The organism is Thermostichus sp. MS-CIW-38 (assembly GCF_054058415.1).
In genome coordinates this window covers 1-113,125 of the sequence record NZ_JBSSAH010000001.1, presented here as the reverse complement: position 1 = coordinate 113,125, position 113,125 = coordinate 1, and the positions used below count along the sequence as shown (strand labels likewise).

Below are 113,125 nucleotides of genomic sequence, written 5' to 3'. Positions count from 1 at the left end.
AGTCTTGGCCAACAGCTGGTTAGAGTATGGATGTCGAACAGGAAGGCTAGTTCTGCTCTTGTACCCTGCAATTTCTAGCTGACAGGTTTGGGCTACATCTTAGAGGACTGAGCCTTTGCGTAAACTACCCGACACCAACCGCTAGGCGGTACGGAGCGGGCTTTTAGTAGCCCTGCAGTTAGCAAGCCAACCACGAGCCTCTGGGGTGGTTTACAGCACCCCCAATCGACCGTTACCAGTGCCCTAAACAGCCGTTTCTGGTGTCCGCAGTATTATTATAGCATTCCTCCCGACACCGACCCTACGGGTACAGTGCGGGGCTCCTGCAATTTCTAGCTGACAATCATCGGCATTCCCTTTGGCTGGCAGAGCATCAAACTGGGGTTTGCAGTGCTTGCCCCCTTCGGAAAGGAAGTGGTGGAGTATCCCGATGCCAACAGCCCGCTGCTGCTGATCTTTAACGTCATCTGGCTATTGCTGTTTGGCTGGCCGTTGGTGCTTAACCATCTCTTCTGGGCTGTGATTCTGGCAATCACCATTGTTGGGATCCCCTTTGCCAAACAACACATGAAGTTAATTATTTTGTCGTTGTTGCCCTTTGGCCGAGATCTGCGCTGAGAAAGTGGGTGAACATAGATTGTGGGTTTATTGAGGGGTACGGCCAAACTGGTTATTAGGCATTTCTCACTTGGGATGCAGGAGAGTTTTCTGTCGGGTTGTCAGGATTTGGGGTTGCCAATTGCCAAGGCTGCTCTCGGAGTTGCTCTATTGAACCATCGTCAAACTATTGGTAATGACTTGTCTCATGTAATTTCCCCAAGTTTGAGCGGCTATGCTGCTGCTTCCTCGTGTTGGGCTAGAGTCATCATTGCCCAGCCAAATGCCGGTCACCAGGGGAGGGTTGGGCGTGTAGCCGATAAAGAGCAGATCCTTGTTGGCGGTGGTGGTGCCGGTTTTACCGGCTTCTCCAATGCCGAGCCGGGCAGCAGTGCCGGTGCCGGAGCTGATCACCCCTTGCAGTACGGCTGTCATCTGTTGGGCGACGGTTTCTGGTAAGACAAGTCGCTGAGAGCGGGGATCCTCCCGACCAGGGTAAATCTCGCGGCAGGTGCGAAAGTCGTTGGGGTTGGCGCAATCGCTGCTATCCAAGATGCGGCGGATGGTGTGGGGCCTTGACCAAAGGCCACGATTGGCAAAAGGAGTGAAGGCTGCTGTCAACTCCAGCAAGTTCACCTCCATGGTGCCAATCACCATAGAAGGATAGGGTTGCAACGGCGATTGGATGCCCATTTGCCGCGCCATCGCCACCACTTGCTCTAGACCGACTTGTTGGGCCAACCGCAGGGCAATCACGTTTTCGGAGAGGATCAGGCCGCGGGCCAAATCCATAGGGGCCGATCCCGAGCGACAGCCGCGAAAGGTGAGGTTGCCCCAGGTGAGGGGCTCGCAAGACAACACTTGGGAGAGAGGGATCCCCTGGGTGAGGGCAGCCGCATAGGTGAACACTTTGAAGGTGGAGCCCGGCTGCCTTTGAGCTTGGGTAGCCCGGTTGAAGGGGCTGGCGTCGTAGTCGATCCCGCCCACCAAAGCCAGCACTTCGCCGTTGCGGCTGTCGAGACTGACCAAAGCGCCTTGGCTGAAGCCCAAGCGGGATCCCGACTCGCGCACAGTTTGGGCCAGGACTTGCTCTGCCAAACGCTGGTAGGGCAGATGCACCGTGGTTTCGATGATGAAGTTGCCCTCTGCCGAGAGGTCTTGGCCCAAGAGCTGCCGCAGCTCCTGGAAGACGGCACTGTAAAAGTAGGGAGCAACTGTCGAGGTTTGGGAGCGCAAATTGGGGTTGAGGGTGAGGCGACTGCGCCGGGCCCGCCGAATCTCCTCTTCGGGGAAGACTTTCAGCTCGCTCAGGCGATCCAACACCCGATCCCGGCCCCGAACGGCGGCATCATAGTTGGCGACAGGGTTAAAGGCGTTGGGCGCGGGCAAAATGGCCGCCAGAGTCGCAGCTTCGGAAAGGCTGAGCTGGCGGCTTGGGATCCCGAAATAGAACTGGGCAGCAGTCTCAAAGCCGTAGATGCCGTTGCCCAGGTAAACATTGTTGAGGTAGAGAGCGAGGATTTCGTCTTTGCTGTAGCGCTGTTCCAGCTTCAGGGCAGCGACGGCCTCCCGCAGCTTGCGCCCGAAGGTGTTGCCGGAGCCGGTGTAGTCCCGCAGCACGGTGCGGGCCAGTTGTTGGCTGATGGAGCTGCCCCCCTGCTGCACCTCCCCTGAGCGCAGGTTCACCCAGAAGGCGCGGGCAATGCCCAGCAGATCCACCCCAAAGTGGGAGTAAAAGCGGTGATCTTCGGCGGCGACCACCACCTTGGGCAAAATCGGCCCAAAAGCTTCCAGGTCGGGCAGCTCCCGGTAGGTGTCCCCCTGATGGCGGCGCAGCTCCGTCTGCTGATCCCCGGCCAGGACGATCAGGGGGTTGCGATCTGCGGAGAGGGGTGGCTCCACTGAGAACTTGCTCCACTCATGGCCGATCCAAATCCTCGCCCCCAGCCCCAAGACTACCATCAGGATGAGGCAGCCGCGCACCCCATACACCTGTGGTGGGGGTGGATCCAGCACTTGAATCCAGACGCTCTCCGGATCCCGAGGCGGGCCAAGGCTCAGTTGCTGGCCGTGGCGCAAGATCACCCGGCGCACCCGCTCGGCGCCACCGAAGGGTTTGAGGCGGAAAACGCCGTTGGTCGAGTCTTGATCTTCTAGCTGGTAGCGACCGGCATTCCACCCCAGCCAGTAGAGAATAGAGGGCAACGGGATCCGCCAACCCAGACCGGGCAGGCGCCAATCCGGGCGGGGACGGATGTGGGCGTGGAGATGGCTCACCGCGGGGGCAGGGATGCGAATGGTGGCCACCGTCTGGCTGCGACCGAGAATGTCGGATCCCTTCAGGGCAACCACTCGAGGGGGCTCTCCCGGGCAGGTAATCCACAGGCGCACCGGGCGCTTGGGGGGAGGAGGTTCGGGGGGTTTGAGGAGAGCCGTAGGCCCGATAGGGAAGGGCCTGGCCAGGGTTTTGAAGAAGCGAGCGACGGTGCCCAACAGCGGCTTTTTGTCTTCAGAAGCAGACATGGCTCAGTCCCCCCGCAATTCGCGCGCACGGCGCAGCAGCTCCTGCATGGTCTGGCCGGGAAGAGGGCCGCCTGCTGCTGAATTGAGGTTACGGGCCTTGGGAGGCCGGGCAACAGGGGCAGCCGGGGGTAGGGTGGGAGAGGAGACAGGAGAAGGGGGTGGAGCACCGCTGGGCAGCGCGGGATCCCAGAGGGCCATGTAAAGATGGCCTTGGGCGTTGCGTTCGATCCTGCCGGCCCAGGGGCCAACGCGGAATTGCACTCGCCCGGAACGTCCCTCGCGCACAGCCTGCAGTTCTCGCTGCAGTTGAGCAGGCAAGGGGGCTTGCAGCATATCCTCCAAGAGTCCTTCCACTTGCGGGGTGGGTACGCCAGCGGTGACGGTAGCTTCGGTTTGCCGCAGGGCCAGACTGGATGCGTCGTAGAGCAGGCCCAGGTTCACCCCGCCAAAGCGGTACAGGTCGTACACGGTATTGGGCCAAGCGCCCTGCCCCTGCTGGTTGGGGGATCCCAGGCTGGCTCGTACCGTCTCGCGGGAAGTCTCCAAGGGAAAGGCGCGAAACACCGGCTCGCTCCGGGTGTAGGGTTCCAGCTCCGGTGCCGGGTCCCGCCGTTTGCTCTGCTCTGAAGCCAAAACAAGGAACTCAGGGATCCCCTCCAGCGGCGGCTCCTCGCTCGAACCACTCTCCTCAGACAGGGGATGGGCATTCTCTGGGGCAATGGGATCTTCCACTGCCGGACGAGATCCTGGCCCGGAAACACGGGGGGCCGAGGGGCGCTGCAGCAACTGTCCCCATTGCCAACTCACCAAAACCCAGCCCAGCAGCCCGCCCATCAGAAAGGGAATCAGGCGCACCCAAAGCAGGGATCCCCCGTTCTCGACCTCCGTGGCCGCCGTCAGGGGCCTGAGCCGCAGAGTACCGGCTGTAACCAAGGACGGCGCAGCGGCAGGGAGACCTCCAGAAAGTGGGCCAGAGGCAGCCTCTTCCGACGAGGCGACTGGGACCTGAGGGGCAATAGATCCCTGTGCTCTGGCTTGAATGTGCTCCAGCTCCGCCAACACATTGGCCACCGATTGCGGGCGGGCGGCAGGATCTTTGGCCAGGCAACCGAGGATCAAGTCAGACAAACCGGCGGGCAGCGGAAACTTCAGTCCCCAGTCTTCTAGAGGGATGGGCCGGTGCTTGTGGTGGGCCTGGTACCAGCCCGGGAAAGATTCGGTGGTGGGCTTGAGGGGCATCTCCCCGGACACCATCTGGTACAGCATGATCCCGAAGCTGTAGATATCGGAACGGGCGTCCAGCGGCAACCCTTCCAGCTGTTCCGGGGAAGAATAGGCCAGCGTTCCCAGGTAGGCATGGGTAAAGCTCAAAGATTCATGGCTGTTGAGCAGCTTGGCAATGCCGAAATCCACCAGCTTCGCCAGTTCCCCAAAACTGTCATCGGCCACCACGATCACATTGGCCGGCTTCAAATCGCGGTGGATCACCTGCACCCGTTGCCCTTCCATGAGGATCCCCTCGTGGGCCGCCTTTAACCCCAGGCCAATTTGGCGGGCCAGCCGGAAGAAGCGCTCCAAAGGCAAAGCCCCTGCGGCCAGAATATCCTTGAGGGTTTGGCCGTTCAGGTATTCCATCACATAGAAAGGCACCTCATCGGGGGTAAGGCCATAGTCATTGACTTTGACAATGTGCAGGCTTTTTTGGCCCAAAGCCGCGCAGGCTTTCGCTTCCCGTTCAAAGCGCAGGCGGGTGCGCCGATCCATTGCCGGCTGGGAAAGCAGCTTGACAGCCACTTCCACCCCACCAAAGAGCAAATCTTGAGCCAAATAGACTCGCCCCATGCCCCCCTGTCCCAGCAGATGTACGAGTCGATAACGCTGAGCCAAGAGGCGACCCAAAAAGGGATCCGACGCAGTAAACATAGGGAATCGCGGCGGTACGGAGAACAGGTTTGCAAGAGTCTCGAAGGGATCCGGCAGGAGCGGGCTACCTCTACCATAAGCACTGGAGCCGTCATAGGCCATGCTCGCCGCCGTCAATCCAGTTGCCCTTGATGTCTTTGCCAATTGTTTACCACCCCGACTACAGTGCCCCCCTGCCGCCGGGCCATCGCTTTCCCATGCCGAAATTTCGCCTCTTGCAAGAGCTGCTGCTGCGGGAAGGGGTGATCCGCCCCCAGCAAGTGCACCACCCTGAGCTGCCCCCTCTCGCCTGGATTGAGTCGGTACATACCCCTGAGTACGTCAGAGCCTACTGTGAGGGATCCCTGGAGGCCAAGCTGCAGCGGCGCATCGGCCTGCCCTGGAGCCCGGAGCTGGTGCAGCGCACCTGTCGAGCGGTGGGGGGTACCGTCTTGACCGCCCAATTGGCCCTGCGCCACGGCCTGGCCTGCAACACCGCCGGCGGCACCCACCATGCCTTCCCCGCCTACGGCTCCGGCTTTTGTATCTTCAACGACCTGGCCATTGCCGCCCAAGTCCTGCTGCAGCAAGGGCTGGTGCAAAGGCTCTTGATCGTGGATCTGGATGTCCATCAAGGAGATGGCACTGCTTGGATCTTTCGCTCCGAGCCGCGGGTGTTCACCTTTTCCATGCACTGCGAGGCCAACTTCCCCGCCACCAAACAACAGAGCGACCTGGACGTGCCCCTGCCAGTAGGCATGGAAGATGAAGCCTATCTCCAGACTTTGGCCGACCACTTGCCCGATCTGTTGGCTCAGGTGCGCCCTGACCTGGTGCTCTACGATGCCGGTGTGGATCCCCACGAAGAAGACCTCTTGGGCAAGCTGGCCCTCAGCGACCAGGGGCTGTTTCGGCGGGACATGCAAGTGCTGAACACTTGTCTAAAGCAGGGCTATCCTGTCGCCTGCGTCATCGGCGGCGGCTACGGCAAAGACCTCGACCGCCTCGTGTATCGCCACTCCCTGCTGCACCGAGCGGCCAGCGAAGTGTACCGCCAATACCGTCTTTAGCCGAGGGCAAACTAGGCGTATTCGGCAATCACTACTGTGATGTTGTCTCGCCCGCCCCGCTCTTTGGCCGCCTCGATGAGCTTTAGGGGAAGTTGCTCCAAATCTTCCACCTGCAGGCAATACTCGATGATCACTTCGTCGTCTAACTCCTCCGTCAGGCCGTCGCTACACAACAACAGGCGATCCCCTGGGTAAACTGTAATCGGCTGCACAGAAGGCGGCCCCGCATCGGGTCGGCCCAGGCAGCGCTCGAGAATATGTCGCCAAGGGTGAATCCGGGCCTGCTCATAGGTCAACTCTCCCAGTCGAATGGAGCGGGCCACCAAGGTGTGATCCTCGGTCATTTGCTGCATCTCGGATCCCCGTAGGCGATAGAGGCGAGAATCGCCAATGTGAGCACTCCAGCAGTTGCCCTTGGGATCCACCATGGCCACCACCACCGTAGTGCCCATGTCTGCCCGCTCTGGATTTTCCCGCTGATCCTTGAGGATGGCACTGTTGGCTGCTTCTACGGCTTCGCTGAGCAACCGGGGTGCCGGCACGTTTTTCCAGCCTCGATCCAGATATTCTCGGATGGTCTCGACAGCCAACAGGCTGGCTGTAGCCCCGGCAGCATGTCCTCCCATACCATCGGCAACAATAAAGTAGCGTCCCTCCGGATCGCAGTAGTAGGCATCCTGATTGCTGCTGCGGATCTTGCCGGGATCCGTAGCGCAGGCATATCGTCGCATCACATCAATCGCTCTGACCGATTCAACCTTAAGAGTACTCTGATTAAAGCAAGAGCAGCGAGGGCAGCCAAAACCAAAGTGATAACCGTTAAGGTAGCATGTCCGGCCAAAAAGAGCTGAGTTGCGCTCAAAAAAAAGGCCGCAAACAACACCCCGTAAATGACTCCCAGCCCGGTGTTGTTCAGCTTGCGCAGCAAGCGCTCCGTCTCGCTGGATCGCACCCGCAGGCGCAGCTCCCCTTGTTCTATCTTGCTCAAGGTCAATTCGATCCGGCGCGGCAAGCTGAGACTGCTGCTGGTGAACTCAGCCGCTTGACGGCCAACCTGGGCCAAGAGGGTCTCAGTCTTGCTTCCGTTTAAACTCATCAGCTCTTCCGCAAAGGGTTTGGCCACCTCCATAAAGTCGAACTCCGGATCCAGCCCCTTCCCCAATCCCTCCAGCGTGGTCAGGGCCCGCATCACAAAAGTAAAGGTAGCCGGAAAACGAAACGGCTGATCGTAGGCCAGCTCGTAAAGGTCTTCGCTAATGGCCGCCACCGAGATTTCTCCCGAGTTGCTGGAAAAGGGTTTGTCCATAAAGTGATCCAGCATGTACTGCACCGAGCGGCGCACCGGAGCCAGATCGGCGGTGGGCACCAGCACCCCCAGTTCCACCAGCGAGGCCACCACCCGATCGGCATTTTTGGAGACCACACCTGCCAGCGTGCCCATCAGCTTTTCTTTCACATCGGAGCGCAGGCGGCCCATCATGCCGAAGTCGTAGAAGATCAACGTGCCATCGGGCTTCACGGCAATGTTGCCGGGGTGGGGATCGGCGTGAAAAAAACCATCCTTGAGCAGTTGCCGCAGATAAGCCTCTGCCCCCAGACGAGCCAAAACCTTGCGATCCAACCCTGCCGCACTCAAGGCTTCGTAATCGCTGATTTTGATCCCCGGCAGGTATTCCAACGTCAACAGGCGAGGAGAGGTGTAACGCCAATACACTTTGGGAACAGCAATTTGCGGCATATCCCGAAAGTTGCGACGGAAGGTATCGGCATTGCGGCCCTCATTGAGGTAATCCACCTCTTCCCAGAGGGTGCGCCGACACTCTTCGTAGATGCCGATCCAGTCGCGGCCCGGCCCGCCCCAAGAGGTGCGATACTGAAAGAACTCGGCAATCCCACGGCAGATCTCCAAATCGATGGTGAACAGCCGGGTCAGCCCCGGACGCTGCACCTTCACCACCACCTCTTCCCCGGTTTTCAGCTTGGCGCGATGCACCTGCCCCAAGCTGGCAGCGGCCAAAGGGGTGGGATCAAAGTAGCTGTAGATTTGGGTTATCGGCCTGCCCAGCTCCTGCTGCACAATTGCCGCCACCTGTTCGTAGCTGAAAGCAGGCACCCGATCCTGCAGCTTGGAGAGCTCCTCGACATATTCCGAGGGGAAGAGATCGGCGCGGGTGGAGAAAAACTGCCCCACTTTAATAAAAGTAGGGCCTAAGTTAAGCAGCGTTTCGCGGATCCAAATGGCTCTGGCCCGGCGGCGCTTGGCCTTTCGCTCGGGCGTGGGTTGTCCCCCATAGCTCCAAGCCTGCTGATCCAGCCAAAGGTAAAACAGCCAGGTGAGCACAAATCGCCAAATGTCCAGCATGCGGCCCTGGCGAGTATAGTTCTCCCGGGCCCAGCGGTAGGCGGTATAGGGCTTGACGGGTTGTGATCCCAAAGAAGTCCGGGATCCCAAAAGGCTCGCGTTCAAGCGTTTCGACTCCGGTACTTCTGCAACTCGGAGCGCAGCTGCGCCACTTCCGCCCGCAAGTCGTCCAGAGTTGCCTGCAAATCTTCTGTCTGGAAAGGCAGCGGCACCCTTTCCTGGGCGGCCATGGATGCTTCTGCCTCAGCCCGGGTCATGACATCCTGGGCAAAGGTTTGCCAGCCCTCCTGCAGCTCAGCCCACACCTTGCCCACTTCCCCGGCAATATCGGTGAGGGCGCTTTCCAAACGCTCGCGCAGAACGTCTGCCACAGCTTTGCCGACAAAAAAAGCCTGCACAACCGGATTCTTCATGCGACCCAAGTGTTAAGAAGCATCACCCAGATTATAACGAATCCTGCTCAAACACAGCGGCGAGCCGACCCACCCGAACAGCCTCGGATCGATCGGCCCGGCAGAGCCCGCAAAGGGTTGTCCCCGGAAGCTTGCCCAGTCCTAGCGGCGGCTGGTGGTCATGTCCGGGATCTTCAGATCGAAGACGCTGATGTTTTGCCGCGCTGCCGGCTTGGGATTGAGCATGCGGGCCATGTTGAGGAAGTTTTCTGGATCCCCGGCTTTGGGAGGACGGGTGAGACGATAGGTGCGCACCACTTCCCGCGTCGAGCGCTTCACGCCGGAGACATCGCGCCAACGGGCTCCATAGCGGGGGGTCACCAGGTTGGCGGGCTTTTCCGACAGGCGACGGCGTTGGTAAGGCACCACATCGTCCCCAAAGGCGGCATTGTACTCTTCGCTATCCACCACAGCGTCGATGAAGCCATCTAGCCCCTTGGTGGCAACGATGATGGAGTACTTGATGCGCTCCTGTTGGCTGTAGGTGGGCCGACCCAAAAAGCGCTGGAAGGTGACCTCGATGAAGCGGTAGTTGTCGTTGGGAACCATGACCAGATCCCGGTACACCTCCGACTTGCCCAGGCCGCGCACAAACTCTTTGACCGAGATTGCCCCGTTGCGCAACTGGGATTCCAGAGCTTTTTGCCGATAGCTCTCCAGCATCAGATGCTCGCTGAAGATCTGGCGATAGGCGGCGCGAATGATGTTGTCAATTCCTGTCGGGTCGTCAGGACGGTAGACCGGCGGGGTTTCGTCGCTGGCTACAAAGTAGCGAGGCACCCGTTCATTTTGGGTGGTGGGGCGATCGGCAAGCAACGGAAGGGACATAGATGGTGCTCCTAAAAAAACGAGAAAAACTTAAGAAAAACACAGTGGGGCAGGGAAGCTAAGGCTCGGCAGCCAATTCCTGCCAGCTCATCTGGGCGCGGAGAGGGATCAGAGGATCGGCATCTTCCAGGGCCATCTGGAGCGCAGCCTCGACTGAGGGGCGCAGAGATTGTTCACCCTGGCGAGCCAAGTCCGTCAGGGATCCAACGGCGGCGTAGCGGACTCCCCAATCGGCATCGGCAAGACATTGCCGCAACAGTTGCAAGGCTCGCTCTTGATCGAGCAAGGGCCGCTTGGCCGCCACTCGTCCTAGCCCACGGGTCGCCGCCCGTCGCACACTGGGGGCAAAGTCCGCTACAATGGCTTCCGCCAAAAAGGGGTAGGCATCCCCATGGCCAATACGGGCCAGAGCCCGCACCGAATAGGCCCGCGCCCCGTAATCGAAACCGTCAATATGGCTCAGCAAGGGCTGCACCGCGGCTTCCCCAAAGCGCAGCACCTCCTCCAGAGCAGCCTCCCCAACTGCAGGGCGATTAAACCCAAAGGCGCGAATTAAGATGGGGATCCCTTCCACTTGGCCCAAAGCGCCCAGCGCCCTCACCACCCGCAACAATTCCTCAGGCGACGTGGCCTGCTCCAATTCTGCTGCCAGTTGAGCCACAGCAATGGGAAACGCTTGAGCAGCCGAGGCGGAGGACATAGGCAACGAATAGTCAAAGGTACACTTGAAACCGCTGATCAAAGGCACTGAGCGCCCCAGGATCCTAGAAGAGCTTCTCCAGTTGCGGCAGGATCACCGCCGTCACCTGAGCCAGCGGCACCCACCCCAACTGAAGCGCCACATCGAACAGCCGCTTCAGAGCATTGATGCGCAGGTTGAGAGCCACGTCGGCTGTGGCCAGCAGCGGCGCCCCCGCCACCCATCCCGATTCGGCCAGGTCGAACAAAGCGGCCTGTCGTAGGCTGGAGTTGGAGTGGGCCAGTAGCGCCACCAGGATTTGGGTCAGCTCCTCGGCTTGCGTAAAGCGATAGAGCACCCAAGCCGCTGCCGAACGCACCCGCTCAGAGGGATGGTTCAAAAAGGGCCGGATTGCTGCCTCAGCCTCGGTGGCCTGAAGCTGACCCAAGGCCTCGATAAGGGCTTCCCAGGGCTGCTCCTGCTCGCGGGACTGCAACAGTGCCAGCAAGGGATCCACCGCTCGCTTGTCCCCCAATTGAGCCAAGGCATAGGCAGCCTCTTCCCGCACATGAAAGTCGGTACAAGTGAGCGCCTCGATCAAACCGGGCACGGCCCGCGCATCCCCAATTTGCCCCAGGGCCTTAGCGGCATTGCGGCGCAGAGGATAGCCCCCCAAGGCAGTGCGATCCCGCTCATCCTGCAACGCCAAAAGCAGCGGCTCTACCCCCCTTGGATCCCGAACTGTGCCCAGGTACCAGGCAGCATAGTAGCGATCTTGCAAGTCATCCCCCTGCAGCCGGGCTATCGCCTGCTCCCAAGTGAGCTGCTGCGGCAGCACCGCCGTGTTGGATGCCATACGAACCGTTGCAGAGCTGTTCATGACACCTGGGCAACCTTGCCGGTAACTTCAGTCGGCCGTCGGGCCTCCCTCACTCAGCAGCGCCGTTGCCCTGAGCGGGAGAGGCATTGGCTCCCGACAAGGCAGTGACCTGCACGATTTTGCCACCCATCCGCAGAATGCGCTGCATCTCGGCAGACAACCGACTGTAGGGAACGGTGGTGCTCAGGGTGCTGCGGCGAACTTTGGCAGAGGTGGCCAGAGCATCGGGCGGGTTGAGCAGACCGGTGTACTCAACTCGGTAAACCCGGCTGCCGGCTTCTGTCAGGGCTTCAGGGCTGGTGGTGCTTTGACCAAACATCGCTTTCCCCAGGTATCTATGAGACTTCGTTTGGAAGACAGGCAAACTGACCAGCGAACAAGCCGTACCGGCTATTCTCGCGAACCAGCACGCTGCCGTTGGGCAATGCCTACAATCCAAAGGCTAACTACCCCAGACTGGAGAGCAGGCGACCAACCCAACCGGCTTAAGAGAAGCCAAGGCGCCAAACCAACCTGGAAACAGGTGGAATAGACCTCTTTGGAGCCGTCGCCTGCTCTGGAGAGACACACAATTGGAAGACAAAGAAAGAGATCGTCCCCTCCCAACAAGCAGGGATCTCTGCCCTGGGATCCCCTAGCTGAGGGCGTTGATGGCGTAATCGAAGTAGATGGCAGCTTCGTTGGCCGCTTGACCGCTCAGCATGCCCAGAGCGCGGCTCTTCATGTACTGCAGAGCCACGATGTACCAGCTGGGAGAGAGGTTAAAGGAGCGGTTCACTTCCCGCAGTCCGGCCACCAGGTATTCATCGAGGGGGCCGGTGCCACCTGCAACCAGAGAATAGGTAATGAAGCGGAGGTAGTAGCCGATGTCGCGGGCACACTTGGCCTGAAACACATCGCCGTGGCCCATTTCACCCGGCTGAGTCAGGTAAGGGAACCTCTTGAACACTTCCTGCACCGCTTCCCGCACCAGAGTTTGCTGGTTGTTGGTTAGGACACGGGCCGCTTCCAGAGAAGCAGCAGCACGCTGGTAACGACCATTCACGGCCTGCAGTTCGCTGGCATTCAGAAAACGCCCTTGATTGTCAGCGGCAGCAATCGCTTCAGTGATGACAGTTTTCACCTTGCAACTCCTAAATTCATCGATTGTGTTGTTAATGGACGTTCTGTAGGAAAGGCGGACTGGATTTCCACCTGCCTATCAGAAATGAGGGATCTAACGGATCTCAATTCTGAAAGGAACGACCAAGCTGGCTTCGACCCAAAGCTCAAACGATGGCGGCAGCAGCCTTATCGAAGTAGCTGGCCACTTCGCTTTGCAGCGCAGAGCAGTCCCCAGGGGTGATGCCTTTCGGATCCATGATCTTGGCCAGGGCTTCTTTCTTCATGGCAGCAATGCCGTTGGCCACAGAAGTGGTGGGCACCCCCAGAGCAATGTAGGTTTCCCGCAGGCCGTTCAGGCAGCGATCTTCCAGCACAGAGCTATCCCCGGCCAAGGTGGCATAGGTGATGTAGCGCAGGATGATCTCCATGTCCCGTAGGCAGGCAGCCATGCGGCGGTTGGTGTAGGCATTGCCGCCGGGAGCGATCAGATCTGGCTCTTGAGCAAACAAAGAGCGAGCTGCATTGGTTACGATTTGGGCGGCATTGCTGGTCATGCGGTTGACAGCATCTAGGCGCTTGTTGCCCTCTGCCACCAAAGCCGCCAGACGGTCAAAGTCTTGGTCACTTAAAAAGGCACCGCGTGCATCTGCCTGAGCGATCACCCGGGTAAAAGCATCTTGCATGATGGATCTCCTTCTGGTCTTTCCAAAAAGTGGTGAGCGACTGGCTGAACCTCCCAAAAGCCGAATCCCAAGCTTTTTTGCGGGATCCTCTTTGACCCCCAAAAATCAAGGATTCCGTGGCAGCAGACCCCCCACCGAACCCCTAAATTTTTAGATAGGTCAAGAACCTCTGCGACTTTCAGACAGCCGAGCATCCAGCCTAATTTTATATCGCGGGATGGATGAGTGTTTTGTGAAGATTTGCAAACCTACCAACCCCAAAATGTCTGCCTAGGCTGGGATCCCTGGACTATGGGGCGCAGCAGGGGGGAAATGGGTCTGCGGGCTGGCTCACAAAATGTAAACATTTGTTTTGAGATGGAAGCAGTCTGAGTGGGCACCTTCCTGAACAGAAGTTAACACTCTGGAGTGGTCACCTCTTGCAGGGCCGCTTTGAGGGCTCGACAAAAGTGAGCTATTTGTTGCAGTCCTTCTTCAGGCGTGGGGGCTTTGGCCAGCCGTTGCACAAATGCGCTGCCCACAATCGCCGCATCTGCTCCCCAGAGAGCGATCTGGCGGGCCTGGTCGGGAGTGGAGATGCCGAAGCCCACCCCAATCGGCAGGGGGGTTTGTTGGCGCAGTTGCTGCAGCAAAGCCGGGATCCGCTTTTCCAGGGTGGCCCGTTCGCCGGTAACGCCGGTAGTGCTCACCAAGTAGACAAAGCCACTGGACTGCTGGGCAATGCGGCGCATGCGCTCCAGGGGGCTGGTGGGGGCCACCAGCAGGATGAGGTCGATCTCTTCGGCCTGGGCTGCTTGTCGCAGGGATCCCGCCTCTTCCAGAGGCAGATCGGGGACGACCAAGCCGGCACAGCCGGCCTGCCGCAGTTGATGCAGAAAGTTGGGGATGCCGAGCTGGTGGATGGGGTTGTAGTAGGTGAACAGGATCAGGGGGGCCTGCAGCGAGAGACAGCGCAAGCCTTGTAGAATGGCGCCCAAAGTGACTCCCCGACTGAGGGCGCGGGTGGCTGCTGCTTGGATCACCGGCCCATCCGCCAAGGGATCCGAGTAGGGTACCCCCAGCTCGATAAGATCGGCGCCGCTCTGATCCAGAACCTGCAAAGCCTCAAAGGTGGTTTCCAAGTTGGGATCCCCAGCGGTGAGGTAGGGGATGAGGGCTTTTTCACCACGGCTGCGCAGCGCCTGAAAGCAGGCTGTGATCCGAGTGGGCATGGGATCCATTCGATTCTGAGGAGATTGAGAGCATCCCCCACTGTAGCGTCTGCCGGGATCCCTAGGGGAGAGGCACAAAATCGTAGCCGGTACCGGAGCGGTTGCCGGGCTCAACCTGCACCAGCACATGGGGAGCATTGCGGTCGCCGGAGGGCAAGAAGCGCACTTCTCCGGAAGCGCCGTCCTGGAGGAGGAAGTTGGGATCCTGCAAACGGGCCAGCACAGCGTTGCGGCTGGTGGCTCCTTGGCTGAAAGCTTGCAAGAAAACCCGGGTGGCATCATAAGCCAGAGCAGTGCGCCAATTGACCTGCCCTCCCCAAAGCTGAGCCGCCGCCTGGGCAAAGCCGCGGTTGCGCGGCACCTGAGGATGCCAGGGTACCGCCACCACCAAGCCCTCTACCGCTGCTCCCCCGTCTTGCAACGTGGTGAGGCTGAAGAGCACATCGCCGCCCAGAAGAGCAAGGGGCTTACCGGTTGCAGCGTTCTCGCGGGCTACGGCCAGCGCTTTTTCGGCTACGGAAGCCGTGGGAGCTAAAAAAGCTACCTGGGATCCTTGGCCGACGGCCCTTTGCAGGCTGGCCTGGGGGTTGAAGTCCGACGCCGATAAGTCGAACTCCGCCAGCACGATGCCCCCTTCGCTGGTCAGGGTGGAGGCAAAGGCATCGCGCAAGCTGGAGCTGTAGGCGCTGTTGGGGTTGTAGAAGATGGCCACCCTTTGCAACCGCAACGTGTTGAGAGCATAACGGGCCAGTTGCGTGCCGGCCACTTGATCCGAGGGCACGGTGCGAAAAATGGCATCCCCCAGCATGCTGATGCGGGTGCTGGTGGAGGTGGAGGAGATCATGGCCAAGCCGGCAGGCTGATAAACCTCGGCTGCAGCCAGGGTGGCGTCGCTGGTGTTATGGCCAATCACCCCCAAGATCTCGGGCTGGCTCACCAGAGCCTTGGCCACCGCCGTTGCTCGCTCAGGGTTGTCGCCATCGTCGGCAATCACTACCCGCAGCAGCCGTCCTCCGATTCCCCCCTGTTGGAAAAGCTCCTCCTGAGCTTGCGCCACCCCGCGCAGGGTCTCTTTGGCGCGGTTGGGGTTGCTGGAGATGGGCACCACCACCGCCAGGCTCAAGGGACTGCCCTGCTGCTGGGCACGGGCATTGTTCAAGAAAATGCGAGCTTCCGGGTCGTTGCGGTTGCTTTGCAGCCCCATCTCCAACACCGGGATGGCTGCGCTGAGGTTACCTTGGCGCAACAGCTCTGCAGCGGCAACGGCAGCGGGACTGCTATCGGCAAACAAGGTGCGCTCGCCGCTGGTCAGGAGCAGATCTTGTGCTCCACCCCCCAACCCTGGCAGCGATACTGGCGGTAGAGAAATGCTTTCCGGCCAGCGAACATAGCCCGCCTGCCAAGCGCGATGACCGCCCCAGAGTAGCAATAGCCCCAAGGCAATGTAGACAATGGGTGGTGGAGACTTGGCAACCATATATCACACTATAGAGAGAGAAAACGCTAGCTTTTGGCCAGCAAAGACACTGCTTGTATCCTCAGGAATCCTCAAAAGTCATCTTTCCAAGGATCTCTAAGGATCTCCGACTATGCATCAGCATGAGTGCGGGAGTATGTCACGGATCGGGACGGTAGGAAGGGCTGTTGCGGTATTGACGCTCTAGCTGCTCCACAATGGAAATGGGAACGGATGAGGTCTCGGAGGGCTCTTCTGGCGAGGTGCCGATCTGCGTCTCGGTCTCCACATTGAACTGCCGAGATGTTGCCCAAACCACTGCTGCAATCAGCAAAAGGACGATAGCGGCACCGTAAAGAAAGGCGACGATGGCCATCGGGTCAATGGTTTAGCTTTCCCCTTCCATGATAAAGGCTGTCGAGAATTACCCACTTCAGGATCCCTTGGAGCAAGCGCTGTGGGACTGGCATCGGGGACAGGCCAAGGGATCCCTGCTCTTGCATGCCTACGGCCTGGAGGGGATCCCGTTGGCGGAAGAGCCCCAGGTGGTCTCCCCAGAGGTGTTCTTCACCCAGGAGCTGCCGGAGGTGGAGGCCATGGCTTTGGATCTATGCCGCGGTCGGGTGCTAGACATCGGCGCCGGTACGGGCCGCCACAGCCTGCTGCTGCAGGAGGAAGGATTGGCCGTGGCTGCCTTGGATCGCTCCCCGGTGGCGTTGCAGATCATGGCAGAGCGGGGGGTGCGCTGCCGCATTGCCGCCGATCTTTTCCACTGGCCGGGGCCGGAGGATCCCTTCGATACGCTGCTGTTGCTGATGAATGGCGTCGGCTTGGCGGGATCCCTGTCGGGCTTGGAGCGTTTTTTGCGCCTGGCTCGCCACTGGGTTCAGCCCACTGGCCAGTTGCTCCTGGATTCCACCGATTTGAGCGATGCCAGCGACCTCGCAGATCTGCGGAATCTGCCGGCAGAAGAGGGAGGGCGTTTAGAAAACTTGGAAGATCCCTCTGGCAAGCTGGCCGCTCCTGCCCACCTCGAAGCAGGTGGCTCAGAAGATTGGCAGGAAGGGAGCGAGGCAAAAGCCAAGGTAGTGAACTTTGTAGCCGAGTACAACGGCCAGCGGGGGGATCCCTTTCCCTGGCTATTTGTAGATCCGGAAACCCTGCTGCAGTGTGCCCACGCCAACGGCTGGCAGGGGCAGATTGTCTATCAAGAGCCGGAGGGGGCTTTTCTGGCACGCCTCACCCCCTTCTGAAGGACTCGCTAGTGGGAAAGGATCTGGGATAAAAACAGGCGGGAGCGCTCTTCTTTCGGATTGCTGAAAAACTCTTGGGGGGTGTTTTCCTCCACGATCTTGCCGCGGTCGAAGAAGATAATCCGATCCGCCACCTCGCGGGCAAAGCCCATCTCGTGGGTTACACACACCATGGTCATCCCCGAGCGGGCCAACTCCCGCATCACGTCCAGCACCTCCTTGATCATCTCTGGATCCAAGGCCGAGGTGGGCTCATCGAAGAGCATCACCGCCGGATTCATGGCCAAGGCGCGGGCAATCGCCACCCGCTGCTGCTGCCCCCCCGAAAGTTGCCCCGGGTATTTTTCTGCTTGCTCGGCGATCCCCACGCGGCTTAGCAGTTCCATAGCCCGCTCTATCGCCTCACTTTTTTTCATCTTTTTCACGTGGATTGGGCCAAGGGTTACATTTTGCAAAACCGTGAGATGGGGAAACAGGTTGAACTGTTGAAAAACCATGCCCACCTCGCGGCGAATGGCATCGATGTTGCGCAGGTCGCTGGTTAGCTCAATGCCATCTACCACAATGCGCCCTCTCTGGTGTTCTTCTAAGCGGTTCAACGTGCGAATAAACGTTGACTTGCCCGAACCTGAAGGCCCACAGACCACCACCACCTCTCCGCGGCGGATGCGGGTGGTAATGCCCTTGAGGACGTGGAAATCGCCGTACCATTTGTGAACATCTTCGCATTGGATAATGTCAGCGCTGGCTGCACTTTGCGGAGAGAGTGAAGACCTTATGTGCGGGGATCCTTGCATGGGTGGGTGACTCCCTAAGTTTCACCAAAGCAGGCATGGGTACCATGGCAGAACTGGCCGAGCCACAACCGTAGCCTCTGCAACATTTCCATACGCCCTGACATGTAAGGCTTTGAGAAAATCGTAGGCGCCTATGGCAAACCATTCTATGGGGTGTGGGGTGTGGCAGGAGTGTAACCCAATGGCACGGTATCTCGGTTGAAGTGCCGTGTATGAACGACTGTTGACGACGAAGATCTTGAGGATTGACATGGGGTAATTTTATGAACTGGATAAAGCATTTGAACGGATTGGCTCCCTTGGCCGGGGCACTGGCGTTGTCTATGGGCCTGCAGTCCCTTCCTGCTTGGGCGCAGCTGGGGCCGCTCACCGACCGCATCAAGGCTCGGGGCGAGTTGATCTGTGGGGTAAACAACCAACTGCCCGGATTCGGCAACCTGGATGACCAAGGCAAGTATGTGGGTTTTGATATCGACATCTGCCGGGCAGTAGCTGCCGCTCTCTTTGGAGATCCGGACAAGGTTCGATACGTCTACCTGACGGCGGCCAATCGCCAGTCTGCGATTCAGTCGGGCGAGGTCGATATGATTAGCCGCAACACCACCTGGACCCTCACTCGGGATCGCGAGTGGGCGGTGACCTTCGGCCCCACCACCTACTACGACGGCCAAGGATTTATGGTGCGGAAGTCGCTGGGGGTGGAAAAGCTGGAAGACCTGAACGGGGCCACCATCTGTGTGATTGCCGGCACCACCACCGAGCTGAACTTGGCGGATACCTTCCGCGCCCGTGGCATTGCCTTTACGCCAGTAACTTTCGACGGCGATGATTCCTCTTTCAACGCCTACGAAGAGGGCCGTTGCGATGCCATCACCAGCGACCAAAGCGCCCTCATCTCCCGCCGGGCCAGCTTGGCTTCTCCCGACGACCACGTGATCTTGCCGGAGGTGATCTCCAAAGAGCCCTTGGGGCCGCTGGTTCCCCACGGAGATGAGAGTTTCTCCGACATTATGAACTGGACGGTCTACGCCCTCTTCTATGCAGAAGAAAAGGGGATCACCAGCGCCAATGTGGACGAGTTCCTCAAGTCCGAGGATCCCGACATTCGCCGCTTCTTGGGCCAGGAAGGCAACCTGGGAGAGCTGCTGGGCCTGAAGCCGGATTGGGTGGTCAATGTCATCAAGGCGGTGGGCAACTACGGCGAGATCTTCAACCGCCACCTGACCCCCTTGGGCGTGCCGCGGGGCTTGAACCAGCCCTACACCAAAGGCGGGATCCAGTACGCGCCGCCTTTCCGCTGATCGGCTGATTCGGAATCCGGGCCTAGGGATCCCGGTTGGTCAGTACCGGCCAGGGATCCCCTATTCTCTGCTGTGCTCTGAATTTTTGCTTGCCCCGCATGACTTCTCTGTCCGACCAGCCCCACCTTCGCCCCCCCTGGTGGCGGGATGAGCGTATCCTGAAGCTCTTGCTGCAGGTGGCCTTTGTCGTGGCCGTGCTGCTGGTGTTCGGGATCCTTGCTCAGAACCTCCTCGCCAGCCTGCGCCGCCTGGGCATCAGTTTGGGATTCCGCTTTCTGGGCAACTCCGCCAACTTTGGGATCACCGAGGGGCTCATTCCCTACGACCCCTCCGAGAGCTACCTGAAGGCTCTGGCGGTGGGAGCGGTGAACACCCTCTGGCTGTCGGCAGTCAGCATTGTGTTGGCGACGGCGATGGGCTTTGTCCTGGGGATGGCTCGCCTCTCCAGCAACTGGCTGGCCCGCCAGCTGGCCACCGTTGTTACCGAGATCTTTCGCAATGTCCCGGTGCTGCTGATCGTGATCTTCTGGTACCAGGGGGTGATCCTCACCCTGCCGGGGGTGCGCAACAGTCTCTCCATCGGCGGGCTTGTCTTTATCAACCAGCGGGGAGTGAAGCTGCCCGGGTTGGATCCCAGCGGCTGGCTGGTTCCCGCGCTGGCCATTGTAATCGCGGCTGGGTGGGGGATCCGCAAGCTGCTCCTAGTCTGCCGACCCGAGCTGGGATCCCGGCAGCGGAACCTGTGGGTGGCTGCGGGGGTGGCGCTGCTGGCGGTGGCCTGCTGGGTGCTCTTCCCAGAGCCGCCGGTGCGGCTGGATGTCCCGGTACTGGAGCGCTTTAACTTCCGGGGCGGGATCCAACTTTCGGCGGAGTTTACCGCCATGATGCTGGGCTTGGTGACCTACACCGGCTGCTATATCGCCGAAGTGGTGCGGGGATCCTTTTTGGCGGTGCCGCGGGGGCAGTGGGAGGCAGCCCGGGCCATCGGCCTGTCGGAGCTGCAAACCTTTCGCTTGGTGATTGTGCCCCAGGCCCTGCGGATCATGATCCCCTCCTTGAACACTCAGTATCTCACCCTGATCAAAAACTCCAGCTTGGCCATTGCCGTTGGCTTTTCCGATCTGTTCAACATCAGCAGCACCATCATCAATCAGTCGGGACGCTCGGTGGAGATGTTCGCCATCCTCATGGCCACCTACCTGACCTTTAACCTGGTGGTTTCCTACGGCATGAACTGGCTCAATGCCCGCGTCAAATTGGTGGAGCGCTAACCCATGCCCAGCAGTCTCTCCTCTCCCCTTGTAGAAGAAAAGGTACTCCCCCCCAGGGAGAAACAAAGTCCTCTGGCTTGGGTGCGCCGCAACCTGTTCGACTCCTGGCTGAGCACCTTGCTCACCTTGGTCTCTGCCTTGGTGTTGGCCTGGGCAATTTCCCTGTTCTGGAACTGGGCGTTCACTCAAGCCCGCTGGGAAGTGATCCCGGCCAACCTCAAAATCTTTGCCAGCGGCACCTACCCCAGCAGCCAACTGTGGCGGGTGTGGGCGGTGTTGGGAATTGTGCTGGCCACCCTAGGGGTAGCGGGGGGGGCTTGGGGCGGTGTGCTGCTGCACTACCTCATTCTCTTGGGAGCTGCTATGGGCTTAGCCGCGTTCCTGCCTTTGGGAACCCAGTCGCAGGGGTGGCTGGCGGTTTGCTCTGGAGCGACTTTTGCCGCTATTGCCCTCAGTCGGGGACGGGAATCCTGGCGGCTGGCTTCCATCTGGGTTTGGGCCTTGATCTTGCCCCTCTGTCTGCAGCTGCTGCTGGGCGACCTGGGCCCCCCTTGGCCGGCAGTGCGGGCTGAGCAACTGTCTGGACTGCTGCTGACCTTGATCTTGGCGGCAGCCGCCATGATCATCGGCTTCCCCATTGGGGTGTTGCTGGCGTTGGGCCGGGCCAATCGGGCGTTGCCGGTAATCCGGATCTTCTGCACGCTGGTGATCGAGCTGGTGCGGGGGGTGCCTCTGACCACCATTCTGTTTGCCGCCTGGCTGTTGGTGCCCTTCTTTCTGGGGGGGATCAGCGTCAACCTGATCATCAGGGCGGAGGTGGCCTTCATCTTGTTTACAGCCGTGTACGTGGCCGAGGACGTGCGGGGCGGCCTGCAGTCGATCCCGCTGGGCCAGCTAGAAGCGGCACGGGCACTCGGCTTGAACCCCTTTCAAGTGACGGCTCTGGTGATTTTGCCCCAGGCACTGCGGGCAGCCGTTCCGGCGCTGGTGAACGAGTTCCTCACTCTCTTCAAAGACACGTCGCTGGTGTTCATTGTCGGCCTCATCGACCTGCTGCAGGCGGGGCGCGTGGTGTTCACTAACCCCAACTGGCTAGGCACCCAGCGGGAAGTGCTGTTTTTTATCGGCCTAATCTACTTCATCTGCTGTTTTGCCATGGCCTATGCCGCCCAGCAGGTGGAAAAGGCGCTGGGCTTGGGCAAGCGCTAGAAATTGCAGCCACTCCCCTTCCCCGTCCCCTCTGCTCAGGCCCCGGGATCCCCTTAACGGGCTTGGGCCACCGCCCAATGGCGAGGAGTGTTGGGCAAGTGCTTTTCCCTGGAGAGGGGGCAGCGCTAAGATAGCGGGGAACGTTTCGTTACACCTTGGCCCATGACCCTTGCCTCTGAGACCGAATCCCCGGAGCAAGCCGCGGCGGCCCCTGAGCCTGGTCGGGTGCGGGATCCGGAGTTTCCCTACGAGGTCGAGATGACCTTGATGGAGCACTTGGAAGAGCTGCGCAGCCGCCTGTTGGCCAGCGTGATCGCGGTGGTGATCTGCATCATCGCTTGCTTTGCCGTGGTGAACCGCATTGTCGCCCTGCTGGAGGTGCCCGCTCGGGGGGTTACCTTTTTGCAACTGGCGCCGGGGGAGTATTTTTTCGTTTCTGTGAAGGTGGCGGCCTACTCGGGGTTATTGCTGGCCACACCCTTTTTGCTCTACCAAATTGCCCGCTTCGTCTTGCCGGGGCTGAGCCTGAAGGAGCGCAAGCTGCTGGGGCCGGTGGTGCTGGGATCCAGCCTTCTCTTTGTGGCCGGCTTGGTCTTTGCCTACTATCTCCTCATTCCGGCGGCGCTTAACTTTTTCATCCGCTACGGCGAAGGGGTGGTGGATCAGGCTTGGTCCATTGACCGCTACTTCGAGTTTGTGCTGCTGCTGCTGTTCAGTACCGGCCTGGCCTTTCAGGTGCCGATTTTGCAGGCGCTGCTGGGGGCGCTGGGGCTGGTGACTGCCGAGCAGATGTTCAAGGGCTGGCGCTATGTGGTTCTGGGCGCGGTGGTGGCGGGGGCCATTCTCACCCCCTCGACGGATCCCCTTACCCAGAGCCTTTTGGCCGGGGCTGTGACGTTTCTATATTTGTTTGGCATTCTGCTGGTGAAGCTCCTTGGCAAATGAGCCGAAGCTGCATGCGCTGATCTTGGCGGCTGGGTTTTCCACACGGATGGGAGAGCCGAAAGCCTTTCTGCCCTGGAAAGACGGGCAAACCCTGCTCTCTTACCAGATTTTTCAGTGGCGACAGGCGGGGTTTCAACCCTGGGTGGTGCTGGGATCCCAGCATTTGGCGGCAGCCCAACCCCACTTGGCAGGGGCAGAGGTGCTGGTCAATCCGGCTCCTGAGCTGGGCAAGACCCACTCCATTCGGGTAGGGGTGGAAGGGATCCCTGCCGATTTTCAGGTGCTGGCCATTTCGGCGGTGGATCAGCCCCGCCCGGCGTGGATCTACCACAGCTTGCTGGAGTACCATCTGCGCCACCGCGCTTGGGCTACTGTGCCGGTGCATCGAGGACGACGGGGGCACCCTACCCTGATCGACAGGCGCTTGCGGGAAAAGCTGTTGGATCTCCGAGAAGAAACCCTGGGCCTGCGCCGGTTGTTGCAGGATCTGGGCAGGCGGGTACAGGAGGTGGAGCTCTACACTCCTGAGATCTTCCTGGACTGCAATACCCCTGCCGATGTGGAGGCCGCTGCTGCCGGTTGCGACAGCGTTGCCCAGGAGTAAGGGGATCCCCTTCAGCACTTGTCCTGCGACCGGTCGCCTCAGCGGTGCGGAGCACTTCGGCGTTGCCCAGCAAGATGTTCTTCCCATTGCTCGTATGAGAAAGGCCCTTTATCCTGCCAGCACCTATGATCCTGCCTGTCCGGTCGGCAGCTACTGGGACAGCACGATAGCAGATCCCGGCTGGCGGCATCCGGCACCTTTGCAGGAGCAGGTGAGCGCGGAGGTGGTCATTGTGGGGGGAGGATTGACGGGGCTATCGACGGCCTTGCACCTGGCCCGCGACCACGGCATCCATGCTTGTCTGCTGGAGGCGGGATCCCTGGGTTGGGGGGCCTCGGGACGCAATGGCGGCTTTTGCGGGGTGGGGTCGAGCCACCTTACCCACACCCAGATGGTGCGGCGGGTGGGCCTGGCGGAGACAGAGCGCTACTACCGGGATCAATGGCAGGCAGTGGAAACCGTTCAGGAGCTGGCGGCCAGCGAGGGCTTCTCCCTAGAGGCTCAGGGACAGGGCTGCTATGCAGTGGCCCATCGTCCACAGGCATGGTCGGAGTTAGAGGCCGAGTACCAGATCTGTACTCAGGTGGCGGGCTACCCGGCCCAGCTCCTCAACCCCAAAGAGCTGCGGGAACGCGGCTTCAACAGCCAAGAGAACCACGGCGCTTTGCACATCGGGGTGGGGTTTGGCCTCAACCCCCTCAAGCTCACCCAAGGACTGGCCCAAGCGGCCCACCGGTGGGGGGCGAAGCTGTACAGCGGCAGTCCGGTCACGGCCTGGGAAAAGGTGGGATCCCAACACATCTGTCACACGCCGGGAGGAACGGTGCGCGCTCGGCACTTGGTCATTGCCACCAATGGCTACACCCCAGAGGCCCTGTATCCCCAACTGGCGGGATCCCTGCTGCCGGCACTGTCCAACATCCTGGTCACCCGACCTCTGACGCCTCAGGAGCAGAAAGCGCAAGGGTGGTGGAATCCGACGCCACTCTACGACATGCGGCGGCTGCTGTTTTATTACCGCCTACTGCCGGATGGGCGTTTGCTGTTTGGGGGGCGGGGCGGCACCCGCGATACCCCGACGGAGCGACGGCAGTTGCGCGCTTGGATGACCCGACAGCTCTATCGTCTTTTCCCTGCTTGGGAAGGGGTGGAGATCGAGTACGCCTGGAATGGACTGGTCTGCCTTTCTCGACAGTTTCACCCCCACATCGGCCCTTCGCCGGCGGATCCCAGCCTGTGGTACGGCTTGGCCTATCACGGCAGCGGTGTGGCCACAGCAGTGTGGGCGGGCAAAATGCTGGCCCAGGAGATTGCCGGGATCCCTTCTCAGATGAGCGCTCTGTTTCGCCAGCCGCCCCGCTCTTTCCCTTTGCCCTGGCTACGGCTGCACTATCTGCGGCTGGGGTATCTTTGGTGGCAGTTGACGGATGGATAGCCTCTCCAAGTGTGCGGGGGATCCCTCTGTTCGGCGGAGAAGTCCTGCCCTAGTCTGGTCGTAGTTCGGGTGGAAACCATCGCTTGTCGTTGCTCCTGAGGTATCCAGTGCTGCTCACGTCTTGCCATCGGCCTGCTCCAGATCCGTCTCCTCTCGAAGCCCAATCGGCAGCCTGTCGCCGCCAACGGCTTTCGCAAGCGGGGCAGCGGCTAGGGTTTGCATTGCTGCTCAGCCTACCCACCATGTTTTGGCCTTGGCCCGGATTTGCCCAAATTGCCGGATCCCTTCTCAGCCCTTTGGTGGCGGCTTGGATCCGTTCTGAGGTGCAGAGGGTCGATAACCTGCAAGTGCAAATTGTCGGCTCTGACGCCCAGATTTTGAATGGGCAGATCCCTCAGGCCCAGGTGTCGGGAGACAACCTCAGCTATCAAGGCTTTCAGATCAGTCATCTGCGGCTGCAGGGCCAGGATATTCGCCTCAATGTGGGCGAAGCCATCCAAGGACGGAGCCCACTGCGGCTATTGGCCCCTGTGCCGGTGCAGGTGAGCTTGCGCCTTACCGAGGAAGACCTGAACCGCACCCTCCAGGCTCCCCTCATCCAAGCCCAACTGGCTCAGGCCCAGGTGCAGTTGCCTGTTGGGGGCCAAGTGGTGCCTTTTCTTATCCGCCAGCCTCAGGTCACGCTGGAACAGGGTCGGCTGCGCATCCAGGCCAACCTGACCACTCCCGAAGGGGTGGAAGCGCCGGTGACGGTGCTGACCGGCCTAGAAGCCCAAGGTCCCAACCGGTTGCGGCTGGTCAATCCCCTCTGGGTGAGCGAAGGCCAAGAGATCCCCATCCCCGGCCTGGCCGATTTCCCCATTCAGTTGGATCCCGGCGTGCGCATCGACCGCTTGGAGTTGCAGCCCGGCCAAATCCTCTACGAAGGGATCCTGACCATTTACCCAGAAGTCGCAACCGTGCCGCAGGGATAGTTCGCCTGGGCAGGACGGAGACCTTTCCCGTTCAGCAACGGGTGTGATCGGGATCAATCTCAAAGGGTGTGCCTCTGGGTGAGGATCCCTCTAGCAACCGGAGGGAAAGGGATCTTGCTGGCCGTTTGCGTTGGTGCCCCGTCGGGAACCGCACCGTCCACAAGACGAGAGCGGCATCGACTCCCTTCGGTAGCCGGGCAGGAGTGGTGTATTGAGGTGAGATCATGATCCAGCCATCCAACTGCAAACTCGACCCCTGGGTCGCGGTAGCGGTGCGGAGCACTTACGGCTGGGCGCTGCTGCTGATTTTGTCGGTTGGTTTTTTGGGGGGATGTGCTGGCGACCCGGTTTCTACAGTCCCTCTGGATGGCACTGCTGTCGGCACGCGGACGGCCACTCCTGAGGGCCGAACCTTCTCCGATATCTCGCCCGGTCGGGATCCCCGTCTGAAGCATCTTTGGGCCAGCTTTGTCATCAGCCCCCAGCAATTGCAATCTGCCCGCGAGGCTCCCGTTTCGCTCCATCCGCAGGCCATTCTCCCCTGCACCGACTGCGAGAGCCTCCGATGGCAGCCGGGATCCCCACCCCCCACTGCTTCCCCCGCTCCAGGCACCTACCGATCTGACCAGCTCACCTTCTCCTTCCGGGTTGAGCCCAACGAGACGTCCACCCGCCTCAGGGGTAGCTTTCACCTGGATACCACCACGCCTCTGATCCACCCCGGCGCAGGGGTGCGCTTGGTAATCCAACGGGCTTTCTGGGGGGAAGACCCGCTGGAACCGCTGCCACCTCCCCAGGACTTTCACCCTCAGCAGATCATCCGAGGCCAGTTCCAGGAGCGCAGTTGGATCCTCCCTTTCTCCCTGCCGCATCCCCCTGCCGGTGAGGTCTTGCCGCCGCTGCGGCTGGAGGTTGTTCTCACCTCGCCAATCCCACCCGATTCCGCCCCCTTTCTGCGGGGTAGGCCGCTGCCGCCACCTCCGGGTCGGCTGTATCACGGGGTCGCTTGGCCGGGCATTCCCACTTGGGATCAACTCCTCGCCTATCGCCAGGCCATCGGTCAACCCCCCGCCTGGGCAGCCGTGGATCACCTCTGGGATCCCCGCCAGGACTTTCCACAGCAGTTGGCCAGTCGCCTGCGGGAAAGCGGCTCAGTCCCCTACCTGCGCCTGCGGCTAGATCCAGCCCAACTTTCTGCCTTGGCCAATGGGGATCACGATGAGACCTTGCGCTCTTGGGCCCGCGGGATCCAGCGCTTTGCCACCCCCATCATCCTGGCCGTCGTCGTTGGCGACGGGGATCCCGAACGCGCTCGCGGTAGCGGTGGGGAGCCCTTTGGTGGGACGGAGTCCTCGCTGCAACAACGGGCTTACCAACACCTGATGCAAACCCTGCGCTCTGTTCGCGTTAGCGGGACGGAGTCCCCGGCCAATTTGCTCTGGGTGGTGGAGCTGGACGGAGAAGATGCCAAGGCCGTGTCCACCTGGGCTCGGTTCCCTGAGATGGACTGGCTGAGCCTACAGGTAACGGGGGATCCCGCCGCTTTTGAACCGCTGTACCGCCGCCTTGAGGCCCTCAACCCGGAAGTGCCTGTGGTGATCCGCGGGCCAGCCCTGGGCTCGGAAGCCTCTCAACCGCTGCTGGCAGCCCTAGAGGCCCAACGCTGGCCTCAGGTGATCGGCTGGAGCTGGGCCTTGAGCGGGGACGGGATCCCTCCTGCAGCAGCACAGGATTGGCGGCAGCATCTGCAACAGGGGGATCCCCAGATATGGCTGGGGGAAATGCGGGTGCAGCCCCCGCCCAGCCCCCTTCCCTCGCCCAAGCCTTGAGAAAGGACGACCTGTCTGGAAAAACCTCCCGGAAAAGTCGATAATAAGCCAGCCGTTTTACCTTTCCTTCAGGAATTGTGGCCCTGATCCCCTCATCACCTCCCCTGTCCCGCTTCGCCCAGGCCATCCAGCGGGGGGAATTTCTGCTCACCGCTGAGATCACCCCCCCCAAGGGATCCGACACCAGCACCCTGCTGTCTTTGGCCCAGCAGCTCAAGGGGCGGGTGCATGCCATCAACATCACGGACTCCAACCGAGCCATGGCCCGCATGAGCCCGTTGGCGGCCTCGGTGCTGTTGCATCAGGCGGGTGTTGAACCGATCCTGCAGTTGGCCTGTCGGGATCGCAACCGCCTGGCCCTCCAGGGGGATCTGTTGGGGGCCTCAGCTCTCGGCCTGCGCAATGTGTTGGCCCTCACCGGGGATCCCATCCACATCGGCGATTGCCCCGATGCCCGCCCCGTATTCGATCTGGAGTCGGTGCGCTTGCTGCAGCTTATCCAACGGCTGAACAACGGCCTCGATTGCAATGGCAAACCTCTCCCGGATGGGGGCACGCATCTGTTGCCGGGGGCAGCAGTAGAACCCCAATCGGGCAGCTTTTCCGGCCTGGAGCGGCGCTTCCACCGCAAGCTGGAAAACGGGGCCCAATTTTTCCAAAGCCAGATGGTTACCGACTTCGAGCAGCTGGAGCGCTTCATGGATAAGTTGGGCCGTCCCGCCGGCAAGCCCATCCTGGCTGGCATCTTTTTGCTCAAGTCGGCCAAAAATGCCGAGTTTATCAACCGCAACCTGCCAGGAGTGAAGATCCCAGACGGGATTATCCAGCGGCTGGCCAACGCCGCCCACCCCCTCGAAGAAGGGATCCGCATTGCCGCCGAACAGGTGCGTCAGGCCCGCCAGATCTGCCATGGGGTGCATCTGATGGCCGTCAAAGCCGAGCACCTCATCCCCCGCATTCTGGATGAGGCCGGGATCCCTCCCCTGACCGGCTAGCTCAACACTTGCTCCAGCCCGTAGACCAAACCTTTGAGCTGCAGCACCTTGCGGATCCCCAGGATCACCCCCGGCATAAAAGCTATCCGATCGGTGGTGTCGTGTCTCAAGGTGAGGGTTTGCCCCATCCCACCAAAAATGACCTCCTGGTGGGCAATCAACCCCGGCAGACGAACGCTGTGAATGGGAATGTTGGGGCCAGAGAGCCCTCCCCGCGCACCGGGGATCAGCTCTTTTTCTTCCACTGAGGACTCCGTCCCGCTGTCGCGAACGGGCGGGTTAAAGGTTTTGCCCAATTGTCCCAGCCGTTGGGCCGTCTGCAGAGCCGTGCCGCTGGGGGCATCCGCTTTGCGGTTGTGGTGCAGCTCGATGATCTCGACATGGTCAAAATACTGGGCCGCCTGCAGCGCCATCTGCTGCAGCAAAATCATGCCGATGGCAAAATTGGGCGCGATTAAACAGCCCACACCCGACTTGTCCGCCAGATCCCGCAGCCGCTCTACCTGCTCCGGCGTCAGGCCCGTCGTCCCCACCACCGGACGCACGCCAAAGGCAATGGCCGAGCGAACATGTTCAAAGGCCGACCGAGGATGGGTAAAATCCACCATCACGCCGCGGTTGCTCCGCTGCGACAACCTCAGCAACTGCCCCGACAAGTCATCGGTAATCTCCACCCCCAGGGATCCCAGGCCCAGCACCTCGCCAATATCCGAGCCCAGTTGAGAGCGGGCCACCGCCCCCACCAACCTCATGTCGGGCGTCTGGGCAACGGCCCGCACCACCTCCCGCCCCATTTTGCCCAGGGCCCCCACCACCAAAACCGGGATGGGGGATTGGGCCGCTCCTGGAGTTGCCAACCCCTGAGAGGGGTCTGCACCACTATCGCGATCGACCGGATCAACCGATGTTGTCACCCGCTGCTGCCCTCATCCAAGCTCTACGAAATGACTGCGAAAGCGGGGGATCCCTGCAGATCCATCACAGCTTCACCTCGATATCTACCCCTGCCGGCAGATCCAGCTTCATGAGAGCATCGATGGTTTTGGAAGAGGGGGAATAGATGTCGATAATGCGCCGGTGGGTGCGGGTTTCAAAATGTTCCCGCGAGTCCTTGTCGGTGTGGGGGGAGCGCAGCACACAGTAGATGCGGCGCCGAGTAGGCAAAGGAATCGGGCCAACCGGCACGGCGTCGGTACGACGAGCCGTATCCACGATTTTGTCGCAGGAAGTATCCAGCAGCCGATGATCGTAAGCCTTCAGGCGGATACGAATTTTCTGTTGAGTTAAGGTAGGCATGGCCGGAGAGCAATCCAGAAAAAGGGGGACTCAAAAAAGCTGGCAGGGAAAGTGCTCCGCGCCACTATCGCAACTGAGTTGGTCTGGGGCCGCCAGCACTCAATCCCTGCCGAGAAAAAGCAGCTTACTTCAGGATCTTGGAGACAACACCCGCTCCGACGGTACGGCCACCCTCGCGGATAGCAAAGCGCATCCCCTGCTCAATGGCGATGGGCTGGATCAGCTCCACCGTCATCCTGACGCGGTCACCAGGCATCACCATCTCTGGCTGGGATCCGTCATCAGCCGTAAAGGAAGAGATGGTGCCGGTTACATCGGTGGTGCGCACGTAGAATTGGGGACGATAGCCAGCGAAGAACGGCGTGTGGCGACCTCCTTCTTCTTTCTTGAGGACATACACCTCAGACTCGAAGCTGGTGTGAGGAGTAATGGTCTTGGGCTTGGCCAGCACCATGCCGCGCTCCACTTCGTTCTTCTGAATGCCCCGCAACAGCACACCAACGTTGTCGCCGGCAATCCCTTCGTCGAGGGTTTTCTGGAACATCTCCAGGCCGGTAACAGTGGTAGAGCGAGTTTCTCGCAGGCCCACCAGTTCCACCGTTTCGCCCACCTTGATGCGACCCCGCTCGATCCGGCCCGTGGCCACCGTGCCCCGACCAGTAATCGAGAAGACATCCTCCACAGCCATCAGGAAGGGCTTGTCCACATCCCGATCAGGCGTGGGAATGTAGGAGTCCACCGCATCCATCAGCTCATAAATTTTGTCCACCCAAGGATCTTCGCCCCGCTGGGTTTTGGGGTTGGCGGTCATTCTTTCTAGGGCTTTCAGCGCCGATCCTCTGATGATGGGAACGTCGTCGCCGGGGAAGTCGTATTTGGAGAGAAGCTCCCGCACTTCCAGCTCCACCAACTCCAGCAGCTCTGGATCGTCCACCATGTCTGCCTTGTTCAGAAAGACCACCAAGCTGGGCACCCCTACCTGACGGGCCAACAGGATGTGCTCCCGTGTTTGGGGCATGGGACCATCAGCTGCAGACACCACCAAGATGGCCCCATCCATCTGAGCCGCGCCTGTGATCATGTTCTTCACGTAGTCGGCGTGGCCGGGACAATCCACGTGGGCGTAGTGACGGTTGGCAGTCTGATACTCGACGTGGGCGGTGTTGATGGTAATGCCGCGAGCTTTTTCCTCTGGCGCTGCGTCGATTTCATCGTACCGCTTGGCTGTGGCCTGGCCCAAAGCGGCCAAGGTGGTGGTGATGGCAGCCGTCAGGGTGGTCTTGCCGTGGTCAACATGGCCGATGGTGCCAACGTTGACATGGGGTTTGGTGCGTTCAAACTTAGCGCGTGCCATGAATCGTCACTTCCTTTTTGGTTTCAGTCAGCTACTCATTTCCTTTGTTTTTGGCAATGATGGCTTCGGCGATACTGCGAGGAACTTCCTCGTAGTGGCTGAACTCCATCGTGAAGGTGCCTCGACCCTGGGTCTTGGAGCGAATGTCGGTGGCATAGCCAAACATCTCCGCCAAGGGAACTTTGGCATTGACTTTGGTAATGCCGCCTTCTGTATTCATCCCCTCCATCTGGCCGCGGCGGGCGTTGATGTCCCCGATGACATCCCCCACAAAGGCTTCAGGGACTTCCACCTCGACCTTCATCATCGGCTCCAGCAGGGTAGGGCTTGCCCTGCGAGCGGCCTCCTTCAGAGCCATCGAACCGGCGATCTTGAAGGCCATTTCGCTGGAGTCCACCTCGTGGTAGGAGCCATCCACCAGGGTGGCGCGGATGTCAATCAGGGGATAGCCCGCCAGCACACCGGATTCGCAGGCTTCTCGGATCCCTTGCTCAGCCGGCCCAATGTATTCCTTGGGCACAACGCCACCCACAATTTTGGAAACGAACTCAAACCCTGTACCCGGCTCCGCCGGCTCTAGGTCGATCACCACATGGCCGTACTGGCCACGGCCACCGCTCTGGCGAACAAACTTGCCTTCCACGCGGCTGACCGGCTTGCGAATGGTTTCGCGGTAGGCCACCTGTGGGTTACCAACATTGGCTTCTACGTTGAACTCCCGCAGCATCCGATCCACCAAGATCTCCAGGTGCAGCTCGCCCATCCCAGAGATGATGGTTTGATTGGTCTCGGGATCCACAGACACGCGGAAGGTGGGATCCTCCTTGGCCAGGGCCTGCAGGGCCTTGGAGAGCTTATCGATATCGGCTTTGGTTTTGGGTTCTACAGCCACTGAGATCACCGGCTCTGGGATGAACAGTGACTCCAGGATCACCGGCGCATTTTCGTCGCAGAGGGTGTCCCCAGTAGTGGTGTCCTTGAGGCCCACCACAGCTCCCAGATCTCCTGCCCGCAGCTCATCCACGTCCAAGCGTTCATCGGCCTTCAGCACCACCAACCGCGAAATTCGCTCCTTCTTGTTCTTGGTGGAGTTGAGCACATAAGTACCTTTGGTCAACACCCCCGAGTAGACGCGAATAAAGGTGAGATCCCCGTACTTATCACTCATCAACTTGAAGGCCAGGGCGGAGAAGGGCTCATCGTCGCTGGCACGGCGGGACACTTCTGAGCCATCTGGCAGCACCCCCTTGATGGCCGGAATATCCACAGGCGAGGGCAGGTAATCCACCACTGCATCCAGCAGCATCTGGACTCCCTTGTTCTTGAAGGCAGAGCCACACAGCATGGGCACAATTTGGCCGCTGATCGTGCCTTTGCGCAGACCCGCCATCAAGTCGGCTTCGCTCAGATCTTCTTCGGCGAAGTACTTTTCCATCAGAGCTTCGTCCGTCTCGGCCACTGCTTCCACCAGCTTGGCCCGATACTCTGCCACGAGATCTTTCATCTCCTCAGGGATGGGGGCCGGACGAATGTCTTTGCCGATCTCATCCATATAAATGCGGGCTTGCATCCGCACCAAGTCAACAATGCCGCAAAACCCGTCTTCGGCACCGATGGGCAGTTGGATGGGCACAGCATTGGCCTTGAGGCGCTCCCGGATCTGGTTGTAAACCTTGAGGAAATTGGCCCCCATGCGATCCATTTTGTTGACGAAGGCAATGCGGGGCACATTGTAACGATTGGCTTGCCGCCAGACGGTCTCAGACTGAGGCTGCACGCCGCCCACCGAGTCAAAGACGGCGATCACCCCATCCAGCACCCGCATGGAGCGCTCAACTTCAATGGTGAAATCGACGTGCCCAGGAGTATCGATGATGTTGATGGTGTACTCCGGTGCGCCGGAGAGGGGCTGGGAAGGATTTGCGGGATCCCGCTTAGTCCAACGGGTGGTGATGGCCGCAGCGGTGATGGTGATGCCCCGCTCCCGCTCCTGGGCCATCCAATCGGTGACCGCAGTTCCGTCGTGAACTTCGCCAATTTTGTGCACCAGACCGGAGTAGAAGAGAATCCGCTCTGTGGTCGTGGTCTTGCCAGCATCGATGTGAGCCGCGATGCCGATGTTTCGGACTCGTTCTAGGGGAACTGTGCGTGCCACGTCAACCTCCCAATCCTCGTCGCCCTGCGACTTGGGCAAACTAAAAAATCCTTTACAATTCTAATCTTTTTTGCCGATTTTTCTCCACCTCGCTGGAACTCGGGCTGGGCAGAACAGGGATCCCAAAAGTCTCCACTGCTCCGCCAGGCTAGTTCAGTAGCGGTAGTGGGCAAAGGCCTTGTTGGCCTCGGCCATGCGATGCACCTCTTCCCGCCGTCGAATGGCGCTGCCGGTTTCGTTGGCTGCATCGATCAGCTCATTGGCCAACTTGGCGGCCATGGTGCGACCTGGACGAGTGCGCGAAAAGGTCACCAACCAGCGCAGCGCTAGGGAAGTGCCCCGTTCTCCTCTCACCTCCACAGGCACCTGATAAGTGGCTCCGCCCACCCGGCGGGCTTTCACCTCCACCAGTGGGGTGGCGTTGCGAACAGCATTTTCCAGCAAGGGCAGTGGGTCTTGGCCGGTGCGCTCCCGCACAATGTCCAGAGCTTCATAGAGGATCCTGGCAGCCAGGGATGCCTTACCCCTCATCATCAACTTGCGGATCAGCATGGTAACCAGACGGCTCCCATACTTGGGATCCGGGGGCACATCACGACGAGGGGCACGGTTGCGGCGAGACATAGGAGCTGGGTTGCTTGTTCAGATGAGGATGGCAGAAAGAAAGATGACGAGTGGGATATGGAGGGTTGAGGGTGAGGGCAAAGCTATTTTTTCTTGCCAGCGGCGGCTGGAGCTTGGCCCGGCTTGGGCCGTTTCGCCCCGTATTTGGAGCGGCCTTGTTTGCGGTCTTTGACCCCTGCAGCGTCGAGGGTGCCCCGGATAATGTGGTAACGCACGCCGGGCAAATCCTTAACCCGCCCACCGCGAATCATGACCACAGAGTGCTCCTGCAGGTTGTGGCCGATGCCAGGAATGTAGGCAGTGACCTCAAAGCCGGAAGTGAGGCGAACGCGAGCCACTTTTCTCAGGGCCGAGTTGGGCTTTTTGGGCGTTGTCGTGTACACTCGGGTGCAAACCCCCCGCCGCTGTGGACAAGCCTTCAGGGCAGGGGACTTGGTTTTGCGAGCGGCAACGCTGCGCTCCTCACGGATCAGTTGCTGAATGGTGGGCATGGGCTGGCAGAGAAGGTCACGGCTTAAATTTTAAATTATCCGGTTGAATTATCCGGCGATATTGAATCCTAGCAAGGCGGGATCCCAGCGTCAACTTGGGGATGGACTGCTGGGCTGTTAGCCTGGCCGAGTCTGAATTTCGGCCTCGTTCCCCCCTTGCCTCAGCTTTTTAGGAGACTCTGCACACCAGAAAGGATCCCTAGCAGACGATGGGCTGGTTAGATTGGTGGATTGTGCCTCCATGTCCGCTTTGCCGGCGCCCTGCCAAGGCCGTGTTCTGTCAAGACTGTCAAAAGCGGTTGCAGGCGGAGCGCCTTGCCACTTGGCCAGTCACCACCTCGCCTTGGCCACTTTACGCCTGGGGGATCCACCGGGGGGCGCTGCGCAGGGCCATCTATTGCCTGAAGTACGAAGGACAACGGCGCATTGGCTCGGTTTTGGGAGAATGGCTGGGATCCCGCTGGGTGGAAAGCCGACAGCCGTCTTCAGGCTCCCGTAGGGCCTATGGCTTGGACTATACGGTGGTGCCCATCCCGCTTCATGCGGAGCGCCTGCGGCAACGGGGCTACAACCAAGCCGCCTTGATCAGCCAAGCCTTTTGCCAGCGGACAGGTCTGAGACATTGGCCTGAGGCTCTGGTGCGGGTGCGGGCCACAGCGGCTCAACATGAGCTCAACCCGCTGCAACGACAGCACAACTTGGCCGGGGCCTTTGCCCTGAAACAAGTTCCGGCCACACCGGTGTTGCTGGTGGATGACATCTACACCACCGGCTCTACTGTGCAAGCCGCCCAGCAGGTATTGGCCGCTGCCGGGATCCCGGTGGCCGGAGTAGTTGTCGTCGCCCAAACCCCAAAAGCTGCCTGTCCAGCCTGGCCCGGAACCCCAGCCCCTATCCCGCCTCCAGCAGATTAAAGGCCGTAACAAACATAAAGTCACAAAACTCGCGCACCAAGTTCGGATCCCGCCAGCCCTTGCGGGTTTCCTCCCGCAGCACTTCCAGGGCCTGTTCGGCGGTCAGGGCCGGTTTGTAGGGGCGAGGGGAGATCAGAGCGTCGAAGATGTCGATCACCTGAAAGACGCGGGCCAACAGAGGGATCTCTTCGCCTGCCAGCCCATCCGGGTAGCCGCTGCCATCCCAACGCTCGTGGTGGTGGCGGATGATCGGCAGCACATCCTGCATGGTGCGCAAGCCCCGACAGATGTCTTCGCCAATCAACACATGGGATTTCATGATCTCCCATTCTTCCGGGGTATGCTTGCCCTGCTTGCACAAAATCGCATCCGGGATCCCGACTTTGCCGATGTCGTGCAGGTAGCCGCCCCAGCGCAGGGCCTTGATCTGTTGACGAGACAGCCCCAAGTAACGACCAAACTGTTCCCCCATGGCCACCAAGCGTTCGCAATGGTCACCCGTGGTGGGATCCCGACTTTCCACGGCGCGGGCAATGGCAAACAACACCTTGGCGGCGTGATCCAGATCTTCGTTCAAACGCTTTTGGTGGATGGATGAGCGTACCCGCGCCAGCAGCTCCACGTGATCGAAGGGCTTGGTCAAAATGTCGTCGGCCCCCACCTGCATCCCCATCAGGCGATTGGAGCGGTCGGTCAGGGCAGTGATCAGCACAACGGGGATCAGGCGGGTCAGCTCATTGGCCTTCAGTTGCCGGCAGACATCGAACCCGCTCATGTTCGGCATCAGCACATCCAACAGCACCAAGTCTGGCCGAAGCCGCTCCACAGCCTCCAAAGCCTCTTCGCCGTTGGTGGCCTCGCTCACGCGGAAGTGGGCCGACCGCAACAGCTCACCGATGTAGAGGCGGCTGCTGGCCTGATCGTCCACCACCAAAACATGATCCGCCTCCGCCAGCTTCGGGTTTAGACGGGGAAAGGGGGTGTGAGTCAGGCGGGAGTTCATGGCGGCCAAAATCTAGTCTTGCATCGAGTACGAGCTTTCCCCCTCAGCCGGATTCGGCGCAACCCCACAGGGGATCCCAGTCCAAACACTTGGCGGTAGGATGTCAACGAACTCGAATGACATCCCTTCGCCTTCACATCTGGACACACTTTATACTCAGACTTTTAAGTCTGTAATCCGCAACTTTGCTGAACCTACTGCGCTCTTTGTAAGGCTGCCTGATGGGGATCCACATTGAGAAACACGGTGGCATCGCCCTCGACACGGATGATGCGCAAAGGGGGCAGCGAGTCCGTCGGGTTTTGGATGCGCTCTTGCAGCTTCTCGTAGAACAGCAGATCCGCCAGTTGCGCGTTCTGCGCTGCCGCTTGTCCTTTCAGCTCAATGGCCCGCTGGTTGGCCGCCGCCAGGATTAACAGTCGCTCCGTCTCTTTTTCCTGGATCTGCGCCCGTACTGCCGCCGTCTGTGCTGTAATCGAGGCCACCTGTTTGCGTTCAATCGAGTCTCTTAAGGCTTGTGGGAAATCGGGGTTGCCCAGAAACAGGCTCTCCACCTGCACCAGAGGCAGGGTTTGGCCATCGCGGTTGACAGTAGGCATCTCTTGGCGAATCAAGTCCAGCGCTCGTTGTTCGATGGCGGCCCGCTGGCTTTTCCGGTAGAAGTCTTCCGAATCGAAAGAGGCGGAGATATCCCGAATTTTGGAGCGCACCACTGGCACCACCACCGTGGAAAGATAGTTCTCGCCGATGCTGGCGTGCAGCTCATCCAAAGTGGCGAGGTTGGGCTTGAGGGCAATGGCCACATCGATGACAAAGGCTTGTCCATCGGCGGTGTTCACCGTGATGGCGTTGCTGATGGCATTGGCCGAGGCGGGGTTGTTGGTAAACTCCCAAACGCGGGTGAGCACGGTGTAGGTGATCGGCGTCTCGATCCCCGGGATCCGGAAGATGGCCCCTGGCAGTTCCACCCGCCCCTTCTGCAACCCGGAAAAGGTATTGAAAACTACAGTGGCATGTCCGGGCAAAGTGACGTACAGGCAAGCGCGGAGCACTCCCAGGGCCGCCAAGACGGCGATCCCTCCCGCGGTCAGCCAACCGGCTCTGCTGTGGGGTGCTTCTCCTGTTGGATACATGGCGGCTGCTCCCGTTTTAGGGTCGGTGAGAAGAGCTGAGGAAATTGGGGACAGGCTAAAAGGATTGATTTCCTGTTGAGTTATTTGGTGATCAAAGTTTCCAGACGGGATCCCAGTACCGCGGCTTTGACCACCTCTAGGTACTGCGGATTTTGGGTGAGGGCCTGTGCTTTGGCTCTCAATTGACCGGCTTCCGCCTCAGCTTGAGAAATGATGGCGCGGGCATCTTGGCGGGCCTGCTCGATCTCAAATTGCTTTTGCGCCAGTTGATTTTCGGCAATGGTCTTTGCCTCAATTGCCGCTACAAAATCAGGATCGAAATCCACATCCCGCAGCAGAAAATCCAAAACCTCGATGCCGTATTCCTTCAGCAGAAGAGCCACCCGTTCGCGGATTTGGCCCTGGAGCAGCGGGCGCTCCGTGGAATACAGAGCCTGGGCGGAAAAGCCGCTGGTCTCGTTCAGGATGACCGACCGAACAATGGGAGCGATGCGATCCAGGTAGTTCTCCCCCAGTTGTGTGTAGACTTTGGGGGCGTCCACAATGCGAAACTGCAGCGTCGCCTCAGCCGCAATCTGCTGCCCATCCTGAGAAAGGGCCACCAGCCGCGGCGCGTAGGCAGTCGGGTCGTTGTCCTTCCAGGTGAGGGCCTGCGTTTTTACATCGAAGGTAACCGTGCGCGAGACAAAAGGCGGCACCCAATGGAGACCAGGCTGCAAAGCCATCGGGCTCACCCCCCCTCCCCAGGTGAACACCACCATATTTTCTCCGTTGCCCACCAGTCGCAGCGGCCTGCCCATCGCCACTAGGATCAATACGGCTCCGGCAAGGGTGGCCTTGGGCAACCAGCGACCAACTCGCCTTTCCCAACCTTCTGCTCGCATCTCCCCATCTCCTGCGCATGCAGCCATTCTCGCGGCTGTGGGGAAATGAGGCTGAGAAATCGCCGCTATCTTTTAAGTTTTCTCCAGGGATCCCGCGAGAGATCCCGCGCTTGCTCGCCCACTGTTCTCAACGATGTCGAGAACTCTACAAAGTTTACAAAAGATTACTTCATACTTTGCAAAGACCCGTGACAGACAAGCGAAAAGGGAAGAAGATTAAAACATAATAAAGATTTGGGTTGCCGTTCATGCTACCTACTGTCGACTACGAGCGGCGAGACATCCAGGTGCCACCCTCGTGCATTCCCGCTGCCGCCCAGGCCTTGATCCGGCAGGGGGTATCCATCTGCTGGCGGGAAGAGAGCCTGTCTGCCCTAATTCGTCTCGGATCCAAAGGCGCCGCCGACCGGGCCGCCATTTTGCTGGTGGAAATGAGCCTCATGGGCCAACCGGAAGAGCTAAAAAACTGGCTGGAGATGTGCTGGCAACTGCCCGCTTGTCTCAGGGAACCGCTGCAGGTGTAGGATAAAGGATCACTGCAGTTCAAGAGCCTGCCTCGTCGAGGAGAAACTGGCTGCCGTAGCCGGTAACGATGCGGGTTCCATCTTTGAGGATATGAATTTCCACCTGGTCACTGGCCCAATTAAGCTGGTTTTGCAAGGCGGGGTTGAAGACGTGCACCCGCTGGTTGCGGGAAGAGACCAGCGAGTGGGGGGAGTGAATGGCCTGAGATTGGAGATAGGGGCCGTCCACTAAAATATCCAGCTCTTGCAGCAGCTCCTGGGCGCCGGGAGGAGCTTGGGGGGAGTGCAACTGTTCTAGGGTAAAGCCGGTAAAAGACATCACTGTCAGCCCTTTGGCCTTGAGAAGCCGCGCCAAGCTGGCCAGGGCAGGAGCCTGCCAGAAGGGTTCCCCGCCGGAGAAGGTTACCCCTTGATTTTTGGGGTTGCTTAGGATTTGGGCTGCTAGGTCGGTCACGCTCACCAGTTGATGGATGACAAACGGCCAGGAAGCCGGGTTGAAACAGCCTGGGCACTCCCGCAAGCAGCCCTGCACCCACACCACCGCACGGCAGCCCGGCCCATTCACTTCCGACTCGTCCACATACCCCATCAGGTTGAGATAGCCGGGAGGAATCTGGGCCAGAAAGCTCAGCGCCATCTCTGCCTTGGACATGGATCACCCGCTGCAAAACCTCTTGAGGCTATTCTTAGCCTAATTGGCAGCTATGCTCATAAGGCAGTCATGAATCAATAATTAACGCTTGAGAACGATTGAGGCTCGTAGTTGCAAAAACAGGATAACTGGGAGGCTGCTGAGAAAGCTGCCTGGTCTGGAAACCGGCCCTACTCCAATTGCGCCCTCAGGGTTTGCACTCCCCGTCGCGACCAGCTCACCGCTCCAGCTCGATCGGCTACGTAGAGGGGCCGTTGTTTTTGCCGAAACCAGGCAGTCACTGCTTCGCTGACAGGGCCAGAGCTGATGCCCGCCTGCACCTGAAAGCGCTCCAACAGATCCAGAATCAGGGATCCTCCGTCCCACCACAGCCAGTCGATCTGGGCCGGCATCAGTGGGGATCCGGTTAGCTCGGCTTGCACATGGGTGCCGGCAGAGCCCAGCAGCAGCCAATGGGATCCCTCAGCCTCCAGTGTCAACACCAGGGGATTGGTGTAGACAGCTTGCAGCCGCAGCCGCTCCGAGAAAGGCATCCGATCGCCTGGCTGCAGCACCTGATAGGGGATCCCGGCAGCTTGCACAGCACTGAGGGAGCGCAGGTAACTTTCGGAAGCCGCATTAGCCCCTCCCCCATCCCAGAATTGCCCAATCGCGTTGGCGGGACGTACTCCTTTGGAGAAAGCCGACAGCAGGATCTCCCAGCCGCCATTGGCAGAGCCGGCGGAGGTCATGGCCACCGCTCCATCCAGACGGCGCAGGCCCCGCTGCCGCAAAAAGGGCACTACTGTGCGTTCTGCCAGGCGGGGATCCCCGCTGTTGAGCAAGAGGTGGCGTCCTTCCGCTTGAATGGCCAGGATGGGGATTCGCCCACTGGCCAGGGCGGTGATCTGAACGGCTGGCCCCGGCCACAACCCCGGCCCCAACAGGATCCCGACCAGGATCAAGGCAGTGCCCTGCCAGCGGAAAGCCCGTTGCCACCGTGGCCAAAAGGTCACGGCCACCAGCGCGCCGTAGAGGAGCAAGCACTGGAGCAGGGAGACCCGGCCGGTGTAGTAGGAACTCAGAGGCCAGCTGGCCATCCAGTTCACCCAGTTGATTAAAGGCGTGATCAAAAACGTCAAGGGCCGGGCCAGCAGGGATCCCAGCCCCGGCCAGAGCAAAGCCCCAAACGCCACCCCGAACCCCGCCACCAGCAGCGGCACTAGCAGAATCAGCAGCAGCGGGTTGGCCAGCAGCGAGTAGGTGGGGATGCGGCCAAAGATGGCCACTTGCAGCGGCAAGGTCCAGATCTGGGCTGCCAGCGGAACGGCCAAGGCGGTGGCCACAGCCGGAGGCAAAAAGTCCAGCCGGGAAACAATTGGGGCTGTTCCGACCAGCAGGCCCAGGGTGGCGGCGAAGCTGAGCTGGAACCCCAAATCCGTAATCCACATGGGCTGATAGATTAGCAACACCACCGCCACCACCAGCAACGTGCCCAGCGGATTGAGCCTAACTTTTCCCTGCAGGCGCGGCTCCGTCAGCACCACCATGGCTGCTGCCCCCATCAGTGCTGCCCGCAACACCGAAGGGCTGAACCCCGTCAGGGCGATATAAAGCCCCAGCACCGCCAGGATGCTCCCCTGCTGCAGGCGCACCGCCAGCCGGCGCGTCAGGACAAACACCACCCCCACCAACAGCGACACATGGAACCCAGAGGCGGCCAGCGCATGGGCCATGCCGATTTCCCGGAAGGCATCCTGCAAGTCGAAATCCAATTGGGCGGCCCGGGATCCCAGCACCAAGGAAGACAACAGATTCCCCTGCCGCTCCCCCAATCCAGCAACGAACGCCTCTCGCACCCGCCGCCGCAACACCCAGCCCCCCCAACCTCTTCCCCCCGGCTGCAGGATCACCTCACGGGCGCTGAAGCCGGCAAAAGCCCCCTGGCGCTGCAGGTAGGCTTGAAAATCAAAGCTGCCCGGGTTCAAGGCCGGACTGGGAAGGTACAGGGATCCCGTCAGGCGCACCCGTTGGTTGGGGTGGAGATCCTTGTCCTGGAGGGCCTCAGGGCCGGTGGTGACGTAGAGCTTGCCGCTGACCTGGCGGGCCGTGGAGTCGGCGTTGAGCACCTGCTCTGCTCTCAGCCAAAATTGCCGCCGTTCGCTGCGGGTGGGACGAGGTTCCGAGAGGACGGTGCCCACCAAGTTCATCTGCTGCTGGGGGGCCAACAGACTGATATCCGTCGGGCCGGGAAAAGGCTGCCGCCAACCCAGGTAACCCCAAGCCAGACACCCCACCAGCCCCATCGCCAGCCAAGTGCGGGCCAGACGCGGTTGCCGCCGGCACAGCAGGGATCCCGCCAGCCCCAATCCCAGCAGGATCCCCCAGCCCCACCCGGCAGCCTGGGGCCAAGCCCGCACCAGCAGGCCCAAGATCCAGCCCAACCCCAGCAGATAGGTTCTTTCCATGTGCCGCAGACCCGTCTGCCCCCCACTGTACCGATGTGGTCAAGCGGGATCCATTGCGTTGTCTTAACCTTGCTCGCCCGCCGAAAGAATTGTATTAAAGGATACTCTTTCTCGACCTTGGCAAAGGGAGTGTAGATTAGGGCTGGTCGCGCCAGCGGGATGTAGTCCTTGGCAGTTTCCTGCGCCGGCATCCTGAAAACGACCCTAAAACGACCCTAAGTTATCTGTCCCCTTCCCCGCTGTTTCCCCTAGACCCTATGCGCATCCGATCCATCCGCGTTCTCAGTGGCCCCAACTACTGGAGCATCCGTCGTCATAAGCTGATTCAAATGCGGCTTGATCTGGAAGACTTGCAGGAGCGACCCACCAACACCATCCCGGGTTTCAAAGAAAGGTTGGAGGCCCTGTTGCCGGGACTGTGGGAACACCAGTGCTCCCGCGGCTGCTATGGGGGATTCTTGCAACGGGTGGAAGAGGGCACCCTCATGGGCCATGTGGTGGAGCATGTGGCCTTGGAACTGCAGACTCTGGCCGGCATGAAAGTGGATTTTGGCCGCACCCGCGAAACCTCCACCCCCGGCACCTACAACGTCGTGTTCGAGTATCAAGAGGCAGAGGCCGGGCGCTTTGCGGCCAAAGCTGCAGTCTACCTCTGTCAGGCTTTGGTGGATGGAGAAGACTACCGCCGCGACCTAGAACTGGACATTCAAGAGTTGCGAGAGATCCGAGAGAACGTCCGCTTCGGCCCCAGCACCCAAGCTTTGCTGGACGAGGCCGCCCTGCGCGGGATCCCCTATCTGCGCCTCAACAAGGGATCCCTGGTGCAACTGGGGTACGGCGTCTACCAAAAGCGCATCGAAGCCACTACCACTGAAAAAACCAGCATCATTGCTGCCGACCTGGCCGCCGACAAGCGGGCCACCAAAGAACTGCTGCAGGACATGGGGATCCCGGTGCCCAAGGGCTATACGGTGCGTCGCCGCAGCGAGTTGGCAGCCACCATCGAGGATGTCGGGGGCTTTCCGGTGGTGATCAAGCCCCTTAACGCCAACCACGGCAAGGGCATCACCGTCAACATCACCAGCCTGGAAGCCGCCGAGATCGCCTACGATGCCGCCAGCCAATACTCCGATGTGGTGTTGGTGGAAAAGCACCTGGTGGGGGATGACTACCGACTGCTGGTGATCAACAACAAGCTGGTGGCTGTGGCCAAGCGGATCCCAGCCTATGTGGTGGGAGATGGCCGCTCCACCATTCAAGAGCTGATCGACGAAGTCAACAGGGATCCGCGGCGGGGGTTTGGCCACGAAAACGTGCTGACCCAAATTAGCGTTGATGACATGACCCTGCGTATCCTCGAAAGCAAAGGCTACACCCTGGATACGGTGCTGCCCAAAGGAGAACATTGCACCCTCAAATCCACCGCCAACCTGAGCACCGGAGGCATCGCCGTCGATTGCACCGATATCATCCATCCCTACAACGCCTTCATTGCCGAACGGGCAGCTCAGATCATCGGCCTGGATGTGGCGGGCATCGACCTCATCTGCCCGGACATTGCCCAGCCCGTCAACGAAACCGGGGGCGGCATTGTCGAGGTGAACGCTTCTCCGGGTTTGCGCATGCACCTGGCCCCCAGCGAAGGGATCCCGCGCAATGTGGCTGAGCCCATCATCGACATGCTCTTTCCCCCCGGCAGCCACACCCGCATCCCCATCCTGGCCGTCACCGGCACCAACGGCAAAACCACCACCACCCGCCTGATCGCCCACATCCTCAAAGGCATCGGCAAGCGGGTCGGCTTCACCACCACCGACGGCGTTTACATCCAAAACCATCAAATTGCCAAGGGAGACATGACCGGCCCCCACAGCGCCCGCCTGGTGCTCAGGGATCCCACTGTAGAAGTGGCGGTGCTGGAAACGGCGCGAGGCGGCATTTTGCGAGAGGGGCTGGGGTTTCCGGAATGCGATATTGGCGTGGTGCTCAACGTAACCTCAGATCACCTGGGGTTGGGGGATATCGAAACCCTAGAAGACATGGCCCGCGTCAAATCCGTCTTGGTGGAAGCGGTACACGAGCGGGGCTACGCTGTCTTGAATGCCGATGATGGTCTGGTGGCCGCCATGGCCGCCAATGTCAAGGCGACAGTGGCCTATTTCAGCATGAACCCGGAAAATCCCCTCATTCAAAAGCACATTGCTTCCGGGGGCATAGCAGCTGTCTATGAAGAGGGCCACATCTCAATTTTGAAACGGGGCTGGAAACTGCGCATAGAAGATGTAACCAAAATTCCCCTCACCCTCTCTGGCAAGGCCAGCTTCATGATCCAAAATGTGCTGGCCGCTACTTTGGCAGCCTTCCTGCACGGGGTTTCCATCGACGACATCCGCATGGCGCTGGGCACCTTCACCAGTTCTGTAGCCCAGACCCCCGGTCGCCTCAACTTGTTTGATGTAGGGGGCTACCAGGTGTTGGTGGACTATGCCCACAACCCAGCAGGTTACGAAGCCATTCAAAGTACCCTGGAGCGCTGGGATTGCCAACGAAAAATTGGGGTTATCGGCGGGCCTGGGGATCGGCGCAACAGCGACCTACGAGAGTTGGGAGTCCTGGCAGCGCGCATGTTCGACCGGGCCATCGTCAAAGAAGATGATGACCGGCGAGGACGGGAACCAGGCGAGGTGGCCGCCCTAATCCGGCAGGGTTGGGAACAGGAAAAGGCAGGGGATCGTCTGCAGGAAATCTTGGATGAGGCAACTGCTATCGAAACCGCTCTGGAGAAAGCCGAACCCGGAGACCTGGTGGTGATCTTTCCGGCGGATGTACAGCGCACCATCCAGATCATCACCCGCTTTCAAGACAAGCTCAATCCCAAACCCAGTTACCGTGGCTCCTCCTACAGCATCGGCCCAGATTTGATCTCCCCCAGCCCTGACGTCAAACTGTCTTAGGCTGGCTGCCGACAACTCCAGAGTGCTCTATGGCCTCCATTCCTGGACAGACATCGAGAATTGAGTGGGCGGAGGTGACCCATAAGTCCTCGGCGGCGATATCCTAAGTTTAGGCTGGCGGGGGCGGGTGACTTGTCTTTTGGGAAGCAGCAGGTGTTCGGCTCAGGGGATCCTCGGCTTTTCAGAAGCCTTAACCGTTCTAAAAAAGTCTGAGGGATGGCAGACAGAACTTTGGGGATCCCAAAAGGTCTAAAGACTCCGTCCCGCCGACGCGATGGGAATGTCGTTAGGGTAGTTGTGAATTTGGCAAGGAAAACAGCTCATGGACAGCGCTCTGCTTCAAGCGGCTCGCCAGATTTATCAATTTCATCTGCAGCATCGACCGGAAGTGCTGGAGCAACCTCCGCGGGGGGTAGTTATTCACCGCCGTACCCTGCGAGGGGATCTGATCTTTTCCGAGTTCCCCATCCTGCTGCCCCAGGAAACTTTTATTCCGCTGCAGCAATTGGAGCCGCTGCGGTGAGGCACAAGGAGCTACGCTGACAGAGCAGATCCTTCCTTTTTCTGCCTTTAGGGACTCCGTCCTGCCGACGCGATGGGAATGGCTGCCATGCTCGAGATTCTCCCCTACTGCGCAACGCTCGCATGATGTGGCTGAGCAACGCTGATGCGAACGGCACCTGGGAGCTGCGCCTACTGGGCTGGGTGCTGGTACTGGTGCTGGGGGCCTGTGTGGGCAGCTTCTTGAACGTGGTGGTCTATCGCCTGCCGCAGGGTCTTTCTCTGCTCCATCCCGGATCCCATTGTCCAAGCTGCAAGACGCCGCTGGGCCCCACGGAGAACATTCCCATCCTAGGCTGGTTGTTGCTGCGCGGTCGCTGCCGCCATTGCGGGGTGCAGATTAGCTGGCGCTACCCTGCTGTCGAGGCGTTGACGATAGGGCTGTTTGCCCTCAGCATCGGGGTTTTGGGGTTTTCTGCCCAAGGGATCCTCACCTGCGTCTTGTTGAGCTGGCTGCTGGCCCTGGCACTCATCGATCTGGATACCTTTTTGCTGCCGGAGGAGCTGACCCGTTCAGGCCTGGTGGTGGGGCTTTTGGCCCGCCTGGCTCTGCCGTGGCTCCAGGGATCCGGATCCCTGGCCGCTACAGGCCTGTCACTGGTGGAAGGGATTGCAGGAGCTGTGCTGGGCCTCTGGCTGCTGGAGGGCATTGGCCTCTTGGCCCAGTGGGCCTTGCGACGGGAGGCCATGGGTGGGGGAGATGGCAAGCTGTTGGCCCTGATCGGCATGTGGTTGGGGTGGCAGGGGGTGGTGGTGGCCCTTCTTTTGGGTTCCGGGTTTGGCCTGCTGGCTAGCTTGCTGGCCATGATCAAGGGGCGGGCCCGCCTGGGAAAGCCCATCCCTTTCGGCCCCTACTTGGCTATGGGCGGAGGGGTAGCCGCTCTAGCCGGATCCCAACTGGTGGAGGGCTACCTGCGCTGGCTTGACCTGGTGGGGTAGAGGGAACGTCCATTCAACATTGGATACTTCATGTTTCGGGATCTATGACTTCAAACTGATCGGGAAAAAGAATGAGATTAAAATATCGAAAACCTCCTACCAAGCTCAAATCCGGAACCGCTAAATCAACCGCATAGCCTTCAGTGGGATCTGAGTAACATTCCACAATGGATCCCTGAGTTCCAGCAGGAATAGTGGTCTCGCTGAAATACTCCTTGACATCTGCCACAGTTTTGACTCTACTGTATGGCTTGATTCTAGAAGTGGTTTTACTCATCATTGTGTACCTCTAGCCAATTGGTGACCAAACGAGGGATTAAACTTTCCTTATCAACCTGCCACACGGTCACTAAAGTGCCTTTTTTCTGATTGAGGCCCAAAATTTCAATCTTGACTCGATAGCGGCTTCCATAGGGTGTTGGAAACGGATCCCCGGCTAAGGCGCAAGGCAGAGCAGCAGTAACCTGTTGCAGAATGTGAGCAAATCCCACCCTTCTTCCCTCTGGTGTACTGACATCATAGCCAAGCTCTGCAAAGGCAATCCACTTGCCTTGATTTCCAGGATTAGCTGGATTCATAGAGTAATCAACGAACTTGGCAGGATCCACTGCTGCTTCAGAAGCCCTGGGCAAGGATCCGGCCATGGTTGCAGCTTTTGCCGACTTCACGTAAGGTCTAAGGACTCCGTCCCGCTGGCGCGAACAGTAGCCCAGACGTCTCACGCTAACCTGAAACAACCATATTAATTACTCCACCCCTTCGATTCTGTCCTCGATCTCCTGATACAGCTCCTGCAGACGCTCGATATTGGCCTGGGAAGTCTGCCAATAGCCGCGCCCATGCACCTCTAGCAGGGATCCGACAATGCGCCGGAAGGAGTGGGGATTGAGGTTCATCAAGCGCTGCCGCATGGCCTCATCCTTGATGAAGGTCTCGTTGGTTTCTTCGTAGATCCAGTTGTCCACCGCGCCTGCCGTAGCTGACCAGCCGGAGGTGTTGACCAGCCGCTTGGCGATCTCCCGTACCCCTTCGTAGCCGTGCTTGAGCATCCCCTCATACCACTTGGGGTTGAGGAGCTTGGTGCGGGCGTCCAGACGGATGGTTTCGCTCAGGGTGCGGATCTGGGCGTTGGGCGTGGTGGTATCTGCCATGTAGGCCGAGGGGGCCTTGCCGTCGGGGCGCAGGCTTTGCACCAGCTTGGTGGGATCCGAGTCAAAGTAGTGGCTGACATCCGTCAAGCTGATCTCCGAGGAGTCCAGGTTCTGGAAGGTCACATCCACCGTCTTCAAGCTGGCTTCAAAAAGCTGTCGCATCTGCTGGTTGGGCAGATTCGAGCCGAAGGCAAAGGACTTGCGGGATAGGTACATCTCCCGCAGCTCCCTCTCGTCCTCCCAGGAGCTGTTTTCCACCGCCAGGTTGATGTTGGCGGAGTAGGATCCGGAAGCGTTGGAAAAGACCCGCGTTGCCGCCTGCTCCAACGTCAGCCCCAGTTCTTCTGCCTGCTGCAAGGCGTGCTTGCGCACAAAGTTCAGCTCCGGTGGCTCCACCGCTGCGGCCGCCAGCTTCACCGCCCGGTCGATCAGGTCCATCTGGTTAACAAACAGATCCCGGAACACCCCCGAGCAGTTCACCACCACATCAATGCGGGGCCGGCCCAGTTCCTCCAAGGGGATTAACTCCACCTTGTTCACCCGCCCCAGGGCATCGGGTTTGGGTCGCACCCCCAGCAAACACAGCACCTGCGCCAGCGACTCCCCGTAGGTCTTGATGTTGTCGGTGCCCCAGAGCACCACCGAGATGGTTTCCGGGTACCGGCCACCGTTACTGCTCATCTCGCGAGCCAGCAGCCGTTCCACCACCATCTCCGCCGACTGGATGGCGGCTGCCGTGGGGATAGACTGGGGATCCAAAGCGTGGATGTTGCGCCCTGTCGGCAACACATTGGGGTTGCGGATGGGATCCCCTCCTGGCCCCGGCAAAATGTACTCCCCTTCCAAGGCCCGCAGCAGGGATCCCAGCTCATAATCTGCCGTAATTTGCTTGAGGCACTCCTCCAGAAATTCAAACAAGGGCTTCAAAAGATCCGGATCCACCTGGGGGTAGCCCGCTTCTTTTAGGACTGCCAACCAGGGGGCTTGCCGGCCCATGTTGAAAAAGTTGAGCTTGGCCACCCGCGCGACCCGGCCCTGGGCGTCGGTCTGCTCCTGCACCAGCGCCGCCACCGCCTTCTGGCAGGCCTTGTTGATGCGATCCAGCAGCTCCGTATCCGCCAGGTGTCCCCGATCCCGGTTGCGGTAGATCTCGTCGATGTCCCGGCCCAGGCTTTGGGCGAGAATGCGGGGCAGGCCGAGGATCCCTTCTTCGGGGCGGTCAATGCTGGCAATGCTCACCAGGGTGGCAATCGCCTCCTCTGCCGTGGGGGGCGCTCCAATGACGTGCAGACCACAGGGCAACAGCCGCGACTCGATCTCCATCAGCTGGGCGTAGAGCTTGCCCACCACCCTATCCCGCTCTTCCAAGCTCAACTGGGCGGCGTCCCCCTGGGGCAACTCCACATCCTTGTCCAGGTTCACCAGCCGCGCCTTGTCGCAGATGGCGTTGACGATGGCGATGCCCCGCGCCCCCTCCCGCAGGGTTTGGTAGGAGCCGATCATCTCCCGCAGCTCTTGCAGCCCCTTGTAGAGGCCGGCGTTTTCTGCCGGCGGCGTCAGGTAGCTGATGGTACAGGCGTAGCCCCGCCGCTTGGCAATAGTGGCCTCACTGGGGTTGTTGGCGGCGTAGTAGTACAGGTTGGGCAGGGATCCAATTAGATTATCCGGATAGCACTCGCCCGACATGCCGATCTGCTTGCCCGGCATGAACTCCAGGGATCCATGGGTGCCAAAGTGCAACACCGCATCCGCCCCCCAAACTTTCTCCAGGTAGGTGTAGTAGGCGGCAAAGCCGTGGTGGGGGCTGGCTGACCTGGAAAAAAGCAGCCGCATGGGATCCCCTTCATAGCCGAAGGTGGGCTGCACCCCGATGAACACATTGCCAAAGTGCTTGCCGTAGATCAACAGATTTTGCCCATCGGTATTCAGGTGCCCCGGCGCTGGCCCCCAGTATTGCTCGATGGCTTTCACGTAGGGTGTCAGCGCCTCGTACTCCCGCACCGACAGTTTGGCGGCCACATTCAGCTCCGGGCTGGCGTACTGGGCCTGGGGATCGTGCAGGATGGACTCCATCAGCTCCTGCGGGGTTTTGGGCAGCAAGGACTCCGTCCCGCTGTCGCGAACGGGGCCGAGGTCATAGCCGTTGTGGGCCAGGGCCTGCATCACCCGGTGAATAGAGGCAAATACATCCAAGTAGGCTGCTGTCCCCACATTGCCTTTGTCCGGTGGGAAGCTGAAGACGGTGATGGCGATCTTCTTCTCCAGCTTGGGCTTACGTCGCAGGTTGGCCCATTTAATGGCCCGCGCCGCGATCAACTCAATCCGATCCTGCATGGCATGGGCTTTGCCGGTGGCCGCATCCCGCCCTGAGAGGATGATGGGATCGATTGCCCCGTCCAGCTCGGGAATGGCAATCTGCAAAGCCACCTGAACCGGGTGTAGGCCCAGGTCGCTGGCAGCCCATTCCTCCGTCGATTGAAACACCAAGGGCAGCGCCACCATGTAGGGGCGATTCAGCCGTTGCAGCGCTTCCACTGCTTTGGGGTGATCCTGCCGCGCCGGCCCTCCCACCAGGGCAAACCCGGTTAGCGACACGACCACATCCACAATGGGCGCTGTCTTCTGCGCGTTCCAGAAAAACTCGTTCACCGGCTTGGAGAAATCTAGACCCCCGGCAAACACCGGCACCACCCGCGCCCCGCGCGACTCCAGCTCTTGCACCATGGCCACGTAGTGGGCATCATCCCCCGTCACCAGGTGGGTGCGCTGCAACACCAACCCCACGCAGGGAGCCAAGGGATCCTTCACGTCCTGCGGCAGATCCTCGCGGGCGTTGTACCAATCCAAATACTCCGCCAGACTGGCAAACATCTGCGGCGCCAAGGGGTGCCAGATGCCCATCTCCAAGTAGGTGACCGGCTCAGCAAACTGCACCTGATCCCGCATCCCCGGCAGGTAGCGATCCGCCAACATCAGCAAAAAGTTCTCCAGGTTCTCGCGGGATCCCCCCAGCCAGTACTGGAAGCTGAGCATGAAGTTGCGGGCATCCTGCGCCTTGTCGAAGGGCAGATACTTCAGCACCTTGGGCAGCGTCTGCAGCAGCTTCAGCATCCCCTCCTGGAAGTTGGATCCCTGCTGGCGCTTGCGCATGAACTGGGCAATGGCGCTCTTGGACTGTCCCAGCTGCGCCATAGAAAAGGCTCCCATCTTGTTCAGGCGCATCACCTCCGGCATGGAGGGAAACACCACCACCGCATCCAGCCGTTCCCGCAGGGGTTCTACCGCCTGCACCACCTTCTGGGCAATGTCCTCGATGAAGATCAAGGATCCAATAAAGACATTGGCCGTTTCCAGATCCCGCCGAAAAGCCTCATAGCCCGCGGGATCCCGCAGCTCCTCCACCAGGTAGCCGGCCAGCTCCACCGCCAGCTTGGAGTTGTGGGCATTGATGCGCTGCGCAGCCGCCGTCAGGGCACTCTGATATTGCGGCTCCAACACCACATACACCACCTTCATCAAGCGGCGATCCCCTACCTCGGCAGGGGTAACGTGGCGGGTGATGGGCTTAACCAGAGTAAACATGCGGTCGCTCTCCGTCGTGCAATGCAAAAATTGGGTAAACCGGGGAAAGGATTCTGTCCTGCTAACGCGAAAGGACTCCGTCCCGCTGACGCGAAAGGACTCCGTCCCGCTGACGCGATAGGCAGGATCCCCTATTGTCTGTTTCCCGTTCTACCAGAGAAACGGATCCCTGCTGGGAGCATGGCGGCAAGGTCGTAATAATTCGCAATGATCGCTGAGGTACTGTAAAGGGGAAGAGGATCCCTTCCCCAGAGAGCGTCCCCTTCTAAGGATCCAATGGACTTCTCACCCCGCGCCCGCCTTTATTCAGCACATGGGTGTAAATCATGGTGGTTTTGACATCTTTGTGGCCCAACAATTCTTGGACGGTGCGGATGTCGTAGCCGTTTTGCAGGAGATGAGTGGCAAAACTATGGCGGAAGGTGTGGCAAGTAAACTACCCGACTCCGTACCGCTTTAGCGGTACAGAGTAGGCTTTTAGTAGCCCTGGGCCTGCTCTGCTCTACCAGAGAACAAGACAAGCCCGGACCTCTAGGCTGGTTTACGGCAGCCCCAATCGACCGTTGCCAGTGCCTTAAATAACCGTTTCTGGTGTCCGCACTATTATCATAACATAGAGCAAATAAAGTTGCACATTCCTCCCGACACTGACTTTATGAGTACAGTGTGCGGATCCTGCGATTTCTAGCTGACTTGCTCCAGGAGCTTTCTGAGTCTAGGTATGGGTGTGTTAATGCTCATTCAGCCAGATAAAAACCCTTTGGAGGTAATTATCGCTCAAAATGTTGACTATACAGACAAATTAGGGCAGCATTACACTAGGCGATGGAAAAGTCTGCTTCTTAGGTGATTATCAGTCATCTAGCTGCAGAAACACATGTTAGGCGACAGGGAGCTTTTAATGACGACCGAGTTGCTCTATCACCAACCAGTGGCACTGATCGCCATCGCGCTGCTTGCATGCATGGTGATCGCTGCGGGCTCGGGGTACAAACTCGGTCGCAGAGGACGCCAAGCACAAAACGAGCTGACGCGAATTCAGATCGGGAGCATTCAAGCGGCAACCCTGGGACTGCTTGCCCTTCTTCTTGGATTCACCTTCGCCATGGCGCTGTCCCGATTCGAGTACCGGAAGCTAGTTCGCAAAACGGCGGCGTTGTTTGCCGAGACGTTATGTGAAAGTGCGGCTCTGCATTCTACAAGTCAACAATTAATAATGTAATAATCTGAAAGGAAATCGCAATGCCATATCAAGCCGAAATTAGTCGAGCCAATCCGAGTTGTTTCTTGTTCCTCATTGACCAGTCGGGATCGATGTCAGACCCGTTCGGTGGTAGTGGGCCAAACAAAAGAAAAGCGGATGGTGTCTCCGATGCAATCAACAAGCTGCTTCAAAACTTAGTCATCAAGTGTGCCAAGAGCGATGGAGTTCGAGACTATTACTATGTTGGCGTAATTGGTTATGGTGCTTCAGTCGGTTCAGCCTTTATGGGCTCTCTCGCTGGCAAGGATTTATCACCCATTAGCCAAATCGCAAATTCACCGGCTCGAATCGAGGAGCGTAGCAAGAAAGTGGATGATGGAGCCGGCGGGCTCGTGGAACAGACTATCAAGTTCCCAATTTGGTTTGATCCCGTCGCTAACGGAGGAACTCCAATGTGCCAAGCATTAACGCAGGCCAAGACGATCGTTCAAGACTGGATTGCCCAGCACCCTTCCTGCTTTCCTCCCATTGTGATAAACATAACAGACGGTGAGGCGACAGATGGAAACCCTTCTGATGCTGCAAACGAAATCAAATCATTAGCGAGCTCTGATGGTAACGTTTTGCTATTCAATGTTCACTTGTCTTCTCAGAAGGCTAATCCTATTGAATTTCCAGACTCCGATAGCGGACTGCCCGATGAGTTTGCCCGCTTACTCTTCAGTATGTCGAGCATACTGCCAACACACATCCAGAATGCAGCAAAACAGGAAGGATATCATATCTCGGAGGCAAGCCGTGGGTTTGTTTTCAACGCTGATATCGTTTCGGTAATTCGTTTCTTGGATATTGGAACGCGTCCAAGCAATCTGCGCTAGTTTTGGAACCTATGAGACTCTCACTACACCATTTCTGGCTGCAAAAGCTTGGCAATGAAGAAGCCGATTACGAGGACGCTTTCGCCCCCAAAATAGATGGCATAATCGATCAGGAGACTTTTGCAATAGCTATTGCCGACGGTGCAACTGAGAGTTCTTTTGCATCCGATTGGGCTAAGATGCTCACTCGTGCTTTTGTCAAAGAACGCTTCACGAACATCCAGGCTCTGCAGGCCCGCACGGAAATATTATCGAAGCGATGGCACACTTTTGTAAACCGTAGACCATTGCCTTGGTTTGCAGAAGAAAAGGTTCGCCTTGGAGCCTTCGCAACGCTGCTCGGCGTCGAACTCACCTCAAACTCAAACGATTCAAACGAATCGGGATCTTGGTCAGCAATAGCAGTCGGTGACAGTTGTCTCTTTCAAGTCCGCAATGATGATCTTGTCCTCTCTTTTCCCATTTCCAGCGCAAGCGAATTTGGAAGTTCTCCGACTTTGCTTTCCACCAATTTGGCCCGCAATTCGCAACTCTGGGAGAAAGTCAAGCGCCAAACTGCAGAATGGCAATCAGGCGATCTCTTGCTACTTGCCACAGATGCCCTCGCGTGTTGGTTCCTCACCGAGCATGAGAACAATGAAAAGCCCTGGAACATTCTCTACGGTTTTACCGAGAATTCGTCGCCTCAGGAATCATTCAAAGCGTGGGCGAATGATGCGCGTCGTTCTACCCGCCTGAAAAATGATGACATCACCTTACTCTTAGTGAGGCTCTGAATTTGTTATGCCATTACCAAGAGGCGATGAATACTTAGCTGCAGTTCAAAACCCCAACACAGCTTTCAGCGATCCGGAATTAAAGGTTTCCATCCCAGAACCTGATCAGTTCGGAATTCCTAAGCCTTACTCCGGAGGGTTCACAACCACATTTCATCTCAAAAATCATTCGCAACATTGGGCAGTCCGCTGTTTCACCAGAACCATTCCAGATTTGCAGAGACGCTATGAAGCTATTGGGCGGTTCCTGCAAACCTGTACAGACGGTTTTTTTGTAAAGGCCATTTGTCTTAATGAAGGAATTAGAGTTGGCAACCAGTGGCATCCCATCATAAAGATGCAGTGGCTCGATGGCGAAACTCTGAACACCTTCATCGACCGCAATATCAATATCTCTAAGCCTGGAGAGATTTCTAAGCTCATTCCAGAGTTTGTCGATTTGGTGCAACGTCTCGAAAGCCTCAAAGTAGCTCACGGGGATCTCCAGCATGGTAATATTCTCGTCAAGCAAGGGAAGCTCTACCTTATCGATTACGATGGATTCTACCTCCCCGAACTCTCCAGCCTTAAGACAAATGAGATCGGACATCTTAACTATCAGCATCCTTCAAGAACCGCTGCTCATTACAATTCAACGATTGACCGGTTTTCGGCCATCGTGATATATCTCGGTCTTTCAGCGGTCGCCGCTTCGCCCCCTCTCTGGCACAAGTACAACAACAGCGAGAATATCCTATTTTGCTCAAATGACTTTGCAGATGTCGAGTCATCTCCACTTCTCATTGACATTTCTAGAATCTCCCAACTTGCCCCTCTTGTGGAGAGATTCAGGGGTGTTTGCAGGCTCGAATTCGATAAAGTTCCGTCTCTTGATCAGTTCATTTCTGGCAACTTCACCTTTCCAAAGATCACAGTCCGCCCTCCCGCTCCAGCCGTTACTGTTCCCCAAAGGCGCAGCCAGTATCCAGTCATTGACGCTTCTCTTTCTGGCTCACTCTCAGAACATATCGGCGACCGGGTGGAAGTAATCGGACTGATTACCGATTACCATTCTGCACAAACTAAGCACGGACAACCTTACATATTCCTCAACTTCGGTTCTTACCCACACCAAACCTTTACACTTGTTTTGTGGTCGACTTCCCTGGATGCGTTCCGCCGTGATAAAGTTGATCCTCTTTCTCTCGTTCACAAGTGGGTCAAAGTTACTGGCGTAATTGGTAGGTATCGGGACAGACTGTATCGGGACAGACTGCAGATGACAATTGAACTTCCGTCTCAAGTTCAAATATTGTCAGGCGAGGAAGAAGCTCGCCAATGGCTTGGAGTCAAGCCGTCTGTATCGCTATCTCCACAGATTCGACGCCCAATTTCACAACCTGACGAATCAGTTTTTAATACTATCTATTCGGGCAAACGTGCTACTCCTAGTGGTACTCCGTCATCGACCACATCTCCGTCAAAGAAATTTGATTCTTCCCACGGCATCCTTGGCGGATTAATACTCGGAATCGTCGGTGCATTAGTTTTGGGTTTCTGGGGTTTCGTGGCAGGCGCCGTGCTCGGTTACCAAATTGGCAAGCGATTATGAAAGGACAACACACTCTATGAGCTGGCGATTCAGAAAAATCTTCCGTTGGGGTCCATTCCGCACCACTTGGACAAAACGAGGCTGGGGATCCTGATGCTTTTGGGGCTGATGGGTTACCCAACATAACAAGTCACTGCACCCGACCTTGAGGTAGATTACTGATTGGGATCCTTGGTTTGGGGTGGCGGGTGAGTTCGGCCGTTATGTTGCCAGCGCCAGAGCTGTGCCTTGTCAAGGCTGTTGGTGAAGGGGCGCTGGCGTCTGTGGGTAGTTGAACCGATCGGTGGAAAAATTTACACAACATAACAAGTCACTGCACCCGACCTGATGTTAAAATTCGAGAAATACCCAAAACTGCTGGCGGCGGGTGAGTTCAGCCGTTATATTGCTTGTCTTATTAGTCAAATAGATTTAGTTTAGTCATTTGGAGACAGCATGTCAGAAGGTAAGTTCCAGAACTATGCTCCACTTAACCCAAACACAGCAGAGAAAAAGTTTTGGGAATGCCTCAAAAAGACATTTCAGAATGAGCCATGCGTAGCTTACTTTAGGTATCCAATTTTTAAACGCACAGGCAATCTCACCAGAGAACCTGACGTTATCTTTATGCACAGAGATTTAGGATTGTGGGTATTTGAGTGTAAAGGGTGCAGTATCGCTAACATTGAAAGTATCGAAGGGCATCAGTGGAAAATGACTAATTGGCATAGGGAAGAGGAATTGCCTATGCTTCAAGCTGAGGATGGCATGTTTGCAATAAGTGCGAAACTCACAGAACGAAGAGAAACACGAGGACTGGTCGCCTCACACTACAGAGTGGTATTACCCTTTGTTAAAGAGCAAGAATGGCAAGATAAAGGATTTTCTGACTTGCCGTGTACCCATGGCGTTGTTTTGCTGGAGGAGGATCTGAAGCCATCGACTCTCCGAGAAAAACTACAGTTGGGCGCTTGCGAAAATCCACAGCGTCCTCTATCTGATGAACAGTGGCAAAACATAGTTGCTTTACTGGGCGGTTCGCTACCAAGACAAGAAGCTAGAGCCATACCCACAGGAACACCACCCGAAAATCCTTTAAGAGTCATCCATTATCTGGAATCTCGCCTTCGTTTTCTGGACGATCAACAGCAAAAGGTAGCTTTTGAGGTTCCAGATGGCCCTCAGCGTGTTAGAGGATTAGCAGGAACAGGGAAAACCGTTCTATTTGCCAAGAGAGCCGCAAAAATCCATGCCGCGCACCCTGACTGGAAAATTGCTTTTGTTTTTTTTACACGGGCACTTTACGACCAAATCATAGGTTTAATTGGTCTTTACTATCGTGAAATGGTTCGGCAAGATGAAGGAGATGTAGAACCAGACTGGCACAATGTACAAGTACTACATGCTTGGGGTTCAAGAGAGCGTAACGGTTTCTACCGTAACTTAGCCCAAAAATCGGGAATACGTCCTCTGAGTGTCAACGACGTTAAACATAGTCTTGGACGCTCCTGCTCTCCGTCAGAAGCTTTTCAATACATCTGTGATTCTTTAGAAGAAAATGTACCAAACATACCTGTACTTTTTGATGCGATCTTGATAGACGAAGGACAGGATTTGCCCCCATCCTTCTATCGATTAGCTTATAAAAGTTTATCTGACCCAAAACGACTTTATTGGGCATACGACGAAGCACAGGGGATTGGAACCCTGACGGTACCTCGTCCTTTGCATATCTTTGGGCTTAATCCAGATGGAACACCAGTAGTAGATTTAGGTGGGAACAAACTTCCTGATGGAACCATAACCAGCCCTACCTACGAAGGAGGACTGCGCAAGGCACACAATTTAAACCGATGCTACCGAACACCTAAAATGCTTCTCATGGCTGCTCACGCTATCAACATGGGCTTACTGCGACAAGAGGGTTGTTTGCAAGGAGTGAGTAACAAAGAGGATTGGGAAAAACTAGGTTACACTGTTCTGGATGGAGATTTTTCAGATGCAAGTGTCAAAGCTGGCAAAACAGTCACAGTTACGCGCGAGGCAAAAAACAGCCCTCACCCCATAGACAGTGATGATTTTCCTCACAAGGACGCTTTAGGCTCACCTTTACGCATCCAGACTTTTTCGGATGAGTTGGAAGAGCAGGAATGGATTGCTCAACAAGTGGAGGAAGATCTGAAGTTAGGCTTCGACCCTTGGGACTTGTTGATTACTTGCCCCACTGGTGATAAAGAACAGCAGTACTTTGAAGCAATAAAATCTAAACTCTCAAGGCGAGGTATCCAAAGCGTTATTGCAGGTGTTGATACAAATCTGGATATCTTTCGCATGGATAACTGCATCACGATCTCAACAATTTTCCGAGCCAAGGGCAATGAGGCGTGGAAGGTTTATGCTTGCAGATTTCATTGTGCTACCCAGCCATTAGCTTGGAGAGGAGAGTCAGAACTACAGAAGCGTAACGAAGCCTTTGTTGCACTTACACGAGCGCGTATCTGGTGCGTTGTAACTGGGGTTGAGGGTGCGAGCCCAGTTTTTGAAGAATTGAGAGCTATTGTGCAACAGTACCCAAATCTAACCTTTAAAGCATTCAATCAATCCTCATTGAAAAGGATTAATGATGAAGATTTTGAATAGCAAATTAGAAACTCGTATCAATATTTGCTACCAATTGTAAGTGCAACATAACAAATCACTGCACCCGACTTGAAGCTATACTTTAGTCATTACCCAAAACTATAGCTAGGTAGGTTAAGGTTGTCGCCTTAAGATTCTGGGAAACCAATGTGGGGCTACGCCCAGCGACCCATATCATGCCAACCTTTGTATGCTTAGCTATACTGGTGGCGGGTGAGTTCAACCGTTAGATGCCCTTATTCCCTGGTTGTGGCTATCCTCCCAGTCCTGATTGAGAGCAAAGGGGTAGTTAGACAAGGAGTGCATTAAACAGGTAGCCGATACTGATGATTCCAAAAGTCATTAGGCTAATAAACACAGCTAAAAGTTGAGGGCGAAGAACTTTTCTCAGGATGACCATCTCAGGCAATGAGAGAGCCGTCACAGCCATTGTGAACGCTAATACAGTACCCATCGGCATTCCTTTGTTAACCAATGCTTCGGTAATTGGCATAACACCAGCAATGTTTGCATAGAGAGGTACACCCAACACTACAGCAACAGGAACAGCGAATGGGTTGCTAGACCCTGCTAATTGTGTAACTAAAGTGGTTGGGACATAGCCATGAATTCCAGCACCGATCGCAATACCGACAACGACATAAAGCCATACCGATCGCACAATTTCACTGGACTGAAACCATCCCTGCTGAAACCTCTGTTTCCAAGTGACATGATTGGCGTTAAGGTTGTCCTCTTGAGCATTGTCTTGGTGGGCTTTTTGAAATTGCCATACAAAAGATTCAACCCATTTTTCCAACTTGAGCCATCCGATGATATAACCAGCTAAGATCGCTAATCCAACCCCAAAGCCAATATATAGAAGTGTGACTTTTAACCCGAATAACCCCCACAACAGTACAACAGCTACTTCATTTACCATTGGGGCAGAAATCAAATAAGAAAATGTCACACCCAGAGGGATACCTGCTTCCAAAAAACCAATAAATAGGGGTACGGCAGAACAAGAGCAAAAAGGTGTGACAATCCCCACCATCGCCGCTAGAATATTTCCGCCCAAAGTGCGCTTACCTTCTAACCATTGCCGCACGTTTTCAGGTTGCAAAAAACTCTGAAATGTTCCCACAACAAAACTAATAACAATCAATAAGGTCAAAACTTTGGGGACATCGTAAAGGAAAAAATGCAAGCTAGCTCCGAGATGAGATTCAACTGACAGTCCTAATAGACGAGTGACGATCTGTGTTGCCAGCCAGTCGAATGGATAAAACGGATCGAACATTGTTTGTCCTCTCTTCTACATCTGTAAGAGTCGCTGAATTTCCTCACTGGTCATCACTTTACCTTTACCCACGACCTTACCATTAACAGTCAGTGCAGGTGTAGACATAACTCCTCGCTTGGCAATTTCAATGGGGTCAGTAATGTGAAAAATTTCTGCTTCTAGGTTAAGTGCAGCGATCGCTTCTCTGGCATTAGCTTCTAGTTGCTGACATTTTTTGCAGCCTGTTCCCAGTACTTCAACTGTGATCGGTTTCATAAGAATTTTCCTCCCAATGTTTACGTCAGATCGCAATAGCATTAATTTCTCAAAGGCTTGACTTGAAACTGATCTAGGACAACGCATTCTTGATCATTTTTTTGCAAATTGGCATAGCACTGTTGAGCCAGTGGTGTTAGCTCATTATGAAGAATTTGTAATTGGCGAATCGTATCTTCAATTTCATTAACTTTTTTGCTGAGACGTTCATAAACCGCCTGACAAGTGAGCGATCGCCCATCCTTTAACGCAAGAATGTCTTTAGTTTCATCTAGACTAAGCCCCAAAGATTTAGCCCGTGTAATAAAGGTAAGCCGCTCCACATCTTGTTGACTGAATAGCCGATACCCTGCTTCTGTGCGCTGTGGGGATGGAATTAACCCAATTCGCTCATAAAAGTAAAGGGTTTGTGGATTAATATCTAACAGACGCGAGACTTCCCCCACTTGAAACATTGACATCACTCCATTACAGCCTGATAAGCTCATAGTAAACCTTATACTTTGATATAAGGTCAAGGGTCGTCAGGTAAAGTTTGTTAAAGTTGTCAGGTTGTCAGGCATCTAACACTGCGTTGGTGCGGACGGAACAGAGGTTATTGGTGGGTATTCTAAGGTTATCTGCCGCCACACAACTTCACCGTTATGCGGCAGGACCTCCCGGTGTACTCTGAAACCATGCGACCATCGAGCATGTGTCGTCGTCACCCTCTTGCAACGTTCTTTGCTCTCGCCTATGGCATTTCGTGGGTACTCTGGGCACCGCTGTGGCTGCCTGCGTTTGGCATACACGGGTTGCCGGTAATTCCTTATCACCATGCACTCGGCGCCTTGGGGCCAATCACCGCAGCCTTCCTCGTGTCCGCCATGGAAACCGGGCTGGCGGGACCGGCGGATCTGCTACGACGCATGGGTTTGTGGCGCGGGAGACTCGTCTGGGTCGCAGTCGCGCTCTTTGCCCCCTATGTTCTTCTTGCACTCGCCGTCGTTGCGGCATCGCTGCTGAATGGGGAGAGCGTGTCGCTGTCGGGCGTCGGCAGATCACGCGAATTCTTGCAGTTTTCAGCTCTCGGATTCCTTGTTTACAACATTGTCTCGTTCGGCTTTGGCGAAGAGGCGGGCTGGCGAGGGTTCGCCCTTCCTCGACTGCAAACCCGCCATTCCGCTCTGGTCGCTTCGCTGCTACTTACGTGCGGATGGGCGCTCTGGCACCTGCCGCTTTTCTTTTACCGCCCCGGCTATACCAGCATGAATGTGCCAGGCGTCACCGGTTGGTTCTTCAGCTTGCTCACGGGTGCGGTATTGCTCACATGGCTTTATAACGAGAGTCGTGGCAGCATTCTCGTTGTGGCGATTTTTCATGCTACGGTCGACGTCGCTTTTACCTCGGATATTTCCTCGCCGTTCGTGGTCAACATCACTGGAGCGCTAATTACGTGCTGGGGAATCATCGTACTTATCGCTGCGGGGCCTCGCTATCTGGCAAGGCGCGGCAAGATGGTCAGGCTGCATGTTGGCGACAGCGTCACCGGATTCGTTCACCGTGACGGCCAAGTTAGTCAGCCTGCCGCATAACAATGCGATGCAGCTGACGGCGCTCCGCGCCGCAGCTGATCGCCATCGTTATGTCGCCAGCGCCAGAGTTGTGCTTAGCCAAGGTTGTTGGTGAGGGGGCGCTGGTGTCGGTGGGTAGTGGAAGCGACTAGTGAAAATTTACACAACATAACAAATCACTGCACCCGTCCTGATGTTACAATCCAATCACTACTCAAAACTACTGGTGGCGGGTGAGCTTAGCCGTTATGCCAAATTAGAGATAGAATACAGTATGGTGATAATGGTATTGCATTTCAACTCATTTGGTTGCTTATAGGTGTTTTAAGTGGATTTGCTTTTTATAACTCGATTATTCAGGTTCTGCTTATAATCCCAAATATTCAAAGAATTATATCTACTTATTGGCTAGGGCTTGCACTTCTGTCTCTTTTTATTTCAATCTTATGTGGTTGTATTCTTCTTGGGCACGAAAAAGTTACCACCTTTGACAAAGAAAAATACAGAATTGTTCAGAGAGTCGCAGGATACTTGAGCATAAAGCGATATCTCTATAAACCTAGAATTTGGAGCTTAAATGAACTTCGTTCTGTAATTATTGAGGAGCTTGATGATGGAGAAACACTTTTTTACTCTCTTTTTCTGCGAACAGGTTCGGGGGAAATTATTCCTCTGTCAAATGAAAAGTTTAGTAGCTATGATGCGAGAAAAGACGCTGAAAAGATTTTATTGTATGTGGGGCTGTCAATTGACAATATTCAAGAAGAAAAACGAAAGGGATATGAATTATGGAAGGGTTGAGGCATAACAAATCACTGCACCCAACCTGATGCTATAATCCATCCATTACTCAAAACTAGTGGCGGGTGAATTCAGCCGTTATATTGCCAGCCCTGGTAGATTGTGGATGATTGGGTCAAAGGATCCCTGGGGAGGCTGGTCTTGGAGGATCCAGATAGATCTAGGTAGAGAGAGTCACCCAACATAACAAGTCACTGCACCCGACCTTGAGGTAGATTACTGATTGGGATCCTTGGTTTGGGGTGGCGGGTGAGTTCGGCCGTTATGTTGCCAGCGCTAGACTTGTGCCTAGTCAAGGTTGTTGGTGAAGGGGCGCTGGGGTCTGTGGGTAGTTGAACCGATCGGTGGAAAAATTTACACAACATAACAAGTCACTGCACCCGACCGTATGCTAAGCTGTTCATATCATCCAAAGCCAGTGGCCGCGGGTGAGTTCAGACGTTGGGCGGCTTCGCCTAAGTTCAAGTTGGGAGAGATTTTATGCCCCAGAGAAATACTTTGATATGCACGGTTGGAACAAGTCTTTTTGAAGGCAACTTAAGTCGTTTGTCAGCAACTACACCCAATGTGCCATCAAATTGGGAAAATATTCGCAAGGCTTATGATGAACAAAATTGGACAAATTTAGCTGAAGAGATGCTTAGAGTCTCGCCAACCGACAGAGTGTGCGGCGCTGAAATCAACACAATAGAAGAAGCCCGAAGAAAAAGCTGGCTTGAACTTGAAAATCTAATTTTTCTTGTTTCGGATACTCCTAAAGGAAAAAACACAGGAGAATTTCTAAAGCGCTATTTTGAACGACGTACCGACCTCAATTTACGAAATCTCGAATATCAAACTGTTGATAATCTTCAAGATGAGCGCCCCACAGATTTTAGAGTTCACGGCTTAAGAAATCTTGTTCGCAAAGCTGGCGAATATATACAAAGATTTGGTGGTGCTGAATATGTCGCCATTGACGCAACTGGCGGATACAAAGCGCAAATAGCAATAGCCGTTATTGTTGGGCAGGCATTGAACATACCTGTTTTTTATAAACACGAGAGATTTTCGGAAATTATAGATTTTCCTCCGTTGCCCATATCATTCGACTACGAAATTCTTGCACAAAATGCAGATGTACTAACAGACTTTGAACGCGGCGGAGCGTTTTCGCGCAGTGAATTAGGTGAAATTGACGAAAAGCTTCGTGTTTTATTGGCAGAGATTGTTGTTGATGGGGAGTCTGTTTACGAATTAAGTCCGATAGGGCAGATTTACTTAACAGGTTTTCGTATCCGCAACCCAAAGCCGGTAAGACTAATACCAGCCGAAAATAAAAAAGAGCCATCGTTTAGAGATGACCATTACCCAATTGGGTTTAGAGATTTCGTGGAAAAAGTTTGGCGGGAAAACCCATGGATAGTAACAGCGAACTCATTGCCTTACGACAAGCAGAAATCAATTAAGGGTATTGGATTCTATGTTCGAGAAGAAGATGGCAAGCTTATAGGAACGTTCCAAGATAAAAATAATTTTGGCGCAAGGTTTTGGATTCATGTTACCGATGAATCTTCAATCGCCTTAGCATGGGCGGCAGACACCTTAAACCGGAAGTACAGACCATGAACAACAACTACGCCGCCCAACACGCGCTTCCACCTGACACCGCTCCGCTGCGCTTCGCGGCGCAGGTGAAGCGCAGGCCGTTAGATGGCTGATCGATGCGGTTCATAATGAGAAGTCTGCCGATGAAGAGATGTATAGCTCTCAGGGTTATGGCCTCGGCGCTGCTCGTCTTGCCACTGACATCTGTACCGACTCACGCTCAGGGAGGGCGCGCTGATATTGAGATCGATTTCGGCGCGTGTACTCCTGAGCGGCGGTTGGTCTTCTTCGCCTTCGGCTCTACGACCATCGAAGTGGCGGGTAAGGCGGGGGGGAGATGCGTAATGAGGTACGGGACCGAAATCGAGAATCCGATTTGGGATGGGTTCCTTGATAAGACATGCAGGGTGCCACTGCAAGCAGGGAGGCTAAGGTTCACGGTGAGGGATGACGGGGTTGATTTCTCCCCCCTCAAGTCACACTGTGTTCCCACCCCACGTGTAAAGAAGAAGAATTGAGCGATGTCCTGCGGCGCAAAGGATTTGAAAGGTATATAACCGAGGAAGAACGGATGGAGTTCTTGAGCACTTTCGTTAGAGATGGCGTCTTGGTGGAGATTGTAGAGCGCGTGGCGACGTGTCGTGATCCCAAAGACGACAAGTTTCTTGAACTGGCTGTTAATGGCAAGGCAAGATGTGCGTGCCGTTAGATGTACCCAGAGACAAGATGATGAGCAAGCTCAAATGCCCTCATTGCGGGAACCCAGGGATCCCTGTCCTCTGCAAGGTGTGCCTCGGCTCAACTGTGCCTGCGACCTGCAAAGCGTTATGAATCTTTGTTTGAGTCGTAATTGAGAGGAAATAGGTGAGCTATAATTCCTAATGGACTTTTCTTTTCATTGCAGGTTGGGTAATGCAAAAACAGGAAGTCCTTACATTACTGGCAAATCACCAGAACACTCTGAAGGACTTTGGCGTAAAGTCTCTAATGCTCTTTGGTTCAGTAGCAAGGGATGAAGCGCAAACAGACAGTGATATCGATCTGCTAGTAGAGTTTGACCGTCCAGTTGGATTGTTCACTTTTGCACGCTTGAAACGATATCTAGAGGAAATTTTAGAGAGTCCGGTTGATCTAGGTACGCCTGACTCCCTCAAGCCCTATCTGCAAGAATCCGTTCTCCGGGAGGTGGTTCGTGCCTTCTAGAGATTGGCAGAACAGAGTAAGATCGGAAATAGAGGCAATTAAGTTAGATGAGGATCCCTCTGGGCCAGGATATATGGTTGTTTCAGACTGCAGGAAAGCAACTTGGGGATCCCAGGTTCCCATAGTCTGCTTTGGGAGACAGATAAGGGGTATGTTTGTGTTGGCCGGTTAGAGATCGAAGGCAGGGCAAATGTCCCAGACTTATTCGGAACGACTATCGCGAACGGAGCTATTGTACTGGCTACCGTCTCATCGCCATTTGAATTGACTATAAGTAAACACACAAGCTCTCAAGCACGGGGCGGCAACGGTGGGCATTGGATCCCGGGAACCAGGGATTCCAGCAAGCCGCTACAGGCATCCCAGAGCAGCTCGATCACGTAATGGAATCCAGCCTCACCCCCGTAGTAGGGATCCGGAACTTCTTCGTCAGAATGAGAGCGGCAATAGCTGCACATCAGGCGCACTTTCTCGGCATATTTTCCCTGGGGATCCAAGCTGAGAATGTCGCGGTAATTTTGTCGATCCATAGCCAGGATCAGGTCAAACTCGCGCAGGTCGGCAGGTCGAATCTGGCGGGCCTTGCCTTGTAGCTCTAGGCCATAGCATCGGGCTGCTTGTTGCATGCGCCTATCTGGGGGGCTGCCGATGTGATAGGCTGCCGTACCTGCTGAGTCGCAGATAATTGCTTCCTTATGGCCGCTGCTGCGCAAAAGGTGATTGGTGATGCCCTCAGCAGTAGGAGAGCGACAGATGTTACCCAGACAGACAAACAGAAGCTTTTGGCTCATGGCAACCTCCCCATCGGATCCCATGTGTGGGCCCACCACAGGATGTATCCGCCTGCAACAGCGGGACGGATTCCCTTTCTATTTTCCACCAAGAGCCGCTGCAATGTTTTGTCGGCGGCTATCGTAACATTGCAGATTTAATTGAACCGACAAGGGATCCCCAGGCACTGCTGCAATAGCTTCAGGTACTCTTGTCCATCCATGAGAAAGGCACCAAAACGGGCCAGGTGCGGGTTCATCAACTGAGCGTCGAATAGGCGAAAGCCCCGCTCCCGTAAGTGCTCCACCAACTTCACCAAGGCCACCTTCGAGCCGTTGGGGATGCGGTAGAACATCGACTCGCCGATAAACGCCGCTCCAAGGGCAATACCCAGGATCCCGCCTGCCAAGGTCTCTCCCTGCCAGGTTTCAAAGCTGTGGGCAAAGCCAGACCGGTGCAGAGCTGCGTAAATCTGCTTCAGCTCGGGGCTAATCCAGGTTTGGGGACGAGCGGCACAGCCCTCTACCACCTGCTCAAAAGCACAGTTCAGCCGCACCTGAAAGCGATTGCTGCGCACCAAGGGCCGCAATGAACGGGGGCAGTGGAATCGCTCATCGAGGGGGATCACCGCGTGCCGGTCGGTGCCGTACCAGGCCAGGGATCCCGTCTCTTCGTCGGCCATCAGAAAGTAGCCTTGGGCATAGCCTGCCAGAATGGTGGCCAGATCCACCTGCATTGCCTCAGTTGCGCTCCTCAAGATTGCCATTCTGCAGAGAGGCTGGCAAAATCCCCCCCATTGGCCCTGGGGTGACAATCCACACAGGCGCTCACCCGCACAGGAGTGGGAAACTCCACTTGCAGATGCAGGGCACGGAAATAGCGAGAATCTGCCAAGCGATAGGGCACCTGTTCCCCCTGTCGCAGGGGCCGGGAGTTGGGCCGCAAATAGCCCCAGGCCAGTTGTAAAGCCACACCGCTCAGGGGCTGGATCTGCTGGCCATAGTGGTTGGGATCCTGCAGCAGCCGTCGCCAGGTTTCAGTGGGCAACACTTGGGCGGGCAACGCCACATGGCAACCACCACAACTGCGCACATATTGAGCTTGCTCCAGTTGGGCTTGAGTCAGGCCCTGCTGGGCTTGTGCTCCCAGGTTCTGCGCTGATCCCGCCAGCAGGGATCCCATAAACCCGGACAGGATGACTACCATGCTGCAAATCCAAAACCGCCGGCGTCGTCGTTGCAAAGGAGCCATGCTCTCACACCCACTGCCCATGCTTTCCCACTCTAGACCCACTCTAGATCAGGTGGCCGCTCGCCACAGTGGGACGGAGTCCATAAGATCCGGCCTCAACTGCTGGGATCGACTTGATCGACTTGGCCTATTTTTGGAGGAGCTTGAGAGATCGCGGATCTCCTGCTGCATTTTCCGCATTTCTTGAGGCATCTCCCGCAGCTCCTCTTGGGCTTGATCCGTGCAGCGCTCGATGGCGCGGGTGCGCCTGTCAAAGCCGGCGACGGTCAAGTTTTTGGATCCCTCTCTGGATCAACCTGGCCAGAACCAGAAGGGAATCTGTTTGGGTTTAAAATAGCGGGGCTGCAGACTTTCCCACCAAGCGCTCATGAACCTACCCAGCTTACTCTGGCCGGATCCCGACGGGATCCCAGTGCCCTCTCAACCGGGGATCCTTGGCATTTTGGCTTCCGGCAATGGCAGCAATTTCGAAGCTATTGCCCAAGCCATTGAGGCTGGGGAACTGCAGGCCCAGATTGCTGTGGTCATCACCAACAATCCCAAAGCTTATGTGCGGCAGCGGGCCCAAAAGCGAGGGATCCCTTGCGTCTTGCTCGACCACCGAGACTACCCCTGTCGCGAAGACCTGGATGCAGCTATCCTCCAAGTGCTCTGGCAGCATCACGTGGAATGGGTGATCATGGCCGGGTGGATGCGCCTGGTTACCCAGGTGTTGTTGTCCGCCTACCCGGATCGCGTCTTGAACCTGCATCCTAGCCTGCTGCCCAGCTTCAAGGGCCTGCGGGCTGTTGAACAAGCCCTGAAGTGCGGCGTGAAAATTGCCGGCTGCACTGTCCATCGGGTCACCTTGGAAATGGACAGTGGCCCCATCGTGGCCCAAGCAGCCGTGCCGGTTCTGCCCGAAGATACCGTGGAATCCCTTTACCGGCGCATCCAGACCCAGGAGCACCGCCTCTACCCACTGGCCATCCGCCTCTGCCTGGCAGAGGGATCCCTGCTACCCAAGTCTTCGGGGAAGCTGCACAATTGAGGTTAAGTCCAACGCTGGCGCATCCCATGGCCGAGATCCCGCCTCTCCTCGTCTTCGATAGCCCGGTGATCCTGGCCGGTCGTCTGGCTCTATGGCAAGAGTGGGCTCGATTTGGGGTGTGTGTGCTGCCGCAGGCAGTGATGGCCGAGCTAGAACGCCTGAGCCGGCAGGCTATTGATCCCCAAGAAGAATCGACAGCCCGCGAGTTTTTGCGCCACTGGCCCAGTCTAGGGTTTGCCGTCTCAGAAGCCCGTGCCCTGGTGGGTGGTGCTGGTGCCGGCGATCAGTCCATGAGGGTACGTTTGGAAGAAGCGATTGCCGAATGCGCCTATGCCCTGGCCCAGCAGCAGCCGGGAACGCTGGTGGTTTTGGTCAGCAACGACCGGCCTTTGGTGGGGCAAATTCAGGGTCTGGGTCTCAACAACCTCTGTGCCATCTCTCTGGCAGAGCTGAACCGGTGGATGCGTCAGCAGCAGCGCCCTCAGGCTGTGGTTATGGCTTTGAATCGGTTACCAGGGCCACCCATTCCTGCCGCCCAGTTGACGTCCTCTACCCTCGCTCCACCTGCCCGTCCCTTGAGTTCCTCTCCAGCTTCCGGGAACCCCCCCGCCCAGGCGCGGCAGCGGTCTGGAGCTGCTCAGGTGGGGCCGAGCACAGCCCGCCTCTGGCCCTTTTTGAAAAGCCTACAGAATGCCCTTGCGTTGTTGCTGGCCCTGGTTTTCCTCTCGGCAACCGGGTTGCTGGCCTGGCGCCTGCTCGATCCAGAAGGAAGTGAAGGGATCTGGCGGCGGCTACCTCTCTCTCGGATCCCTTGGATTCGGGATCTATAGCCAGTTATTCCGAACCAACTTAAGACCCTTTCCGGTCTTCAGCCGGCCGCAGTCATTTTATAGTCGTTTCAGTTATTTCAGGTTAGGGTGAGACTCCTGGGCTGCTGATCGCGCCAGCGGGACGGAGTCCTTGAAAAGCCCTCTGGCCCTGTGCATTTAACGTTTGTTTTAGTGTTGTTTTAGGTGTGAGTGCAGTGTCCTAGTTGGAATGAAACGACCGTAATGAGGAATGAAACTGTTCCGTCGCATTGCCTGGGGGTGGTCGCGGAAGCGGCGTGGAAGGCTTGGGCGGCACCGCTGAGCAGTTGGGAAGCGTCTTAACCTAACTTGAAATGACTACAATGGGATCGACTCCAGCTCTTCTCCCAAGATGGGATCCCTGAAATACAAAGTTTGCTGCCAACCAGGATGAATTGGGTTTTGGCGCAGGTCAGCAGTGACGGGATGGCCAAAGTTACTGCTCAGCAATTGTAACGTTAAAGCCCTTATTTTTCAGGGTTTCCGCATGATAGCGGGCATACTCCAGTTGCTTAAATGCTGCCAACTGCACAAACTTCTGGCCATTCACATCTTTGACAAAGGCCCCATCAGAAACTTCTCGAGCACGTGCCAAGCTCTCATCTCCCGAGTAGGTAGTGAGCACCAAGAAGGTTCCCTCGCCGCGGTTCGGCCCCAGAGAGTCTACGCTGTTGTCGCTTAGGGGCACCACGTTCTGGGATCCCGCAGAAGTAGGCGATGAAGGTTGGGACGGGCGCTCCAGGCTGGCTGCCAACTGCTCCACCGTTTGCAAGCTGGGGGGAGAGGGTTCCTTGGAAGCCAAGGCCAAGTCGGTCTGCAGGCTGTCCAGCAGGTTAGGAACGCCTTGAAGAGGATCCACCTGCAAGTCCTTCCAGTCTGGGGTGGCCGCCAAGCCCAGGGACAACCGACCGGGATCCAAGCCACCAGAATAGAACTCCTCTCCCACCTGCCCTTCCACCGGTTCCAGTGGGATCAGGGGCAACTGAGCCAAATCCAGCTGGGCAGGGATCCCTTCTTCCGCCCTGCTGGCAGCACTTTGGGGCAGGGACAGTTCTTCCGGCCAGATCAGCCAGCGCACCCCAAAGCCAATCCCCGCGCAGGAAAGCACCCACAGCAGCAAGACCCAGAGGGGCGAAAAGGCCCCGGAGGGCCGCGGCATCTCTTCCTCTTCCAAGTCTTCCACCACCTCTTGAATGAGCACAGGTGAAGGGCGCTGTACAGAGCTGGTATTCCCAAGCTGACCTGCTCGTGGGGGCGGGACAGAGTCCATGCGCTGCAAACGCTGCCAGAGGCGGAATCGCTCCAGTTCTTTCAGCACATCCAAATGCAGATGGCTCAGCGCCTCCTGAAGAGCAAGTTGAGGAACTGGATGTGAATGGGACTGCTGTGCCGGAGACAGGGGTTGGGTAGGGTCTGGGGGAAGCGGAGAAGGACTCATAGACAGCCCACACTCAACTTGATGTAAAGTCGGAGAGCAAACAATGCCGATCCACTGTTACAGCCGGAAACAGCCTAACAGGAGAACCCACCTTGGGAACAAGGATTGCCAGCGCCCCATACCTTGCCATAAACCACCATGCCACAGGGCTATGGCAGTCTTCTAGGGCTTTGCCTCCAGATAGAGGGCACGCACATCTGTCGGTAGGTTCTGAAGCAAGATCTGGCGGGCAGAGGCAACGATGGCATCCACGTCTTCTGGGGCGAGGTAATATCCGTCAGCCTTGAGTTGGTCGGCAATGCGAACCGGTGGCCAGCCAAAGCGATCCCGCAGCAGCAGAATGAAGCGCAGATCCCCCGGCAAGGTATCCAAACCAGCAGTCAAATAACAGGCCAGTGCCGGTGAAAGAGAGGACTTTGCCCCGCCTCTGGTGGAGTCGAGACTGCAAGAAGCTTGAGGGCGGGTGGGGATCCCATCCAAGGATTGGATCAGCTCACGGGTTTGCTCCGCCAGCCAGGGTCGCAGCACAGGATCCCCTTCGCCAGCCGCTTCTTCCACAAGGCTGTGGACATCTAGGCGCTGTAGGCGCAGGTAAAGCCGCAACCAAACCTGCTCTCGATAGGCAGCCCACTGCTCGGGCGGCAGATGTTCGGCAAGGATCCCGTCCACCCACTGGCAGTAGCGGCAAAACAGGCTGATGAAGTAGCGGGCCACCTCCGGCTGCCGTTGAAAGGCCCGCAGCAACTCCAGATCGCTGTAATGGGCCACCCCCCGCACGATAGGGGCGTTGCATTCCGGCCAAAAGGCGGTAGCTTCGGGCATGAGAATTTCTCCCGCAGAAAAATCCCTAGCTATTCTCCAGGATCTCCCGGCAGGCGGATAACAACTGCTCCTGCTCCGGCAGGGTGCGCAGGCCAATGCGCAGGTAGCGATCTCCCAGCTCGGGAAAACTCAGGCAATCCCGCACCAGAATCCGGTGCCGCTGCAGCAGCGCCCGCTGAATTTGCGTGGCAGAGCCAGGGCAGCGCACCAACACAAAATTGGCTTGACCAGGCCAGGGATCCCAGCCGGGCAGCGCTTGCAAACCCCTGAGCAAATGCTCTCGGGCCACGGGTAGCCAGGCCAAGGTGCGCCGGCGGAAGTCCTCATCGGCCAAAGCTGCCGCCACTGCCACTCCCGCCAATCCGTTGACGCTCCAGGGATCCCGCCACTGCCGCCAGCGCTGCCAGTGATCCGGGTGCCCCACCGCAAAGCCAATGCGCAAGCCGGGCAGGGTGAAAAACTTGGTGAGGGAACGGATGACGATGGTGTTGGGATGAGCCGCCAGGTAGGGGATCAAAGTTTGGCTGCGGGGCATTGCCGACGGGCTGGAGTTTGAGCTCAGGGTGGGCTCCCCCGGCAAAAAGTCCATAAAAGCCTCGTCCACCACCACCCGGTCGAACTGGGGCAGGAGAGGCAGGATATCTTGCTGCGGGATCAGCCAGCCCGTCGGGTTATGAGGGTTGTTCAGCCAGAGCACTCGGCTCCCCTTGCCTGCCGCCGGAAGCGGCTCCTGGAGAAAGGCGAAACTAGGGGATCCCTGGCCGGGGAAAAAAGGCAGCGGCTTGATGGTCGCCCCTGCTGCCCGCAGAGCCCGCGCATAATCCCCAAAAGCAGGCTGGGGCAGCCATACCTCCCGCCCTTGCGCATCCCGGGCTGCCCAGGTGAGCAACTCCGCTGCCCCATTGCCCACAAAGATCCACTCAGGATCGACGGCCCAATGGTTGGCTAAACAGATGCGCAACTCCCGATAGTCGGGATCCGGGTAGCGGCTGATTACAACCGGGTCTGCTGCAGACAGCGCCTGAGTCAGAGCTTGCAAGACCGATTCCGGTGGGCCCAGCGGATTCAAGCTGGCCGAAAAATCCAGAATCTCCTGGGGAGAGCAGCCAGCGATTGCTGCTCCCCAAGCCCAATTGCCACCATGTCGAGGCTGCTCCACGCCCTACCCAGCAGCCGTTCGCGTCAGCGGGACGGAGTCCTTGTCCCAACCCGGCGAAATTAAGATTTCCCCCCTGCTACTGCTTCGCGGAATGACTTGCCCGCCGTAAAAGTGGGGACGATGCTCTCTGGGATCACCATTTTTTGGTTGGTTTTCGGGTTGCGACCTTCCCGCTCTTTGCGCTTGCGAGCCTCAAAGGAGCCGAAGCCCACCAGGGTCACCTTCCCCTTGGGTTCACCGTTTTCATCGCGGGATGCGACCTCCTCGACAATGATCTCCAGTGCGGCGGAAATGACAGCCTCCGCTTCTTTTTTGGTTACATTGGCGCGATGAGCGACGGCATCAACAAGTTCTGCCTTGTTCATCCTGATCTCCTTTTGAGTTAGGCAATAAAGTTAGAGCGTTCCCTGGATCGCGGATTCGCTCAGGCGTTGCAGAGCGGCCACGGCCCAGAGTGTTCTCAGTGTGTGGGAGCGGGGCTTGCCCTGCAATGCGCCAAGGCGCCACTGGCGCGAATGGCAGGATTGTGGCAGTTGAGCTCCAAATCACTGACATATTCTACAGCTAAGTTAGGGCAGAAGCCTGCTGGGCAAGGGGTTTTAGGGGATCTTAACGCAATTTTCTGGGAGACAAGAGACTGCATATACCCAGTTGGCTCGGATCCGACAGAAAGCTAGGGCTCACGACTCGGGTCGGAAGTAGGCCCGCATCACCTCTCGAAAGATGGGAGCGGCCCGTGATCCACCCCCACCGCCGCTGTTTTCCAGAAAGACCACGACCACCAATTCGGGCCGGTCGTAGGGAGCATAGCCAACATACCAAGCGTGGGATCGCCGCGGCGGATCCTCTGCGGTGCCGGTTTTACCAGCCGTTGGGGGAAATCCTGGCCCCAGGTTGGCGTTGCCGCCAGTGCCGTAAACCACGACATCTCGCAGCCCCTGCTGCAGGATCTCCAGGGTGGCAGGGGAAAGACCTACCTTTTGGCGCAGCGGCACAGGGCTTTCCGGGATCACCTGGTGCGAGAGCAAGGGGCGCACCCGCCAGCCCCCATTGGCCACTGCCGCCGTTACCACCGCCATTTGCAGCGGCGTAGCGGTAATAAATCCCTGGCCGATGGACATGTTGACCGTGTCGCCCACATACCAGGGCTCGCGCCAGTGGCGCTGCTTCCACTCAGCATCCGGCACCAGACCCGCGGCTTCCCCTTTGAGGCCAATCCCGGTCAGTTGTCCCAACCCAAAGCGGCGCGACCATTCTTGCAAAGGGGCAGCCTTGGTGCCGAGGGCGATTTGGTAGAAAAAGGTGTCGCTGCTGTAGGCCATCGCCTGCCGGTAGTTCAGCCGCCCGAAGCCGGCCCGGTTCCAGTCCCAAAAGCGCCACCCTCCCACCTGGATGTAGGGGCCGGTCTGCAGCACCGTATTCGGGGGAAAGGCTCCCGACTCAATCCCGGCAGCGGTGGTGATGATTTTGTAGGTGCTGGCGGGGGGATAGGGCCGCAGGCCGCGGTTGAGGAAGGGAAAATCCTGCTGCTGCAGGCTCTCCCACTGGGCTTGGGTGATGCGGCTGGAAAAGAGGTTGGGATCAAAGGTGGGATAGCTGGCCATGGCCAGGATCGACCCATCGCTGGGATCCATGGCGATCACCGCTCCTTTTTGCTGGCCGAGGGCTCGCTCTGCCGCCTGCTGCAGCCGCACATCCAAAGTGAGCTGCAGGGTGTTGCCCGGTTGGGGCGCTTGTTCCCCCAGCACCCGCAGCACCTCTCCCATGGCGTCCACCTCCACCTGTCGCCCGCCCCATTGGCCGCGCAGATGGTTCTCGAACAATTCCTCCACTCCCATTAGGCCAACGATATCCCCCAGGCGATAGCTGGGATCCGCCCGCAGTTGTTCCTGCGAGATCTCGCCGGTGTAGCCCAGCAGGTGAGCAGCCAAGTCGCCGTGGGGATAAAACCGCACCGTCTCCGCCTCCACCATCACTCCCGGCAGCTCGCGGCTCATCTCCTCCAGTTGAATGACCACCTGGGGGCTGGCGTTGCGCAGGATGCGCACGGGAAAAGGGGAACGATATCCAGCCTGTTCTAGCTTTTGGGCGATCTCCTCAGGGGCGATGTTCAAGTAGTCTGCCAACTTGGGGATCATCTCCTGCCAGCGCTGCCGAGACTGCACCAGAGGCCAGAGGAAGACCGAGTGGGACAATCGGCTGCCCGCCAGCAATACACCGTTGCGATCCACAATGCGCCCGCGTTCTGGCGGCTGGGGCAGCAGGCGAATGCGGTTGGTATCGGCCAACTGGCGGTAATACTGGGTGCGCGCCAACTGCAGGTAGGCCAGACGGGATCCTAGCCCTCCGAACAGCAGCAGGCTGGCCAGCAAGAGCAAGACAACGGCCCGATAGCCTTGCCCCACCGTTTTGGTCGGCAGGGATCCCAGCCAACGAGGACTACCGCCGTCCGGCGGGGGTGGGGGAAGCACCCGGCGGGGGGCAGGCGGTCTGGAATGGGGGGAGAACAGGGCTTGCGGATCCCGTCCTGCCAAGGTGTGGGGGCTTCGCGCGGCGTTGCTGACGGGGTAGAGTTTGGCCATGAACTTGCCAGAAGAATTGCAACCGATACACCCAAAATCAAGAGGAGATGCCCGCTCTTGGGCGGGCCCTCTCAGCATCCATCCAGTATCCCTGGCTCTGGCAAGCCTCGTCCAGGAGTGGCAGCGTGGATAGAGCAGAACAACAGCGGCTACGCCAGGCTGCCTGGCTGATGGTGGGCAATGGCCTGCGCCTGGGGTTGTCTGGGGCCTATTTCATCCTGTTGGCGCGGCTGTTGGGGCCGGAAGCCTTCGGGGTTTTCTCCGCCATCTTGGCCTGCAGCAACCTGGCCGCCCCGTTTGGCTATTTGGGCCAATCGGAACTGCTGATCCAGCGCCTCAGCCGGCAGGGATCCCCGACTTGCACCCAGGGGATTGGCCCCAGCTTATGGTTGGCGGGATTGGGCTGTGGGGGGATGGCGCTGGTGTTGTGGCCCCTCTTGAGCGTTTGGCTGGCCGGGACGCCGGCAGCGGTGGTGGGGGTATTGCTTTTGAGCGATCTGCTGTTCATCGCGGTGCCAGAGGTGTACAGGGGGATCCTGATCGGGAGAGAGCAGGCTGCTGGGGTAGCCCTCATCGACACGGGCATGGCGCTGGGGCGATTGGGGGCAGTGTTGTTGGCGGTGGCCTTGGGCTGGGGATCCCTGGTGCAATGGGCTGTTCTGTACGGCCTGATGGTGTTGGTCGTGCTGCTGCTGATCGCGAGGGGGATGGGACGGTGGAGCGAGCCTTCTCTCCCCTTGGCCCTGAGCTGGAGAGATCTGCGGGAACGGCTGACAGCGGGCTGGGACTTTGCGGTGGGGCTGGCCGCGGTGAAAACCTTCACCGATTTGGATAAGCTGCTCTTGCCCCGTTTGGCCTCAGCAGCAGCGGGGGGTCTTTACAGCGCTGCCTATCGGGTGATCAACTTCTCGCAAACGCCGATGATTGCTCTGCTCACCAGCCATTTTGCCGAGCTGTGCCGCCAAGGCCAAAAAGGACTCCCACAAGGCTGGCGCTACGCCTGTCACCTTTCCCCTTGGGTGGTGGGCTACGGCAGTTTGGCCGCCCTGGGGCTGGCGCTGGGATCCTACGGGATCCCCTGGGTGCTGGGATCGGCTTACCGGGAAACGGCCCTCATCCTGCGTTGGCTCAGCCCGGTCATTTTGCTAGAGGGGATCCACCTTTTGCTGTCTCACCTGCTCACCGGGGCAGGGTTGCAAAAGCCCCGCAGCCGTCTGCAACTGATGGCTCTGGGGCTGAATGGGCTTTTGAATGCGGTTTGGATCCCAAGGTGGGGTTGGCAGGGGGCGGCCCTAGCGACCTTGCTGTCGGAGATGGCCTTGGTGCTGGCTTTGCTGCTGTTGATTGGGGGGCGATTGCACGCTCTGCAGAGATCTGGGCCTAGGGAGCCTTAACAATTTTGTAGGTGGCTTTGGCATCGGGGCCAAAGGTGATCACATCCCCCGACTTGAGCTGGTGGGTGGTCAATTTCTGGCCGTTGATCAACAAGCCATTGGTGCTGGGCCGACCCTCCAAATCCCCATCCAAAATGCGGTAGCAATATTCTCCCTCTCGCTCGGCGGGAATCCGCAGCAGCATGGCGTGGTAGCGGGAGGCATACTGAGAGTTGAGACAGATGTCGTTCGCCAAGTCCCGACCGATGAAGTATTTGGCGGATCCCAGCACCTGGGTACGGCGGCCATCTCGGTCTTCCACGATCAAGATGTGCTGGTGGGTACCGGAAGGAGAAGGCACAGATTCAACCATACTTCCGCTGCCAATACCAGTGTTTAACGGTACCTCAAACTATACCCAAGTTTAGCCCTCTTCCTGCTGTTGCTGGGTCTGCAAAACCGCTTATTATCCAGCACCCAAGAACCTGACCTAGCGAGGAACATTCTGGAGCAGTGAGCCGACCCATCCGGGGAAGAGGGTGTAAGCTCCTACCGCCCATTGGGCCATGCCCACCACCACCTCTGACTTGGACTGGCGAGCGGCGTCCCAAATGGCTTCGGCAACTTCTTCCGGCTGGCTGGCCCAGAAACTCTCCAGCGCCTGTTGCATTTGCTCGCGGGCTTTGCCACCTGAGGTTTGGGAGTGGCCATCGGGAGAGGACTCTGGCCCCACCTCATCCAGAAAAATGGCTCGCTTGAGGAAATTGCTGCTGACGATGCCCGGATGGACGCCAATTACCTGGATCCCTTGGGGTTGCAGTTCCAGACGCAGCGCTTCTGTCAGCCCACTGACCGCGTACTTGCTGGCACAATAGGCGCTCATCTGGGGCAGGGGCATTTTGCCGCCAATGGATCCCACGTTGATGATCTGGCCTTTTTTGCGCTTCAACATGTCGGGGAGCACGGCTCGGATGGTGTGGAGGTAGCCCCAAAAGTTGACCGCCATCAAAGCCTGCCAGTGTTCCAGGGTAGTTTGCAAAAAAGGGCCACTCATGCAGATGCCGGCGTTGTTGATCAGGCAATCGATGCGGCCATAGCGTTCCAGAGTTCTCTCCACCAGGTTTTGCACCTGTTCTGGCTGCGTGACATCGGTGGGAACGGCCAAGACCTCGGCATTTAGGCTTTGCTCTAGGTCGATGGCCGTTTGCTTCAGGGTTTCGGCAGTGCGGGCAGCCAGCGCCAATCGGTAACCCCCACGGGCAAAGGTAAAGGCAGTAGCTCTGCCGATGCCTTCAGAGGCGCCTGTAATTAAAACAACATCGGCCATCCTGCTTCTCCGCAAATCTGGACTGGGATCCTTCTACCTGTTGTAGCTTCTCCGAGAGTTAGGGATCCCTGCTTGGCTGAGGGCTTAAGATACTGAACGATAGCGAAGATAAGGTTTATGGCCTCTACCTACTCATTTGATATCGTCAGTGATTTCGATCGGCAGGAACTGGTGAACGCTGTGGATCAAGCCCGACGGGAGATCAAACAGCGCTACGACCTCAAGGATACTCAGACGGAAATTGAGCTGGAGGAGGGATCCCTGACCATCACCACCGCCAACGACATGGCCCTCAACTCCATTCGGGATCTGCTTCTTACCAAAGCAGCCAAGCGGGGTCTATCCCTGAAGATCTTCGACTTCCAACCCCCAGAGAGCGCCGGCGGCAACCGAGTGCGCCAGGTGGTTCACCTGAAAAAGGGCATTGATGCCACACTGGCCAAACAGATCGCCAAGCAAATCCGCGACAACTTTAAGAAAGTGCAGCCTGCCATTCAAGGGGATCTGGTGCGCGTTTCCGGCAAGGATAAAGACGAGCTACAGGCGGTCATTCAAATGCTTAGGCAGCAGGACTACCCGGTGGCGCTGCAATTTGTCAACTATCGATAGGGATCCTCTGGGCTTCCGTATCTTTCCCCTCAACCCCTCTTGCAAGATTAGAGATCTCAGGATCTGTGAAATGTTGGGTTTAATGGCTGCTGGAAATGGTGATGGCCTACGCTCCTCAAAGCTTGAGTTTTCGGCCAATTGGGACAGGGGGCTCTGGTGAGAAATCTTGTGAAAGTAACCGTCGGAATCAAGCCAGCAAGTCTCTGAGAATCTCATTGGAAAATAGCCAGCCATCGGGCGGAATCAGCCGTAGCCGGCCTGCCTCACAACTGGCCCATCCCTTCTCAAAATAGGGATCCAGCCTCTCCAAAGCTTGCTCGACCTTTGCCCGGCCAAAACGCTCCTGTAAATGGCACAAATCCAGACCTTCCTTTAGACGCAACCCCAACATCAAAGTATCCATCCAAACTTCCTCTGGGGATGCTTCAGGAGGGAGAGGGTGGACTCCGACTTTCACCTGCTCGAAGTAGTGGTAAAGGGTTTTGGGCTGCTGAATGCGCCGTCCCCCCTCGTAGCCGACGGATCCCATGCCAAAGCCAAAGTAAGGGCGATTTTTCCAGTACACTCGGTTGTGGCGACAGGCGTAGCCGGGGCGGGCAAAATTGGAGATTTCGTAGTGGATGTAGCCCGCTTCGGTGAGCAGCTCCCGCGCCATTAGGTACATGGCAACTGTGGTTTCCTCGCTGGGCAAAGGTGCTGCTCCCGGTCGGTACATCCGACCAAAGCGGGTTCCCGGTTCAATCGTCAGATCATAGACGGAGACATGGGTGGGGTTAATCTCAAGAACAGCTCGTAGAGACTGCTGCCAGTGTTCCAAAGTCTGGTAGGGCAGCCCAAAGATCAAATCCAGGTTGAAATTCTCAAAGCCCGCCGCCTGCAAGTCGGCCACGGCTTCGTAAACTTCCTCCACTCCATGCAGGCGACCACAAGCGGCCAGCAGCTCTGGCTGAAATGCCTGTACCCCTAGGCTGATGCGGTTGACCCCCAGCTCCCGGTAGCCCGCCAACTGCTCCCGCGTCAGGGTGCCGGGGTTGGCCTCCAGAGAAATCTCGCAGTCGGGATGAAACGGGATCCTCTCCCTCAATTGAGTCAAGATCCGCCCCAGTTGCTCCACCGTCAGCAGAGAAGGGGTGCCACCCCCGAAAAAAATGCTGGTCAACGGTCTGGGATCCCCGGCCAGATGGCGGTAGCGGTAGGCGCCGCCGATCTCTCGGCAGAGCATTTGCACGTAGGTTTCCATCAACTTGCGGGTGCCCAGGCCGGTGGCAAAATCACAGTAGTGGCAGCGTTGCCGACAAAAAGGGATGTGCAGGTAAGCCGCCTCAGGCCAATCAACCTGGTCGCGACAGGGTTGCGGAGCAGTACCGGTCGGAGTGGGATCGTGCGAAGCAATTGCCACAGCCATGAGTCAGCTCAAACGGGTTAGAACCACTATACTGATAGACTCCGAAACTCCTCACGAGAAGGGATCCCATGGGGACTGTACGCCTGGCGGTGATCGACTATGAGGCGGGAAATCTGCATTCGGCTTGCAAAGGGCTGGAGCGGGCCGGAGCTGAGGTGCAGCTAGTAACAGAGCCAACTGGACTAGCGGCTTTTGACGGCATTGTCCTGCCCGGCGATGGGGCCTTTGACCCAGCCATGCAGCAGCTGCGGGCGCGGGGCTTTGGGAAAGCGATCCGGGAAGCTGTGGAGCGGCAACAGCCTTTTTTAGGCATTTGCCTTGGGCTGCAAGTTTTGTTCGAAAGCAGCGAAGAGGGAACAGAGCCAGGGCTGAGCATTGTGCCTGGACGGGTGCAGCGCTTTCGACCGGAGCCGGGCTTGCGTATCCCCCACATGGGCTGGAACCAGTTGCACCTTACCCAACCCCAATCGCCTCTTTGGGCAGGGATCCCGAATCAAAGCTGGGTTTACTTTGTCCACTCCTACCACGCAGTGCCCAATGACCCAAGCTGGGTGGCTGCTACCACCCAACACGGCAGCCAAACCTGTGTAGCCGCTATTGCCCGCGGCACCTTGTTTGCTACCCAATTTCACCCCGAAAAGTCGGGCCCTGTTGGCTTGCAGATGTTGCAAAACTTTGTCGAGTTTGCTGCCCGTTGCTCCCTTTTATCTGCTCCCAGAGCTTAGTGCCCCATGAACTACTGGCTGATGAAATCTGAGCCCAGCGTTTACAGCATCTGGGATCTGCAGCGGGAAGGCCAAACCCTCTGGGATGGCGTGCGCAACTACCAAGCCCGCAACTATCTGAAGGCAATGCAGCCTGGGGATCGCGCCTTTTTCTACCATTCCAATGCCGAGCCACCCGGAATTGCCGGTTTGATGGAGATCCTGGAAACCCACGTGGTGGATCCCAGCCAGTTTGATCCGACCAGCCCCTACTACGATCCCAAGTCCACTCCAGCAGATCCCCGGTGGTACACGGTGCGGGTGCAATTTTTGGCTGCTTTTGAAAGAGTGATCCCTTTGGCCAAATTGCGGGCCACCTTCACCCCGGAGGAGCTGGAGGTGGTGCGGCGGGGCACACGCCTGTCGGTGATACCTGTGGCTGCAGAGGTTGCGGAGCGCTTGCTCTCACTGGCAAACCTCTCCTCTTGATCTGGGGTAAGCTTCCCGACGGTCTCGCCCGACCATTTCCTCTCCGAGGCAGCTAGCCTCTACAGCGCCGACTCTGTTTTGCTGCCAATTTGACCTAAAACAAACATAAAGGGATTCAAAAAATAGGAAACTGGGCATTCAACGCCTGCCTAGGCTTGAGGAAGGAACCCAGGGCGAGGTTACTGTGGCGCTGCACAACAACTATGCCCGCTGGAACCAAGCAATTGTTCAATGGGCAACGCTGGGAGTTCCTCACGGTACGCCAGTTTACCTCAGCGTAGATGAAGAAGTTTTAGCAAGTCTAGGCTTAGGCCCAGTTGAGGACTTTTGCCAAGCCGTGCGCGCCCAGGTGGTAGATGGCCAGCGAGTCCAGCTATCAACTCTGCAAAACCAAAGCTTGCCCGAACCAGCAGGAGTTGCCTTCTTGGCGCTGATGGTGCTCGCCGCCAACGACATGGTGAGGGATGAGGAGCTGGATGAGAGGGACTTCTTTACCCATTTTTGTCAACGATTGGGGGTAGGCGGCGACACTCGTCCCACTGGGATGAAAGCTGGAGATGAAGAAGGCCTATGGCAGGAGTGGAACCAATGGCTAGAGGTAAAGGGATGGATTGCCACCGCCGAGCCAGGGGAAGGCCCGCGCCGGTATTTGAATTACCCCATTTCCCAAACCCTGCTGCGGAAAGCGGACATCCAAAAGCTCTGTTGCCTGTTTTACGAGAAAAACTGGACTACCGCCCGCAGCGAAACTAAGTTACTGGTGGACTTGGCGAGCGAAAAAAACCTGAACCGCCATCTGGAAGAGCTGCTGGACGATCGCCAGCGACACGAGGTACTGGGCGCCGAAATCCTAGCCGTCCATCAGGAGTGGTTAGACGCACAATGCCCGAAACCTGAACAATTTAGCCGACGTCCCCCCACGTGCCTGATTGCAGGGCTGTATCGCACCGAAGATCGGTGGGGGAATCCAGAGTACTACCCTTACCCCAAAGTTCCGCGTCGTTGGCCAGTTGCCGAGGTGACCGTAGAAAACCTAGGTAGCTTGCGTTGTGAGCGCTCTGGTTGGTTTTTCCCTGTTGGCGCACCGCTTTCTGCTGCCGATCTAACAACGGGGAAGTCATGGCCGATTCGAGATCATGCCCACTTGCGGGAACTCCAGCTGCCAGCTCGAGACTTTTGGGTCTTGGTGCCCGATCCTGAGAACCCCGAGTCTAGTGCGCTGGCTAGTTGGGGAGCACCTAAATTGGGCAGTCATTTCACAGTGCTGTTTCGGGAAGCACTCTGGTTGGACTTGCAGCAGCTACGAGAAGAAAAGCTGCTGCAGTGGGAGGGCGATCGCCAGCTTGCCTTTGAAGTAACCTCTGGCTGGTGGGAAATCCAAGAATGTCAGGTGCTGGCGCCGGTATGGGACGGTTTGTTTTTACAACATCCTGAGCTGAAAGAGGCCTTACAACCACGCGATCGTCTGCACATTGCCTTGGGTGGAGGGCTACGGGTACCGCAAGGACAAGGTTGGCTCGAGGGTCACTTGCCAAAGGTGACTGTGTACGGGTTTCAGCCTACGGTAGCCGTGACTCTAACTGAAGTGCGTACCGGGAGCATATATCTTCCAGAAGACCATCGCTCTACCAACCAGCCTTGGGATTTGCCCGCAGACTTACCTCCCGGTACTTACCAAATCCAAGTACGGGGCGGAACTGCCCACCAGGAACGCTTTTTGAAGATCCTGAGTTGGGGTGATTTGTCATTAGCTTCCCTAGAGTAGAGGCATAACTCTATGTCGAAAAAATCTTCTCGGTCAGAGCAAACTTACTGGGGCTTTCGCACCCATACCTCCAGATACAAACCCCAAAAGTTGCTGAATTACTTACAAAAGCGGGTTACTCAAGAAAACTTGGCCGATGTTGTGTCTCATGTTCGTATTGAGAAGGGCATTAAGGAAAGAAGTAGGGGAGAGTATTACTTCTACTTGGGTATTAAGACAAATGCGCGCTCTGATTGGTCATCCACACAAAACACCCTTGAGCAACTGATTAAAACAGTGAGAGGTATCAGTATAGTTAGGATTCGAAGAGAAGGATTTTGCTGGGAAGATATTCGACACATGGTGGGTATCGCCTATGAGTTGGAACGGGATACCCAACCCATTGAGTATTTCCAAGTCAAGCGGCCACCTAAAGTCAACCCACTTGGTTTGGAAACACCTATAGCAGAGGCGGCAGGAAGCGATCGCTCCCAGCCGTGCGAACAGCTGCTTTGGTGGTTATCGGCAGCCGGTTCTGGTTCTTGGGAAACCTTTCAAGCCGTATGCAGTCACCTAGATCTAGTCCAACCGCGTCGGTTGTGGCGTCGGCTGCAGTTGTTAGGGCATCTTCTGGCAGCTCAGGATGGTCAACACTGGCAAATGCAGCCACCTTCCCTGCAGCCAGTGAGCAAAAATTGCTACGTGCTGTACGGTCAGCGAAACGCCAGCCTGCAAGAGTCTTTGCAGCAGTTTGGTCGCCTTGTGAAGATCCCTCAACCTCGAAGGGATGCTCCACCCTGTTGGCAGCTTGAGCTGCAAGCTGATGCTGCCAATGCAATTGCCGAGTTACGGACCAAATACCCTGCCCTAGCCATTCGTCCGGTCGAGGCCCCTCCTCCTTGGGCTGATTGGGTAGCTACGCTAAAGGTCGTCGATTGGGTGCCACTTCACCGCTATCGACTAAAGCGCTACGATGGGAGCAGCTTCGTAGATGTGCCAGACGCCGAGGAAACGGGTTTCTACGAGCTGTACGAGGAGGGATCCCAACAGCAGCATGCCCTATTCTACGACCGCCAGCACAACGCTTGGTACAGCGCCGAATGGTACAGTTTACGTTTTTTGGCTTTGACTCATCTTGCTCCCAAAAACCTATCAGTTAGTTACGACCCCAATGCCCAAGAACTATCGATCCCTATCAGCCAGCGCTGGCCGCTAGCCTACGAACGCTACTTGGTCATGCAATCGGGTTGTCTGCCTCGCTACAATCGCACAACAGAAGAACTGATTTATCAGAACATTGCACCAACTGTGTGGCAAGTCATTGGTGAACAGCTGCCGTTTTTTGATCTGGAGAAATAGTTACAGTTTTTGCCAAAGGCAAAGGAAAAACCATGTACGACCTCGTCGGTATCTATCAGCGGTTAGATCGAATCTACCAGCTTTACATTAGAAGTGCTTTTCCCTTACGTTACCCTGCTCTTAGCGCCGAGCGGGATCGCCACTTGCAGTACAGACCTGAGAATGCTCTGCTTAGTACTCCTCCCCTATTGGAGCCTACACCACTCTACCCTTCTTCTGGCAAAACCCTTGAGGAAGCAGCGAAAGCTTTACCCGCTGGTTATGAAGATTTGGTACATCTAGGCCAGTCTTTATTTCCAAACTTTCCGCTGTATGAGCACCAATGGCAAAGTTTGAAGGCAGCCATCGTTAACCAGAAGGATATTGTAGTAACAACGGGAACTGGTTCTGGCAAAACCGAGTGTTTCTTGTTGCCAATCCTAGCCCACCTTGCCCGGGAATCCCGTACCTGGGATCCCATGTCCCCTCAGAGTGGCGATACGTTCTGGTGGCAGCAGGAAGACAATCCAAAGTGGGTACCACAGCGCCAAGGGCAACAACGACCGGCGGCGATACGGGCCTTGATTCTCTATCCTTTGAATGCTCTGGTGGAGGATCAATTGCGACGGTTGCGCAAGGTGTTGGACAGTCCGGAAACCCATGCCTGGCTCGATCGCGAGCGCGGCGGCAATCGCATCACCTTCGGTCGCTATACGGGACAGACACCCCTCCCCGGTCGTCAGACCCCTGAAAAGGTCAAAGAATTGGCCAAGCTATTGAGAGATCTTCAGGAGCAGCAGGGAAGAGTTGCTGTTCGGAACAAGAATTCGGATAAAGATTCGGATTTAGTATTTTATTTCCCTCGCTTAGATGGGGGAGAAATGCGCTCACGCTGGGACATGCAAGAACATCCCCCAGATATCCTGATTACCAACTATTCCATGCTCAACATTATGCTGATGCGGCAAATTGAGGCTGGGATGTTCGAGCAAACGAAAGCGTGGTTGCAAGCGGATCGAGGTAATAAATTCTTGCTGATTGTGGATGAGTTGCACACCTATCGCGGGACACCAGGGTCAGAAGTAGCTTATTTGCTGCGCTTGCTGCTGTACCGCTTGGGGCTAACAGTCAACTCAGAACAGCTACAAATTTTGGCGACCAGCGCCAGCTTGGAAGAGGGCGAGGCGGGCCGCCGGTTTCTCCGGGAGTTTTTTGGGCGCGATAACTTTGCGGTGATCGCTGGAGAACAAGTTGCTCCGGATCCCGAAGCCCCAGCGCGAGTGCGTCAGTATCAAGTTGCTTTTGCTCAATTTGCCAGAGATGTGCAGGCGGATCCCCTCCAGCCCCTGCGACCTCTCCCTATCCCCGAAGAAGCTCTGACCAAGCTGGTGCAAGAGCTGGGGGGCGATCCCAGCTCAAAACCACTGGAGCAGGCTTTGGGGGAGTGCCTCGAAGAACTCAAGGTTGGCGATGCCTTGCGGGAGGCCTGTCGGCAAGCTAGTGGCAGCGTGCGCGCCACCCCCATCCAAAAAGTTGACCAGCAACTGTTCCCGGGGGCGGCCGTGCCCCAAGGCGGTCTGGTCTCCGAGGCCTTGCGAGGATTGTTGATGGCGACGGCGGTAGCTCAGCGAGAAGACGGGCGATCGCCCCAGCCCGTGCGCGGTCACCTTTTCTTTCACAACCTGCAAGGTCTCTGGGCGTGCAGCAACCCTCACTGCAGCGTTGCGCAACGCTCTCCGGAGAACAACCAGCCGCCTTCACCCATTGGCGCTTTGCACAGCCAACACCGTCTCAGTTGCGACTGCGGGGCGCGTGTCCTGGACTTGATCGTCTGCGAAGTTTGCGGGGAGGTATTCCTGGGGGGCTATGCATACCAATCCGGCGAGTCCCTTATCCTCACTCCCGATCAACCTGACTTGGAAGGCATTCCTGATTTGGTGAACCTTACGCAGAGGTCTGGGAATTATCGCGTTTTTTGGCCCCTGCCCCACGACCCGGAACCTTGGGCGACCCAGCCGCAATATTTGGAGTGGACTGCTGGCAAGGCGAAGCGGGGGTGGGTTGAAGCCAAGCTCAACCCCGCTACTGGTGAACTCCGACAAGATAAAAGCCCCCCTAGAGAAGGCGAGGTTCCCGGCTGGGTGTACCAAGTGAAAGAGGGGGATGGGAATCAGCCCGCCTTGCCGAGCCGCTGCCCTCGCTGCGATACCGATCGCGCTCTCCGTGAGGCCTATCCCACTCCTTTGCGCGTGCACCGCACTGGATTCCAAAAAGCCTGTCAGGTGATTGCCGGAGCTTTGTTGCGGGAAATGCCAACACCGCAATCCCGCAAGCTGGTGGTTTTTTCCGATAGCCGCCAGGACGCAGCCAAGTTAGCCGCCGGTATGGAAATGGATCACTATCGCGATATGGTGCGCTTGCTGCTAGTGCGATCAGCAGAGGAGTATAGGCAAGACCTGCGGGCCTTTCTGCGCTGTGAGTTGCCCAGTCCAGAGGAACGACAGCAACGGTTGCGAGAATATCCCCGGTTGCTACAAGACGTTGAGGGGATGGCGGAGGATTGGGCAGCACGGGATCGCTTTCTTAATCGGCAAGGTGACATTGCTACAGAAGCTCTGCTTTGGACTCAAAACCGGCGACCTGCCAACGAGCAAGTTCGTGAACTGTGGCTCGAGATGCTCAAGTCTTACGGCGAGAAAGTTCCTCTCCTTGCCTTGCGGCGCACCCTGGCAGACCTGCTCTTACATTTGGGACTGTGCCCTGGCGGGATGTCCTTTAGCGCCCTTTACTATTCCGTCAATAAGGATCGGCATCCCTGGACTGAGCTCTACAACTGGCAAAGTCAACCAGTAACACGAATTGCTGCCCGAACACCAGAGCAAAACAGACACCTCGATGAACTCGATGCCTATTTAGCTGATGAAATGATGTTTACGCTGTTTGCCCATGCGGTCAGAAACATCGAGTCTTTTGGACAGGGCTATGTTACAGCTCAAGTTCCTCCGGAACTGCAAGACGTTGCCAGCGCGGTTATCCGCCAATTGGGAATTCGCAAGCGGCATCGATACTCCAAATTCTGCAGACCGGGTACTAGGCGGGAATTACCCCAGTACGTGGAGCGATACTTGAGAAAATTAGAGGAACAGGGCAAGCCAGACTTAAAATCCCAGATCGAGCGGGAGTTGAACAAAATCGGTACCCGTAGCGAGAACGGATTGGTTTTGGATCCAGATCGCCTCTACCTTGTGCCCGTCTCTCGCGAAGGTCTTCAAGGCTACCGCTGTCCTCAATGCGGGGCCTTTTACTTGCACACTGCGGGGGGATGGTGCCCAGAGTGCAGTGGCGGTCGCAACACCAGCAAACGCTCTGACCCGCAGGCCATCCGACTGCAGCCGAGCAGCTTGCCGCGCGATTTGGATTACTACGCCTACCTCTCCGACCCTGAAAACGAACCGTTTCGGATGAATGCTGCCGAATTGACAGGGCAAACCGACAAGGAGGATCGCCTCAAACGGCAGCGCTGGTTCCAGGAAGTGTTCCTAGAGGGAGAAATACCGCTGGCTCAGGGCATTGATTTGTTAAGCGTGACTACCACTATGGAGGCTGGCGTAGACATCGGCGGCCTGCTGGCAGTGATGATGGCAAACATGCCGCCCCGACGGTTCAACTACCAGCAGCGGGTGGGACGGGCTGGTCGGCGCGGTGCCGGGGTCTCCTTGGCAGTTACGTTTTGCCGGGGTCGCAGCCATGACGATTTTTACTTTCAGCGCCCTGAGGCCATTACCGGCGATCCGCCACCCCCGCCCTACATTGACCTGCGCAGCCTCACCATTGCTCGGCGCGTCGTCGCCAAAGAAGTCTTGCGGCAGGCTTTTCAAGATCTATCGGTTGCAGCGGATCTCGAAGATGCAACCAGTGTCCACGGCGAATTTGGCTTGGCCAAAAACTGGCGGCAAGTGGAACCGTCGGTTCGGGATTGGATTGACAACCATCCCCAAGACATTCGAGCTGTGATTGCCCAACTTTGCCAGCAGACTTACATTTCAGCCGAACAGCAGGAAGAGCTGTATCGCTACATCCGCGAGGAGTTGGTCAATAAAATTCGCGAGATTGCTGAGTCTGAAGCCTACAGCCAAGATCAACTTAGCGAACGTCTGGCCAATGCCGGCATTTTGCCCATGTTTGGCTTTCCCACACGGGTGAGGTTACTTTACACTCGCTGGTCTGCCAGCGAAGGCACCATTGATCGCGACTTGGATACGGCGATTGCACAGTTTGCCCCTGGCTTGGAAATCGTCAAAGATCGGGCAGTACACACCGCCTGCGGATTGGTGGAGTTGGTGCCTCACCCAAGAGGCGTACAATCGCGTCCCGGCTTGGTGCCGCCCCTCGACAAACCCAATCGCTGGCTAGGTCTGTGCTGCAACTGTCAAGCCATGATAGAGGACTACCAGCCACAGCAGCCGCTTTGCTCTCCTCCCCCAGCTACCCACAAGCCGGCAAAGCAAGCCTGTCCGGTATGCCAGCAAACCACCCTCCGCTGCATTGATGCGCGGGAACCCAGGGGCTTTTTCACCAACTTGCAGCCGCGGGATTTTGATGGTCAATTTGAGTGGCAACCCCGCGTCAGTCGGCCAACCTTGGGCGCGGACGGACTTAAGGCGGAAGCGACGACCGCAACGACCGGCAACGCTCACCTGCGGGGAGGCAGCGATGACGTTTTAATCGTCAATGATCGCGGCGGCGAGGGGGGGTTCCTGTTACAAGCGGATAAGAAGTGGCCAGGAGCTTATGTTTGTCCTGAAGTTCAGGGGAAACGTTTCGAAGGAATAGGCCCTACCTATCGGATTGCCCTACTGTCTAAGCGACGCACTGACGTGCTGCTGGTCAGCCTTCAAACTTGGCCGCCTGGCGTGTTTGCTGACTCAACAACTGTGGAAGGGCGAGCAGCTTTGTATTCCTTCGCCTTCTGGTTGCGAGCGGCTGCCTGCACCTTTTTGGATGTCGATCCTGACGAGTTGCAAGCCAGCTTTCAGACAAAGGAAGAGGCTGGCCGAGTGGTGGGTCAGGCTTTTCTGTTCGACAAGCTGGAGAATGGCGCGGGGTATTGCCTCTACCTCGCTCAGCCGGAGGTCTTCTCGAAGCTGCTGGAACAAGAGGACTTGTCTCAACCCAACAGTTTGGCCTTCCGTTGGCTGCAGCACCAGCAGACCTGCGACACGTCCTGCAACAACTGCTTGCGCGATTACTCCAACCTAGCCTACCACGGGCTCTTGGATTGGCGACTAGCCTTGGATATGGCGCGCCTTCTGCGAGATGCTAGGGCACCGGTCGATTTGCAGAGCCCTTGGGGGGAAGAGCAGGAAAATCCCTGGCGGCGCTTGGTGGAGCAGGTACTGCCGCCACTGCTGGAAAACCTAGGCTTCCAGCAAGTGTCTCAGGATTTTCTCCTGCCGGTGTGGACGGGAAACCGGGGGCGGGAAGTGCGGATTGTGCGCCATCCTATTTGGACTGATGAGCATCCCATCTGGCAACAAACTGTTGAGCAAGTCCGTCAGGCCTATCCCCAGGCCCACATTCAGGCAATCAATCCTTTTTTGACGTTGCGACGACCAGGGGATGTCTTGGCAAAGTCAACAAAAACTACCCGCTCTAAGCGTCCTGGTGCTGCCTGACTTTATTTCGCTCAGTTTCTTTAGCCTGCGGTGGAAGAGGGCAGCGCGACTCAGTAGTCCAACACTGCCGACGCTCTCTCTACGGGCTAAACACGTTGGCAGAGGCGATTTCTTTCTATTCCAGGGCCTAATAGCCTTTCTATTCTCTGACTCTGAACTGCGCCAATCCCTACAGAGCTCCCTCCAATCCAGAGCCAAAAGCCGAGAGCCCCCACTGCTGCAAGCTATCGAAGGCAGCATAAGCCGTTAGATCTGGCTGCAGGGGCGTAATCGACACATAGCCCTCAGCAACCGCCCGCACGTCCGAACAGGGATCCACCTCCTCTTCCACCACCTCTCCAGCTAGCCAGTAGTAGGCCTTGCCGCGCGGATCCACCCGTTTCTCGTAGAGATCTGTGTACTTGCGCCAGGCCAGGCGGGCCAAGACCATGCCGCGTATTTCAGCCAGCGCTAGGGGGGGCACGTTGATGTTCAACAGCATCGGCTCCCCCAGGGGTTTCAGGCTCAGTTTCTCCAGTAGCTTCAGCACCACCTGGGCCGCTGGTTGAAAATCCTGATGGGTAAAACTGGCCAAGCTTACTGCCAGGCTAGGGATCCCTTCCAATAGCCCTTCCATTGCCGCCGAGACGGTGCCGGAGTAGAGCACATCCGTGCCCAGATTGGCTCCCTGATTGATGCCGGAAATCACCCAATCGGGAGGACGATCCAATAGCCCGTCCAGACCTAACTTGACACAGTCGGAAGGGGTGCCCGAACAGGCCCAGGCCTGCACTTCTGGAGGAAATCCCTCCCGCACCGGATCCACCCGCAGCGGCTTGTGCAACGTCAGGGCGTGGCCGGTGGCCGAGCGCTCCCGATCCGGACAGACCACCGTTACCTGGTGCCCCCCCAGCTGGGCCAGCGCTGCCGCCAAACACCGCACCCCTGCCGCCTGGATGCCATCGTCGTTGCTGATAAGAATGTTCATCCCAGCCACCCCACACCCGCCCTTAGACATACACCAGTCTGACCCAATGATCTGCGCTGATCCCCCAGGTAGCCGAGTTCAGCGGCAGAATCTGAAAATTTACGGCTTCTTGGGGTTATTATTGGACGTAGCCTTTTGAACAATATCAGTAGGAACACAATGTCACCCCATGAGGTCAAGTGCCATTATGAAGCTAAGGTAAAGTAAACCCTGCGGTTTCCTTCCTCTTTGTATTTGCCTTCTTGTGTGTATCTTGCTGTTTCTCCATCCCCATCTTCCTAAGACTCCGTCCCGTTGACGTGTAGGTGCTCCGCACCGCCGGCGCGAACGCGGAAGCGTTGCATAGCCTACAGCCGGGTAAAGCTGGAAAGTCTGTAAAACCCATCAGGTCGCTCGAGCGACAGGAAGTTGATCTCATGTCACTTGTTTCCATCACATCGGCAACAGAGGCTCAGGAATGGCGTGAGCTTTGCCAGTGGGCCGAGGAGCACTACCGCTGTCGCACCTTTCCCAAAGACGTGCGCATTCCCACTCGTCCGGGATTGGTGTACATCACCCAAGAGGGAGTGGTGCGCCTGGTCAGCCAAACTCCAGAGCGGCGGGAGGTCTTTGTTGGGTTCATCACGGCTGGATTTCCTTTTGAGCTGAGCAACCCAGAGCGCTTTGAGTTGAAAGCCTGCACCCACGCCGATCGCACCACGGTGATGTGGTTTTACTGGCAGGATCTGGAGCAGTGGCCCTATCTGCACCAGAAGATTCAGGAAAACTTCCGCCAGCAACTGCAACGGAAGCTGCTGTGGTTGGGAAATCTGGGCCAACGGCGCGCCATCGATCGCCTCAAGGGCTTCTTGAGCCTGTTGATCGAAGAGTATGGACAGCCCTGTGAACAAGGGATGTATCTCCCCTGGCCCCTTACCCATGCGCAGATTGGGGATGCCATTGGGGCCACTCGTGTGACGGTGACTCGTCTTCTGGGATCCCTGCGTTCGAAAGGGTTTGTGCAGGTGCTGGATCAAAACTTAATTTGCATTCCCAACGGGGTAAAGCTCCAGCCCACTCCGAAGAAGGCGGCCAGCGCCTAACCCTGCTGTCTAGATGCTATCCAGAGTGTTATGCCTACAGCAGTCGGGAACTGCACTGCTGACGCGATGGGCCTGCAGCTCCACTATCGTACTTGGGGAGAAGGGATCCCCTCCCTCCCAATCTTGATGCTCCACGGCCATCCGGGCAATGCCGACTGCATGGCGGTATTTGCAGAGGCAGTGGCGGGGATCCACCCCTGTGTGGCGCCAGATCTGCGTGGCTATGGACGTTCGCAGGTGGTGGATCCCTTCGAGATGGAGGAGCACCTGGAGGATTTGGAATTACTGCTCAATCGCCTGGGCTGGCAGGCGTGTCTGGTTCTGGGCTGGTCTTTGGGCGGGATCCTGGCCCTGGAGTTGGCTTTGCGGCTGCCGGAGCGGGTAAAAGGCTTGGTTTTGGTGGCCAGTGCCGCCTGCCCCCGCAGCAACCATCCCCCCACCGATTTTTGGGATCAGGTCAACACCGGCGTTGCCTCGCTGCTCAACTGGCTTTGGCCCGGCTGGGAATGGAACATCGAGACCTTTGGCCGTCGCTCCCTTTACCGCTACCTGATGCAGCAACAGACCCCAACGGCCTATCGGTATTTGGCGCACATGGCCTTGCCCGCCTATCTGCACACCTCCCCCCAGGCTCGCCAAGCTCTGCGCGCCGCTTTGCAACGGGGCTACAACCGCGAGGGAGATCTGCACCGAATTCGCATCCCGGTACTGCTTATGGCCGGCGAGCGGGATCGCCACATCACCGCCAACAGCAGCCTGGCCACAGCCCGCGCCCTGCCCCACTGCACCTGCATTGTCTATCCCAACGTGGCTCATCTCTTTCCCTGGGAGATCCCCGACCGGGTGGGACAGGATCTGCGCCGCTGGCTCAGCGCTCAAGACTGGGCAAGTGGGATCCCGGTGGTTGGCTCTTCCGCTCCCTCTGCAGACAAGGCGGCAGAAGCCTGACCCTGGGCCAACTTCCGCAGCCGGGCAAAGGCCTCTTCCTCTAGATGGATCTGCTGCTGCTGTTGTTCTTCTGGGGTGCGCAGGCGCTTTCCCAACGGCTGTTGCAGCGTGCCCAAGAGCAACGGCTCGGAAACTCCCGGCTCGGGATGGATGACGGTGCGGGCCCGCAAGGTGAACACCGGCGAACCGGTGGAGAAGCGGCCCGGGGATCCCAAATCGCTGGCCGCCTGCTTCAGGGTGAGGATCAGTTGCTCTGGGGTGATATCCGGGCTGACAGCAATAACCGCTCGATCCGCCCCTTGGTCATAGACGGTGGTGTAGGGGGCAGCACCGGGAATGCGGGAGCGAAAGATCGGCCCCAAGCTGAGGGCAAAACATCCCGCTGTTAAAACCAGCGCAAACGCCGTGTAGCCCACCAGCGCAAACTTCAAGGGCCAATTGCGGATCCAGGCCAGCAGGGTGAGCACAGCCAGCAAGCCTGCTAGACCTAGCCCAATTTGGGTGGCAGAGGCAAAGAAAGATTCCAAAGTTGCATCCATGATTCCCCAGTTTAGCGGCTAGAGCTTCATCTCTAGGATGCAGGATGAGCCCGATTCTGGCTGCCCTATCTAAGGACTCCGTCCCGCTGGCACCCTGCTCCAGAAGGGCTTGGCTGGTTCTATCACCAAACCCCTGTGAGAAGAGGCAAGACGGATCAACCTACCAAACACAGAAAGCGGCGAGCCCTACAGATTTGAGGAGCATGGGCAAGGTCGGATTCGAACCGACACGGTTTCCCGCCGCATTTTGAGTGCGGTGCGTCTACCAGTTTCGCCACTCGCCCGACTTGGAACCATTATCCTACTGAACTGGCGAAACCTCGTCAACCAATCCCCCGAACTCTATCGGCGGCGGTCTTTCTCCAGTTGCTGGGCCTTTTGCCGAAGCTGGCGGGTTTGCTCCATCACCTCCTCCAGATCCTCGTGGGATAGCCGCTCGACGTAGTTAATTTTGATCTCTTCCAGCAAGTCTTGCAGGAGAGAGCGAATTTCTTCCGAAGCATGCTCCTGGCTGAGTTCCCGTGCCAAGACCTCACCAAACCGCTGCATCAGTTGCGCTGCCAGCTTGGAGCCGACGGGATCCTCGAAACTGCCCGTCAGGGTTTTGTAGGTGGTGGTGGTCAGCTCGTTGGCCAGGCGCTCCGTCAGTTGGCCAGGCAGGGATCCCAGGCCGGGAAGCTGTTCTAGAGTTTGCATGGCAGGCAACTGCTTGAGCAGGCCATCCAGGTTGTAGCGGAGCAGTTGTTGCAATTCCGGTTGCACCTGGGGCAAAACGCGGTAGAGAACAATGCGAAAAACCAGGTTGGCAATCGCCTCCAGCTCGTTGGTGTTGTTGATATCAATGTAGTCGCGCTGGGTACGCGCTGCCGGCAGCAGGGGCAGGGATCCCCGCTGAATGGATCCCTGGATTTGGTTGATCACCCGCACAACAATGACTTCCGTCAGGTCTTCGGCGAAGTTGGTGACAAAGCCCTGGCTCACCTGAGCGCGTACCCGCTCCAGATCCAGCAACTGCGCTTGTCCCAGCCGGATGGTGACGGGGATCACCCGCAGCCAGCGCCAAAAGGGCAGCAGCAACAGCACATCGTACCAACGCCAGAGCATGGCATCCAGCCAATTGACGCCGGTGTAGCGGCGGCTGATGGCCACCGTGCGCAGCAAAAATTCCAGCCCAAACAGAAGCACGAAGGGAAAATCCAGCACCGGGAAAAAGTCAACAGGGTTACCGCTCTCACCAATGGGGCGGAAATAGTTGGTCTCAAAGAGGGGGCGCAGCCGGGTCTGGAAAAATTCAATTCCATCTGCGGGATCGGCGCTGGCCAAGTACTCAGCAGTCCAAAAGCGGGCAAAGGCGGCTCTGGCAGAGTCGGCTTCTGGGATGTGCTCCCGCATCAAATTGAGGATACGCACAAACTGGCCAGTTTTGTTGGCGCCCTGAAAGGGATTGGTCTCGATCATCTCGTCGCTGAGCTCCCGCAAGCGGGCCAGGATTGGTGCTGCCGCTTCCGACTCCACGCCAAACCGCAGGGTAACCTGGCGCAGCTCATCCACCAAGGCCAAGTAGCGCTGGGTTTCGGGGTTGGGCTCGATACCTTTGATGGGATCGTATAGGTCGGTCACCGGGGAACGGCTGGTTTCTTCGGAGAGAATCGGCAGCGGAATGGGAGGACCAAAGGCGCCAAAAATTTGCACCCGACCCTGGAGCCAAAAATCTCGCCCAGGCACATAGCTCATGTCGAAGAGCACCAAGCACAGGTTGCTCAGGGCCAGCAGGGCCATCCCCTTCTCGTAGAGGAGCAGCCAGCGACTTCGCCCCCTGAGGACAGAGCGTCTGAGAATCCGTTGAGCAGCGTTCAAAAGACTCCGTCCCGGCCTTGGGTCAGCCAGTTGGTTTGAGTCAGCCTTAGTCTACCACCCCTGGGGTGAGCCACCCTTGGCTTGAGCAAGCTGTAGTGCAACCTGGCCAAAATGCCGCCAAATGGCCTCTGCCTGTGGCCCCACCTGGCGCAGAATCCAACCCTTACAGATGGGATCCGGAGACTTGACCAGCCAGTGTAGGGGCTCTGTCCCGCTGACGCAAACGGTCGGCCAAGGGGGCTCCGGCCAATCCCCCAGCAAATACAAGGATCCCCAACAGAGGTGGAATCCCAGCACCGACGCGGCGGAGACCTGCCGATGGGGAAAGTGCAGATCCATGTGTTCCTGCAGCCAGAGTTTTCTCCCCTCTGGGGAGGATGGGATCCCAGCAGTGACCCAAACTTGCAAGCAGTTGGCAAGATGTTCAAACTGCCAGCGCTCGTCCATGGCCAGTCGTCCGGCAGTCCAGATCTCGGCATAGGCCAGGCGGGCTGTGGGATCCAGCTCAATTTGCACCTGCTGGCGAAAGTCTGCCCCTGCCCCCGGAATGGTCGGGTGAGGGATCCAGATCAACTGGCTGGTGGGGGCCAGCTTGACCTTGACCTGTTGCCGAATCAAGCCGGGATGCAGCCGCGTTGCCCCTTGGGTGCGAATTTCCAGCGCCGAGCCTGGCCCCAGCCCGATCTCGATCCGGTGGCGATCCCCACCCAGCAGGCCGCCGTTGGGGTTGCGCAGGTAGTACACAGGTGGCTCCCCAGGGGATCCCAGCCATTGCAGGGGAGCCTGAGAATACTCCCAAATACGGGTATGTTCGCCTCGGCGGGTTGCCTTCAAGATGGCCTTACCGAAGTTCACAGGCGGCTCACCGAGGGGGGGTCGGCCTTGATGGGCCGAAACAGCACCTCCCGCTCCAGCCAACTGAGAACCTGCTCCAGCCCCTCACCCGTGCGCAGGTTGGTAAAGACAAAGGGCCTATCTCCCCGCATGCGACGGGCATCCCGTTCCATCACCCCCAAGTCTGCTCCCACATAGGGAGCCAGATCGATCTTGTTGATCACCAGCAGGTCGGAGCGGGTGATCCCCGGCCCGCCTTTGCGCGGGATCTTGTCCCCTTCGGCCACGTCGATGACGTAAATGCAGGCGTCCACCAGCTCCGGGCTGAAGGTAGCTGCCAAGTTGTCCCCCCCCGATTCCACCAAGATGAGATCCAGGGGGCAAAAGCGGTGCTCCAGCTCCTGAATGGCGTCTAGGTTGAGGGAGGCATCTTCCCGAATGGCGGTGTGGGGGCAGCCGCCGGTCTCTACGCCAATGATCCGCTCTGCCTCCAGGGCCTTGGCCCGCACCAAAAACTCGGCATCCTCGCGGGTGTAAATATCGTTGGTCACCACCGCCAAAGACAGGTGGTCCCGCAGCGCCAAGCAGAGCTTTTCCACCAAAGCGGTTTTTCCAGATCCCACCGGGCCGCCAATGCCAACCCGTACCGGCTGGGAAGTTTGCGCAACTTTGCCCGACATCTGACCACCTAATGCTCTTTGAGGGCATTCTAGAATCAGAAGCTTGCAAGGGATCCGAGTATGGTTCGGCTTTTGGTGGCAACTGCTGTGGTGCTGGTGGGATTTTTGCTGGTTAACCGCCTCTATCGCAACCCGCTGAGTTCGGAGCCGAGACCAGAGCAAGCCAGCCCAGAAGCTGCCCAGCAAGGGATCCCTCAAGGTGGGCCGCTGCAGATTTACCAATCTCGGGAACAGATCCAGCAAACCCTCAACCAAGGGGCTACCGCCACCCAGCAGCAGGTGGAAGCCGTTGAGCAATCCTTGGGCAATCCTTGACAGGTTGCAAGCCCTGCAGGAGTGTCTGGAACGAAACCAAAAGACCAAGGCCCCCTTCTCAACGGGAGAAGGGATCCCTCCCCCAGACCGTGAAGCGCCCCTCAGGCTTGGGCGGATCCCCCAGACGCGCTAAAGTCGAGAATGCTGCAATTTTACAGACTGTCCATGCGGATCCCTCCTGTTACCCCAGAGAAAGCCGATAAGCAACTGCAAAAGGTTTACGAAAGCTTGGAGAAAACCTACGGCACCGCCCTCAACCCCCTGCAGGTGATGGCCCACAAGCCCCAACTGATGCGAGCCGTGATGAACCTCTACGGGGCGCTGCACACCCAAAACCCCAACTTGCCTGAAGAGCTGAAGGAGCTGGTCAGCATCCGCATTGCCCAAATCAACGGCTGCCGCCACTACTGCCTTCCCTACCACACCCTGCAGGCGCAAAAGTACGGCGCCTCCCCTGCCAAAATTGCGGCGGTGGCCCAGGCCCGCACCAGCACCCTCTACACCGAGGCGGAAAAGCTGGCCATCGAGTACGCTGAGCGGATGACCGTGCCCAGCATGGTGGTGACCGACAGCTTCTTTGCCCAGCTAAAAGCCATTTGGTCAGATGAAGATCTGGTGGAGCTATCGGCTTGGATTGGCTTCATGAACTTCTGGACCAAGGTGATTGCCGCCCTGGATGTGCCTTTGGATCCCATCTTTGCCGAGCAGCTTCACGTCTCATGAACAACCGGCAAACTCCCCTCTCTCAGGGGGGTAAGGGATCCCGACCCAAACCCTCCACTAGGCCCAGTCGTCTCGCGTGCTAAAGCTGCGGTCGTACACCTGGCCGCGGGCATGGATCTGGCGAGTCCGGGCGAACAGCTCTTCTTCGCTCAGGCCCCACTGTTCCAGGATTTGATCCAAATCCCGCTGCAGATCCCAGGCGCCGGGGAAGCCGTGGTAACGGATGCGCAAACGGGCAACTTCCGCCAGTACCCAATCCGAGAGGGGCCTCTCCTGAGCCTGCACCATCAGCTCATCGAGCACAGCCCGGTCGGTGGCATACTGCGGATGTTGCTGCTCTCTCCGGGATGGGCCATTCGCGGGTGAACGGGATATAGCCATCGGTCTCCCTCCTTTTTCTCTCACTCTAGTTGAGTTCCCCTGGAGACTTTCAATATCGAGGATTGGGATCCCTGATGGCATGGGATCCCGAGAAGGCAGAAGAAAACCGCTATACTGCAAATGTTGCAGACTATAAACATTCTTCAGTTGCGGAGGCGGCGGCTATGCCCATGCCCATGATCGAGACCCGTACCGACCGGATGTTGCTCAACTTTGGGCCGCACCATCCCTCTATGCATGGGGTTTTGCGTTTGCTGGTCACCCTAGATGGCGAAAACATCGTCGATTGCGAACCGGTGATCGGCTACTTGCACCGCGGCATGGAGAAAATCGCCGAAAACCGCACGGTGGTGCAATACCTGCCCTACGTCTCCCGTTGGGACTACGGGGCCGGCATGTTCAACGAGGCCATCACCGTCAATGCCGTTGAGAAACTGGCCGGGATCAGCGTGCCCAGACGGGCCAGCTACCTACGGGTGATCATGCTGGAGCTGACCCGCATCACCAACCACCTGCTTTGGTTTGGTCCCTTCTTGGCGGATTTGGGCGCCCAAACCCCCTTCCTCTACGCCATGCGGGAGCGGGAGTGGATCCTAGACTTGTTTGAAGCCGTCACCGGCATGCGCCTGATCAACAACAACTATTTCCGGGTAGGCGGCGTAGCAGTGGATTTGCCCTACGGCTGGACGGAAAAATGCCTAGACTTTTGTGAGTATTTCCTGCCCAAAGTGGATGAGTACGAACGGCTGGTTACCGACAACCCGATTTTCCGCCGACGGCTGGAAGGGGTGGGAGCCATCTCCAAGCAAGACGCCATCAACTGGGGTCTGTCGGGTCCCATGTTGCGGGCCTGCGGCGTCAACTGGGATCTGCGCAAAGTGGATCACTACGAATGCTACGACGACTTCGACTGGGAGGTGGCCGTTTATCCCGAAGGGGATTGCCTAGCCCGCTATCGGGTGCGCATGAAAGAGATGCGCGAGTCCTGCAAGATCGTGCAGCAAGCGGTGAAGGCTCTGCCGGGCGGCCCCTTTGAAAACCTAGAAGCCAAGCGCATGCTGGAGGGGCCGAAGTCGGAGTGGAACAAAGGCGACTACCAGTTCATCAGCAAAAAGCCTTCGGCCAACTTCAAGATCCCCAAGGGGGAAGCCTACGTGCGGGTGGAGAGCGCTAAGGGGGAGCTGGGCATTTACATTGTTGGTGACGACAACGTCTGCCCGTGGCGCTGGAAGATCCGTCCCCCCGGCTTTGTCAATTTGCAGGTACTGCCTCAGTTGATTCGCGGCATGAAGGTAGCCGACATGATCGCCATCCTCGGCAGCATTGACATCATCATGGGCGAGGTGGATCGCTAAGATACTTACGGAAAGCGAGGACAAAGGCAATGGCCTGGGCGATCTTGGTTCTGCCGCTGTTGATTGTGTCTGTCATTGCTGCGATTATTGGCCCCAAGCAATGGGCTAAGTACCAAGAGGAAAGGCGCCGCCGCGCGGAAGAGCTATCTGATGCTCGCCTTCAGGCCATCATCCAGCAGGAGCTACGCCGCCGCAACCGTCCCCCCCAATCGGATCCCAACGGGAAAACTTAGCTACAGGGATCCCAAACCCTACCCAACCCGCCATCTCTAGGGAGCTACTCACCCCCATGACAAACGCTGGTATCGACCTACAACTTGGCTTCGAGACTGCCCTACAGAACCTAGGCTTGGGAGCAGGTGCAGCCCATGCCCTCTGGATGCCCCTGCCCATGTTGCTGCTGATCATCGCCGCCACCTTGGGGGTGATGGTCATGACTTGGCTGGAGCGCAAGATCTCGGCAGCAGCCCAACAGCGGATTGGCCCCAACATGGCCGGCCCTCAGGGGGTGCTGATCCCGATTGCCGATGGCATCAAGCTGCTGACCAAAGAAGATGTTCTGCCCATCTTGGCCGACCCAGTCTTGTTTACGCTGGGGCCGATATTGGTTTTCCTGCCCGTCTTTTTGTGCTACCTGGTGGTTCCCTTTGGCCAGAACCTATTGATCTCCAACATTGCCATTGGCGTGTTCTTCCTGATCGCCACCTCCAGCGTGCAACCCATCGGTTTGTTGATGTCGGGCTACGGTTCCAATAACAAGTACTCCTTGCTGGGTGGGCTACGCGCGGCAGCTCAATCGATCAGCTACGAACTGCCGCTGGCCCTGTCAGTGTTGGCCGTGGTGTTGATGAGCAACGGTCTGGACACGGTGGGGATCGTCGAACAGCAGAGTGGCCTGGGCATTCTGAGCTGGAACGTCTGGCGGCAGCCCATTGGCTTTGTCATTTTCCTGATCTCGGCTCTGGCGGAAACGGAGCGGATCCCGTTCGACTTGCCGGAAGCAGAAGAAGAGCTGGTAGCCGGTTACCAAACGGAGTACTCCGGCATGAAGTTTGCCCTCTTTTATCTGGGATCCTACGCCAACTTGCTGCTGGCTTCTCTGATTGCGGCAGTGCTGTACTTGGGGGGTTGGTCGTTTGTGGTGCCGGTGGAAACGATTGCCGCCTTGGCCGGGATCCCCTTGGATAACCCCTTCTTGCAGATCGGCGCGGCGGCCTTAGGCATTGTCATGACGATGGTCAAAGCTTTTATCTTCATCTTCTTGGCCATCCTGCTGCGCTGGACCTTGCCGCGGGTGCGCATTGACCAACTGCTGGACTTGGGGTGGAAGTTTTTGCTGCCCGTATCCTTTGTTAACTTGCTGCTGACGGCAGCCCTAAAGCTCGCCTTCCCCACCTTTTTTGGGGGTTGAATGAGAAGTAAAGAGGCCAGAGAGGGAGAACATAGACCATGACTTTTCTAAAGCGTGTCAAAGAATATGTGGGCGATGCCTTCCGAGCCGCCAAGTACATCGGCCAAGGGATGGGGGTTGTCTTCGACCACATGGGCCGGCGCCCGGTAACCGTGCAATACCCCTTCGAAAAGCTGATCCCCTCTGAGCGCTTTCGGGGACGCATCCACTTCGAGTTCGACAAGTGCATTGCCTGCGAGATCTGTGTTCGAGTTTGCCCAATTGACCTGCCAGTGGTGGATTGGGCCTACAACCCAGAGCTGAAGAAAAAAGAGCTTTACAGCTACAGCATTGATTTTGGGGTGTGCATTTTCTGTGCCAATTGTGTGGAGTTTTGCCCCACCAACTGCCTCTCGGTAACTGAGGATTATGAGCTGGCCGCCTACGACCGCCACGACCTCAACTACCATCAGGTGGCGATGGGCCGTTTGCCCTCTAAGGTTACCGAAGACCCGATGGTGACCCCCTTGCGAGAATTTGCCTATCTGCCCAAAGGGGTGATCGATCCCCACGACTTGCCTGCTGGATCCCAGCGGGCTGGCAAACGACCGGAGGAGATTCTGGCGGAAATGAGAGCGGCCAAAGCTGCTAAGGAAGCCGAAGCGAAAGCAGCCAAGGCTGCTGCGGAATAGCGTGACATACTCCCGCACTCATGCTGACGCAAAGCGCTCCGCGCCGCTGTCCGCCACCCCTAGCCCCTTTCCCAGGGGATGTGACTGTTTGAACTTGTGGGACTGCCTTCCAGCATCGCCCGCTGCCGCAAGGTGATGGCCAGAAAAAGCGTCGAGGCCGCGAAGTTGGAGCTGTCCTTAGTGGGAAGGAGATGCCTGGGGCGCAGAAATAAGGTCTTCTGAACCCTGCGATCTGCAATCAAAGATCTGAGTATGAGTATAGGTGTGGTGTCCTAGTCTGAACCAAAATGGCCATACGTGGGCAGGGCAGATGGCTGCCAGCCTTGGCTAACTTCAGGGGAAGGAAAACGTAAACCTACCCGCCAAGCCAGGGGATGTGGCCAAGCCGCTAAAAGTCTGCGCGACGTTTCCGCTCTTGCGAACCGTTACGGTAAAGGGAATGGGAGCAGTTGATTGGGAGCAGCGCCGGAACAATCTCACCTCGATGAAGTATGGCCCTGAGGGCGGGGTGGAAGCCCAAAAGACATTCTCCACAGCATTTTGGGTTACGGCAACACAGTCGGCATTGGCATCCACATCCAGCCGTCCTCCAGAAGGGACAATTCGGTTGTTAAAAAACACGGTCTGCTGCGTGGGATCCGTAACATACAGGTCAAGGTCATCGATGGTGTTCCAACTCAAGGTAACTTGAATGGGGCCGGTGCCCAATACTGGAGGTGTGGGGGTGGGAGAGGGTGTCGGTGCAGGAGTTGGTGGTGGCCTCAGGGTAGGAGTTGGCGTGGGCGCAGGTTCCCCAGTGACCCTCTGAGCAAAGTTTCCTTGGAAAGTATTGCCAGCCAGGTAGGCTGCGACTACCGCATCTGGGGTGCCGGGGGCCGCCTGAATTGCCACTCCTACGCCCTCGCCCCGAGCTAGGAACGTATTCCCGGAAATGGTGCGGGCCTGGGTTCCCTGCAAAATACGAATGCCGACACTGCCGGCTATCCTGCCCACGCCGATCCGGTTGGATTGAATGGATGGAATTGAGCCTGCCCCATCCAGCTGAATCCCGGTAGTGCCACTCGTACCTGCTTGCCGCGCCTGCAGTACCAAGCCGGCTCCAGCCGTGGGTGGATCCCCTTCGATTTGGTTGTTGCGGAAGATCCCGCCGGAGTTGTCACCATAGCGAACGGCCAAAGCCCCCAAAGCCTGCAGGAGAATTGTGTTGTTTTCAAGGATGGGATTGCTGCCCGGCACAGTGCCTATGCCCACCCCACCCGTTTTACTGACAATCGGCGAGACACGGCTGACCCGGCCATTCCCAGAGATCTGCACACAGGGATCCAAAAATTGCTGGCACAAAATCTCGGCCAATTGGTTCAAGGCTCCCTCTAGAACCGCAGCATTGCCGTTGACCAAGATGTTGGAGCGAGGGTCGTTGAGGGTGACCTTGCGCGGCTGAAAAGTGCCGTTGTTCACCTGCACCCGTCCACCCCCCAGCACCACATCTACCCCCTGCAGGCTGGTTTGGCTGGCTACAATCACGTCAAAGAGCCCGGTCAGGATCTCATAGGCGGTGGAGCTGGTGATGCGAATGCGACCGCCGTTGGTGCCATCGCCGCCATCCAGGGCCAGGTTGCTTTGCAAAGTTTCCCTGCCCGTCCCCAAAATCTCGATCAGCACCTCCAGGCCGGCTGTGGCAGTCTGAAGTCGCTGCGCCTCTGCAACTGCGTCTGCCAGTTTGGTAAAGGGGCCACTGGCCGGATCCACTCTCAGGATGATGGGCCCGCCACCTGGCGGAGGAAGAGGTGGAGAACTGCCGCCGCCACCCCCACAGCCGAGGGCAACCCCCGCCAACAGAGGCAGCAAGGCTGAACAGATCCCCCAACCAGATTTGGATACTTGGCCAAGCATAGGTGGAAAGCCCCTTACAAGCGCTTAGCGGTTAAGGTTGTTACAGCAACAAACAAGAGCAACAAACAACTGCCACGAGGTCAAAGTGCAGATGGCCAAGTTGCGATCCAATGCCCTCAGCAAAAGCATCCTCTGATGGATCCTCTGTTTAGTCAAGGCTTCGCCAGGGATCCGCAATCAATCGGCAACAAAAATCTCAAAAATCTAGCGCTCTTCAGGTACTTCGAGGGTTCCGGCGAGGATGTCTTGCTGCACCGCTTCCACAGCAGCCACCAAATCTGCCGGGAGCAAGGCTTGGTTGTACTCATCCAGAGCATAGCCCACACCCTCGTTCTCCAGGCCAAAGGTTTGAATGCCGCCGACAAAGTTGCCTTAAAGTTGCCTTAAAGTTGCCTTCCACCACGCTGCGAATCACTTCATAGGTGGCCATATCCACCCGCTTCAGCATCGAGGTGAGACCGTGGTTGAGGGTGGCAGGGTTGTTATCGGTATCCCCCAGGTAGTTTTGGTTAGCATCCACACCGATAAAGAACAGCGGACGGGTATCTCCGCTGCAGATGCTGGCATAATCGGCGGGTTTGGGCACTTCCGCAAAGGGATCTCGAATGAAACTCACCCCGGCGGGCAGCCCTGTAGGATGCTGTTGGGCCAGAGCAGCCCAAAGAGCAGCGAGGTAACATCATCTCCCGCCGTATCCGTGTCGATCAAAAAGCGTTGCACAGCCATACCCAGGCTAAGCCCAAATCAGGGTGACATCTTAACCTTTGCGGGCAGTCTCAGGGCAGCTGCTGAGCCGGTGTATCTTGAAAAGGGATCCCTGTAGACCAGAGTTGGCGATGTCCTTCTCCATCCGCTCCATTACACCACAACAGATGGCCCAATACCTACAGGATCCCGAGGCCGGCCCTCTGCAATTGATCGATGTGCGGGAACCGGCAGAGCTGGAGCTGGTGAATTTGAATGCTTTAGGCTTTCGCAACTACCCCTTGAGCCAGTACGAGGAATGGAGGGAACGGATCCTCACAGAGCTGGATCCAGATCAGCCAACTTTTGTGCTCTGCCATCATGGCCTCCGCTCTGCTCAGATGAGCCAGTGGCTACAGGCCAACGGGTTCACCCAGGTTTATAACATCAGCGGCGGCATTCACGCTTGGGCCTGTGAGGTGGATCCCTCCCTGCCCACCTATTAAACCTGTTGAAGTTAAACCTGTTGAAGGGAGTTGAGAGGGCGAATAGGCGCCATGTTCCCCATTCTTCATTTGCACGGGGATCGGCAGCAACGAGGCCAACAGTATGGATCCCAGGCAGCTCCCCTCATTCGCCACAGCATTGCCAGCTACGCCCGCCAGTTTGCCTACCGCTGTGGTCTCACCTGGCAGCAGGCCCAGACTCAAGCCGAGGGATCCCTGCCCTGGCTAGAGCGCCACGTGCCCCACCTGCTGGAAGAAATCCAAGGCATTGCCGCGGGGAGTGGCTTCCGTTTTGCCGAGATTCTGGCCCTCAATTTGCGCACCGAGATTTTATCCAGATCGGTTGTCGGTGGATCCCATCCCGACTGCGCCGCTGCTCTGGAACACAATCTCCAAAACGGAGTACCCCAGCACCCAGCGGATCCTGCTCATGAATGCAAGGCAATGGAGAAACTCATCGATCCAAACCCAGCCAAGTCAGATGGGGGAGAATGTACTACCCTAGCGGCCTTGCCCCAGGTTACCTCCACCCACCACACCTATCTGGCCCAAACCTGGGATTGGCTTGGGGAGCAGCGCAGGGCCTGTGTGCTGTTGCGCGTTCACTCCGATACCCACCCTGCCTACCTCACCCTGACCGAAGCTGGGATCCTGGCCAAAATCGGCCTCAACCGAGCAGGGTTGGCCGTGGCCCTCAACCTCTTGCGCTCTACCCTAGATGGGCAAACCGAGGGAATGCCGGTGCATTTGCTATTGCGCTTGTTGTTGGAGTGTGAGGAGTGGCAGCAAGCTGTGGAGAGGGTGGGATCCTATCCTTACACCGCGTCCTCTTGTGTCAGCGTTGCGGGTACCGCAGGACAGGCGGTAGGCCTACAGCCCGCTAGTGCAATCAGCTTTGAAATCAGTCCACGAGGAATTGGCCTGCATCTCCCTCAAGGAGGGATCCTCGCCCACACCAATCATTTCCTGGATCCGGCCTTGCGAGAAGATGGCTGCCCCCCCCACACAGGATCCTCCACAAGGCTAGAACGGGCCTATCATTTGCTTCGCCAGAGCGCTCAAACCGGAACCCTAGAGGCGGTCACTCTTCAAAAAATCCTACAAGACCGGACGAATGCCCCCCACTGCATCTGCCGCTATCCGGATCCCCATCTGCCCGCCTGGGATCGCACCGAAAGCGTGGCGGCTGTGGTGATGGATTTGAACCGGCAAATCTTACACCTGGCCCCCAACATTCCCGATCAAGTGGAGTTTGTACCGATTTCCGGGATTTTCTAGGTTTGGGAGATGCAGTAGGATCGAGCTGAAGAGAGAGGAGGGGCAGGCGATCGCGTCCTTGCTGTCGCCACCAGACAGCGGGATGAGGAAAGTCCGGGCTTTCAGAAGAACACACCGCTGGGGAAAGCCCAGTGCGGGTAACCGCGAGGATAGTGCCACAGAAACATACCGCCGATGGCTGGGATCCCAGCACAGGTAAGGGTGCAAAGGTGGGGTAAGAGCCCACCAGCAACGTCGTGAGGCGTTGGCTCGGTAAACCCCGGTGGAAAGCAAGGCCGCAGCCGCAGGACTATGGCTGTTCTTCGCCCCTGTCGGTTGCATCGAGGTCACGGTACCCAAAGTGGGGAAGGGTGCTCTCGATGGTGGTGAGCCGCTAGAGGGTGATGGTAACATCACTCCCAGATAGATGATCGCCAGTGCAACTCTGCACTACAGAACCCGGCTTACAACCTCCTCTCTTTTCTACTTGCACATCTACCTGTTTGCACATCTATTTGCACACAGAGAGAGTTTGTTCCGAGCTCACGGGAGTTCTGCAGGTTGCCGGGATCCCTGTGGTCTGGGGCTATTTATTGGCCGTAGTCAGTGTGTCGTTGGGAGAAGCTGTATCGCATGCCCACCTAGGGCACTTGGAGAGCCTTGTCCAATTGTGGGTGGCTGCGCTACGGCGTAGGTTCTGTCATTCTGGTCACGCCTGCCATCCACAGCTCCACGCAGGCTTGCAGGAGGGAGGGTATCCTGTCGGGTTCAGCGCTTTCTTCTGATTGTTTATCTGCCGGTTTCTCCTCATTCTGCTCCTCGACAGAGGGCTCCGCCCCGTCGGCGTGAACGGTGGGCAACTCGGCGGTTACTGCCAGCATGGCTGCTCCCAAAATCATCACATGCAAAACCCCAACGGCTGCATTAAGGCGATCCGGCTCGACAGATTGCAACTCAGAGTTGGGAAATCGCCGCAAATACTCTGTCAGTTGTTCTTGGGCCTGAGAAAAACCCAGCCGCAAGGCGCGACGATGCTCCTCAGAATAAAGGCCAGCCTCCCCGACCAGGGAGCGCACCAGTTCAGGATTATCGGCCAAAGCCCGAAAACAGGTGTGGACATAGCGCAGGAGAATGGCTTGCAACCCAGAACCTTGAGAGGGGGCGGGATCCGCCTTCAGAGGCAGATCGGCAATGCCGGAAAAAACCCCCAACTCGCCAAATACGGCCAGGAGTAGCCCCTGCTTGGTGCCGAAGTGCCGAAACAGGGTGACCTCATTCACTCCGGCCAAATCCGCAATTTGACGGGTGGTGGTTTGGGTGATGCCCTGACGAACGAACAGCTCCCGAGCCGCATTCAGCAGCCTTTGCCGAGAAGAAGGACGTGCCATAGTGAGGAGAAAACCTGAAGAATTGCGGCGGGCTGCAAGTGACGCTTGCATTTACGGTGGAATACCGCTAGGCTTAATGTCAAGCGAGAGGATGTCGGCAGCGTTGCCTCTGCTCCTCTTCTTCCTGTGTAGCCAAGTTCATCACAGCGGAGCACATAGCAAGTCACCGCTGGCTATGGCGGTGTCTTCAGGGGTTTGACTCCGTTTTCACGTTGGGCCGCTGTTATCCGGCGGCCTTAACTTGGGCTTTGTGTTTTGGCTCTTTCCTAGTCAGTCTAGTCTACTTCTTCTTCTGAGGTTTTGTGGGTTCATGACCACTTCTTTTTCTCGCCAATCGCTGAATCATCCCGCTCCGCTCAATCGGCCCGAGCCCCAAGAATCCTTTCGGTTTGCTTGGGAACATGTGCTCTTCTTTGCCATCTTTCACGTGGTGGCCCTGGTGGGAGGCATTTTCTTCTTCTCCTGGCCTGCTCTGGGGGTAGCCCTGTTTCTCCACTGGTGTTTCGGTAGCTTGGGCATCTGCCTGGGGTACCACCGCTTGCTCAGCCATCGCAGCTTCCAAGTGCCCAAGTGGCTGGAATATGTCTTCACGACTCTCGGTGCCCTGGCCGTTCAAGGGGGGCCGATCTTTTGGGTGGGCGGCCATCGTCAGCACCACGCCTTCACCGAAGACGAGGAGAAGGATCCCTATTCTGCTCGTAAGGGCTTTTGGTGGAGCCACATACTCTGGCTGATCTACCACCGCGAAGAATTTTTTAACCCTGAGAAGTATTTTGCCTTTGCGCCCGACTTGGCTCGGGATCCCTTCTACCGCTGGCTGGATAGGTATGCTCTGCTTTTGCAACTGCCGTTGGCTGCAATACTCTACCTGCTGGGGGGCTGGTCATTCGTCGTGTACGGTATCTTCGTGCGGACAGTGCTGCTGCTGCATTGTACCTGGTTGATCAACTCGGCCAGCCACTTCTGGGGTTACCGGACTTTCGAGAGCAACGACAATGCCCGTAACCTTTGGTGGGCGGCCATTCTAACCTATGGTGAAGGCTGGCACAACAACCATCATGCCGACCCGAAGTGCGTTAAGGCCGGTTTGCGTTGGTGGGAGATCGACATGACCTACTGGGCCATTTGGCTGTTGGCGAGATTGGGCCTGGCTCGTAAGCTGCACCTGCCTGCCCAAGGCCAAGCTGCTCGCTGAACTGGTTTTTCCCAGACCTTGCAGAGGAATCGTCCGGGGATCCCTATCCCTAGGGATCCCTTTTGGGTTGCAGAGAGAGCTAGTCTTCTAAGGGGCTATACTGCCACGCTCCATAGTGGTCAAGAATACGCTTAATTTGTTCTATGTCGGCATCGGGTTCTTGATGAATATGCAATGCCTCTATTTGGCTGTCTTGGTAGCGAAAGGTGGAGTTTTTTTTCCACTCTAGCTCCGTTTCTACCCCTGAAACACAAGCCAAATGGGCAGCCAATTCCCGATAAACCATCAGGGGCATAGAATCGTAGCGAACAGCGTAGCGTTTCAGCTTGGGGACGCTCACGTATGACAACCCAATCAACGTAGCTCAAAACAACTCAAGTATAGTCACTTCAAGTTAGATTAAGACGCTTCCTAACTACTCCGCGGTGTCGCCCAAATGCTCCGCATCACTTCCGCGAGCCCCCCAATCCCTCTCCCTAAGAGAGAGAAGAGCTAGGAAGCACTGCAACGGAACAGTTTCATTCCTCATTGAAATGACTATAACTTCTGGGCAATACAGTCACCAAAACCCCCCCGCTCAACACTCTTTGCTGGACACTTGACCGGCAAAACAGGATAGGACTAAGCAATTTTGTCATCGACCAAAGTGCAGCAGTTTACCTGATCCAGGCAAATCTTTCCCCATTGCAAGGCCCAGCGTACTAAGGCCACCCGATTTGCCGTTCGGGTCTTGCTCAAAATATTGCTGATGTGATTGTCAACGGTGCGCTTGCTGATCTCTAGGCGTTCCGCGATGTCCTGATTGGTCAGTCCTGCTGCAATCAACTCAATGACCTGCAGCTCCCGTTCGGACAACAAGTCTGCGGAATGATAGTCAGTACCCATTCCGAATGCCTGCTTAAGATGAACTGTAAAGATTACCTACCCCAATTCTAGGGGATCACCCCTGAGATGGACAGCCCTGAAGAAAGGAAATCTTAGGCGATTCTCGTCCAGATTCTGGCTGCGGGCCACTGACGCGAGCGTCTTCGGGCGGGTTTCACAAGGGATCCAGGTGCTTCCGGGGCAGTTCCACCTGAACCCACAGCCCACCGGTTTGCGGGTGATTGCGCAGTTGGATGGTGCCCCCGTGAACTTCGACAATTTGTCGCACAATTGCCAGCCCTAGGCCGGTTCCGCCTTTGCTGCGGGCCCGCGCAGTGTCGGTGCGGTAAAAGGGCTGAAAGACCAACTCAAATTGATCTTCTGGCAGGCCGGGGCCGTGGTCGTACACCTCTAACTGCACCTGGGATCCCTGCTCCGAAAGCACCACATGGATAGGAGAGTCGGGCTTGCCATACTTGACGGCGTTGTCCAAGAGATTGAGGATGAGGCGGTATAGGCGTTGCTCATCTCCCCAGAGGTAAATCTGGGACAATCCGCTCAGGTGCAGTTCCTGGTGTCGAGGCTTGGCCAACGGCTCTACACTTTGCCAGGCTTCCTGCACCAGACTTGCCAGATCCACCCAGCGCCACTGAGAGCGGGATGCGGCTCCCAAATTGAGGGCGCTGAGTTCGAGCAAGTCTTGAACCAAATGGCTCAGGCGCAGAGTTTCATTTAGCAATCGTTCCACCCAGACTGCTTGAGCGGCATCGACCCGGCTTTGTAAAGTTTCGGCCAGCAAGCGAATGGAGGTGAGGGGGGTTTTCAGCTCGTGAGCCACATCCGAAGCCCAGCGATCCCGCTGTTGGGCCAGCATTTTTGCTTCCAGCCGGTCTTCTAAAAAAATGGCCACGTGCGCTTGCGGCAGGAGCAACCCCCAAGCCCGCAGCGGAATCGGTTTGCCATCCCCACCGGAAGGGTAGAAAATCCATTCGCGACTTTGGACAGGAGCAGCGGTCTCCTGTCGGCGGGTAGCCTCGATGAGCTGATCCAACTCATAGGAGCGCACCCATTCCAGCAAGAGCTTGATGCCCGGCTGCCATTGGCTGATGCGCAGCAGGCGCTGGGCGGTAGGATTGCACTCCAGCACCACGTTGTTTTCGTCTACCCGCAGATATCCCCAAGGGAGCCGCTGACTCAGGTATTGCCAGTTTTGCAGTTGCTGTTTTTGGTTGGCCCAATCCAGATCTTGTTGGCGAAGATAACGGCTGAGCAAGCTGAGCATCTGTTCCAGGGAGTGGAGGGGCATGGCCAGATGCACCAGGGATCCCAACCGTTGCAATTCGCGGCTGAAACGACGCCGACTTTGCCACAGCAGGAGCAACGTGCAAAGCAAACCGATTCCCAACCCGATCAGGATCCCGGCTTCCAGTCCCATGTTCCCACCACCTTTGCTGCCATTGTCGCTCAGGGAAGCAAGAGTGGAGGCGAAAGCCCGGTTGCCGGCCTCTTATCGACGATGTACGAGGGTGGTACTGGCTTGGTCGGTGGGCACAAGCAAGATCTCGCTGATGTTCACGTGGGGGGGACGGGTTGCCGCAAACACCACCACTTCAGCCACATCCATCGCCGTCAAGGGGGTGAGGCCCTGATACACTGCTGCCGCGCGGGCGCGATCCCCACGGAAGCGCACTTGGCTGAACTCGGTTTCCACCAGGCCCGGCTGAATCTCGGTGACGCGAATGGGGGTGCCCAGTAAATCCAGCTTCAGCCCCTCGGAGATGGCCCGCACGGCGGCCTTAGAAGCGCAATACACAGCGCCACCTGGGTAGGTCTGCCGACCGGCAATGGAGCCGATGTTCACCACATGGCCTCGACCTCGCTCCACCATGCCGGGCAAAACGGCGCGGGTAACATAGAGCAGACCCTTGAGGTTGGTATCGATCATCTCTTCCCAGTCTTGCAAGGCCCCCATGTGGAGCTTGTCTAAGCCACGACTTAAACCTGCATTGTTGACCAAGATGTCGATGTTGGCCCACGGCGAGGGCAAAGATTGAAGCGCCTGCTGCACGGCTGCCCCATCCCGCACATCCAAAGCCAGCAGGTAGGAAGGAGTGCCGTAAGCCTGCTGCAATTCCCCAGCCAGTTCCTGCAGCCGATCCTGACGGCGGGCCACCAGAATCAGGCGGGCTCCAGAACGGGCAAAAAGGGTGGCACAAGCGGCCCCAATGCCGCTACTGGCTCCGGTGATGAGCACGATGGAGTTTTCAAGCATCATTTGCTAATTCAAATGCTGTGATTTCAGTTGGGTTGAGTCGGAGAAAAATGGACAGCCACCTTCAGCTTCCTCGTCAGTTCGAGGCTACAGCCATTCTAGAGTTCGAGCCACTTCCCCAAGGGGAGTCTGGGATCCAGCAAACGAATCGTTTCTCTGCCGTTCGGTAGCGACCCTACCGCTCCCTGCAAGAGCCTAAAGAGAGCGCTCCAGCAGCTTGACGCAAGCATACAGAGTATCCAAATGGGGAGTGGGCACCCCCACCAAACGCCCCAACTCGGTGATGGCTCCCACAATGGCCTCGATCTCCGTCCGTCGCCCCAGCTCAACATCCTGCAGCATCGAGGTGCGATGGGATCCCACGCGGGCTGCATCTTCTAGCCGCTCTTCCAAAGAGACCGGCAGCCGGATCCCTAGAGCTTGGGCCACAGCCTCAACTTCCTGCATCACCGACCGAACCAAAGCACGGGTGGGTGGGTATTGGGCAATTTCATCTTGAGCAGCCCGGGTGAGGGCGCTGATGGGATTGAAGGCGGCATTGCCCCACAGTTTCTGCCAGATCTCGGCCCGAATCTGCGAGGTGAGGGTGGTGGAAAGCTGCGCCTGTTCAAAGATGGCGGCCAAGGACTGCAGCCGTCCTGACAGGGATCCATCCGGCTCCCCCAGAATGTAGCGCCCACCCCCTGTGTGCAAGACCACTCCCGGCTCTGCCAACTGCACGGCGATATACACCACACAGCCGATCACCCGCTCTATCGGCAGATGGGCAGTGATAACCCCTTCTGGATCCACGGAAGTCAGGGAATGCCCCTCAAACTCGCCGCCATGCCGGTAGAAGTACCACCAGGGGATACCATTCTGGGCGATCACAATGGGGGTGTCGGGGCCACACAGGGATCCCAGTCGAGGGGCAAGCTGCGGCAAGCTGTGGGCCTTGACCGTCACTATCAGCCAGTCCTGTGGGCCAAGGGCAGCCGGGTCGTCGGTGGCCGTCAAGTGCTCCACCCAGGTTTGGGAGGGATCCCCCTGCCGGATCAGCTTTAGACCTTGGGTGCGGATGGCCTGCAGGTGAGCTCCACGCGCCACAACACTGACAGGGAAGCCCGACCGAGCCAGGCATATGGCCAAGTGACTTCCCACCGCCCCAGCGCCAACGATACAAATCTTCATGAGTTTATCATCTTTCCGCCACCCACCTCATATCCAGGTGGCCAATTGACATGGAATTGACATGGAGCTGTAACAAGGCCCGATACCGGGCCCGGGAGAAATCCTCGACAGCTTTACTCTGCCCCCCCTTGGGTCACCCTTAGGATCCCATATCCAAGTGCCACGCCCACCAGGGTCAGCACAATGCAGAGTCCAGCAATGGTGAAGATCTCGCCAGCCATAGATTAGCTTCCTCGCAAATGGGATACATCGCCTTCTCAGGATATCGGATCCCAAGCCCTGGCCTTCACTCCAAGGGTGTAGCGGCCCAAACCCAACTCCTCGAAAAACAGTCGTTCTCCCAGACTTGATGAGATCCGGCTATCCGCCTCTATAATGAAAGCAATTTACAAGTCTTTACCGGCATAGGCTAAATTGTAATGCCTACAGCCGTAAAGCTTGTTTGGTGGCTCTCGAATGGCCCGTTGGGCCTCGCGAGTTGTGGAAACGGTTCTAAGTAGGGTCTTGGAGCGCTAGGGATCCTGACTTAACGGGAAACTCCTGAGCAGTTCTTGCCAAAGAGCCGTTCAAGGAAACTGAGGCAAAAGACCCAGGGGTTGAGTCTTTATACCTAGGCTCCGCTCCTGCTTCGAAGAAGCAAACTTTGTAGTTTCATTAATGTCCTCATTCATTTAGATGTCTTTAAGGAGTAGTTCAGATGACCATAGCGGTAGGGCGCGTGCGTCAGGAGCGAGGATGGTTCGACATCGTCGATGACTGGCTCAAGCGCGACAGATTCGTGTTTATCGGCTG

Annotated in this window: 102 protein-coding genes, 1 tRNA gene, 1 other RNA gene and 3 pseudogenes; 48 read left to right on the top strand and 59 right to left on the bottom strand. The window is 57.4% G+C overall.

Translation table 11 applies throughout. The features are described 5' to 3' along the window. Positions 1-336: 336 nt before the first annotated feature. Positions 337-618, top strand: a pseudogene (locus tag ACVWXZ_RS00535) (YccF domain-containing protein); the annotation flags it as partial. 147 nt (positions 619-765) lie between these two features. Here ACVWXZ_RS00535 and ACVWXZ_RS00530 read toward each other — a convergent pair. Both ACVWXZ_RS00530 and ACVWXZ_RS00525 read right to left on the bottom strand, forming a co-directional pair. Then, positions 766-3,120 (bottom strand): transglycosylase domain-containing protein, encoded by a 2,355-nt coding sequence (locus ACVWXZ_RS00530; RefSeq protein ID WP_457482000.1) that lies wholly within the window; start codon positions 3,118-3,120, stop codon positions 766-768. Between the two features lie 3 nt (positions 3,121-3,123). Then, a complete protein-coding gene (locus ACVWXZ_RS00525) occupies positions 3,124-5,043 on the bottom strand; it encodes a serine/threonine-protein kinase (RefSeq protein ID WP_457402167.1) in 1,920 nt (639 codons plus the stop codon). Between the two features lie 131 nt (positions 5,044-5,174). On the opposite strand from ACVWXZ_RS00525, the gene ACVWXZ_RS00520 reads away from it, so the two are divergent. Beyond that, entirely contained in the window at positions 5,175-6,092 is a 918-nt protein-coding gene (locus tag ACVWXZ_RS00520; protein ID WP_457481999.1) for a histone deacetylase family protein, read from the top strand. A gap of 11 nt (positions 6,093-6,103) precedes the next feature. On the opposite strand, the gene ACVWXZ_RS00515 is transcribed toward ACVWXZ_RS00520, so the two are convergent. From ACVWXZ_RS00515 to ACVWXZ_RS00460, 12 genes are all read right to left on the bottom strand, one after another. Beyond that, entirely contained in the window at positions 6,104-6,823 is a 720-nt protein-coding gene (locus ACVWXZ_RS00515; protein ID WP_011432581.1) for a PP2C family protein-serine/threonine phosphatase, read from the bottom strand. Next, entirely contained in the window at positions 6,823-8,526 is a 1,704-nt protein-coding gene (locus ACVWXZ_RS00510; RefSeq protein WP_457402165.1) for an ABC1 kinase family protein, read from the bottom strand. The genes ACVWXZ_RS00515 and ACVWXZ_RS00510 overlap by 1 nt, the downstream gene beginning before the upstream one ends. Positions 8,527-8,555: 29 nt before the next feature. Continuing rightward, positions 8,556-8,867 (bottom strand): DUF6825 family protein, encoded by a 312-nt coding sequence (locus ACVWXZ_RS00505; protein WP_414343148.1) that lies wholly within the window; start codon positions 8,865-8,867, stop codon positions 8,556-8,558. A 141-nt stretch (positions 8,868-9,008) separates the two neighbouring features. Next, a complete protein-coding gene (locus ACVWXZ_RS00500; protein WP_457402163.1) occupies positions 9,009-9,734 on the bottom strand; it encodes a phycobilisome rod-core linker polypeptide in 726 nt (241 codons plus the stop codon). A gap of 58 nt (positions 9,735-9,792) precedes the next feature. After that, positions 9,793-10,434, bottom strand: coding sequence for a HEAT repeat domain-containing protein (locus ACVWXZ_RS00495; RefSeq protein ID WP_414329023.1), 642 nt, complete (start codon positions 10,432-10,434; stop codon positions 9,793-9,795). A 64-nt stretch (positions 10,435-10,498) separates the two neighbouring features. Then, entirely contained in the window at positions 10,499-11,269 is a 771-nt protein-coding gene (locus tag ACVWXZ_RS00490) for a HEAT repeat domain-containing protein (RefSeq protein WP_041436319.1), read from the bottom strand. A 73-nt stretch (positions 11,270-11,342) separates the two neighbouring features. Further along, positions 11,343-11,612 (bottom strand): phycobilisome linker polypeptide, encoded by a 270-nt coding sequence (locus tag ACVWXZ_RS00485; RefSeq protein WP_011432575.1) that lies wholly within the window; start codon positions 11,610-11,612, stop codon positions 11,343-11,345. 315 nt (positions 11,613-11,927) lie between these two features. Beyond that, positions 11,928-12,416: a globin family protein gene (locus ACVWXZ_RS00480; protein ID WP_011432574.1), complete on the bottom strand. Its 489-nt coding sequence runs from the start codon at positions 12,414-12,416 to the stop codon at positions 11,928-11,930. Positions 12,417-12,561: 145 nt separating this feature from the next. Beyond that, positions 12,562-13,080: a phycocyanin subunit beta gene (locus ACVWXZ_RS00475; protein ID WP_011432573.1), complete on the bottom strand. Its 519-nt coding sequence runs from the start codon at positions 13,078-13,080 to the stop codon at positions 12,562-12,564. Positions 13,081-13,475: 395 nt separating this feature from the next. Next, entirely contained in the window at positions 13,476-14,291 is an 816-nt protein-coding gene (gene trpA / locus ACVWXZ_RS00470) for a tryptophan synthase subunit alpha (protein ID WP_457439239.1), read from the bottom strand. Between the two features lie 61 nt (positions 14,292-14,352). Then, the gene (locus tag ACVWXZ_RS00465) at positions 14,353-15,768 is read right to left on the bottom strand and encodes an ABC transporter substrate-binding protein (RefSeq protein ID WP_457402158.1); all 1,416 of its coding nucleotides are present in this window, start codon (positions 15,766-15,768) and stop codon (positions 14,353-14,355) included. A 139-nt stretch (positions 15,769-15,907) separates the two neighbouring features. Continuing rightward, the gene (locus ACVWXZ_RS00460; protein ID WP_011430147.1) at positions 15,908-16,123 is read right to left on the bottom strand and encodes a hypothetical protein; all 216 of its coding nucleotides are present in this window, start codon (positions 16,121-16,123) and stop codon (positions 15,908-15,910) included. Positions 16,124-16,151: 28 nt separating this feature from the next. On the opposite strand from ACVWXZ_RS00460, the gene ACVWXZ_RS00455 reads away from it, so the two are divergent. Beyond that, positions 16,152-17,000 carry a class I SAM-dependent methyltransferase gene (locus tag ACVWXZ_RS00455; RefSeq protein WP_457402156.1) on the top strand — a complete coding sequence of 283 codons (849 nt, stop codon included), beginning with the start codon at positions 16,152-16,154 and terminating at the stop codon, positions 16,998-17,000. Between the two features lie 8 nt (positions 17,001-17,008). On the opposite strand, the gene ACVWXZ_RS00450 is transcribed toward ACVWXZ_RS00455, so the two are convergent. After that, complete coding sequence (locus ACVWXZ_RS00450; RefSeq protein ID WP_011432567.1) at positions 17,009-17,797, bottom strand: amino acid ABC transporter ATP-binding protein; 789 nt, start codon at positions 17,795-17,797, stop codon at positions 17,009-17,011. A gap of 263 nt (positions 17,798-18,060) precedes the next feature. Between ACVWXZ_RS00450 and ACVWXZ_RS00445 the strand changes: the two genes are divergently transcribed. From ACVWXZ_RS00445 to ACVWXZ_RS00405, 9 genes are all read left to right on the top strand, one after another. After that, positions 18,061-19,098 carry an amino acid ABC transporter substrate-binding protein gene (locus ACVWXZ_RS00445; protein ID WP_011430144.1) on the top strand — a complete coding sequence of 346 codons (1,038 nt, stop codon included), beginning with the start codon at positions 18,061-18,063 and terminating at the stop codon, positions 19,096-19,098. 98 nt (positions 19,099-19,196) lie between these two features. Continuing rightward, a complete protein-coding gene (locus tag ACVWXZ_RS00440) occupies positions 19,197-20,369 on the top strand; it encodes an amino acid ABC transporter permease (RefSeq protein WP_457481998.1) in 1,173 nt (390 codons plus the stop codon). A gap of 3 nt (positions 20,370-20,372) precedes the next feature. Then, entirely contained in the window at positions 20,373-21,578 is a 1,206-nt protein-coding gene (locus ACVWXZ_RS00435; RefSeq protein ID WP_414399846.1) for an amino acid ABC transporter permease, read from the top strand. Between the two features lie 162 nt (positions 21,579-21,740). Further along, entirely contained in the window at positions 21,741-22,523 is a 783-nt protein-coding gene (tatC, locus tag ACVWXZ_RS00430; RefSeq protein ID WP_457481997.1) for a twin-arginine translocase subunit TatC, read from the top strand. Continuing rightward, positions 22,513-23,127 carry a nucleotidyltransferase family protein gene (locus ACVWXZ_RS00425; RefSeq protein WP_414356388.1) on the top strand — a complete coding sequence of 205 codons (615 nt, stop codon included), beginning with the start codon at positions 22,513-22,515 and terminating at the stop codon, positions 23,125-23,127. The genes tatC and ACVWXZ_RS00425 overlap by 11 nt, the downstream gene beginning before the upstream one ends. Next, on the top strand, positions 23,081-24,562 hold the full coding sequence (locus tag ACVWXZ_RS00420; protein ID WP_457481996.1) for an NAD(P)/FAD-dependent oxidoreductase: 1,482 nt from the start codon (positions 23,081-23,083) through the stop codon (positions 24,560-24,562). The genes ACVWXZ_RS00425 and ACVWXZ_RS00420 overlap by 47 nt, the downstream gene beginning before the upstream one ends. Before the next feature lie 83 nt (positions 24,563-24,645). Then, positions 24,646-25,536 (top strand): LmeA family phospholipid-binding protein, encoded by an 891-nt coding sequence (locus ACVWXZ_RS00415; protein ID WP_457481995.1) that lies wholly within the window; start codon positions 24,646-24,648, stop codon positions 25,534-25,536. Between the two features lie 224 nt (positions 25,537-25,760). Beyond that, on the top strand, positions 25,761-27,365 hold the full coding sequence (locus ACVWXZ_RS00410) for a hypothetical protein (protein WP_457481994.1): 1,605 nt from the start codon (positions 25,761-25,763) through the stop codon (positions 27,363-27,365). A 77-nt stretch (positions 27,366-27,442) separates the two neighbouring features. Continuing rightward, positions 27,443-28,360 carry a methylenetetrahydrofolate reductase gene (locus tag ACVWXZ_RS00405; RefSeq protein ID WP_414388201.1) on the top strand — a complete coding sequence of 306 codons (918 nt, stop codon included), beginning with the start codon at positions 27,443-27,445 and terminating at the stop codon, positions 28,358-28,360. Here ACVWXZ_RS00405 and dapB read toward each other — a convergent pair. The 6 genes from dapB to rpsL form a co-directional block, all read right to left on the bottom strand. Further along, complete coding sequence (gene dapB, locus ACVWXZ_RS00400; protein WP_457439290.1) at positions 28,357-29,217, bottom strand: 4-hydroxy-tetrahydrodipicolinate reductase; 861 nt, start codon at positions 29,215-29,217, stop codon at positions 28,357-28,359. The genes ACVWXZ_RS00405 and dapB overlap by 4 nt on opposite strands. Positions 29,218-29,338: 121 nt before the next feature. Continuing rightward, positions 29,339-29,656 carry a 30S ribosomal protein S10 gene (gene rpsJ / locus ACVWXZ_RS00395; protein ID WP_414328725.1) on the bottom strand — a complete coding sequence of 106 codons (318 nt, stop codon included), beginning with the start codon at positions 29,654-29,656 and terminating at the stop codon, positions 29,339-29,341. Positions 29,657-29,780: 124 nt separating this feature from the next. Continuing rightward, entirely contained in the window at positions 29,781-31,010 is a 1,230-nt protein-coding gene (gene tuf, locus ACVWXZ_RS00390) for an elongation factor Tu (protein ID WP_457439253.1), read from the bottom strand. Positions 31,011-31,041: 31 nt separating this feature from the next. Then, entirely contained in the window at positions 31,042-33,165 is a 2,124-nt protein-coding gene (fusA, locus tag ACVWXZ_RS00385) for an elongation factor G (protein ID WP_011432555.1), read from the bottom strand. A 153-nt stretch (positions 33,166-33,318) separates the two neighbouring features. Then, complete coding sequence (gene rpsG / locus ACVWXZ_RS00380; protein WP_011432554.1) at positions 33,319-33,789, bottom strand: 30S ribosomal protein S7; 471 nt, start codon at positions 33,787-33,789, stop codon at positions 33,319-33,321. 83 nt (positions 33,790-33,872) lie between these two features. Further along, entirely contained in the window at positions 33,873-34,280 is a 408-nt protein-coding gene (rpsL, locus tag ACVWXZ_RS00375) for a 30S ribosomal protein S12 (RefSeq protein ID WP_011432553.1), read from the bottom strand. A gap of 209 nt (positions 34,281-34,489) precedes the next feature. On the opposite strand from rpsL, the gene ACVWXZ_RS00370 reads away from it, so the two are divergent. Beyond that, a complete protein-coding gene (locus ACVWXZ_RS00370; RefSeq protein WP_457402139.1) occupies positions 34,490-35,194 on the top strand; it encodes a ComF family protein in 705 nt (234 codons plus the stop codon). Here the strand turns inward: ACVWXZ_RS00370 and ACVWXZ_RS00365 are convergent. From ACVWXZ_RS00365 to ACVWXZ_RS00355, 3 genes are all read right to left on the bottom strand, one after another. After that, on the bottom strand, positions 35,172-36,197 hold the full coding sequence (locus ACVWXZ_RS00365; RefSeq protein WP_457402137.1) for an HD-GYP domain-containing protein: 1,026 nt from the start codon (positions 36,195-36,197) through the stop codon (positions 35,172-35,174). The genes ACVWXZ_RS00370 and ACVWXZ_RS00365 overlap by 23 nt on opposite strands. Positions 36,198-36,391: 194 nt before the next feature. Then, the gene (locus ACVWXZ_RS00360; protein ID WP_457402135.1) at positions 36,392-37,330 is read right to left on the bottom strand and encodes a prohibitin family protein; all 939 of its coding nucleotides are present in this window, start codon (positions 37,328-37,330) and stop codon (positions 36,392-36,394) included. 80 nt (positions 37,331-37,410) lie between these two features. Then, a complete protein-coding gene (locus ACVWXZ_RS00355; RefSeq protein WP_414413669.1) occupies positions 37,411-38,214 on the bottom strand; it encodes a prohibitin family protein in 804 nt (267 codons plus the stop codon). A gap of 248 nt (positions 38,215-38,462) precedes the next feature. On the opposite strand from ACVWXZ_RS00355, the gene ACVWXZ_RS00350 reads away from it, so the two are divergent. Next, a complete protein-coding gene (locus ACVWXZ_RS00350; RefSeq protein ID WP_414330279.1) occupies positions 38,463-38,738 on the top strand; it encodes a hypothetical protein in 276 nt (91 codons plus the stop codon). Positions 38,739-38,757: 19 nt separating this feature from the next. On the opposite strand, the gene ACVWXZ_RS00345 is transcribed toward ACVWXZ_RS00350, so the two are convergent. Both ACVWXZ_RS00345 and ACVWXZ_RS00340 read right to left on the bottom strand, forming a co-directional pair. After that, positions 38,758-39,390, bottom strand: a complete 633-nt coding sequence (locus ACVWXZ_RS00345) for a 4Fe-4S single cluster domain-containing protein (RefSeq protein ID WP_414330282.1) — start codon at positions 39,388-39,390, stop codon at positions 38,758-38,760. Positions 39,391-39,560: 170 nt separating this feature from the next. Then, positions 39,561-41,837 carry a ComEC/Rec2 family competence protein gene (locus ACVWXZ_RS00340; protein WP_457402133.1) on the bottom strand — a complete coding sequence of 759 codons (2,277 nt, stop codon included), beginning with the start codon at positions 41,835-41,837 and terminating at the stop codon, positions 39,561-39,563. A gap of 257 nt (positions 41,838-42,094) precedes the next feature. Here ACVWXZ_RS00340 and cphA point away from each other — a divergent pair, with 257 nt between their 5' ends. The 3 genes from cphA to ACVWXZ_RS00325 all read left to right on the top strand — a co-directional run bounded on the left by cphA (position 42,095) and on the right by ACVWXZ_RS00325 (position 46,291). After that, positions 42,095-44,791 carry a cyanophycin synthetase gene (gene cphA / locus ACVWXZ_RS00335; RefSeq protein WP_011432546.1) on the top strand — a complete coding sequence of 899 codons (2,697 nt, stop codon included), beginning with the start codon at positions 42,095-42,097 and terminating at the stop codon, positions 44,789-44,791. A gap of 322 nt (positions 44,792-45,113) precedes the next feature. After that, positions 45,114-45,314, top strand: coding sequence for a hypothetical protein (locus tag ACVWXZ_RS00330; RefSeq protein WP_414330572.1), 201 nt, complete (start codon positions 45,114-45,116; stop codon positions 45,312-45,314). A gap of 122 nt (positions 45,315-45,436) precedes the next feature. Then, the gene (locus tag ACVWXZ_RS00325; RefSeq protein WP_457402129.1) at positions 45,437-46,291 is read left to right on the top strand and encodes a prepilin peptidase; all 855 of its coding nucleotides are present in this window, start codon (positions 45,437-45,439) and stop codon (positions 46,289-46,291) included. Between the two features lie 269 nt (positions 46,292-46,560). Here ACVWXZ_RS00325 and ACVWXZ_RS00320 read toward each other — a convergent pair whose 3' ends face one another. The 3 genes and pseudogenes from ACVWXZ_RS00320 to ACVWXZ_RS00310 all read right to left on the bottom strand — a co-directional run. Then, positions 46,561-46,959, bottom strand: coding sequence for a DUF6883 domain-containing protein (locus ACVWXZ_RS00320; protein ID WP_414388491.1), 399 nt, complete (start codon positions 46,957-46,959; stop codon positions 46,561-46,563). 78 nt (positions 46,960-47,037) lie between these two features. After that, a complete protein-coding gene (locus ACVWXZ_RS00315; protein WP_457402127.1) occupies positions 47,038-51,024 on the bottom strand; it encodes a magnesium chelatase subunit H in 3,987 nt (1,328 codons plus the stop codon). A 265-nt stretch (positions 51,025-51,289) separates the two neighbouring features. Further along, positions 51,290-51,457, bottom strand: a pseudogene (locus tag ACVWXZ_RS00310) (tyrosine-type recombinase/integrase); the annotation flags it as partial. Between the two features lie 468 nt (positions 51,458-51,925). Here ACVWXZ_RS00310 and ACVWXZ_RS00305 point away from each other — a divergent pair. The 5 genes from ACVWXZ_RS00305 (at position 51,926) to ACVWXZ_RS00285 (ending at position 58,092) form a co-directional block, all read left to right on the top strand. Continuing rightward, the gene (locus tag ACVWXZ_RS00305) at positions 51,926-52,246 is read left to right on the top strand and encodes a hypothetical protein (protein ID WP_457402126.1); all 321 of its coding nucleotides are present in this window, start codon (positions 51,926-51,928) and stop codon (positions 52,244-52,246) included. A gap of 20 nt (positions 52,247-52,266) precedes the next feature. Then, the gene (locus ACVWXZ_RS00300; protein WP_457402124.1) at positions 52,267-53,106 is read left to right on the top strand and encodes a VWA domain-containing protein; all 840 of its coding nucleotides are present in this window, start codon (positions 52,267-52,269) and stop codon (positions 53,104-53,106) included. An 11-nt stretch (positions 53,107-53,117) separates the two neighbouring features. Next, positions 53,118-53,882 carry a protein phosphatase 2C domain-containing protein gene (locus ACVWXZ_RS00295; protein ID WP_414388693.1) on the top strand — a complete coding sequence of 255 codons (765 nt, stop codon included), beginning with the start codon at positions 53,118-53,120 and terminating at the stop codon, positions 53,880-53,882. 7 nt (positions 53,883-53,889) lie between these two features. After that, positions 53,890-55,473 (top strand): hypothetical protein, encoded by a 1,584-nt coding sequence (locus ACVWXZ_RS00290; RefSeq protein WP_457481993.1) that lies wholly within the window; start codon positions 53,890-53,892, stop codon positions 55,471-55,473. A 435-nt stretch (positions 55,474-55,908) separates the two neighbouring features. Continuing rightward, the gene (locus tag ACVWXZ_RS00285; RefSeq protein WP_457402120.1) at positions 55,909-58,092 is read left to right on the top strand and encodes a DEAD/DEAH box helicase; all 2,184 of its coding nucleotides are present in this window, start codon (positions 55,909-55,911) and stop codon (positions 58,090-58,092) included. Between the two features lie 289 nt (positions 58,093-58,381). On the opposite strand, the gene ACVWXZ_RS00280 is transcribed toward ACVWXZ_RS00285, so the two are convergent. The 3 genes from ACVWXZ_RS00280 to ACVWXZ_RS00270 are packed head-to-tail and all read right to left on the bottom strand — an operon-like array spanning position 58,382 to position 60,087. Beyond that, on the bottom strand, positions 58,382-59,374 hold the full coding sequence (locus ACVWXZ_RS00280) for a permease (protein WP_457402118.1): 993 nt from the start codon (positions 59,372-59,374) through the stop codon (positions 58,382-58,384). Between the two features lie 15 nt (positions 59,375-59,389). Then, positions 59,390-59,632 carry a thioredoxin family protein gene (locus tag ACVWXZ_RS00275; protein ID WP_457392600.1) on the bottom strand — a complete coding sequence of 81 codons (243 nt, stop codon included), beginning with the start codon at positions 59,630-59,632 and terminating at the stop codon, positions 59,390-59,392. Between the two features lie 41 nt (positions 59,633-59,673). Next, a complete protein-coding gene (locus ACVWXZ_RS00270) occupies positions 59,674-60,087 on the bottom strand; it encodes a heavy metal-responsive transcriptional regulator (RefSeq protein ID WP_457402116.1) in 414 nt (137 codons plus the stop codon). A gap of 207 nt (positions 60,088-60,294) precedes the next feature. On the opposite strand from ACVWXZ_RS00270, the gene ACVWXZ_RS00265 reads away from it, so the two are divergent. From ACVWXZ_RS00265 to ACVWXZ_RS00245, 5 genes are all read left to right on the top strand, one after another. After that, positions 60,295-61,206, top strand: coding sequence for a CPBP family glutamic-type intramembrane protease (locus tag ACVWXZ_RS00265; protein ID WP_457402114.1), 912 nt, complete (start codon positions 60,295-60,297; stop codon positions 61,204-61,206). Between the two features lie 288 nt (positions 61,207-61,494). Next, complete coding sequence (locus tag ACVWXZ_RS00260; protein WP_457402112.1) at positions 61,495-61,986, top strand: hypothetical protein; 492 nt, start codon at positions 61,495-61,497, stop codon at positions 61,984-61,986. Positions 61,987-62,466: 480 nt separating this feature from the next. Next, entirely contained in the window at positions 62,467-63,594 is a 1,128-nt protein-coding gene (locus ACVWXZ_RS00255; RefSeq protein ID WP_457481992.1) for a putative CRISPR-associated protein, read from the top strand. A 493-nt stretch (positions 63,595-64,087) separates the two neighbouring features. Further along, positions 64,088-64,282 (top strand): PIN domain-containing protein, encoded by a 195-nt coding sequence (locus tag ACVWXZ_RS00250; RefSeq protein WP_202943711.1) that lies wholly within the window; start codon positions 64,088-64,090, stop codon positions 64,280-64,282. A gap of 203 nt (positions 64,283-64,485) precedes the next feature. Further along, the gene (locus ACVWXZ_RS00245) at positions 64,486-64,776 is read left to right on the top strand and encodes a nucleotidyltransferase family protein (RefSeq protein ID WP_011432542.1); all 291 of its coding nucleotides are present in this window, start codon (positions 64,486-64,488) and stop codon (positions 64,774-64,776) included. A 290-nt stretch (positions 64,777-65,066) separates the two neighbouring features. On the opposite strand, the gene ACVWXZ_RS00240 is transcribed toward ACVWXZ_RS00245, so the two are convergent. The 3 genes from ACVWXZ_RS00240 to ACVWXZ_RS00230 form a co-directional block, all read right to left on the bottom strand. After that, positions 65,067-65,567: a low molecular weight protein-tyrosine-phosphatase gene (locus ACVWXZ_RS00240; RefSeq protein ID WP_011432541.1), complete on the bottom strand. Its 501-nt coding sequence runs from the start codon at positions 65,565-65,567 to the stop codon at positions 65,067-65,069. 137 nt (positions 65,568-65,704) lie between these two features. Further along, entirely contained in the window at positions 65,705-66,283 is a 579-nt protein-coding gene (aat, locus tag ACVWXZ_RS00235) for a leucyl/phenylalanyl-tRNA--protein transferase (protein ID WP_457402257.1), read from the bottom strand. A gap of 17 nt (positions 66,284-66,300) precedes the next feature. Continuing rightward, entirely contained in the window at positions 66,301-66,753 is a 453-nt protein-coding gene (locus ACVWXZ_RS00230) for a hypothetical protein (RefSeq protein ID WP_414357960.1), read from the bottom strand. Between the two features lie 412 nt (positions 66,754-67,165). Here ACVWXZ_RS00230 and purN point away from each other — a divergent pair, with 412 nt between their 5' ends. Both purN and ACVWXZ_RS00220 read left to right on the top strand, forming a co-directional pair. Next, on the top strand, positions 67,166-67,828 hold the full coding sequence (gene purN / locus ACVWXZ_RS00225) for a phosphoribosylglycinamide formyltransferase (protein WP_414352200.1): 663 nt from the start codon (positions 67,166-67,168) through the stop codon (positions 67,826-67,828). 26 nt (positions 67,829-67,854) lie between these two features. Then, a complete protein-coding gene (locus ACVWXZ_RS00220) occupies positions 67,855-68,658 on the top strand; it encodes a PIN domain-containing protein (RefSeq protein ID WP_457402108.1) in 804 nt (267 codons plus the stop codon). A 454-nt stretch (positions 68,659-69,112) separates the two neighbouring features. Here the strand turns inward: ACVWXZ_RS00220 and ACVWXZ_RS00215 are convergent, their stop codons facing one another. From ACVWXZ_RS00215 to mrdA, 5 genes are all read right to left on the bottom strand, one after another. Further along, entirely contained in the window at positions 69,113-69,994 is an 882-nt protein-coding gene (locus ACVWXZ_RS00215) for a hypothetical protein (protein WP_457402106.1), read from the bottom strand. Positions 69,995-70,276: 282 nt separating this feature from the next. After that, positions 70,277-70,936: a hypothetical protein gene (locus ACVWXZ_RS00210; RefSeq protein ID WP_011432533.1), complete on the bottom strand. Its 660-nt coding sequence runs from the start codon at positions 70,934-70,936 to the stop codon at positions 70,277-70,279. A 25-nt stretch (positions 70,937-70,961) separates the two neighbouring features. Beyond that, a complete protein-coding gene (cobD, locus tag ACVWXZ_RS00205; RefSeq protein ID WP_457402104.1) occupies positions 70,962-72,095 on the bottom strand; it encodes a threonine-phosphate decarboxylase CobD in 1,134 nt (377 codons plus the stop codon). A 59-nt stretch (positions 72,096-72,154) separates the two neighbouring features. Then, positions 72,155-72,460, bottom strand: a complete 306-nt coding sequence (locus ACVWXZ_RS00200) for an HU family DNA-binding protein (protein WP_414332065.1) — start codon at positions 72,458-72,460, stop codon at positions 72,155-72,157. A 315-nt stretch (positions 72,461-72,775) separates the two neighbouring features. Continuing rightward, positions 72,776-74,677 (bottom strand): penicillin-binding protein 2, encoded by a 1,902-nt coding sequence (mrdA, locus tag ACVWXZ_RS00195; protein ID WP_414373296.1) that lies wholly within the window; start codon positions 74,675-74,677, stop codon positions 72,776-72,778. 125 nt (positions 74,678-74,802) lie between these two features. On the opposite strand from mrdA, the gene ACVWXZ_RS00190 reads away from it, so the two are divergent. Next, positions 74,803-76,071, top strand: coding sequence for a lipopolysaccharide biosynthesis protein (locus tag ACVWXZ_RS00190; RefSeq protein WP_414352208.1), 1,269 nt, complete (start codon positions 74,803-74,805; stop codon positions 76,069-76,071). Here the strand turns inward: ACVWXZ_RS00190 and ACVWXZ_RS00185 are convergent. After that, the gene (locus ACVWXZ_RS00185) at positions 76,058-76,423 is read right to left on the bottom strand and encodes an FHA domain-containing protein (protein WP_011432528.1); all 366 of its coding nucleotides are present in this window, start codon (positions 76,421-76,423) and stop codon (positions 76,058-76,060) included. The two genes, ACVWXZ_RS00190 and ACVWXZ_RS00185, sit on opposite strands and share 14 nt — an antisense overlap. Positions 76,424-76,540: 117 nt before the next feature. After that, positions 76,541-77,377, bottom strand: a complete 837-nt coding sequence (locus ACVWXZ_RS00180) for an SDR family oxidoreductase (RefSeq protein ID WP_414343420.1) — start codon at positions 77,375-77,377, stop codon at positions 76,541-76,543. A gap of 117 nt (positions 77,378-77,494) precedes the next feature. On the opposite strand from ACVWXZ_RS00180, the gene ACVWXZ_RS00175 reads away from it, so the two are divergent. Continuing rightward, on the top strand, positions 77,495-77,986 hold the full coding sequence (locus ACVWXZ_RS00175; protein WP_011432526.1) for a YajQ family cyclic di-GMP-binding protein: 492 nt from the start codon (positions 77,495-77,497) through the stop codon (positions 77,984-77,986). A 187-nt stretch (positions 77,987-78,173) separates the two neighbouring features. On the opposite strand, the gene hemW is transcribed toward ACVWXZ_RS00175, so the two are convergent. Next, complete coding sequence (gene hemW / locus ACVWXZ_RS00170) at positions 78,174-79,391, bottom strand: radical SAM family heme chaperone HemW (protein ID WP_457402099.1); 1,218 nt, start codon at positions 79,389-79,391, stop codon at positions 78,174-78,176. A gap of 68 nt (positions 79,392-79,459) precedes the next feature. Here hemW and hisH point away from each other — a divergent pair, with 68 nt between their 5' ends. From hisH to ACVWXZ_RS00145, 5 genes are all read left to right on the top strand, one after another. Continuing rightward, positions 79,460-80,116, top strand: a complete 657-nt coding sequence (gene hisH, locus ACVWXZ_RS00165) for an imidazole glycerol phosphate synthase subunit HisH (RefSeq protein ID WP_414328912.1) — start codon at positions 79,460-79,462, stop codon at positions 80,114-80,116. A 6-nt stretch (positions 80,117-80,122) separates the two neighbouring features. Continuing rightward, positions 80,123-80,584, top strand: a complete 462-nt coding sequence (locus ACVWXZ_RS00160; RefSeq protein WP_414388527.1) for an EVE domain-containing protein — start codon at positions 80,123-80,125, stop codon at positions 80,582-80,584. 184 nt (positions 80,585-80,768) lie between these two features. After that, positions 80,769-82,349, top strand: coding sequence for a hypothetical protein (locus ACVWXZ_RS00155; protein ID WP_011432522.1), 1,581 nt, complete (start codon positions 80,769-80,771; stop codon positions 82,347-82,349). Positions 82,350-82,361: 12 nt separating this feature from the next. Continuing rightward, positions 82,362-83,687, top strand: coding sequence for a hypothetical protein (locus ACVWXZ_RS00150; RefSeq protein ID WP_011432521.1), 1,326 nt, complete (start codon positions 82,362-82,364; stop codon positions 83,685-83,687). Between the two features lie 32 nt (positions 83,688-83,719). Next, the gene (locus tag ACVWXZ_RS00145; RefSeq protein ID WP_414388537.1) at positions 83,720-89,341 is read left to right on the top strand and encodes a DEAD/DEAH box helicase; all 5,622 of its coding nucleotides are present in this window, start codon (positions 83,720-83,722) and stop codon (positions 89,339-89,341) included. A 169-nt stretch (positions 89,342-89,510) separates the two neighbouring features. Here ACVWXZ_RS00145 and surE read toward each other — a convergent pair whose 3' ends face one another. Beyond that, positions 89,511-90,308, bottom strand: coding sequence for a 5'/3'-nucleotidase SurE (gene surE / locus ACVWXZ_RS00140; RefSeq protein WP_011432519.1), 798 nt, complete (start codon positions 90,306-90,308; stop codon positions 89,511-89,513). A gap of 416 nt (positions 90,309-90,724) precedes the next feature. On the opposite strand from surE, the gene ACVWXZ_RS00135 reads away from it, so the two are divergent. Together ACVWXZ_RS00135 and ACVWXZ_RS00130 are read left to right on the top strand one after the other, a co-directional pair. After that, entirely contained in the window at positions 90,725-91,390 is a 666-nt protein-coding gene (locus ACVWXZ_RS00135) for a Crp/Fnr family transcriptional regulator (RefSeq protein ID WP_011432518.1), read from the top strand. Positions 91,391-91,420: 30 nt separating this feature from the next. Further along, positions 91,421-92,338, top strand: coding sequence for an alpha/beta fold hydrolase (locus ACVWXZ_RS00130; protein ID WP_457402097.1), 918 nt, complete (start codon positions 91,421-91,423; stop codon positions 92,336-92,338). Here the strand turns inward: ACVWXZ_RS00130 and ACVWXZ_RS00125 are convergent. From ACVWXZ_RS00125 to ureG, 5 genes are all read right to left on the bottom strand, one after another. Further along, positions 92,266-92,877 (bottom strand): Ycf51 family protein, encoded by a 612-nt coding sequence (locus ACVWXZ_RS00125; RefSeq protein ID WP_414343408.1) that lies wholly within the window; start codon positions 92,875-92,877, stop codon positions 92,266-92,268. The genes ACVWXZ_RS00130 and ACVWXZ_RS00125 overlap by 73 nt on opposite strands. 204 nt (positions 92,878-93,081) lie before the next feature. Beyond that, positions 93,082-93,161 (bottom strand) — tRNA-Leu (locus ACVWXZ_RS00120). 58 nt (positions 93,162-93,219) lie between these two features. Continuing rightward, positions 93,220-94,734 (bottom strand): hypothetical protein, encoded by a 1,515-nt coding sequence (locus tag ACVWXZ_RS00115; RefSeq protein WP_457402095.1) that lies wholly within the window; start codon positions 94,732-94,734, stop codon positions 93,220-93,222. A gap of 51 nt (positions 94,735-94,785) precedes the next feature. Next, the gene (locus tag ACVWXZ_RS00110) at positions 94,786-95,589 is read right to left on the bottom strand and encodes an urease accessory protein UreD (protein ID WP_457402093.1); all 804 of its coding nucleotides are present in this window, start codon (positions 95,587-95,589) and stop codon (positions 94,786-94,788) included. After that, positions 95,586-96,248, bottom strand: a complete 663-nt coding sequence (gene ureG, locus ACVWXZ_RS00105) for an urease accessory protein UreG (RefSeq protein ID WP_457481991.1) — start codon at positions 96,246-96,248, stop codon at positions 95,586-95,588. Before ureG ends, ACVWXZ_RS00110 begins: the two co-directional genes overlap by 4 nt. Before the next feature lie 60 nt (positions 96,249-96,308). On the opposite strand from ureG, the gene ACVWXZ_RS00100 reads away from it, so the two are divergent. Next, a complete protein-coding gene (locus ACVWXZ_RS00100) occupies positions 96,309-96,563 on the top strand; it encodes a hypothetical protein (protein WP_041436298.1) in 255 nt (84 codons plus the stop codon). Positions 96,564-96,728: 165 nt separating this feature from the next. Then, positions 96,729-97,286, top strand: a complete 558-nt coding sequence (locus tag ACVWXZ_RS00095) for a carboxymuconolactone decarboxylase family protein (protein ID WP_414331869.1) — start codon at positions 96,729-96,731, stop codon at positions 97,284-97,286. Positions 97,287-97,343: 57 nt separating this feature from the next. On the opposite strand, the gene ACVWXZ_RS00090 is transcribed toward ACVWXZ_RS00095, so the two are convergent. Then, on the bottom strand, positions 97,344-97,667 hold the full coding sequence (locus tag ACVWXZ_RS00090; RefSeq protein WP_414383787.1) for a DUF3288 family protein: 324 nt from the start codon (positions 97,665-97,667) through the stop codon (positions 97,344-97,346). Positions 97,668-97,837: 170 nt separating this feature from the next. Between ACVWXZ_RS00090 and ACVWXZ_RS00085 the strand changes: the two genes are divergently transcribed. From ACVWXZ_RS00085 to ndhI, 4 genes are read left to right on the top strand one after another with little or no spacing between them, the layout of a single operon-like run. Then, positions 97,838-99,022 carry an NAD(P)H-quinone oxidoreductase subunit H gene (locus ACVWXZ_RS00085; protein WP_041437160.1) on the top strand — a complete coding sequence of 395 codons (1,185 nt, stop codon included), beginning with the start codon at positions 97,838-97,840 and terminating at the stop codon, positions 99,020-99,022. A gap of 29 nt (positions 99,023-99,051) precedes the next feature. Beyond that, positions 99,052-99,255, top strand: a complete 204-nt coding sequence (locus ACVWXZ_RS00080) for a hypothetical protein (protein WP_414331866.1) — start codon at positions 99,052-99,054, stop codon at positions 99,253-99,255. 56 nt (positions 99,256-99,311) lie between these two features. Beyond that, positions 99,312-100,433 carry an NADH-quinone oxidoreductase subunit NuoH gene (gene nuoH, locus ACVWXZ_RS00075; protein ID WP_414331864.1) on the top strand — a complete coding sequence of 374 codons (1,122 nt, stop codon included), beginning with the start codon at positions 99,312-99,314 and terminating at the stop codon, positions 100,431-100,433. 38 nt (positions 100,434-100,471) lie between these two features. Beyond that, on the top strand, positions 100,472-101,104 hold the full coding sequence (ndhI, locus tag ACVWXZ_RS00070) for an NAD(P)H-quinone oxidoreductase subunit I (protein ID WP_414331863.1): 633 nt from the start codon (positions 100,472-100,474) through the stop codon (positions 101,102-101,104). Between the two features lie 333 nt (positions 101,105-101,437). Here ndhI and ACVWXZ_RS00065 read toward each other — a convergent pair whose 3' ends face one another. Beyond that, positions 101,438-102,952 (bottom strand): right-handed parallel beta-helix repeat-containing protein, encoded by a 1,515-nt coding sequence (locus ACVWXZ_RS00065; RefSeq protein ID WP_414522942.1) that lies wholly within the window; start codon positions 102,950-102,952, stop codon positions 101,438-101,440. 249 nt (positions 102,953-103,201) lie between these two features. Further along, positions 103,202-103,613, bottom strand: a pseudogene (locus tag ACVWXZ_RS00060) (BMP family lipoprotein); the annotation flags it as partial. A gap of 220 nt (positions 103,614-103,833) precedes the next feature. On the opposite strand from ACVWXZ_RS00060, the gene ACVWXZ_RS00055 reads away from it, so the two are divergent. The 3 genes from ACVWXZ_RS00055 to rnpB all read left to right on the top strand — a co-directional run bounded on the left by ACVWXZ_RS00055 (position 103,834) and on the right by rnpB (position 105,927). Further along, entirely contained in the window at positions 103,834-104,187 is a 354-nt protein-coding gene (locus ACVWXZ_RS00055) for a rhodanese-like domain-containing protein (protein WP_457481990.1), read from the top strand. 51 nt (positions 104,188-104,238) lie between these two features. Beyond that, on the top strand, positions 104,239-105,465 hold the full coding sequence (locus ACVWXZ_RS00050; RefSeq protein ID WP_457481989.1) for a C45 family autoproteolytic acyltransferase/hydolase: 1,227 nt from the start codon (positions 104,239-104,241) through the stop codon (positions 105,463-105,465). Between the two features lie 32 nt (positions 105,466-105,497). Continuing rightward, positions 105,498-105,927, top strand: an RNA gene (gene rnpB, locus ACVWXZ_RS00045) — RNase P RNA component class A. Positions 105,928-106,127: 200 nt separating this feature from the next. Here the strand turns inward: rnpB and ACVWXZ_RS00040 are convergent. After that, positions 106,128-106,832, bottom strand: coding sequence for a TetR/AcrR family transcriptional regulator (locus tag ACVWXZ_RS00040; RefSeq protein WP_414357940.1), 705 nt, complete (start codon positions 106,830-106,832; stop codon positions 106,128-106,130). 310 nt (positions 106,833-107,142) lie between these two features. Between ACVWXZ_RS00040 and ACVWXZ_RS00035 the strand changes: the two genes are divergently transcribed. Further along, positions 107,143-108,027 (top strand): acyl-CoA desaturase, encoded by an 885-nt coding sequence (locus tag ACVWXZ_RS00035; protein ID WP_457402083.1) that lies wholly within the window; start codon positions 107,143-107,145, stop codon positions 108,025-108,027. 79 nt (positions 108,028-108,106) lie between these two features. On the opposite strand, the gene ACVWXZ_RS00030 is transcribed toward ACVWXZ_RS00035, so the two are convergent. From ACVWXZ_RS00030 to petM, 6 genes are all read right to left on the bottom strand, one after another. Beyond that, a complete protein-coding gene (locus tag ACVWXZ_RS00030) occupies positions 108,107-108,367 on the bottom strand; it encodes a hypothetical protein (RefSeq protein WP_238376896.1) in 261 nt (86 codons plus the stop codon). A gap of 281 nt (positions 108,368-108,648) precedes the next feature. After that, entirely contained in the window at positions 108,649-108,912 is a 264-nt protein-coding gene (gene pedR / locus ACVWXZ_RS00025) for a photosynthetic electron transport-dependent transcriptional regulator PedR (RefSeq protein WP_011432496.1), read from the bottom strand. 154 nt (positions 108,913-109,066) lie between these two features. Then, a complete protein-coding gene (locus tag ACVWXZ_RS00020; protein WP_011432495.1) occupies positions 109,067-110,326 on the bottom strand; it encodes a sensor histidine kinase in 1,260 nt (419 codons plus the stop codon). Positions 110,327-110,398: 72 nt separating this feature from the next. Continuing rightward, positions 110,399-111,166 (bottom strand): SDR family oxidoreductase, encoded by a 768-nt coding sequence (locus tag ACVWXZ_RS00015; RefSeq protein WP_011432494.1) that lies wholly within the window; start codon positions 111,164-111,166, stop codon positions 110,399-110,401. 192 nt (positions 111,167-111,358) lie between these two features. Continuing rightward, a complete protein-coding gene (locus ACVWXZ_RS00010) occupies positions 111,359-112,333 on the bottom strand; it encodes a ketopantoate reductase family protein (RefSeq protein WP_457481988.1) in 975 nt (324 codons plus the stop codon). Positions 112,334-112,446: 113 nt separating this feature from the next. Beyond that, the gene (gene petM, locus ACVWXZ_RS00005) at positions 112,447-112,554 is read right to left on the bottom strand and encodes a cytochrome b6-f complex subunit PetM (protein ID WP_414329137.1); all 108 of its coding nucleotides are present in this window, start codon (positions 112,552-112,554) and stop codon (positions 112,447-112,449) included. Positions 112,555-113,125 lie beyond the last annotated feature (571 nt).

What these genes read in the sequence shown, in the direction of transcription:
- ACVWXZ_RS00530 (WP_457482000.1), bottom strand. Translation starts at nt 3,120, where the DNA reads ATGTCTGCTTCTGAAGACAAAAAGCCGCTGTTGGGCACCGTCGCTCGC.
- ACVWXZ_RS00525 (WP_457402167.1), bottom strand. Translation starts at nt 5,043, where the DNA reads ATGTTTACTGCGTCGGATCCCTTTTTGGGTCGCCTCTTGGCTCAGCGT.
- ACVWXZ_RS00520 (WP_457481999.1), top strand. Translation starts at nt 5,175, where the DNA reads ATGTCTTTGCCAATTGTTTACCACCCCGACTACAGTGCCCCCCTGCCG.
- ACVWXZ_RS00515 (WP_011432581.1), bottom strand. Translation starts at nt 6,823, where the DNA reads ATGCGACGATATGCCTGCGCTACGGATCCCGGCAAGATCCGCAGCAGC.
- ACVWXZ_RS00505 (WP_414343148.1), bottom strand. Translation starts at nt 8,867, where the DNA reads ATGAAGAATCCGGTTGTGCAGGCTTTTTTTGTCGGCAAAGCTGTGGCA.
- ACVWXZ_RS00500 (WP_457402163.1), bottom strand. Translation starts at nt 9,734, where the DNA reads ATGTCCCTTCCGTTGCTTGCCGATCGCCCCACCACCCAAAATGAACGG.
- ACVWXZ_RS00495 (WP_414329023.1), bottom strand. Translation starts at nt 10,434, where the DNA reads ATGTCCTCCGCCTCGGCTGCTCAAGCGTTTCCCATTGCTGTGGCTCAA.
- ACVWXZ_RS00490 (WP_041436319.1), bottom strand. Translation starts at nt 11,269, where the DNA reads ATGGCATCCAACACGGCGGTGCTGCCGCAGCAGCTCACTTGGGAGCAG.
- ACVWXZ_RS00485 (WP_011432575.1), bottom strand. Translation starts at nt 11,612, where the DNA reads ATGTTTGGTCAAAGCACCACCAGCCCTGAAGCCCTGACAGAAGCCGGC.
- ACVWXZ_RS00475 (WP_011432573.1), bottom strand. Translation starts at nt 13,080, where the DNA reads ATGCAAGATGCTTTTACCCGGGTGATCGCTCAGGCAGATGCACGCGGT.
- trpA (WP_457439239.1), bottom strand. Translation starts at nt 14,291, where the DNA reads ATGCCCACTCGGATCACAGCCTGCTTTCAGGCGCTGCGCAGCCGTGGT.
- ACVWXZ_RS00465 (WP_457402158.1), bottom strand. Translation starts at nt 15,768, where the DNA reads ATGGTTGCCAAGTCTCCACCACCCATTGTCTACATTGCCTTGGGGCTA.
- ACVWXZ_RS00460 (WP_011430147.1), bottom strand. Translation starts at nt 16,123, where the DNA reads ATGGCCATCGTCGCCTTTCTTTACGGTGCCGCTATCGTCCTTTTGCTG.
- ACVWXZ_RS00455 (WP_457402156.1), top strand. Translation starts at nt 16,152, where the DNA reads ATGATAAAGGCTGTCGAGAATTACCCACTTCAGGATCCCTTGGAGCAA.
- ACVWXZ_RS00450 (WP_011432567.1), bottom strand. Translation starts at nt 17,797, where the DNA reads ATGCAAGGATCCCCGCACATAAGGTCTTCACTCTCTCCGCAAAGTGCA.
- ACVWXZ_RS00445 (WP_011430144.1), top strand. Translation starts at nt 18,061, where the DNA reads ATGAACTGGATAAAGCATTTGAACGGATTGGCTCCCTTGGCCGGGGCA.
- ACVWXZ_RS00440 (WP_457481998.1), top strand. Translation starts at nt 19,197, where the DNA reads ATGACTTCTCTGTCCGACCAGCCCCACCTTCGCCCCCCCTGGTGGCGG.
- ACVWXZ_RS00435 (WP_414399846.1), top strand. Translation starts at nt 20,373, where the DNA reads ATGCCCAGCAGTCTCTCCTCTCCCCTTGTAGAAGAAAAGGTACTCCCC.
- tatC (WP_457481997.1), top strand. Translation starts at nt 21,741, where the DNA reads ATGACCCTTGCCTCTGAGACCGAATCCCCGGAGCAAGCCGCGGCGGCC.
- ACVWXZ_RS00420 (WP_457481996.1), top strand. Translation starts at nt 23,081, where the DNA reads ATGTGGAGGCCGCTGCTGCCGGTTGCGACAGCGTTGCCCAGGAGTAAG.
- ACVWXZ_RS00410 (WP_457481994.1), top strand. Translation starts at nt 25,761, where the DNA reads ATGATCCAGCCATCCAACTGCAAACTCGACCCCTGGGTCGCGGTAGCG.
- rpsJ (WP_414328725.1), bottom strand. Translation starts at nt 29,656, where the DNA reads ATGCCTACCTTAACTCAACAGAAAATTCGTATCCGCCTGAAGGCTTAC.
- tuf (WP_457439253.1), bottom strand. Translation starts at nt 31,010, where the DNA reads ATGGCACGCGCTAAGTTTGAACGCACCAAACCCCATGTCAACGTTGGC.
- rpsG (WP_011432554.1), bottom strand. Translation starts at nt 33,789, where the DNA reads ATGTCTCGCCGCAACCGTGCCCCTCGTCGTGATGTGCCCCCGGATCCC.
- rpsL (WP_011432553.1), bottom strand. Translation starts at nt 34,280, where the DNA reads ATGCCCACCATTCAGCAACTGATCCGTGAGGAGCGCAGCGTTGCCGCT.
- ACVWXZ_RS00370 (WP_457402139.1), top strand. Translation starts at nt 34,490, where the DNA reads ATGGGCTGGTTAGATTGGTGGATTGTGCCTCCATGTCCGCTTTGCCGG.
- ACVWXZ_RS00365 (WP_457402137.1), bottom strand. Translation starts at nt 36,197, where the DNA reads ATGAACTCCCGCCTGACTCACACCCCCTTTCCCCGTCTAAACCCGAAG.
- ACVWXZ_RS00360 (WP_457402135.1), bottom strand. Translation starts at nt 37,330, where the DNA reads ATGTATCCAACAGGAGAAGCACCCCACAGCAGAGCCGGTTGGCTGACC.
- ACVWXZ_RS00355 (WP_414413669.1), bottom strand. Translation starts at nt 38,214, where the DNA reads ATGCGAGCAGAAGGTTGGGAAAGGCGAGTTGGTCGCTGGTTGCCCAAG.
- ACVWXZ_RS00350 (WP_414330279.1), top strand. Translation starts at nt 38,463, where the DNA reads ATGCTACCTACTGTCGACTACGAGCGGCGAGACATCCAGGTGCCACCC.
- ACVWXZ_RS00345 (WP_414330282.1), bottom strand. Translation starts at nt 39,390, where the DNA reads ATGTCCAAGGCAGAGATGGCGCTGAGCTTTCTGGCCCAGATTCCTCCC.
- ACVWXZ_RS00340 (WP_457402133.1), bottom strand. Translation starts at nt 41,837, where the DNA reads ATGGAAAGAACCTATCTGCTGGGGTTGGGCTGGATCTTGGGCCTGCTG.
- cphA (WP_011432546.1), top strand. Translation starts at nt 42,095, where the DNA reads ATGCGCATCCGATCCATCCGCGTTCTCAGTGGCCCCAACTACTGGAGC.
- ACVWXZ_RS00330 (WP_414330572.1), top strand. Translation starts at nt 45,114, where the DNA reads ATGGACAGCGCTCTGCTTCAAGCGGCTCGCCAGATTTATCAATTTCAT.
- ACVWXZ_RS00325 (WP_457402129.1), top strand. Translation starts at nt 45,437, where the DNA reads ATGATGTGGCTGAGCAACGCTGATGCGAACGGCACCTGGGAGCTGCGC.
- ACVWXZ_RS00315 (WP_457402127.1), bottom strand. Translation starts at nt 51,024, where the DNA reads ATGTTTACTCTGGTTAAGCCCATCACCCGCCACGTTACCCCTGCCGAG.
- ACVWXZ_RS00305 (WP_457402126.1), top strand. Translation starts at nt 51,926, where the DNA reads ATGACGACCGAGTTGCTCTATCACCAACCAGTGGCACTGATCGCCATC.
- ACVWXZ_RS00300 (WP_457402124.1), top strand. Translation starts at nt 52,267, where the DNA reads ATGCCATATCAAGCCGAAATTAGTCGAGCCAATCCGAGTTGTTTCTTG.
- ACVWXZ_RS00295 (WP_414388693.1), top strand. Translation starts at nt 53,118, where the DNA reads ATGAGACTCTCACTACACCATTTCTGGCTGCAAAAGCTTGGCAATGAA.
- ACVWXZ_RS00290 (WP_457481993.1), top strand. Translation starts at nt 53,890, where the DNA reads ATGCCATTACCAAGAGGCGATGAATACTTAGCTGCAGTTCAAAACCCC.
- ACVWXZ_RS00285 (WP_457402120.1), top strand. Translation starts at nt 55,909, where the DNA reads ATGTCAGAAGGTAAGTTCCAGAACTATGCTCCACTTAACCCAAACACA.
- ACVWXZ_RS00280 (WP_457402118.1), bottom strand. Translation starts at nt 59,374, where the DNA reads ATGTTCGATCCGTTTTATCCATTCGACTGGCTGGCAACACAGATCGTC.
- ACVWXZ_RS00275 (WP_457392600.1), bottom strand. Translation starts at nt 59,632, where the DNA reads ATGAAACCGATCACAGTTGAAGTACTGGGAACAGGCTGCAAAAAATGT.
- ACVWXZ_RS00270 (WP_457402116.1), bottom strand. Translation starts at nt 60,087, where the DNA reads ATGTTTCAAGTGGGGGAAGTCTCGCGTCTGTTAGATATTAATCCACAA.
- ACVWXZ_RS00255 (WP_457481992.1), top strand. Translation starts at nt 62,467, where the DNA reads ATGCCCCAGAGAAATACTTTGATATGCACGGTTGGAACAAGTCTTTTT.
- ACVWXZ_RS00245 (WP_011432542.1), top strand. Translation starts at nt 64,486, where the DNA reads ATGCAAAAACAGGAAGTCCTTACATTACTGGCAAATCACCAGAACACT.
- ACVWXZ_RS00240 (WP_011432541.1), bottom strand. Translation starts at nt 65,567, where the DNA reads ATGAGCCAAAAGCTTCTGTTTGTCTGTCTGGGTAACATCTGTCGCTCT.
- aat (WP_457402257.1), bottom strand. Translation starts at nt 66,283, where the DNA reads ATGCAGGTGGATCTGGCCACCATTCTGGCAGGCTATGCCCAAGGCTAC.
- ACVWXZ_RS00230 (WP_414357960.1), bottom strand. Translation starts at nt 66,753, where the DNA reads ATGGTAGTCATCCTGTCCGGGTTTATGGGATCCCTGCTGGCGGGATCA.
- purN (WP_414352200.1), top strand. Translation starts at nt 67,166, where the DNA reads ATGAACCTACCCAGCTTACTCTGGCCGGATCCCGACGGGATCCCAGTG.
- ACVWXZ_RS00220 (WP_457402108.1), top strand. Translation starts at nt 67,855, where the DNA reads ATGGCCGAGATCCCGCCTCTCCTCGTCTTCGATAGCCCGGTGATCCTG.
- ACVWXZ_RS00210 (WP_011432533.1), bottom strand. Translation starts at nt 70,936, where the DNA reads ATGCCCGAAGCTACCGCCTTTTGGCCGGAATGCAACGCCCCTATCGTG.
- ACVWXZ_RS00200 (WP_414332065.1), bottom strand. Translation starts at nt 72,460, where the DNA reads ATGAACAAGGCAGAACTTGTTGATGCCGTCGCTCATCGCGCCAATGTA.
- mrdA (WP_414373296.1), bottom strand. Translation starts at nt 74,677, where the DNA reads ATGGCCAAACTCTACCCCGTCAGCAACGCCGCGCGAAGCCCCCACACC.
- ACVWXZ_RS00185 (WP_011432528.1), bottom strand. Translation starts at nt 76,423, where the DNA reads ATGGTTGAATCTGTGCCTTCTCCTTCCGGTACCCACCAGCACATCTTG.
- ACVWXZ_RS00180 (WP_414343420.1), bottom strand. Translation starts at nt 77,377, where the DNA reads ATGGCCGATGTTGTTTTAATTACAGGCGCCTCTGAAGGCATCGGCAGA.
- ACVWXZ_RS00175 (WP_011432526.1), top strand. Translation starts at nt 77,495, where the DNA reads ATGGCCTCTACCTACTCATTTGATATCGTCAGTGATTTCGATCGGCAG.
- hemW (WP_457402099.1), bottom strand. Translation starts at nt 79,391, where the DNA reads ATGGCTGTGGCAATTGCTTCGCACGATCCCACTCCGACCGGTACTGCT.
- hisH (WP_414328912.1), top strand. Translation starts at nt 79,460, where the DNA reads ATGGGGACTGTACGCCTGGCGGTGATCGACTATGAGGCGGGAAATCTG.
- ACVWXZ_RS00160 (WP_414388527.1), top strand. Translation starts at nt 80,123, where the DNA reads ATGAACTACTGGCTGATGAAATCTGAGCCCAGCGTTTACAGCATCTGG.
- ACVWXZ_RS00150 (WP_011432521.1), top strand. Translation starts at nt 82,362, where the DNA reads ATGTCGAAAAAATCTTCTCGGTCAGAGCAAACTTACTGGGGCTTTCGC.
- ACVWXZ_RS00145 (WP_414388537.1), top strand. Translation starts at nt 83,720, where the DNA reads ATGTACGACCTCGTCGGTATCTATCAGCGGTTAGATCGAATCTACCAG.
- surE (WP_011432519.1), bottom strand. Translation starts at nt 90,308, where the DNA reads ATGAACATTCTTATCAGCAACGACGATGGCATCCAGGCGGCAGGGGTG.
- ACVWXZ_RS00135 (WP_011432518.1), top strand. Translation starts at nt 90,725, where the DNA reads ATGTCACTTGTTTCCATCACATCGGCAACAGAGGCTCAGGAATGGCGT.
- ACVWXZ_RS00130 (WP_457402097.1), top strand. Translation starts at nt 91,421, where the DNA reads ATGCCTACAGCAGTCGGGAACTGCACTGCTGACGCGATGGGCCTGCAG.
- ACVWXZ_RS00125 (WP_414343408.1), bottom strand. Translation starts at nt 92,877, where the DNA reads ATGGATGCAACTTTGGAATCTTTCTTTGCCTCTGCCACCCAAATTGGG.
- ureG (WP_457481991.1), bottom strand. Translation starts at nt 96,248, where the DNA reads ATGTCGGGCAAAGTTGCGCAAACTTCCCAGCCGGTACGGGTTGGCATT.
- ACVWXZ_RS00100 (WP_041436298.1), top strand. Translation starts at nt 96,309, where the DNA reads ATGGTTCGGCTTTTGGTGGCAACTGCTGTGGTGCTGGTGGGATTTTTG.
- ACVWXZ_RS00095 (WP_414331869.1), top strand. Translation starts at nt 96,729, where the DNA reads ATGCGGATCCCTCCTGTTACCCCAGAGAAAGCCGATAAGCAACTGCAA.
- ACVWXZ_RS00090 (WP_414383787.1), bottom strand. Translation starts at nt 97,667, where the DNA reads ATGGCTATATCCCGTTCACCCGCGAATGGCCCATCCCGGAGAGAGCAG.
- ACVWXZ_RS00085 (WP_041437160.1), top strand. Translation starts at nt 97,838, where the DNA reads ATGCCCATGATCGAGACCCGTACCGACCGGATGTTGCTCAACTTTGGG.
- ACVWXZ_RS00080 (WP_414331866.1), top strand. Translation starts at nt 99,052, where the DNA reads ATGGCCTGGGCGATCTTGGTTCTGCCGCTGTTGATTGTGTCTGTCATT.
- nuoH (WP_414331864.1), top strand. Translation starts at nt 99,312, where the DNA reads ATGACAAACGCTGGTATCGACCTACAACTTGGCTTCGAGACTGCCCTA.
- ndhI (WP_414331863.1), top strand. Translation starts at nt 100,472, where the DNA reads ATGACTTTTCTAAAGCGTGTCAAAGAATATGTGGGCGATGCCTTCCGA.
- ACVWXZ_RS00055 (WP_457481990.1), top strand. Translation starts at nt 103,834, where the DNA reads ATGTCCTTCTCCATCCGCTCCATTACACCACAACAGATGGCCCAATAC.
- ACVWXZ_RS00050 (WP_457481989.1), top strand. Translation starts at nt 104,239, where the DNA reads ATGTTCCCCATTCTTCATTTGCACGGGGATCGGCAGCAACGAGGCCAA.
- ACVWXZ_RS00040 (WP_414357940.1), bottom strand. Translation starts at nt 106,832, where the DNA reads ATGGCACGTCCTTCTTCTCGGCAAAGGCTGCTGAATGCGGCTCGGGAG.
- ACVWXZ_RS00035 (WP_457402083.1), top strand. Translation starts at nt 107,143, where the DNA reads ATGACCACTTCTTTTTCTCGCCAATCGCTGAATCATCCCGCTCCGCTC.
- pedR (WP_011432496.1), bottom strand. Translation starts at nt 108,912, where the DNA reads ATGGGTACTGACTATCATTCCGCAGACTTGTTGTCCGAACGGGAGCTG.
- ACVWXZ_RS00020 (WP_011432495.1), bottom strand. Translation starts at nt 110,326, where the DNA reads ATGGGACTGGAAGCCGGGATCCTGATCGGGTTGGGAATCGGTTTGCTT.
- ACVWXZ_RS00015 (WP_011432494.1), bottom strand. Translation starts at nt 111,166, where the DNA reads ATGATGCTTGAAAACTCCATCGTGCTCATCACCGGAGCCAGTAGCGGC.
- ACVWXZ_RS00010 (WP_457481988.1), bottom strand. Translation starts at nt 112,333, where the DNA reads ATGAAGATTTGTATCGTTGGCGCTGGGGCGGTGGGAAGTCACTTGGCC.
- petM (WP_414329137.1), bottom strand. Translation starts at nt 112,554, where the DNA reads ATGGCTGGCGAGATCTTCACCATTGCTGGACTCTGCATTGTGCTGACC.